Origin of the sequence: Humitalea rosea (assembly GCF_003253705.1) — a bacterium.
Lineage (GTDB): Bacteria > Pseudomonadota > Alphaproteobacteria > Acetobacterales > Acetobacteraceae > Humitalea > Humitalea rosea.
The window spans coordinates 1-97,606 of record NZ_QKYU01000020.1 but is presented as its reverse complement, the minus strand read 5'-3'; the positions used below and the strand labels follow the sequence as shown (position 1 = coordinate 97,606).

Here is a 97,606-nt window from a genome sequence, read left to right as displayed (position 1 = left end):
AAGGAAAACGCCACCATCAGGCCGTCATCGCCCTCGCAAGACGCCGCGTGAACGTGCTCTGGGCCGTCGTGCAAAACCGCACGCCCTTCCAGACCGGATTCAAAATGGCCGCTTGACTGAGCCATTAGGCTGCCTCCCGCATCGCCGCCGCCGCCGCCGCCCGCAGCACGGCGCGCAGGATGCGGTTGTGCGCGCCACAGCGGCAGAGGTTGCGGTCCAGCGCGGCGCGAATGGCGGCCTCATCCGGATCGGGGTTGCTCTCCAGCAAAGCGGCGGCGCTGATGAGGATGCCCGAAAGGCAGTAGCCGCACTGCCCCGCCTGCTCCTGGAGGAAAGCGGTCTGCAGCGGATGCGGTGCCTGGGGTGTGCCGAGGCCCTCCACGCTGCGCAGGCGCCGCCCCGCCACGGCGTCCAGCGCCAGGGTGCAGGAGGTGACGGCGGCGCCGTCCAGCAGCACCATGCAACTGCCGCAGACCTCCGCCCCGCAGCCCCAGCGCGTGCCGAACAGCCCGAGCGTGTCGCGCAGGACGTGAACGAGAGGCGTGTCAGGCGGCAGGTCCACCACGACCGCGGCCCCGTTCAGGGTAAACCCCGTGGTCACGGTTCGAAGCCGTAGAGCGTGGCCGGATTATCCACCAGGATGCGGTGCCGCAGCGCTGCGTCGGGCACCCAGTCGCCAAGCAGGTCGAGCAGATCGCCATCGTTCGGCATCACGCCCTTCAGCATGACATGCGGCCAGTCGCTGCCCCAGACGACGCGGTCGGGCGCGGTCGCGACCACCGCGCGCGCCAGCGGCACCACATCGGCATAGGGCGCGCGATCGGCGGCCGAGATGCGATAGGGCCCGGTCAGTTTCACCCAGCAACGGCCATCTCGCAGCAGTGCGAGGAACTCCCGGTAACCGGCGTTCTCCAGCGCGATACCCGCCTTGGTGTAGCCGAGATGGCCGACGCAGACCGGGATAGGCAGCCGTCGCACGATCTGCCGGAATTCGTCGCTTTCGTGCACATGCACCAGCAACTCGGCGTGCCAGCCGAAGGGCCGGACCCGCTCCGCCACCTCGGACAGTGCGGAGAGCGAACGGAAGGGCATGCCCCCCTTGTCCACGAGATTGACCCGGAAGCCGCGCACGCCACCGGCGTGGAGCCGCTCCAGCTCGGCATCCGTCACATCCTCGCCCACCGAGGCGATGGCGCGGTAGCGCGTGGGATCGGCTGCGACCGCATCCAGGATCGCGCTGTTGTCGGTGCCATGCACGCTGGCCTGCACCAGCACGGCCCGGCCGATGCCGAGGGCGCGGTGCAGCGCCTGCATCTCCGGGACCGGGCTGTCGGGCGGCGTGTAGCCGCGGGTGGCTTGGTAGGGGTAGCGCGGGGCCGGGCCGAAGACATGCAGATGGCTGTCACAGGCCAGTGGCGGCACCGCCAGGGCGGGCGAGCGCGGCGCCCGGTCGGGCGCCGCGCAGAAGGGCGCCTCGCTCATCCGCCACCATCGAGCTTGGCGCCGGAGATCCGCACCAGCTCGCGCCAATGCGGAATCTCCTCGGCCACGAACTGCCGCAATGCCGCCGGTGAGGAGGCGGCGGGCTCGGCGCCGATGGATTTGAGCCGGTCGCGCGTGGCGGGGCTGCCGAGCCCGCGCGCCATCGTCTCGCTCAGTTGATTGAGCGTGGCGGCGGGGGTGGCGGCCGGCGCGACCAGGCCGAAATACTGGGTTGCGACATAGCCGGTCAGACCCGCTTCGGACATGGTCGGCACATCGGGGAGGGCCGCGGCGCGCTGCCCGTCCGCGACGGCAAGGGCCACCAGCGTACCATTGGCGATATACTGCAGCAGGGTCGCCGCCGGCTCGAACATCATGTCGAGGCCCTGGCCGCCGATCAGATTGGTGACGGCCGGCGCGCTGCCGCGGAAGGGCACATGGGTGATCTCGGTGCCGGCCATCTGGTTGAACAGCACGCCGGCGAGGTGCATCGCCGTCGCCGTGCCGGCCGAGCCGAAGTTCAGAGTGCCGGGCCGGCTTTTCGCCAGCGCGATCAATTCCTGCACGCTGTTCACACCAAGTTCGCGCCGTACCGCGAGCACGATGGGCACGGTGGCGACCTTGCCGACGAAGCCGAAGTCGCGCAGCGGATCATAGGTCAGCCGCGGATACAGGCTTGGGTTGATGGCAAGCACGCTGGTATTGGCCATCAGCAGCGTCTGGCCATCGGGCTCCGCCCGCACCAGCCGCTCCGCTGCCTCCAGCCCACTGCCACCGCCACGGTTCTCCACCACGACGGTGCCGCCGAGTTCGCCCCGCATCGCTTCCGCCAGCACACGCCCGACCCCATCCGCCGTGCCTCCTGGCGGTGCGCCGACGATGATGACCAGCGGGCGCCGGCTGCCCTGCGCCCTGGCGCGCGTGGCGAGTACCAGCGGGGCAGCGAGCGAGGCTGCGATGGCGGTACGACGATCCAACATGGTGGGTCTCCTTAGCCGGCAGTGGTGCGCAGGATTTCTGTGATCCAGTCGGCGGCGTGGGAGATGCCGATCTGCCGGTCGTCCACATGTGCGTGCTGGGCACCCCCCTCTTCGGCGGTGAAGATCTTCAGCGTCTTGTTCGGAGTGGCCAGCGCGGAAAACAGCCTGTCGGCATTGGCGACCGGGATGACGCGATCCTCGGCGCCATGCGTCACCAGGAAGGGGCAGGCGACGCGGGCGGCCGCACCCGCGACGTCGAATGTCTCCGCGATCGCGATCGCGGCATCATCATCGGCGGCGCCGACCACCCAGCGGAACTGGAAGTTGGATTGCGCGATGGTCTGGCCCGCGGCCCGCGCCTTGTCCCGCACACCGCGCTGGAAGCCTGCCAGGTCCCAATGCGGCGCCGTCAGCGCGACGCCGGCGGCGAAGCGCGGCTCGTGCGCCGCCACGCGCACCGCGTAGTACCCGCCAAAAGAGTAGCCCATGACGACAATGCGCCCTGCATCGACATCCTTGCGCGTGGTGAGATAGTCGAAGGCCGCGGCGCCGGCGACTTCGTAGTCGTGGCGCGCGCTGATGCCCCGCATGCGCAGGGTCTCGCCCTGCCCGGGGCCGTCGATCGCAAGGGTGTGCATGCCGCGCCGGGCGAATTCCAGCCCGGCGAAGAGCACGCTCATCTCCTTGCAATTGTCCATGCCGTCGAAGACGACGACGACGGGCGCGCTGGCCGGAACGCCGGGCGCCTTCATGAACAAGGCGGGCAAGGTGGTGCCGGCATAAGGCACCTCGACGAACTCGATTTCCTTGTGGCGCGCGCGCAGGCCGGCATGGAGGCTGCGATACGCCGCCTCGCCCATCTGGCGCTTCTCAGCACCCGGCGGCACGAAACGCTCGCCGGTGAAGCGGTACATGCCGGCGCGCAGCAGCAGCAGCCCCGCCGTTTCGGCACTGGCGGCGGCGGCGGCGGCCTCAAGGGAGGTGGCCTCCGCAAACCATTCCTCGGCCCAGGCGGCGGTCTCGCCCTGGCGGGCGGCCAGACGGGCGCCGATGCGGTCGATGTCGCGCAGCGCCACAGCGCCGTAGGGCGCCATGCCCTTGCAGACGAGCATGGCGTTGGACCACAGGAAATTGCCCGGGAAATGGTCCGTCCAGGACGGGATGCCGGTCGATGCCATACCGCGTATCGTTTCCTCGAACGGTGGCTCTGTGGCCGCCTAAAACTGGGTAACCCAGTTCATTGAGATTGGACCACGCCGCCATCTTCGGTCAAGACGGAGTTTGCCCATGATCCACGGACCCCTCGCGCCCGCGCCCGGCCAACGCTTCTCGGAAGAGGTGATCAGCCGCATCGGGCAGCTGGTCGAGGAGGGGGAGATGCGCGTCGACGCCCGCTTCCCCAGCGAACGGGTGCTGGAAGCACGGTGGCGGGTGAGCCGTCTGGTGATCCGCGAGGCCTTCCGCGCGCTGGAGATTCAGGGCGTGGTGGAAAGCCGTCCCGGCGGCGGCCGCTACCTGCGGTCGGACCGGGTGCCGGATCCGGCGCGGCTGCGGCGGCTGCGGCTGGAGGCCGGGCGCGAGCAGTTGTTGCAGCTGTGGGAGACGCGCGAGACGCTGGAATGCAAGACCGCCGAGCTTGCGGCCGAGCGCGCCACGCCGGAGCAGCTGGAGGCGATCGCACATCCGTTGCGGCTGCTCGACGCCCCGCCGAGCGAGGCGCTGCGTCACACCGATCCCAACCGCCTGTTCCATTTGGCGATCGCCGGGGCCTGCGGAAACCCGTTGCTGGAGGATATGGTCGCGGACCTGCTGGCGCGGTCCCAGGCGACCGGCTTCCGGGCGCTGCTGGAGCTGGAGGATCTGGCGGCCCTGCAGCCCGAGCATCATCCGATCTTCGACGCGATCGCGGCGCATGACCCGGCCGCCGCCCGCGCGGCGATGCGCCGGCATTTCGAGGGGCTGCGCGGCTGTCTCCGTGCCCCGGCGCTGCTGGCCGCGGCACGCTGATACCGAGGCGGCGCGGAACGCCTCAACGCAGCGGCTCGCCCTATCAACCGATGGGAGGCCAGCGAGGTGGGCGTTATCCCCCCAGATTCACGCCCAGCCGGCCATAGAGATCCGCGAGTCGCGCCTCATAGGGCTTTGCCCCGAACAGCGCCGCCTGTCGTGGCCCCGCATCCGACAGCGCGCCGCAAAGGGCGGCATCGGTGTCGAGGGCGATGATGCCATTGGCGATGTCCCGCACGTCATAGGGATCGACCGTTAGCGCCGCCTGGCCGACGATCTCGGGCAAAGAGGCGGCGGTGGAGGTCAGCACCGGCGTGCCGAGCTGCATCGCCTCCAACGCCGGCAGGCCGAAGCCCTCGTACAGCGAGGGGAACAACACCGCCCGGGCGCCGCGGATCAGGCTGATCAGCAGGCGGAAGGGCGCGTAATCCATCCGCAGGATGCGGCCCTGCACCTGGTCGGAATAGCCGCTCAACCAATCGCCCTTGGCCTCCGGCAGCAGCCGCGCCGCCCGCCGCCCGTCCGGCGTGCTGCCCCAGCCATCCTTGCCCACGATCACGAGGCGGCGGTTGCTGCCGCTGGCGAGGAAGGCCTCGATGATGCGGTCCACATTCTTCTTGGGCTCGATCGCGCCGAAGAAAAGAAAGTAGCTGTCGGGGTCCAGGCCGAAGGCGGCGCGCAAATCTTGCCGCACCGAGGCCTCGGGGGCGGCGGCGATTTCGGCGGGGACCTCGACGGATTGGTAGGTGTTGGTCACCCGCGCCGGATCGGCGCCGAGCAGGGAGATGATGTCCCGCGCCGAGCATTCGCTGACGGTGACGATGTGGTCCGCCTGCTGCGCGAGCATCCGCGCGACGCGGTAATAGTGCCGCTTGTTGTCGAGCGTCGTGTAGGGCAGGCGCAGCGGCACGAGGTCATGCATCGTGTAGATGTTGAGCGCGCCGGGAACCATGATCGGCAGCGGATAGGTCCAATGGACCAGGGCCGGATCGCCCGGCAGCCGCACCCGCAGGCGGCGGCCGGTCCATTTGAAGTGGTTGATGGCCAGGCGATAGAGGTCCGACAGGTTCCAGATGTGGCGTGCATTGGGCAGGGCATGCGCCATGCTGTCGGTGATGACCTGGCCGGTGACCGGCACCTCTACCGCGCGCACGCCGCCGGTTGCCAGCAACAGCCGCCGCATGTCGCGCAGCGCGCGGGGCAAAGGCTTCGGCAAGGGCCGCTCGGCATCGAAGAAGGTGATCTCGCGCAGCAGCGGGTCGCTGCCCATGCTGCTGCGCTTGCCGTAGAGCACCGCCACATCGGCGCCCAGCGCGCCCAGGCGGAAGGTCAGGTTGCGGGCATAGGTCGCCACCCCCGTGCCCTGTTCCAAGGCCAGATTGTAGCCGTCGACCGTGACCAGTGCGCCCAAGCCGTCCGCTCCCCGCTGCCGCGCAGACTTGCGCGGACCCGGTGTAGCCGTGGCGGCCGTGATTGGCGATAACAGCCGGGCTTGCCGTCAGGAGGAGAGATGAACTTGATCGGGAGGACGCTCAAGGGCCTGGGCCGCCAGCGCGAGGCGCTGACCCCGGCGCGCGCCCTGTTCAACCGCGGCAATGCGCTGCGCGACGCACGGGATTGGAGCGGTGCGGCGGACGCCTATGCGGCCTACCTCGATCTTCATCCCGGCGACCGCGCCATCACCATCCAGCGCGGCCACATGGTCAAGGAGGCGGGCGATCCCGCGACGGCGCTCTCGCTCTACCGCGCGGCCGAGGCGATGCTGCCGGAGGACCCGGATATCCACATCCAGATCGGCCATGCGCTGAAGCTGCTGCGGCGCCTGCCGGAGGCCGCGCGAGCCTATCGCATCGCCGCCGAGTTGGACCCCGCCGCCGTCGATCCCTGGCGCGAGCTGGCGATGCTGCAATCGCTCGGCGTTGCCTCGCCCTGGCGGCCGAAAGGCGCGCCAGATACGCCGCCGGGGGCGCTGCTGGACATCAGCGACCTGCTGTCCTGGATCCATACCCGCCGTGTGCCTTCGGGTATTCAGCGCGTGCAGCTCGCCATCGCCGGTGCGGCGCTGGAAGGCGGGATGGATGCAGCACTGGTGGCGATGCGCGCGGGGGCTGCGGGCTTCGTCGCGGTGCCGGCCCTGTGGTTCTCCCGGCTCCAGGCGGTGATGCGCCGTGGCGCCGACGCCGAGGATGCGGAGTTCCGCCAGATCGTCGAGGTGATGGAGGCGGTCCTCGCCGGCCCGCTCATCGCGTTCACCCCGGGCCAGATCCTGCTGACGCTTGGTACCGCCTGGTGGCTGCCGGGCTATCTCGATGTGATCCGGGCGGCGCGGACCGATGCCGGGCTGCGCCATGTCGCGCTGGTGCATGACGTCGGGCCGATCGTGGCACCGCGGGATGTCTCGCCAGGCGCGGGTGCGCAGTTCGCGCGCTGGTTCGCGGGGCTCGCGCTGCATGCCGATGGGCTGCTGGTCGCGGGGTCGGGCACGGCCGAGGATATCGCCGGCCTCGGCGGTGGCGGGCTGCCGCAGGTGCCGATCGAGGTCGTGCCTTTCGACGCCGCCCCGCACTGGCCCCGCCCGGCCGAAACCCATCCCTTGCTGGAACAGCCGGGGCCCTTCGTCCTCTGGGTCGGCTCGCTGGAAACCCGCAAGGACCATGCCTTCGTCTTCGCCGCCTGGAAGCGGCTGGCCGAGCGTATGGGGCGGGCGACGCCGAGGCTGGTCTGCGTCGGCCGCGCCGCGGAGGGCTCGGCGACCGCCCTCGGGATGCTGGCGGCCGACCCGGCCCTGGCGGCGCGCATCAGCGTGGTGCAGGACGCCGATGATGCCCTGCTGGTGGCTCTGCTGCGGCGGGCGCGCTTCATCCTGTACCACTCCCGCCACGAGGGCTGGGGCCTGCCGGTGACCGAGGCTTTGGCCGCGGGCAAGCCTGTGGTGATCCCCGATCTGCCTGGGCTGCGCGATGCGGCCCGCGGCCTCGCGGAAACCTTCCGGCCGGGCGATGCCGAGGGGCTGGTCGATCTGCTGCATCGCCTGTCGGGCGATGACGCGGCGCTCGCGGCCTCGGCCGCGCGGATCGCCGCGGCGCCGCCGCTGCGCAGTTGGACCGAGGTCGCCGCCGATATCCTTGGCGCGGCCCAGAGGCTGGCCTCGCAGGACGCCTCTGAGGCCAAGGTCGATATCCTGCTGGCGCCCGGCTCCAGACTCACCTTTGGCGAGGACCCGAACGTCATCGACTTCGCCAGCTTGGCCCTCGCCTCACTGGTGCGCGATCGCAAGGGATGGATGGTGGCCGAGGGCTGGGGGGTCTGGGCACGGCTGGGCTATGCCCGGATCACCCTGCCGATCGCGCCGACCCTGACGGCGCCGCAACTCCACCTGGAACTGGAGGCTCCGAGCAAGGATATGGTGCTGACCATTCGCGTCGATCGCGACGGCGCCAGCGGCGCTTGGTGCAGCATCCCCATTACCGAGGCGGGCCCGTGTTTCGCCGCCGTCGCGGCGCCGGTCGGCGACGGGCCTCTGTCAGTGCTGCTGGTGAGCGACCGGCCGGATGCGGATCAGGACGAGCGCGGCATCGGCGTCGTTGCGCTGACGGTCTTCGCCGATGACGCGCCTCTGGCGCGGATCGAGGCAATGGAGCGGCGGGTCTTTCGCTCTGCCGTGCTGAGTTGAGCTGAACCAGGAGGCGGCCGCGGCCGCCTCCTGTCGGTCAGTTGAAGACGCGCACCGCGACGGCCGACTGGAACACGAGGTTCAGTAGGTCGCGGGCGATCTGGAAGTTCTTCGGATCGAGCCGGGGCAGGACGATCAACTCGTCGCCCGGGGAGGGGCCCTCGGCGGGATCCAGCAGGACCTCGCCGCTGGCGCGGCGGATGATCACGCGGCTCTCATCCGCGCGCAGATCGAAGCCTCCGGCCGCGGTGATATAATCGGCGATACGCCGATCCCGGCGCCAAAGGACGGCCTGCGGCGAATTCACCTCGCCGGACACCATCACCGTCTCCACCCGTTCCGGGATGACGATGGTGTCGCCATCCTCCAGGCGGGTTTCGGTGCAGTGGCGGTTCTGGGCCACGACCAGCCGGCCCTCCGGGCGGATGCGGCGGCCACGGGAAATCCAGGTGGAGACGAGCTGCGCCTCCGAGGCCCGGATCTCGGCCACGCCGGTGCTGGCGGACATGGCGGTGAAGAGCTGCCGCTCCAGCCGGTCCAGCGCCTCGTTGATGGAGCGGACCTGCGCCGCCGCCAGACGCGGGCGCAGCAGGAAGACGGCGCCGGTGTCGGCCAGCTGCGGATCAACCGCGACATGGTCCAGCAGTTGGCACAAAGTGATGTCGCGATCGGCGATCAGGACGGAGGGGCCGATGCGGCTGCCCTCGATCGAGACGCGGATGCTCGGGTTGGGGACGTCGGAGATGAAGGTGACCGAATCCTGGTCATGCAACTGCATGCCCGCGAGTTCCCGCACCGTCGCGTAGCGTGACCAGGGCAGGGTGTTGCGGGTGCCGCGGACCACGACATTGGTGGCGGAGGGCAGGGGGGCGGCCAGTTCGATCAACTCCCGTCCGGCCATGCTGCGCCCGGTCATCTCGAACAGATAGTTGTTGCGGATGGCGCCATCGACGCTGACCATCGCGCTCTGGGCGCCGACCAGGATGGTGTCGCCCTCCTGCAGCCGGATCGGCGGCAGCACGCCGCGCGTCAGGAAGGAGTAGAGGTCGATTCGGCTGGTCGCGCCATTGGAGCGCCGCAGCTCGATCTGGCGGAAGGACCCGCGGGAGGGATCGACGCCACCGGCGCGGGTCAGGAAGTCCAGCACCGAATCCGAGGCCTGGCCGACATGCCGGCCGGGCATTTTCACCGCACCGGCCACGAAGACGCCGATCCGGTTCACGTTCAGCAGCACGGCGTAAACCTGCACCGACTGGGTATAGATCCGCTGCACCTGTTGTTCGATCACCCGTTGCAGATCGCCTGCGCGCGTGCCGGCGATCGCGACGGGGCCGATGGTAGGAATGAAGATATTCCCATCAGAATCGACGGCGGAGGTGATTTCCGCCTCGGTCGCGCCCCAGATCCGAATGCTGACGCGGTCGCCGGGGCTCAGCACATAGGAGGGGTTCGGTGCGTCCGAAGACAATGTGACGGGGCGCGTGAACAGGGCAGCGCCGAACACGGCGGTCGGCGGCCCGGGGCGGCGATCCACCTCGCCCAAGGGGGCGGTGACGGTGGGACCGCCCTCGGCCTCGGTGGCCGAACCCTCGCGCACCGTGGTGCGCTCCTGGCCCAGAAGGTTGGGCGTGATCGGTGCCTGGGAGGCGGAGCCGGTGGCACCGAAGCCGAGGGGGGCGCCGAAGCTCTGTGGCGCGGCCGGGGATTGAGCCGCGGATGCCCCGGCGCGGCTGCTCGGCAAAAGCTGGGCCAGCGCGGGACGCGGCAGCGCTGCGCCGATCAGCAAAACTGCCGCTACCCAATTCCGCCACTGCGACATGCGAGTCCCCATTACAGTCTTAAGAAGCATGTTCTCGCATCCCGGCCACAATCAACCAGCCAATCGCATACAGCACCACCAGCACGGCGGCCATGGACGCGAGAATGAAACCGGCACGGGGATACATGGCGTATTCGGCAAGGTTTGGTTCGACGACGCGCGCGAGGAACAGTTGCTGCCGCGAGGCTTCGACCCGCGCCTGTTCCAGCGAGGCGGTCGCCGAGGCAAGCTGACGGTCGGCGAATTCGCGTTCAAGCTGCAAGCGTTCGTAGCCCGCAATCTGCTGCGGCAGCGCCTGTCCGCCGGAGGTCGTGCGGCGGCGCTCCTCGGCAATTCCCGTCTGCAGCGCCGCAATACGGTTGCGCAGGGTCGCGATCAGGGGGTTGTCCCGCCGCATGTATGCGGACTTCTCTTCCAATTCGGCGCGCGTTTGCAGGAGCGTCTGCTCCAGCGTCGCGACCGAGCGCAGGGCGGCCTCGGCCGTCGCCGCGGGGTTCAGGGCGCGTTCGGTTTCGCGGAAAGCCAGAAGGGCCTCGCCGGCGTCCGCGATGCGTTGCTCGGCCACCGCGACTTCACGCCGGGCGACCTGCAACGTGTCGTCGCGGACCCGGGCCGAAAGCCGGTTGATCAGTGATTCGGCCATGCCCAGCAAGGCTTCGTTCAGGGTGCGGGCGTCATCCGGGCGGAAGGCGCGGACCTGGATCGAGGTGATGCCGGTCGTCTGGTCGGCCGTGACGGTGACCATGCTGTTGAAATAGCGCTGTAGCTTTTCGGCGCTCGGTTCCTCCGACCAGAGTCCGGCCACCACATCGGCTTCCGGCCGGCGGTAGATATCAACCAGGCCATGCTCGGCGCGCAGTTTCACCACGGCATCGAGCGAGGTCAGGAAGTCACGGACGGCCAGCCCTTCCTGCGGCATGGTGGAGATGCCGCTGCCACCCATCAGCGAGGCAAGCCCTGCGGCTCCGCCGCTGCCGAACGAGCTGGAACCCGTGCGACCGCGGACCTGGAACTTGCTCTCCGAGGCGTATTGCGGTGCTGCGAAGCCGTAGAAGTAGAGGCTCGCGACGGTCAGCGGCAGGAGCACGCACAGGATCAGACCCTTCCGACGGCGCCAGAAGCGCGCGAGGGCGGGAGGACGGCGTGGCGCCGTGCCATGCGGTTCACCAACGGAGAGGTTGGCGTCAGAGAGCCTGATAGGCGTCGATAGCTTCATCGAGGTCATCGTAAAACCTCAGCCTCCCATCGTGAAGCACAGCCGCCCGCCGGCAGTAGAGCCGGATCAACTGCATGCTGTGCGAGACCAGAACCAGAGCCGACCGGGACCGGCGGTCGTCGAAGGCTTTGGATACCCTTTCGGAGAAGCGGGCATCGCCGGCACCCACTGATTCGTCGACCAGATAGCATTCGAACTCCACGGCGAAGGACAGGCCCAGCATCAGCCGACTCATCATCCCCGACGAATAGGTGCGCGCTGGCTCGTGGAAGTAGGCGCCGAGTTCGGCAAAGGCTTCCACCTTTTCCAGCGTCTCGGCGATATCGAGGTCGTAGATGCGGGCGATGAAGCGGGCATTGTCCGCGCCGGTCATGCTGGCCTGCACGCCAATGCCCGAGCCCATCGGCCAGGACACGGACATCCCCCGCTTGATCCGCCCGCGGCTCGGCGCATCCACCCCGCCCAGGATCCGTAGGAGCGTCGATTTGCCGGCGCCGTTCCGTCCGAGGATGCCCAGCGCGTCGCCGCGCTCGATCTTGCCCGTAATGCCTTTCAGCACATCGCGATGGCCTCCCCGGACCGGATGCGACTTCCAGACGTCGTCGAGGATCAACACCAGATGCCACCCTCAGTACATTTCGAGCCGTGGCCGCGCATAGCGCAGCACGGCGAGGCCGATGAGATTGCTCGCGAGGATCCAGTAAAGCACGTAGGGGATATCATAATAGGCCGTAACCTTGTCACCGAACTGGCCTTCGCGCAGCAACTCGTGGATGCTGACGAAGGGAACCCAAAGCGCGTCTTCGCGCCATTCTGGTGGCAGCCAGGAGACCTGAAAAAAGGCACCGGAAATCGGCATCATCAAATAGGTAATCGGGTGCACGATTCGTTCGGTGAACTCGCTCAGGCCACTAAATCCAGTGACCATCATCGAAAGACCATGGCTCAGCAGCGCCATTAACGCCATCGCGAAGACGATTTTCAGTGGTGACTGTGGGACTTCGCCAACAAGCCAATAAGCGCAGCCGAGAAATATCAGTAAGACGCCGGATACCGAGACGGCCTCGATGATATTACGCGAAATACAAATATCCAAAAGCATTACGTCGCGATGGTAGAGGAGCGATAGATTGGATTGGATTGCGCCGCCTGCCTTATTGACCATGGCGCGAAACATAAAATAGGGCACGTAGCCGACAACAGAAAGCGTAAATACTGGCAGGCTATTGTGCCCGCCGCCCTGCAAGAAGTGCAGTGTAGAGACGATGCCGCCAAGCAACAGGGGCTCGAAGAACATCCAAAGGAAGCCGAGATTGCTGCGACCGAAACGGGTCTGCAATTCGCGCAGGATAAGGGCGCCGATGACCCGTCTGCGAACGGCAATTATTTGTTCGAAGGTACGGCCGCCAACATACGGTCCTTCGGCGGCCCCGCTCATGTGCGCGGGGTCGAACCACCGCTTCGTAGAAGCGGGCGGGCTGCCTCCCAGGACGCGCCGTGTTGGCAGAAGACCTGCCGGGTCGCTTCGCGCGTCCCTCCGATGGCGACCTCGCGGCACTCCCGGCCGCTGCCCGCATTCCACGCCCGGATCAGGCGTACCGGCACGGGCGGGGACCCCGCGGCAGGCTCAACGCGATCTTCCTGCCCCGGCGCGGCACGGCTGGCGAACAGCGCCAGCGGCTCCATCGGGCGCGCAGGGATCGCGGATGTCTCGATCGGCGCGCCGGGTGCGCGCAAAAACGACGGCATGGCACAGCCGGAGGTCATCAGAACGACGGCCAGGGCTGGGGCCAGGGCAACAAAACGGGACAAACGGCACCCTCCGTTGAGCATCGGCATGCGGCGTGATACCGGAATTCCTACCGCAGCGCAAAAACCGATTGATCACGTCCCCGTTCAATGCCGACTTGGCGGGGATGATGGCGGGGGTTACCGCGGCGTGATACGGCGGCGGACATGACGGCATCCGCCCCCGACCCTGGCCGGGATATCTGGCAGGAAAATAACCCTAATACTGATCGGCTTCTTTGGCCCTCACCGCGGTTCGGCCGGGCCGGCGCGGTGATCGCCCGGCTCGATCCGCTGGCTGCGGCCGCGGTCCCTGCCGAGGCCGAGCGCCTGGGCAGGCTGGTCGCTCTCCGGCGGGTCGGCGGGCCGGCCGGATTGCCCGACCCTGGTCCGGTGGGTCTCGGCCTGCCCGCGCGCGGCGCCCTCCTGCTCCTCGATGCGTGCGAAGGCACCCGGAGTCCCTGCTTACGCGAGGCAATCGACCGCCTTCTGGCGCGGGCCGCGGGGCGGCCGGTGGTGGTTCTGCCGCATCCCGGCGCCCGCCGGTCTCGGCCGTTGCGCCAGGCGCCCAAGGGCGTGACGGTGCTGCCCTGGCGCTTTTCCGCCTGGACGCTGCTGGACGCGGCCGCGGAGTTGCATCTGCTGCCCCCGGCGACCCCAGCGGTTGGCCCCGATCCCTTGCTGGTATTGGCCGGTGCGGCCGGCGTGCCGGCCTGGTCGGACGAAGTGCCCGTCGATGTGGCAGCGCTCTGGGCTAGCGTGATCGGGGCAACGCGCTGGCGCTGCCCGTTTCATGGCACGGAGATGTCGGCGGAGGCGGGGATCGGTCTGCTCGCGCTCTGGCGGATCACCGAGGCGCATAACCGCCGCGTTGCCGCCTGCACCGGGATTCCGCCCTGGAAGCGTGCCTCGATGGCCGCCCTCTTTGCCTCAGGGCGTGGCGCACCCGCCTTCCGCGGTGCCGCCGGGGCGGCGCTGAAGCATGCGGAGCGCAAGAAAGGCGCGCTGGCCGCCTGGGCAAGCTCCATGCCGGTGGCCTTGCCGGATGCGGCCTCAGCGGCTGGGGTTGCGCTGCTGCGGATCGAGGATGGGTTCATCCGTGGTGCCGGACTCGGCGCGCGGTTCCTGCCGGGCGCCTCGTGGTGCATCGACGGCCAAGGCGTCCATTACGACCCGGCCAGGCCCTCGGATCTGGAGGCGCTGTTGCAGGAGGGCGGATTCGAGCCCGCGCTGCTGGCCCGCGCCGCCGCCCTGCGCCAGACGATCGTGGCCCGTGGCATCAGCAAGTACAATCTACGCGCGGGCGCGCCGATGCCGGCCTTCCCCGCCGGGCGGCGGATCGTGCTGGTGACCGGGCAGGTGGAGGATGACGCCTCGATGCGGGCGGTGCGCGGGCCGGTGCGGGGCAACCTGGCCTTGCTGCGGGCGGCGCGGGCGGTGGAACCGGAGGCCTTCCTGATCTTCAAGCCCCATCCCGACCTGGTCGCCGGCTTCCGCCGAGGGCGGTTGGCGGCCGAGGAGTTGGATGGCCTGGTCGATGCCGTCGTCACCGACCAGCCGCTGCCGGCGCTGCTGCCGCATGTGCATGCGCTGCACACGATCACGTCGCTGGCGGGGTTCGAGGCGCTGCTGCGCGGCGTGCCGGTCACCACCTGGGGCCAGCCCGCCTATGCCGGATGGGGGCTGACCCTCGACCGCGATCCGGTCGCGCGTCGGACCCGGAAGCTCACCCTGGACGAGTTGGTGGCGGGGATGCTCATCCTCTATCCGCGCTACCTCGATCCGGTCACCCGGCTGCCCTGCACGCCCGAGGTTCTGCTCGAGAGGCTGGACGACCCGGCGCTGTGGCGGGCCTCGCCCTTCACCATTCATCGCGGGGTACAGGGCTTCGTCACACGGCTCTGGGCGCGGTGGCGGGGGTTGTCATGACGCATGTGGTCATCACCGGAGCCTCTCGCGGGCTCGGCGCGGCGCTGGCGCTGCGCTTCGCGGCACCGGGGGTGCGGCTCGGGTTGATCGCGCGCTCGGCCGATGGGCTGGCCGCCACCGCCGAGGCCTGCGGTGCACAAGGCGCCGAGGTCGCGGTCGCGGCGCTGGATGTGCGGGATGCGGTGGCGCTGGCGGCGGTGCTGACGGAATGGGGGCAGGTGCGACCGATCGACGTTGCCATCGCCAACGCCGGCGTTTCCGGCGGCACCAGCCCGGATGGTCGGCCGGAGGGGCTGGAGGCCGCGACCCGCCAGATTGCCGTGAACCTGGTGGGCGCCATGAATCTGGTCGAGCCGCTCTGGCCCGCTATGGTGGCGCGCGGCCAGGGACGCATCGCGCTGGTTGCTTCGCTGGCGGCCTTGCGCGGGCTGCCCGATATCCCCGCCTATGCCGCCAGCAAGGCGGGGTTGCGTGCCTATGGCGAGGCGTTGCGGGCGGGGCTCGGGCCGCGTGGGGTGAAGGTGACGGTGCTCTGCCCGGGCTTCTTCGAGAGCGACATGAGCCGGCGCTTCCGCGGCGGCCAGCCTGGGGCGGTGCCACTGGATCAGGCGGCGGCGCGCTGCCACGCCGCCATCCTGGCCGGCCGGGGGCGGCTGAGCTTTCCCGCGCATCTCGCCTTCGGGATGCGGCTGCTGGACCTGCTGCCGGTGGGGCTGTCGGATCTGGTGGCCCGCCGCATCCGCTGCCGGGTGGTGCCGGACGAGCGCGCCTAGCCCTGGTCGCCCATGGCGCGGCCGGTGCGGTGCCGCCGCAGCAGCGCCCAGCCGATCAGGGCCGCCACCACGAACAACCCCACCGCCAGTACCATCTGCCAGGCGCCATCGACGCGAATGCCCTTGCCCAGAAGCGCGAAGACGACGGTCTGCGGCACGAAGCCAAGTGCCGACCCGGCCAGGAAGGGCAGTGCCGCGATCCCGGCCATCCCGGCCAGGAGGTTCAGTGCGAGGTTGTTGCCGATAGGCAGCAAACGTAACGCCAGCGTGGCGCCAAAGGGGTTTTCCGCCATCGCATCGCGCAAGGGCCGCAGGCGCGGCCCGAACCGGCCCGACAGGCGTCGTTCCGCCCAGTCCCGCGCCACGATCCGCGCCCACCAGAACGCCGCCGCCGCGCCCAGGACCTGGGCCACCAGCGCCAGCGCGCTGCCGAGCGCCGCGCCAAAGGCATAGCCGCCGACGAAGGCCATCGCCTGCCGCGGCACGCCGATCGCCGTGGCGATGCTGCCGGCGGCCAGAAACAGTGCCTCAGCCGCCAGGCCGCCGCCGCTGAGGTAGCGATCAGCGAGTTCGGTACCCGGTGCCACGCCGATCAGCCGCAGCAGCCAGCCTGCCGCCGCCAGACCCACCGCCAGCAGGATCGCGCGCAGCAGCGCCGGATTCATGGCCCCGGATTCATGGCAAGGGCGTCGCGACCGGCCGTTTCCAGCGGCGCTGCAGCCAGATCACCCCGACCAGATCCATGAAGGCGACCAGCAGGCGGTCCAGCGTCCCGTAATTGCTGATCCCGCGCAGGCGGGGGCGATGATTGACCGCCTCGCTGACCACCACCGCGCCGGCGCGCAGCGCCAGCGCCGGCAGGTAGCGGTGCATGTGGTCGAAGGCGGGCAGGTCGAGGAACAACTGCCGGCCGAAGACCTTCAACCCGCAGCCGGTATCCGGGGTCGCATCGCCCAACAGCCGCGCCCGCACCGCATTGGCGACGCGGCTGGTCAGCCGCTTGACCCTGGTGTCGCGTCGATTGACGCGGTGGCCGGCGACCAGCACGCCCGCGGCGCCGCTAAGGCCCTCGGCCTGGGCGCGGGCCAACAGACGGGGAATATCCGCGGGATCGTTCTGGCCATCGCCATCCAGGGTGGCGATCCAGTCGCCCCGCGCCACCCGCACACCCGAGACGATCGCCGCCGATTGGCCGCAGGAGGCGACGTGCCGCAGCCCCCGTATGCGCGGGTCCGCGGCGGCAGCCAGCGCCAGCACGGCATCGGTGCCGTCCGTCCCGCCGTCATCGACGCAGATCACCTCATAGGCGAGGCCGCCCAGGGCGGCGGTGATCTCGGCCAGCAGCGGTCCGGCATTCGTCGCCTCGTTCCGCATGGGAATGACGACCGAGAGCAACAGCGGCGAGGGGGTGAGGCTGGGATTCAAAAGAGCGGCGGCTTTTCTGCTTGGGGGCCGGCGGGCGGTAGCAGGGGGGGGCGGGGTCGGCAAGTTCCGCCAGGCCGGCGATGCCTGTTCTCCGATGGCAAGCCGTGACCGCGCTGCCTGATGCGGGACAGATGATCCTCCAGCAGCGTGTGCAGAAGATGCATCAGATCGTATATAGCTCTTCCATGCCTTTCGATGCCCCTCCGGCCGCTCCCGCCAGACAGCCATCCGACCCGGCGACGCGAAACCGTCGCGCCGTTGTCCTATGGCTGTTGGTGGTCTGCGTCCTCGTCTGGATCATGGTGGCACTTGGCGGGGCCACACGGCTGACCGGCTCGGGCCTGTCGATCATGGAATGGGCGCCGCTGTCAGGCAGCCTGCCGCCGATGTCCGAGGCAGAATGGCAGCGCCTCTACGCGCTCTATCGCGAAATTCCTCAATACGCCCTGGTCAACGCGGGGTTCGGGATCGAAGGTTTCCGGCGGATATTCTGGCTGGAATGGACCCACCGCTTCTGGGGCCGGATGATCGGCCTCGCCTTTTCGGTGCCACTGGTGGTGTTCTGGCTGCGCGGGCGGGTCCCGCCGGGGCTGGGTCCGCGGCTTGTCGTGCTGCTGCTTCTCGGCGGTGCGCAGGGTGGCGTCGGCTGGTTCATGGTCGCCAGCGGCTTCGAGGCCGATCGCACCACGGTCTCGCCCTACCGTCTGGTGCTGCATCTGGCGCTCGCGCTGCTGCTGTTCTCGGTGCTGTTCTGGACGGCGCTGTCGCTGCTGCGGCCGGCGCGGGGCCGGCCGGCCGGTGCTTCGGGTGTCGCGATGCTGGTGCATGCGGCGGCGGGGCTCGTGGTGCTGACCCTGCTGGCGGGCGGCTTCGTCGCCGGGCTGCGGGCCGGGTTCGACTTCAACACCTGGCCGCTCATGGACGGGCAATGGGTGCCGCGCGGCTACCTGGCCGAGGGCTGGCATAGCCTGACCGCGGATATCGCCACGGTGCAGTTCAATCATCGCCTGCTCGCGAGCCTGACGGCGGTGACCGTGCTGACTGCGGTCGGCCTCGGCTGGCTACGTCTGCCGCCGGGATTCGCCCGTTCGGCCCTGCTGGTGCTTGGGGCTGCGGTGCTGGTGCAATACGGGCTTGGCGTCACGACGCTGCTGCATGTGGTGCCGGCTGGACTGGGCACGCTGCACCAGGCCGTCGCGGTCGTGGTCCTGGCAGCCGTGCTGGCCGCGATGCACGGGCTGCGGCGGGGATGACGAAGCGGATCCGTCCGGTGCCGGACGAGTTGCTGGAGGCGCTGGCACATCTGCCGGTCTGCCTCGCGATCTACGATGCCGAGCACCGGCTGATCTTTCTCACCAACCCGCCGGTGCTGCACGCGAAACTCGCGGAGGACAGCCTGCCGATCGGCACGTCGCTGCGCGATATCGTCACGCTCTACGCCTATCACGGCGTTTTCGGCCCGGGCGATCCAGAGGCGCGGGTTGCCACGGTGATGCGGATGGACCGCAGCAAGGCGTCGCGCCGGGTGGTGCGAACCACCCTCGGGCGCGCGTTGGAATTCTGCAACGAGCCGTTGCCCACCGGCGGCTTTACCAGCATCGTCAGCGATGTCACCGCCTTCGTCCGCGCGGAATCGGAAGCGATGGCGATGGCGCGCGCCAGCCAGGGGGTGCTCGACCAGCTGCGAGAGGGTGTCGGCGTTTACGGCCCGGACCGGCGGCTGACCTTGCTCAACCCTGCCTATGCCAACCTGATCGGCGCCCCGCCGGGCGGAATACATGCCGGCATGAGCCTGCCCGAGGTTTTCGCGCTGCTGGCCGCCCGCGGCGAATACGGCAATCTGGACGATCCTGACTTCGTGCTGCGCCGCATCGGCACCGACCGCGGCCTGCCGCAGCAGCAGATGCGGGAGAGGCCGAATGGCGAGGTGATCCGCGTCACCTCCAAGCCAACCAGCGACGGCGGTTTCATCATCGAGGTCGATGATCTGACCGAGTTGAAGCGCGCCGAGGATGACGCACGGCAGCGTGCCACCTTGCTCGATGCGGTGTTGGCGGCGCTTCCGTACGGCGTGGCCGTATATGGCTCCGACCGGCGCGTGACCATGCTGAATGAGGCCTGCAAGCGGCTGCTGGCCGATGCCGGACCGACGCTCGGCGAACATCTTGATACCCTGATCGCCCGCCGCCATGCCGCCGGCGAATACGGCGACATGCCGATCGAGGAGGTTCGTCGGCGCCGCTACGCCTGGATGACGGAGGGGCAGAGCGAGTGGATGCGCACGCGGGCGGATGGCACCACCCTGGTCGGCCGTTTCACCCGCTTGCCTGATGGCGGCCATGTCGCCGTCATCAGCGATATCACCGCCCTGCACGAGGCGCAGCGGCAGGCCCGGGAGCAGGCGCTGCGTCAGCAGGTGATGCTGGAGAACTCGCGCAGCGGCATCTCCCTCTTTGACCGCGAGGGCCGGCTCATTGCCGCCAATGCCCTGGCAAGCCGGCTGACCGGGCTCGATACCGATGAGATGTGGGCGGGGCGTACCATCGAGGATATCCGCCGCGCGCAGGCTGAGCGGGGCGAATTCGGCTCGCCGGAGGCCGCGGCCGCATTCACCGCGACGCGGCCCCACATCTTCGGGCCGGGGCGCTACGTCAGGACCCGGCCGGACGGCTCGGTGGTCGAGATCACGACCGAGCCCACCCCGGATGGCGGCTTCGTCCGCACCCTCACCGATGTCACCGAGGACCGGCGCGTTCGCGCCGAGCTTCAGCGCGCCAAGGATGCGGCGGAGGATGCAAGCCGCGCCAAGTCGCGCTTCCTGACCACCATGACGCATGAGTTGCGGACGCCGCTGAATGCGGTGATCGGCTTTTCGGATGCGCTGCTGGCCCGCAATGCGGGGGGAGGGCCTGCGGTGGGCGCCGCGGAATCCGAGGAATTCATCCGCGCGATCAACGATGCCGGGCGGCATCTGCTGTCACTGATCGATGACATCCTGGATATCGCCCGCGCCGAGGCGGTCGTCCTTTCCGCCGGCGCCGCGCGGCTGGACGTCTATTCGGCACTCCAGGCCGTGGCCCGCGTCGCCCGGAGCCAGGCGGCCGAGGCGGGACTGACCCTGGCGCTCGACCTCCCGCCCGGGCTGCCGCGCATCCTGGCGGATGAGAAGCGGCTGCGGCAGGTGCTGCAAGGCCTGCTGACCAACGCTGTGAAATTCACCGAATCCGGTGGCACCGTCACCCTTGCCGCGGCGATGGCGGGACCCGATCTCGCGATCACCATCAGCGACACCGGGATCGGCATTGCGCCCGAGGATCTTGCCCGCGCCTTCGAGCCCTTCGTGCAACTGGAAACCACTTTGGCCCGCCGCTTCGGTGGCTCCGGTCTCGGGCTGCATCTGGCCCGCACGCTGTCTCGGGCCATGGGCTTCGACCTGCGGCTCCAAAGCCAGCCGGGGCAGGGCACCTTGGCCATTCTTACCATTCCCGCGGCCTCTCTGGCCGCCGAAGAAGACGGAGCATCCCCATGACCGATGCCATCAGCGCCACCGATCGGCTGTTCTTCGCCGATATGGACCCCGATGCCGCCCGCCGCCTGACCCGCCAGGCGCTGGAAGGGCAGGAGGATGGCGAGCTGTTCCTGGAATACCGGCAGAGCGAATCGACCTCGCTGGAAGACGGCCGCATCCGCAGCGCCAGTTTCGACACCAGCCGCGGCTTTGGCCTGCGCGGGGTTTCGGGGGAAACCGCCGCCTATGCCCATGCCGGGGAGATCAGCGAGGCCGCGCTGACCCGCGCCGCCGCCACCGTCCGCGCGGCCCGGCCGGGTGAAGCCGGCAGCGTCGCGGTCGGTCCGCGCGCGACCAATCTGCGCCTGTATGATCCCGCCAATCCGCTGGAGGCGATGGATTTCCCCGCCAAGGCCGCGCTGCTGGCCGAAATGGACGTTTTCGCCCGCGCCAGCGATTCCCGCGTGACCCAGGTGATGGCGAACCTGTCGGGCGAATGGCAGGCCGTGCGCATCATCCGGGCCGATGGTGCGGAGGTCGCCGATCTGCGACCGCTGGTGCGCTTGAATGTCTCGGTGGTGGTCGAGCAGGATGGGAGGCGGGAAACCGGCTCCTATGGCACGGGCGGCCGGTTCACCTATGCCCGCGTGACCACGCCTGAGGTCTGGCGCGCCGCGGTGGCCGAGGCGCTGCGCCAGGCGGTGCTGAATCTCGACGCCGTGCCTGCGCCGGCCGGCGAGATGACGGTCGTGCTGGGCTCGGGCTGGCCCGGCATCCTGCTGCACGAGGCGATCGGCCATGGGCTGGAAGGCGATTTCAACCGAAAGAAGACCTCGGCCTTCGCAGGCTTGCTGGGGCAGCGGATCGCGGCCCCGGGCGTGACGGTGGTCGATGACGGCACCATCCCCGACCGTCGCGGCAGCCTGACCGTCGATGACGAGGGCACACCCTCCGGTCGCACGGTGATGATCGATGACGGCATATTGGTCGGCTTCATCCAGGACCGGCAGAACGCCCGGCTGATGGGCGTCGCCCCCACCGGCAATGGCCGCCGCCAGAGCCATGCCCATATCCCGATGCCGCGCATGACCAATACGGTGATGATGAACGGCGAGCATGATCCGGCGGAGATCATCGCCTCGGTGAAGAACGGGCTCTACGCCGTGAACTTCGGCGGGGGGCAGGTGGACATCACCAGCGGCAAATTCGTGTTCAGCGCCTCGGAAGCCTATCTGATCGAGAACGGCAAGATCGGCGCGCCGGTGAAGGGCGCGACCTTGATCGGCGACGGGCCTTCGGCGCTGACCAAGGTCAGCATGGTCGGGCATGACATGGCGCTGGATGCCGGCGTCGGCACCTGCGGCAAGAATGGCCAGGGCGTGCCGGTCGGCGTCGGGCAGCCGACCATGCGCATGGATGGGCTGACGGTCGGCGGCACCGCTGCTCGTTGATGCGCTGATCGCCACCGTCGCGATGGTGGCGGCGACGGTGGTGCAGTTGGCGGCCGGGCTTGGCCTGTCGATGGTGGCGGTGCCGCCGCTGGTGGCGCTGGACCCGCGCTTCGTGCCCGGGCCTCTGCTGGCCGTCGGCGCCCTTCTGATGTTCGGGCAATGGCGCGCGGATGTGCGCTCGGTGCCCAAGGGTATCCTGGGCTGGTCGGTGGCGGGGCTGGCTCTGGGCACCGCGCTTGGGATGGGCCTGGCTGCCGCCGCCCCCGCCCTTGCGAGCCGGCGTGGCTTCGGCGTCGTGATCCTGGTCGCGGTGATGCTGGCGGTGCTGGTGCCGCGGCTGCGACCCAGCCCGCCGATCCTGTTCGGCGCCGGCTTCATCTCCGGCGCCATGGGCGGGTTTTCCGGGGTGCATGGGCCCCTGATGGCGCTGGCGGTGTCGCACCTGCCGGCAACGGCGGTGCGGGGCGTGCTCGGGCTGTTCTGGCTGATCGCCTATGCGATGATCGTGCCCGTGGCGGCGCTGGCCGGGCGGTTCGGGGTGGCGGAACTCTGGCTGACGCTGACCCTGCTGCCCGGGCTCGCGATAGGGGTGCTGCTGGCGCGGCCGGCGCGGGCCTGGCTGACCGGGCCGCGGCTGCGGCCGGTGATCCTGGTGGTCAGCGGGATCTCGGGGGTGGGGCTGATCGCGTTTGGGTGATGTGGGTCTTTACGTCCTGTCAATGACCGTGCCGCAGACTTCGGCCGTCATCGAAAGGATCGGACATGCGCCGTTGGAGCTGCTTTCTCGCCTTAGCCCTTGCCGTGTCGGCACCCAGCCTCGCCCGGGCTGACATGCCGCCCTCCTGCGCTCCGGTTACCGATGCCGAGGTCGCGGGGTTCTTTGACCTCTGGAATGCGGCGTTGGCGACCGGCGACGCCGATACCGTCGCCGCCCGCTACGCGCCCGATGCCATCCTGCTGGCGGCCACCGCCGACGAACCGCGGGTCGGCATCGAGGCGATCCGCGACTATTTCGAGGAGTTCCTGCGGCGGCAGCCCAGCGGCAGCATCGTCTCCCGCACCATCGTGCAGAGCTGCAACGTCGCTTATGACGTCGGCGTCTATGTCTTCACGCTTCGCGGCAACCGGCCGGGCAGCACCGCCGAGATGCCCGCCCGCTACACCTTTGTCTATGAATTCGAGGATGGGCGCTGGCAGGTCGCGCACCACAATGCCTCGGCCATGCCGACGCCGGTCTGGCGTGTCGCGGCGGGCGGCGGGGTCAGACCGCAGCTTCGGTGAAGATGCGGGAGACGTCGCCGCCCCAGACGGAGTGATACCGTCGCAGCCAGACGTCGGCCTGGGTCTCGCCGCTGGCGATGATCGCGTCCAGCGGCGCCAGCAGCGGGGCCTCGTCGAGGCCCCGCGCCACCAACCCCCCACGGGCGATGGCCAGCACGTCGCGGCCAATGTCGGCCAAGGACCGGCCGTGCATGCTGGCGGTCAGCGCGTCGCGCGGCACGGCGCGGCGCAAGGCCCTGGTCTCCTCCAGGCTCCAGTCGCGGATCAACGCGAAGGCCGCCTTCTGGGCCGCGTCATCATAGAGCAACCCGGTCCAGAGCGCGGATTGTGCCACCATCATCTCGGGGCTGCCGGCATCGGCGCCACGCATCTCCAGGAACCGCTTCAGCCGCACATCGGTGAAGACGGTCGTCACATGGTCGGCCCAATCGCCCATGGTCGCCTCGACACCCGGGTGGCCCGCCAGCCCCTTGGCGATGAACTCGCGGAAGGAGGCGCCGGAGGCGTCGATGAACTTGCCCTCCCGCATCACGAAATACATCGGCACGTCGAGCACGAATTCCGCGAAGCTCTCGAAGCCGAACCCCGGCTCCCACACGCAGGTCGGGATGCCGGTGCGGTCAGGATCGGTCTCGGTCCAGACCCGGCCGCGCAGCGTCCGGAAGCCGGAGGGCTTGCCTTCGATGAAGGGGGAATTCGCGAAGAGCGCCGTCGCCAGCGGCTGCAAGGCCAGGGACAGGCGCAGCTTCTCGGCCATATCGGCCTCGTCGCCGAAATCGAGGTTCACCTGCACCGTGCAGGTGCGCAGCATCATGTCGAGCCCCATGGCGCCCACCCGCGGCATGTAGCCGCGCATGATGGCGTAGCGGGATTTCGGCATCCACGGCACTTCCTCCCGCGTCGCCAGCGGGCGGAAGCCAAGGGGCGCGAAGCCGAGGCCGAGCGGTTCGGCGACCTGGCGCACCTCCGCCAGATGGGCGGCGAGTTCGGATGCGGTGTCGTGCAGGCTGGCCAAAGGCGCGCCCGAGAGCTCGAACTGGCCACCGGGTTCCAGGGAGACCGAGGCCTCCCCCCGCGTCAGTCCGATGACATTGCCATTGTCGAGAATCGGTGCCCAGCCGAGCGCCTGGATGCCCTCCAGCATCGCGCGGATGCCATCCGGCCCGTCATAGGCCGGCGCTGACAGATCGCTGCGGCGAAACCCGAATTTCTCGTGCTCGGTGCCGATTCGCCAATCGGCGCGCGGTTTGGAGCCGGCTGCGAACCAATCTGCCAATTGGCGCGGCGAAGTGATCGGCGTGAGGTCGGCCTCGCCGGGATTGGACATCGGTTGTGTTCCGTCACGCGTTTCAGCGGCCGCCGCGCGTGTCGCCCACCAGGGCCTGCATCACCGCGAGTGCTGCGACCACCGCTGTTTCCGCCCGCAGGATGCGAGGGCCCAGCGTGGCAGGCACAACAAAGGGACGACGCATCAGGTCGTCAAGCTCGGGTCCGGTAAATCCCCCCTCCGGACCCACCAGCACCCCGAGCGGCAGCCCCCGCCCGGCGAGGGCGGTGGCCAGGTCCGGCGCATCCCGGCGCTCGGCGGCGACCAGGATCGGGCTGCCATCCCAGGCATCCAGCACCCGATGCAGGGGGGCGGGGGGGAGGATTTCCGGGATATCGATGCGCTCGGATTGCTCGGCAGCCTCGCGTGCGATGGACCGCAGCCGGTCGAGGTTGAGCGAGGTCACGACGCAGCGCTGGGTGAAGACCGGCTGGAGTCGCGCGATGCCGAGTTCGGTCGCCTTCTCCACCGCCCATTCCATGGCGTCGCGTTTCAGTGCCGCGAGCAGCAGGCGGACATCCCCCGCAGGCGTGGGCGCGCGGGTCTGCGCGCCCACAGCAAAGCGGATATGTTCTTTGCGCAGGGCCGAAATGGTCGCCGCATATTCGCCGTCCCTGGCATTGAACAGCAGCAGCGAATCGCCCAGGGATTTCCGCAGGACGGCGCCGAGGTAACGCGCGGCCGCGGCATCGCCGGCGATGTCGAGCCCCTCGGCCAGGGGCTGGTCGAGGTGGAGGCGTTGGATCGTGCTCATGCTATGGACGGGTGCTGCATCGCGGGCACATTACAGCGAATGATCGCACATACCGATATCCGTGCCGGCGGCTGGGTCGCCGCGCTGCCCGAGGGCTGGCGCCCCTATGCGCTGCTGATGCGCGCCGACCGCCCGATCGGCTCCTGGCTGCTGTTCCTGCCTGCCCCTTGGGCCTTTGCCCTGGCGGCACCGGATGCCGGGACGGGACTCTGGCTGACCCTGCTGTTCGGGGTGGGGTCGGTGGTGATGCGGGGCGCGGGTTGCGTGGTGAACGACCTCTGGGACCGGGATCTGGACCGCCAGGTGGCGCGCACCGCCGGGCGGCCGCTGGCCTCGGGCGCGGTCAGCGTGACCCAGGCGCTGGTCTTCCTGGCGGTGCTGGCGGCGATCGGGCTCGGCATCCTGCTGCTGCTGCCGGTGGCGGCGGTCGTGCTTGGGGCGGTCTCGCTGGTGCCGATCGCGCTCTACCCGCTCGCCAAGCGCTTCACGGACTGGCCGCAGGCGGTGCTGGGGGTGGTGTTCTCCTGGGCGGCGCCGATGGGCTGGATCGCGGCGACCGGGGCGCTGGCCCCGCCGGCGTTGGCGCTGTGGCTGGCGGGGTTCTGCTGGATCCTCGGCTACGACACCATCTACGCGCATCAGGACCGCGAGGATGATGCCAAGGTCGGCGTCCGCTCCTCGGCTTTGGCACTCGGCGAGCGCACGCGGGTCTTCGTTGCCGCCTGCTATGCGGCGATGCTCGGCTGCCTCGGGCTTGCGGGATGGATGGCGGGGGTGGGGCCCTGGTTCTGGCCCGTCCTGCTGTTGCCGGCGGCGCTGCTGGCACGGCAGGTGGTGAAGCTGGATATCGCCGATCCGGCCCTGTGCCTCCGGCTGTTCAAGGCAAATCGGGACGTGGGCATAGCGGTGGCGCTGGCCTGTCTCGCCGGGCGGCTGTGAGCGAGGCCTTCATCCGCGCCCATACCACCATCGCCCGCGCGCCGCTGGTGCCGGAAATCGCCCTGCACCTTGCCACCGAAATCACCCCGATCTGGCAGGCGATCGAATCCTGGCTGGAACGGGAGGGGATCGCCCCGCCCTATTGGGCGTTCGCCTGGCCAGGCAGCCAGGGGCTGGCGCGGATGATCCTCGATGATCCGGCGCTGGTGCGTGGGCGGCGGGTGCTGGATTTCGCCGCTGGTGGCGGGCTGGCGGCCATTGCGGCGATGCTGGCGGGGGCTGCCTCGGCCGATGCGGCGGAGATCGATCCCCTCGCGCTGGCCGCCTGCCGGCTGAACGCGGCGCTCGCCGGGGTCTTGATCGGCACCGACCCCGGCGATGTGCTGGCCGCGTCTGGGGCCTGGGAGGTCATCCTGGCCGGTGACGTTTGCTACGAGGCGCCCATGGCCGCCCGGGTCATGGCCTGGCTGCGGGCCGCCGCCGCGGGGGGCGCGCTGGTGCTGCTGGCCGATCCGGGGCGCGCCTATGCCCCGACAGAAGGGCTGCAAGAACTGGCGCGCTTCACTGTGCCGGTGACGCGGGAACTGGAAGATCGCGACGCGCGGGAGGTGACAATCTGCCGGGTGGCGGCAGGCAAGGGCGGTATTCCGAGCCTCCCCATTCTGCGCGCTTGAGTCGTTGCATATGACGATTTAATCGTGCCGGTCCACGAATGAGGTGTGTGCCATGGCTAGCTTGGAAGCTATCTTGTCCACCCCAGTATCCTGGGCGTCGCATAAGACGGACCCGGATGTGGCCGCCTTTCTGGATGATCTCCAGGCCAATATCCTGAAGGGCCATGGCCGCCACTTCACCGCGAACCTGTTCCTCGGCTTCGATGGCATGGCGCCGGATGCGGTGGCCTCCCTGCTCCGCGCCTTGTCGGGCTACGTGACTTCAGCGCTGCAACAGCTTCTCACGAACCGCTCGAGCGCTGGGCCGAAGATAGACGGCGGCCCGGTGCGCTGCCTGTTTCTCAGCGCTTCGGGGTACCGGGCATTGGGCGGGCTCGCAAAGATGCCGGACGACACGGCTTTGCAGGAAGGCATGCGAAGCCGAGGCGCAAGCCTGGGTGACGCGCCCGAGACGGAATGGGGCGAGGGTCCCTGGCGGCCTGGGGGCCGAGCGCCCGATGCCATGCTGCTTCTCGCCGACAGCAGCTTCGACCGTGTCACTGGTGACCTTGAGGAGATTGAGCGCTGGATCAACGGGACCGGGGCGCGGGTGCTTGGCGTCGATCGGGGGCGCGCCCAGTTCCGCACCTTCGCGCCGGCAAATGGGCCCGAAGGGGTCGAGCACTTCGGCTATGTCGATGGCCGCAGCCAGCCGCTGTTCCTGGTCGAGGACATCAAGAAGGAAAAGCCGGCCGGACCGGAACCCAAGTGGAACTTCGCCTTCAATCCAGCACAGTTCATTGTGCCGGACCCAAATGGCAAAGGGCGGCATTCCGCGGGTAGCTACTTCGTCTATCGCAAGCTCGGGCAGAACGTCCGTGGCTTCAAGGCCAGGGAACGGGAACTGGCCGAGGCACTGAGCCTGACAGGGGATGACGCCGAGCGGGCAGGGGCCATGGCGGTCGGCCGATTTGAGGACGGCACGCCTGTGGCCCTCTCGGCCACGGAAACGGGCGCCAAGCCGGTCAACGACTTCAACTACGCGGTCGATCCCGACGGCCTGCGGTGCCCGTTCCACGCCCACATCCGCAAGACCAATCCGCGTGGTGACATTGTGCGGCAGTTTTCGGCGGCGGACTCCGCGGAACGCAATCCGATCATGGCGCGGCGCGGCATCCCGTTCGGGGACCACGAGCGCCTGTTCGACGAAGCCGAGGGGGCGGAGCCGGAGAGCGACGTCGGCCTGATCTTCATGGCCTACATGGCCAGCATCAGCGACCAGTTCGAGTTCACGCAGAAAAGCTGGGCGAACGAGCCGAAATTCGTGCGGGGCTTCAAACCTGGGGATCAGCCAGCCGGGATTGACCCGGTGATCGGCCAGAACGCCGATCCCGCGACGCACGAACAGACCTGGCTGGATGGCTGGATCGGGGGTGCTGCGCCAAGCAAATTCGCCTTTGCCCATTTTGTGAAGCTGCTGGGCGGCGAGTACTTCTTCGCCCCCTCCCGCTCGTTTCTCCAGAACCTAGGGCGATAGGGCCAGGGGTCAGCGCGTCGCTTCCTGCAAGAACCGCAGCAGCGCCGCCCTGTCCTCGGGATTGTCCACCCGCTGCATCGGCATGGTTGTGCCGGGGGTCACCTCATCGGGGCCCCGTGTGAACAGGTCGGCCACGGTCTCCGGCGTCCAGATGATGTCGCCCTGGGCGAGCCGCGCGGAGTAGCGATACCCCGGCAGACTGCCCATGCGACGGCCGAAGATCCCGTGCAGGCTGGGTCCGGCAAGGTTGCCCGGCCCCGGCTGGAGCGAATGGCAGGCGCTGCAAGCGCGAAAGACCCGGGCGCCCTCGGGGTCCAGGCCCTCCGGCAGCGCCGCGGGCTCCGCCCCGAGGGGCGAGAGATGCCGCCCCGTCGCCACATCCCAGGCGCGGACCCGCCGATCCGCGCCGCCGGTCCAGAGCGTCGCGCCATCGGGCGAGAAGGCGACCGACCATACCGGCAGGCCTGGGCCCTCCAGCACCCGCAACAGCCGCCCGGCGCCGAGGTCGTAGAGCGCCACATCCCCGCCCAGCGACGCCGCCGCCAGCACTCCCTGCGCCACCGCCAGCGAGACCACCGGCCGGCCGGCCCCGGCCAGCATCTGCTCGGCGCCGCCAGGGCCGATGAGTTGCACCGCGCCATCCACCCCGGCGACCGCAAGCCGCGCCCCCGGCACCGCGACCAGCGCCGTGCGCGGCAGTCCCAGCTCCGCAAGGATTTCCCCACCAGGCCAGAGCCGGACCGTCCCGTCGAAGCCCGCCGAGGCCAGCACCCCATCATCGCGGAAGGCGACGGCATTGACCGGGCCCTGATGGGCCGTGAACACGGCATCCGGCCCCCAGATCCGCACCGCACCATCCCAGCCCGCCGAGGCCAGACGCCCGTCAGGCGCGGCGGCCAGGCCGGCGACCGGCGCGGTGTGGCCCCCCAGCACCTGGGCGGGGTCCGGTCCCGGATCCTCGGGGTGCCAGAGCGCGATCCGGCCATCCGCGCCCGCACTCGCCAGCCTGCCGTCAGCCAGCATGGCCAGCGCATTCACCCCACCGGCATGCCAGCGCAGGACCCGCCGCGCAGTGCCGGCGGCGGGGTCCCAGAGGATCACGGCCGAGTCGAACCCCGCGCTGGCCAGCAGGCCCGGCGCCGTTGCCAGCGCCCGCACCGGCCCGCCATGCATGGCCGGGGCCTCCTGCGCCAGCGCCGGGGTGGCGAGCAGCAGCAGCAGCGCGGCCAGGCGGCGCATGTCAGACCAGGGCGTTGTCGCGCGCCACCACGCGGCCGCCGCTGATCACCAGGCGGCGGGAGGGCTGGGCAACGACGGCCTCGGCGACGGATTGCGCATCGACCAGCACGGCCTCGGCCAACATGCCGACGGCCAGACCATGGCCGGAGAAGCCGCAGCCAAGGGCGGCGGCGCCGGTCACGCAGTCCAGCGCCACATCGATCTGGTCGTCGCGCCGGAAGTCGTTCTTGAGGCCGATGAGCATGGCCCGCTGCAACATGTCCGGCGCGCCATAAGGGGTCCAGGTGTCGCGGATGCCGTCATTGCCGCCGAAGATGGTGACGCCGGCGGCGCGGCAGGCGGCAACCGGCGGCACGTTGCGCGAAGGCGGGGCCGTGGTGGCCAGCGCGATCCCCGCCTCCGCCAGCAAGGCCAGCAGCCCGGACTGGCGCGCGGGCGCGACATCGCCGAGGCAGAAGGCGTGGCTGATCACCACGCGCTTCTGCATCCCGAGGGCCAGGGTGCGCTCGACGGTCAATTCCAGGGCGAAGGCGCCAAGCTCGCCGGGCTCATGCAGATGGATGTCGAGCGGCTTGCCGGTCTTCCCCGACAGGGCGAAGACCGCATCCAGATGTCCCTTCGGATCGCGGTCGATCCCGGAGGGATCGAGCCCGCCGACGATATCCGCCCCATCGGCCATGGCCGCGGTCAGCAGTTCGAGCGTGCCCGGCCGCACCAGCAGCCCCGATTGCGGGAAGGCGACGACCTGGATCTCCTGCACCCCGGCCTGGGCCTCGCGCAGTTCGAGCAGCGCATGGACGTGCTTCAGCCCGATCTCGGTATCCACATCGGCGAAGCTGCGGATCCGGGTGGTGCCGAGGGCGAGGAAGCGATCCGCCACGGCGCGCGCCTGCCGCGCCGGATCCAGGCCGAGCAGTCCGCGCTGCCGCCGCTCATTGGCGATGCGGTCGCCGAGGAGGGGGCCGCACTCATTGCGGTACCAGGGCATGTCCCAGAGCGATTTATCGAGATGGGTATGACCTTCGATCAACCCCGGTAGAAGCAGGCCACCGGCCCCATCCTCGTTCGCGGCGCCGGAGGGCGCGGTCAGGTTGCGGCCGAAGGCGGCGAAGCGGCCGTCCTCGACCAGCACGTCGCAGCCGGTGCCGTCGGGCAGGCGGATGTCGCGGAGCAGGAGGGCCTTCATGCGAATACGGATCCCGAGGGTGCGGCGGCAGGTTTGCCCCTCGGCCTCATCTTCGCAAGGCGCACGAAGGGGATGGTCCCTTGCCGGACGGCACCCCTGTGGTCCTGCCGGGGTTGCCCCATAAAAGGTGCATCATCTAGTCTTTCCGCCCGAACGATGTAAGGTCGCCGCCATTCAACGACCTGTCCGCGCAACGAAAGGCAGGCAATTGGGGGAAACAAGATGAATCGCAGGATCTTCGCCAAGCTCGGTCTTGTGGCCCTGAGCCCTCTTGCTGGTGGTCTCTTTCCCGCGTCGGCGCTTGCCCAGGTGGCCGACAGCTTCCCGACCCGCCCCATCCGCCTGGTCATGCCCTATGCCCCCGGCGGGCCTGGCGACATCTTCAGCCGCGCCGTCGGCCGCGGCATCACGCAGCGCCTGGGGCAGCCGGTGGTGGTGGACAGCCGGCCCGGCGCCGGCGGCGTGCTGGGCCTGGAGATCGTCGCGAAATCGGTTCCCGATGGCTATACCATCGGCCTCGGCGGCACCGGTTCGCTGGCCGGGGCGCTGAGCCTGATGCAGCAGACGCCCTATGATCCGCTGAAGGATTTTGCGGCGATTTCCATGATCGCGACGGTGCCGGAGATCCTGGCCGTGCATCCCGGCGTACGGGCCACGACCGTCGCCGAGCTCGTGGCGCTGGCCAAGGAACAGCCGGGCAGCCTGTCCTATGGCTCCGGCGGCATGGGCACCGGGCCGCATTTGGCCGGCGAGCTGCTGCGGCTGCGCACCGGCATCGATATCGTCCATGTGCCGTATCGTGGCGCGGCGCCCGCGACCACCGACCTGGTCTCCGGCCAGATTCAACTCATGATCGGCGAGGGGCCGACGATGATGCCCTTCGTCCAGGCCGGCAATCTGCGCGCCCTGGCGGTGACGACGCGGTCGCGCCTGGCCGCCCTGCCGGATGTGCCAACCCTGACCGAGGCGGGCGTGCCCGATATCGAAATGGAGAACTGGTATTGCCTGCTGGCCCCCGCGGCGACGCCGCCGGCACGGCTGGCCCTCCTGCGCCGCGTCGTGGTCGAGACGCTGAACGACCAGGAAGTCCAGCGCCTTTTCGCCGCCCAGGGCGCCAGCCCCGCCCCGGGCACGCCGGAGGCACTGATGGCCCATATCCAGCGGGAGATCACGCGTTGGGCCGAGGTCTCCGCCGCCGCCGGCAGCAGGACGAACTGACATGGCGGGCCAGACATTCGCCCAGAAGGTCATCGCCCGGACCATCGGACGCGACCAGGTGCAGGTCGGTGACTACGTCACCGTCTCCGCCGACTACACCGTGTGCCAGGAGCTGTTCTGGCCCAGCCACAAGGCCAACCTCGAACGCATCGGCGTCGATCGCATCCCGCGCCCGGACAAGGCGGTGATGGTGATCGACCACTCCACCTCCGCAGCCATGGGCTCGCACCACTGCGAGACGCATCGGACATTGCGCGACTGGTGCGGCGTTCAGGGCATCGAGAATTTCTTCGGCCCCGGCAGCGGGCTGCGGCATTTGGTGATGACGGAGCGCGGCTTCGCCCGGCCCGGCCTGCTGATCTTCTCCGACGAGGGCAATATCGCCAGCATCGGCGCGGTCGGCGCACTGAATATCCCGATATCGACCGAAGTCCTCGTTTCCCTCATCAGCGACGAGAACTGGCTGGCGGTGCCGCCCTCGGCGCGGATCACGCTGGACGGCAGCCTGCCCTTCGGCGTGACCGCGCGCGACCTGATCCAGACCATCATCCGCGACTTCGGCACCACGGACAGGCTGCTGGGCTGCTGTGTGGAATTCGCCGGGCCGGCCATCGCCGGCCTGTCGCTGGACGACCGGCAGACCATCCTCGCCTCGCTGTTCCACAGCGGCGCCTATACCGGCGTGATGCCGGTTGATGCGGTGGCGCGCGCCTATGTCGAGGCCCGCGCCGCCGGCCGGCCGTATCACGTCACCGAGGCCGACCCGGATGCAGCCTATGTGCTGGAGGCGCGCTACGATCTCGGCGCGCTGACGCCCATGGTCACGCGGCCGCCGGACTTGCATGGCGCGGTGGCGGTCGGCGAGGTCGCGGGGCAGCGGATCGACCAGGCCACGATCGGCTCCTGCTCCGGCAACCGCATCGACGACATGCGCGCCACGGCCGAGATCCTGCGCGGCCGCAAGGTCGCGCGGCACGTTACGCTCTACATCACCCCAGGTAGCCGGGAGGTCTATTCCGCCGCGGCGCGCGAAGGGCTGCTGGAGGTGTTTTCCGACGCCGGCGCCACAGTGCTGGCACCGGGCTGTACGACCTGCTGGGGCTACCAGGGGCAGCTCAACGACCACGAGGTGCTGATTTCGACACAGCAGTTCAACTACCAGGGCCGCAATGGCAGCCGGCTGGCGGAGGTCTATCTCGCCGGCCCCTATGCCGTGGCCGCCGCAGCGGTGGCCGGGCAGATCATCGATCCGCGGGAGATGCTGGCGCCATGAGTGACACCAAGCTGCGCGGCAGCATCTGGAAATTCGGCGACAATGTCAGCGGCGATGACGGGATCATCGAATTCAGCATCATCCGCGAGGGCTTCGGCAAGGCCTTCGACGAGGACGCGCTGCGCGCCATGTGCTTCCGCCGCCTGCGCCCTGAATTCCCGGCCGAGGTGCGGCCCGGCGACCTGGTCGTTGGCGGGTCGAACTTCGGGCACCACAACCACGTCGAGGTGAGCGTCGCCATCAAGGCGTCAGGCATCGGCGCGGTGGTCGTCGAATCCTGCGAATCCGGCATCATTCGCCGCGCGTTGAATGTCGGGCTGCCGATCATGATCTGCCCCGGCATCGCCGCCGCGGTGGAGGATGGCGAGATGCTGGAGGCCGATCCCGCAACCGGCCTGGTCACCGCCGCCTCGGGCCGCGTGCTGCACGCGCGCCCCTTCTCGGCCCGCATGGTGCAGGTCTGGCGGGCCGGCGGCGCAATCCCGCTGCTGCAGCAGGAATTCGCGGCACGCCGGGCGGCCGCGCCGGTGGGCTGACCGCGCTCGCGCGCTGCCTGCCGCAAAAAAGAAGGGGCGGCCCGTTGCCGGACCGCCCCCTCGTTCAGACAGTGATTTCCGAAGTTCGGGAAATCAGAAGTCCATGTCACCCATGCCGCCCATGCCGCCCATGCCGCCGCCGCCCATCGGGGCCTTCTTCTCAGGACGCTCGGCAACCATCGCCTCGGTCGTGATCAGAAGGGAGGCGACCGAAGCCGCATCCTGCAGCGCCGTGCGAACGACCTTGGTCGGGTCGATGATGCCGGCCGCGACCAGATCCTTGTACTCGCCGGTCTGGGCGTCGTAGCCGTAGACGTAGGTGCTGTCGCGAAGGACCTCACCGGCGATCACGGCGCCGTCCTGGCCGGCGTTGGCGGCGATCTGCTTCAAGGGCACCTGGATGGCGCGCTTGATGATGTCCACACCGACCTGCTGGTCGTGGTTGGCCACCTTGATCTTCTCCAGGTTCTGCGAGGCGCGGAGCAGGGCGACGCCGCCGCCCGGCACGATGCCTTCCTGAACCGCGGCGCGGGTCGCATGCAGCGCGTCATCGACGCGATCCTTGCGCTCCTTGACTTCCACTTCCGTGGAGCCGCCGACGCGGATGACGGCAACGCCACCGGCCAGCTTGGCCAGACGCTCCTGCAGCTTCTCGCGGTCGTAGTCCGAGGTGGTCTCCTCGATCTGCGCCTTGATCTGCTCGCAACGGCCGGTGATGGCGGACTTCTCGCCAGCGCCGTCGATGATCGTGGTGTTCTCCTTCTCGATCCGCACGGACTTGGCGCGGCCGAGCATGGCGAGGGTCACGTTCTCGAGCTTGATGCCGAGGTCCTCGGAGATCACTTCGCCACCGGTCAGGATCGCGATGTCTTCGAGCATCGCCTTGCGACGATCGCCGAAGCCAGGCGCCTTCACGGCCGCGACCTTCAGGCCGCCGCGCAGCTTGTTCACGACGAGCGTGGCCAGGGCCTCACCCTCAACGTCTTCGGCCACGATCACCAGCGGGCGACCGGACTGAACGATGGCTTCGAGCAGCGGCAGCATCGGCTGCAGCGTCGAGAGCTTCTTCTCGTTGATGAGGATGTACGGGTTTTCCATCTCCGCAATCATCTTCTCCGCATTCGTGATGAAATACGGGGAGACGTAGCCGCGGTCGAACTGCATGCCTTCGACGACATCGAGCTCGGTCTGGATGGACTTGGCTTCCTCGACGGTGATGACACCCTCGTTGCCGACCTTCTCCATCGCCTTGGCGATCATCTCGCCAATTTCGGTCTCGCCATTCGCCGACAGCGTCCCGACCTGCGCCACTTCGGCCGAGGTCGTGATCTTGCGGGTCTTGGCTTCCAGCTCGGCGACAACCGAGGCCACGGCGAGGTCGATGCCGCGCTTCAGGTCCATCGGGTTCATGCCGGCGGCAACGGCCTTGCAGCCCTCGCGGATGATGGCCTGGGCCAGCACGGTCGCCGTCGTGGTGCCGTCGCCGGCGGTGTCGTTGGTCTTCGAGGCCACTTCGCGCACCATCTGGGCGCCCATGTTCTCGAACTTGTCGGCCAGCTCGATTTCCTTGGCGACCGTCACACCGTCCTTGGTGATGCGGGGCGCGCCGAAGGACTTGTCGAGGACCACGTTGCGGCCCTTGGGGCCCAGGGTCACCTTGACCGCATCGGCCAGGATGTCCACGCCGCGCAGCATGCGCTCACGTGCATTCGCGCCGAACTTGACGTCTTTGGCAGCCATGTCGCTGTCTCCTTAAATACTTATGGAGGGGGGGGCGGAAGCGGCGATCAGGCCGCCTTCTTCGCCGCGGTCGAGGTGTCGAGGACGCCCATGATGTCGCTCTCCTTCATGATGAGGAGATCTTCGCCATCGAGCTTCACTTCGGTGCCCGACCACTTGCCGAACAGGACGCGGTCGCCAGCCTTGACGTCGAGCGCGCGCAGCTCGCCCTTGTCATTCAGGGTGCCGGAGCCGACGGAGACGATCTCGCCTTCCTGGGGCTTTTCCTTGGCGGAGTCGGGGATGATGATGCCGCCGCGGGTCTTCTCTTCAGCCTCGACGCGGCGAACGAGAACGCGGTCATGCAGGGGACGGAAGGCCATGGGTGTGTCCTCTCCTCATGCCAGAATTTGGTGTCATGGCAGGTTACGGAACCACCTCGGGGCAGGGCGCGTTAGCACTCACCGTCGAGGAGTGCCAGCGATCTAGGCCCTCTGGCCGTTGCGGTCAAGAGTTTGGCAGCACTCTCGGGGAGAGAGTGCCAATCGATTGTTTCCGCACGATTTTTGTTGATGCCACCCTCACCGAACATGTCACGATGCGTTGGTTGACAGGAGGAATGCCGCCGCGAACGGCGCTCAACAGGACAGGATACCCCTATGGACCTCACCGGTATCGAAAGCTTCATCTCCCCCCGGGTGCTGCCCGACTGGCGTCTGACCACGGCGGAGATCCTCTACAAAATGCCGGACCATCCGGCCGTGCTTCAGACCTTCATCTGGCAGAAGCATGACCTGGCCCCGCGCTTCCCGGAGCTGCACCGCTTCCTGGAGTTCTGGCGGCGGGAAATCGAGGGGCCGTTGCATTCGATCCGGGTCGCCTCGGCCGCGCTGACCCGGCCGGCCGAATTCCGCTACGCCAATGGGGTGTTTCGCCTGCATTGATGCCGATAGGGTCGGTCCATGACCGACCCTTCCGTGCTCCTCTCCCGCAGCGAGGGCGTCCTGACCCTCACCCTGCACAATCCCGGCGCGCGCAATGCGCTGACCGATACGATGGTCGCAGCCGTCATCGCTGCCCTGAAAAACGCCACCACCGATCTCGCCACGCGGGCGGTGGTGCTGGCGGGGACGCCGCCCGGCTTCTGCGCCGGGCAGGACCGTGCGGTGCTGCGTGGCCTGACCGTCGGCAACGTCGGTGCCTGGGTGGAGCGGCTCGGTGGCCTCTACGATGCGTTCCGCGCCTGCCCGCTGCCCGTCGTCGCCGCAATCGGCGGGGCGGCCGCTGGGGCGGGGCTGCAGATGGCGCTGTGCTGCGACCGCCGGATCGCGAGCCCCGCTGCCCGACTGTTGCAGCCTGAGATTCTGGCGGGACTTGCCTCCATCATGGGCCCGACCCTGATCGGGATGCATGTGGGCCTCGGCATCACCCAGCGCCTGGCGCTCGCCTGCGAAACGCTGGATGCCGAAACCGCGCGCGACCTGAGGCTGCTGGACGAACTCGTTCCCGCCGAGGTGCTGTTGCCGCAGGCCGAGGCCGCGGCGCGCAAGATGGCCACCGCGGACCCGACTGCCTTCCACCTCACCAAGGCCTGGCTGCGCGAACAGACGGAACCGGCCTTTCGCGCGGCGATCGCCAGGGGGCTGACGGCGCAGGCCGAGGCGGTCGCCTCAGGGGCGATCAGCCGCGCGCTGGGTTCGGCCTGAGGCCAGCGCTCAAACCTCGGGGGGCTCCAGCCTCTCGGTCCGGTATTCCGGCAGGCCGTCATGCAGGCGCTTGGCCGTATCATAAGCGGCAGCATCCAGCCCCGGCCGGCGGTAGAAGGCGCCGCGCACATGCAAGTAGTGCGCGGCGGCGCGCAGGAAGGCTTCGCGCAAATACGGCTCGGGCGGCTGCGGATTGCACCAGAATTCGGCCAGCGTGCCTGGCGAGACGAGGCCTTCGATCCGATACAGCGCATCCCCGAGCGCATAGGTCGGCAGGCGTTCGACGATGGAGCGCATGCCGACGGTGCTGGTCACCGTCACCACCCCTTGGCAGTGCTCCACGATATCGCCGAGATTTCCGCCGCCCAAATACTCCACCCGTTCGGCAATCCCATGCCGGCCGGCGGCCTGCCGCACCCGGCGGGACCAGTTCTTGGCGAAGGGGTCGAGCGGATGCACCTTCACCAGGAGCCGTGCCGCGGCCGGCGCGTGGCTGGCGAAGGAGGCGAATACCTCCTCGATCACCGCATCGTTGTCGGGGTAGTGCGAATAGGCGCGGATGGCGAAATCCGTCTCCATCTGCATCGCCAGCAGGAACAAGGGGCCACGATCCTGGACCCGCGCCATCACCCGCGCCGCATGCTGGTTGGCGAAGCGCCGCAGCACCAACCGCAGCGCCATGCCCAGATAGATCTGCACCGGGGTGTGCAGCTGGTGCGTGGCATAGCGTCGGAACCGCCAGGACACCGCCGTGTCCAGCGAATAGCGCATGTCCCAGATTGCCTGGTTGAAGAAGGAATCCCAAAACCGCACCACCAGATCCGGCGGGCCAAGAGGCGCCGCCAGCCGCAGGATCGCGTCGCGGTCGCGCGGGAAGCGGCTCGTGCCGTTCATCCCGTCATGCTCCAGGGTGATCCAGTCAGGACGCATGTAACCGAAATCGGTGACGGCGACGTTGATACCCCGCAGCTTTGCGGCGGCGATGGCGCGCAGATGGTACTCGCGCGCCTCCCCCAGCAGCACAATGTCGGTGATCGCGTGCTCATCGAGGAAGGTGTCCAGGAAGGCTGGCCACTCCTCCGGAGCCCCGGTGAAATCCGTCGCGTTCGGTCCGGTCCAGAGCCGCCGGTCTCCTCCCGACAGGTTGATGCGGAAGGTCGCATGGCCCCAACCGCGCAGCTGCGCGCCCACCATGTCGAAGAAGGGGCCGATCGGCCCCTGCAGGAAGAGGAACCGCTTGGCTGCGGAATCTTGCCGGTCTTGCATCGTTTCGTGTGCGTGGTTGATGGCTTCGACGTGCGGTGTCAACTCGGCACCTGCGCCTCGTCAATGCGGCCGCCCCATAGCGCCCAACTGCGATCGACCGGCGCCGGCAGACGGGCCATGGCCTGGCGCATCGCGCGGTTGGTGTCGAGGATCCAGGAGATCTCCACCTCGGCCCAACCGCGCCTCTCGGCATGGTCGATCGCGGCGGAGAGCAGCGCCCCCATTGCATGGGCGGATACCGGGGCGCCGCGCACCGCGGCGACGGTCCCCAGCAAGGGGATGCGCGCGCGCTTCGTGCCCCCGGGCAGCATCGCCCGCGCCATCCGCGCCCAGCCCCAGGGCAGCAGGCGGCCGCCACAGGCTTCGGTGGCCGCGGTGGGATCCGGCAGGATGGCGCAGAGCCCGATCGGGCGGCCACGCCAGATCGCGAAGAAGACCTCGCCGGTCAGCAACGCCGGGCGCATCAGCCTGCCGATGCCGCTGGCCTCGGCCGGGCCGACCGGGGTCGCGCCCCAATTCGCGGCCCAACCGTCGTTGTAGAGCGCCGTGACGAGTGCCGTGTCCTCGGCGAAGCGGCGCCGGTCGAAGCGGCGGATGGTCAGATCGCCCGCGCCCGTCCAACCCGCCAGCAGCCGTGCGGCGCGGGCGCGGTGCTGCTCCGCCGCGACTTGCAGGAGGCACGCATGGACCGTCATCTCCCGCTCCAGCCCCGCCGCATCCAGCATGGCCGGCAGCCAGTCGGGCGTGATCGGCGTGCGCAGGCTGCCAGGGCGGCCGAAGCCGGAGATCAGCGCACCGATGTCGTGGTTGATGGACACCGACATCGGACCGCGCCATCGGCTCACCCCGCGCTGTGCCAGCCAGGATCGTGCGGCTTCGAGCAGCGCCGCCAGGATCGCGGGATCCCTCTCCAGCGCGAGGAAGCCGAAGCTGCCCAATGCCTCGCCGGGCAGGAGGGGGCGGGCGGCGCTGATGCGCCCCACGGCACGCCCATCGCGATATGCCAGGAAGCGGGCGATGTCCCATTCCTGAAGGATGGGGCTGGAGCGGGGATTGAACACCATCCGCGCCTCCGCCAGCAGCGGCACCGACCAGCCGGCCGCCACCCCGCCCAGCCGCGCCGGCAGGCGGAGGAAGATCTCGGCGTCAGCCGCGCCCGTGACCGGGCGGGTCGAAACTCCAGCACCTGGCATAGCTTGAACGATCCGCTGTCATCCGGCTCGGCGTTGCGCGGCATCCGCATGGGCCAGGCAGGCAGCCGCGGTCCGCAGATCCTCGGGGGTATGCGCGGCCGACAGGAAGAAGCGCAGCCGCGCCGATTGTTCCGGAACGGCGGGGAAAATGATGGGCTGCACATTCACCCCGGCCTCGGCCAGGGCGCCCGACAGTCGGACGGCGCCCACCGAGGAATGGGTGATGACCGGTACGATCGCATGGCCGCCGGAACCGCCGGTATCGAACCCCGCCTCCCGCAGCAGTCGCAGGAACAGGGCGCCATTCGCCGCAAGCTTGGCGACGCGCTCGGGCTCGGCCTTGAGGATGGTCAGCGCCTCCAGCGCCGCCGCGGCCAGGGCCGGGGCGATGCCGACGGAATAGACGAAGCCGGGCGCCGTGTGGCGTAGCCAGTCGATGAAGGTCGCGCGGCCGGTGACGTAGCCGCCACAGGCCGCGAGCGTCTTGGACATGGTGCCCATCCAGATATCGACCTCGCGCGGATCGATCCCCTGGGCCTCGGCGATGCCGCGCCCGGTGCTGCCGAGCACGCCGAGCGAATGCGCCTCATCCACCATCAGCCAGGCATCGTGGGCGCGAGCGATGGCGATGAACCGCGCCAGGTCCGGCACGTCCCCATCCATCGAGTAATGCCCCTCGATCAGCAGAAGCACTCGTTCCGCGCCGCGTCGCGTATCGGCGAGCGCCCGTTCGGCGGCCTGCCAGTCATTGTGCGGGAAGGCGATCCGCCGGGCGCCGGACAGCTTGGCGCCCTCGAGGCAGGAGTTATGGATCGAGGCATCGTGCAGGATGACATCGCGCGGGCCCATCAGATGCCCGATCACGGTGACATTGGTCGCATGGCCGGAAACGAAGGCCAGCGCGGCCTCGGCGCCATGGTGCTCGGCCAACGCCGCCTCCAGCGCGCCATGCACCGGCCGCTCGCCCGATACCGTGCGGGAGGCGGAAGCCGAAACACCGTAGCGGTCTATCGCCACATGTGCGGCGGCCGCTACCCGCGGATCGGCGTTGAGCCCCAGATAGTCGTAGGAGGAGAAATTGATGACCTCCCGCCCTGCAATCACGCTATGCGCGCCGGCCCGCGCGTCATGCGGAATGTTGAAGGGGGAGGGGAGGTCCAGGCTGTCCAGGGCCGCCTGGATCAGACCGAAGTCACGCAGGCCCGGCAGGGAAGAGAAATCGCGAGGGTCATCGGGCGCCAGGGCTTCGGCCACCCGCCGCTTCGCCAGACGCTGCACCAGCTGCAGGCGCTGTTTTGCAGAAAGGCCGAAGCCGCCGCCGGTGCCTATGCTCATGCCGGTATCATACCCGTTACTGCCAGTCCGTAGTTATTCTTGGTTACAGGTATACGAGGACCGGCTCCATGACAGGAGATCAATCTCCCGTGTCGGCGGAGCTGGGCTCGAAGCTCGCGACCAGGGCCGACATCGCGGCTTCCGGCGCCGCATTGGTCAGGCCTTCGGCCAGCCGCGCGGCGAGCGAGGCAATGGTCAGATCCTCGGTCACCGCCGCCAGGGGGACCGGCTGGCCCAGCCGCTGTTCCAGGGCGTTGCGCAGTTCCAGCGCACCCAGGCTATCCAGGCCAAGCGAGGCAACCGGCACCTCCGGCGAAACGCTGTCCGGTGGCAGGCGCAGGATGCGGGCGATCTCGGCGCTCGCCAGGATCACCAGCCGATCCCGAGCCGCTTCAGGCGAGAGAGCACGGAGTTCGGCCTGCAAATCCTCGGCCGGCTGCGCCGCGACGGTGCCGCGCAGCGCCTCGAACATCGGCTCTGCCAGGATCGGCAGGATGGCCCCGGCTTGGCCCCACGAGACCTGTGCCAGCGCCACCACGGGCTCGCCCGAGGCCAGCAGAGCCGGCAAGGCATCGAGCGCCGCGGCGGCGGGCATCGGAGTTGCGCCAATCCGCCGCTGCAGGCTGGCCGCGGTCGCCGCATCCGCCGCCAGCACCCCGGCGTCGGCGATCGGGCCCCAGGCCACTGCCAGCGCCGGCTGCCCGGCGGCATGGCGGCGGCGCGCCAGCGCCTCCAGCGCCATATTGGCCGCGACGTAATTCGCCTGGCCCGGATTCCCGAAGAGGGTGGTGGCCGAGGAGAACAGCAGGAACAGGCTCAGCGGATCATTCGCCGTCAGCTGGTCCAAGGCCAGCGCCGCACCAAGCTTGGGCCGCAGCACCGCGGCAAATCGGGCGGTATCGAGCCTGGTCGCCGCGGCATCATCGAAGGCGGCGGCGGCATGGACGACGCCGCCGATCGCCCCGTCGCCTCGAATGGAGGCCAGCACACCGGCGAGCATCGCAATATCCGCGACGTCGCAGGCATGGACCGTGGCATCGGCGCCGAGTGCTGCCAGCGCAGCGATCGCCCGGTCCACCCCAGGCGTTGCCGGCCCGCGGCGGGAGACCAGCGCCAGCCGCTTCACGCCGCGCGCCGCCAGCCATTTCGCCGTTTCCAGACCAAAACCGGCGGTGCCGCCGGTGACCACGACGATGCCTGTGGGCGGCGACCAGGCGGCACGGCTCTCCGGCAGGACCGCCTGATCCGCGCCGGGCGGGCGGATGACGACCTTCCCGATGGTGGCCGAGACCTGAAGCATCCGGAACGCCGCCTCGACCTCGGCCGCCGAGCGCAGCACATGGGGCAGGGGGCGCAACGCACCCTGGGCAAGCAAATAGCCCACCCGCCGGAGCGCCGCCTGGGCAGCGCCAGGGCGGGCCGAGGGAAGCTCATCCACATCCACGGCGAAATAGGTGACATTGCGCCGCATCGGCCGCAGCGCCACGCGACGGTCCTCGAAGAAGTCGCGCTTGCCCAGCTCGATGAAGCGGCCGAAGGGTTTGACCAGCGACAGGCTGCGTTCCATCGCCTCGCCGGCCAGGCTGTTCAGGACGACGTCCACGCCTTCCGGCCATTCGGCGCGCAGCGCGTCGGCGAAGCCCGGATCGCGGCTGTCCAGCACCAGCTCGGCACCGGCCAGCCGCAGAAAGGCGCGCCGCGCCGGGGTGCCGGCCGTGGCCGCGACCCGCGCACCGGCGGCAAGCGCGATCTGCAAGGCCGCGAGGCCAACGCCGCCGGCACCGCCGTGGATCAGCACCGTCTCGCCAGGGGCCAGCCGCGCACAGGCCTCCAGGGCGTGAATCGCGGTCAGAAAGGCGACCGGCAGGGTCGCCGCCTCGGCCGGATCCATGCCTGAGGGAAGCGGCACCAGCGCCGCGTCGCGTGTGACCACGCGATCTGCCAACGCATCGGGGGCGAAGCCGAAGACGTGATCCCCAGGCCGCAGCGTGGCGCCGGGGCCGACCGCCTCGACCACCCCTGCGCATTCCATGCCAAGCCCCGGACCGGCGAAGCCGTCGAGCAGCGCTTCCTCGGGCAACAGCCCCTGGGCCCACATCACGTCGCGGAAATTCAGGCCGGTCGCCAGGACCCGCAAGCTGACCTCACCTGGCCCCGGATCGCGCGGGACATGGGTCTGCCATTGTAGCGTGCCGAGATTGCCGGGCTGCTCGACGACGAGCTTCCGACAGCCCTCCGTCACCGGCGGCGGCATCGGACCCAGACGGGGAGCGAGGCGAGCGGTTGGCGTCAGCCACACCTCCGGCTCATCGCCCGCAAGTGCCTCAAGCAGGCGTGGTGCGGCCTCGGCCGGCTCCAGGGTCGGATCGAGATCGATGCGGCGAGGCTTGAGCTCAGGCATTTCATTGGCGAGCACGCGCAGCATGCCGAGCAGGGCGGCCGCGGCCGGGCTTGCTCCCGCAGCACCCCGAACCGCGACAGCGAAGCCCGCAGCCGTTCCTCGTGCAGCTTCGGCGAGTTGCACGGTGGCATGCAGGGTTCCAGCCAGATCGGAGGTCCCGGGATCGAGCAGCATCAGCACCTGGGCGCCACGCAGTCGGCGCGGCGAGAGATGGGTGGCATCCTCCAAGGCAAGCTGCTCGGCCGGACCGGGCAACAATGCGGCCACGGCGTCGGCGAGCGGCCGCGCGGCCGCATCGGCGACCAGGATCCGGGGCGTGATGTCCATGATCGGGGCGGTGGCGACAGGGGCGCTGCGGTGCGCGGCCAGCAGCAGCGCAGGCCAAGGGGCGGCAATCAGCGGGCGTGCTTCGACGCCCTCAAAGCCAGCTTGCAGCAGGGCGTCGGTCCAGGCCGCCGCCTCCGGCGGGGCGGCGCCATTCCACCAGCCGGGATCCTGGCCGCAGCACAGGTCGAGCAGACGTCCAGGCGCCGGTTCGGCCAATAGCAGCAGGCCGCCATCGGCCAGCACGCCTGCAAGGCCTGGAAGGATTTCGCAGCCCGCGCGATGCAGCGCGGCGGGCGCGACGCCGATAACCAGATCCGCAGGCCCCGGCAGGAGGCCCTGCGGGTCCCAAACGGCCTGAAGTATCTCGACACCCGGGGGCGGCGCCGGGGGGGCCGTGGCCTGGATTGCGGCGAGTGTCAGCACGACGCGTCGGCCCGATCCCGCCAGGGCGACTGCAAGCGGCGCACACAAGCCGCCGGAACCGATCTCCAGAATGCGCAAGGGGCGTGCGGCGGGCCAATCCGCCACCGCGGCGATTGCGGCCGCCGCCAGGACCTCGGCCAAGCGCGCGAAGCCGCCACTGCTGGCCGGCGGTGGCGGGCACGGCTGCGGTGTCCCCGCCAGGGCGGCGGGGAGGGTCTCGAGCCCACGCGCCAGCCAGGCCAGATCGGGTGCAAGGGCGGGCTGCTCAGCCAGCACCTGGCGCCAGATATCCCCGGCCGCCGGCAGGGCCGCGCCTTCGATCGGGATCGTCCCTTGGCCGGAGGGCGCGAATTCGGCGATGCCATCCTCGACCAGGATGCGGTCGGCGGCCTGGCGCAGCGGACCGCGGAACAGGGCCGACTCGCCACCGGCGAGCGCGAGCTGGACGGCGGAGGCGACACAGGCCTCAAGCAGGAGCGTGGTTTCCTGAAGGTCGAGCGCGAGATCCCTCGCCTCGGCGGCCGGCAGCGCGCGGGCAAGGGCCAGTGCCGCATCGGGAGCGGCGGTGGGACCGCCCGGCATCGGCAACAGCCGAGGCAGGAAGGCTTCCGGCCGGCTGCCCTGCGGCAGGCGAACGCGCTGCAGCCAGAGGTCGCGCAGCACCGCGACCGGCCGGCCCGCTGCATCCAGAAGCAGGATATCGGCCGAGGCGGCGCGGCTGCCGCGCCGGGTGACGACCAGCCGGGCCTCGGCCGGCGCGGCCGCGCCACGGCGCAGCACGAGCCGCCCGGCACGCACCGGCAGCGGCACCTCGCCCGGCGACAGGTCGGCGGATACCAGCCCAAGGAGTCCCTGGAAGGCGCCATCAAGGACGGAGGGATGCAGGCCCCAGGCCGAATCGGCCGGTGCTGTCGCGGGCAGAGCCAGGCGCACCCTGCCGTGACCGGCGCCGGCATTCGCCGTCACATCCAGCACCGACGCAAAAGCCGGGCCGTAGCCAAGCCCCATGCGCAGCGCGCGTCCGCGCAGCTTGGCGCCGCCAACATGCCCGGTGCCGGCGGGCGGCAAAGGCCAGTTCTGTGCCAGGCTCGCGCTGGTGGGCAGGGCGGCCTCGGGCGCCACGCCGATTCGGCCGCGCGCATGTAGGCTCCAGCTCTCATCCGCGAGGCGACGGCGGCTTTCCAGCCGCAGCTCGCCCTCGGCCGAAAGGCTTGTGCGGATCTCGCGGGCCCGATCGCGCTCCAGCGCCAACGGCCGCAGGATCTGGAATGCCTCGACCTCCAGCATCGCGGCTTCCGGGAAGCGGGCGGCGCAGGCGGCGAGGGCCATGTCGAGCATGGCGGCGGCCGGCAGCACCGCCTCGCCTGCGAGCGCGTGATCGGCCAGCCAGGGCATGACCATGGTGTCGAGGCTGTTGCGCCAGCGCGCGGGCTCCGCCCCATCGCGGAAGCCGAGCAGTGGGTGTTCCAGCACCGGATCGGTCAGCCGCGTCGCTTCCAGGCTGGACGGCAACCAACTGCGGCTGCGCGCGAACGGCGTGTGCGGCAGGCTGCTGCGCGCGGCGGGGCCCTGGAAGGCAAGGCCGGCCCGCGGGTCGGCGCCGCGGCAATAGGCGCGGTCAGCGATGGCGGGCAGGGGATTCCCCGGCGGGTCGCGGCGCGACAGGGAGGCCAGGATCGCCGCTTCGGCACCCGCTGAACGGCTGGTTTCCCGCAAATAGGATTGCAGCACGGGATGCGCGCCGATCTCCAGGAACACCCGCGCGCCGGAGCCCAGCGCCGCCGTGGTCGCGGCCTGGAACCGTACCGGAGCCCGCAGGTTGCGCCACCAATAGCCGGCATCGGCGGTCGTGCCGTCGAGCAGCGCCCCGGTAACGGTGGAGAAGAACGGAAGCCCGCCCGGCTGCGGCGCCAGATCCGCCAGGACCTTGATCAGATCGGCCCGGACCGGGTCCATCAGCGAGGAATGGAAGGCATAGTCGAGGTCAAGCTCGACGCAGGAAATCCGGGCGACCTTGGCCGCCGCCGCCAGCCGCGCGATGGCCGCGCCGGGCCCGGCGATGGTCAGGGCACCCGGCCCATTCATCGCGGCGATTTCCAGCCCTGGCCCACATTCGGCCAGAAGCGCTGCCGCGGCGGCTTCGGTGGTACCGAGCGCCGCCATGCGCCCAAGGCCCCGGGTCGGCGCCTGCGCGCTGCTGCGGGCGACGATCAGCCGCGCCGCTGTCGGCAGATCCAGGATGCCGGCAGTCAGGGCCGCGGCGACCTCGCCCACGGAATGGCCGAACACGGCCGCGGGATGCAGGCCCTGGGCGGCCAGGGCCGCCACGGTCGCCGCCTGGGTCGCGAAGATCAGGGGTTGCGCGAATTCCGTCGCCTGCACCTGGGCCTCGGTCACCCCGGCCTCGATCATTGCCAGCACGGACCAGCCGAGCAGCGGCGCCAGCACGGAATCCGCGGCCCGCATCCCATCGCGGAAGGCTGGATCGTGGAGCGCGTGTTGCGCCATCCCGGGGTATTGCGCGCCGTTGCCGGAAAAGACGAAAGCAAGCGAACCGGTGCCGGCAACCATGCCCTCGGTCGCAGCCTCCGGCCTTTGGCCCCGGCGCCAGGCAGCGAGTGTCGCAGCCATATCCGGGGCATCCGCGCCGCGAATGGCCAGCCGGTGGGTGGCTTGGTCACGGTGGCGTGCCACGCCACGGGCGAGCGCGCCGGCATCGGCATCCGGGGCCCCAAGCTCCGCCTCCCAGACCGCGGCCAAAGCCGCAAGCTGCGGTGCCGAGCGGGCAGAGAGCAGCAGCGGCGGCGGCGCCGCCGCGCTTAAGGGCGCGAGGGGCCCCGGATTCGCGGCGGGGGCAAAGCCCAGCAGCGCCGTCGCGTTGGTCCCGCCAAAACCGAAGGAGTTGACGCCGACGACCGCATCCTCGCCGCCCGAGAGGGGTTCGGCCACCTGCACGACGCGCAGGTTCAACGTATCGAAGGCGATATTGGGATTGGGCGGGCTGGCATGCAGGCTGGGCGGCACCATCCGGTTTTCGAGCACCAGAATGGCCTTCAACAGCCCAGCGATGCCGCTGGCGGGTTCCAGATGGCCGACGTTGCCCTTCACCGAACCGACCGGCAGCGGCGTCGTGCGCTTGCGCCCGACCGCATGGCCAAGGGCGCCCGCCTCGACCGGATCGCCGACCTGGGTGCCGGTGCCATGCGCCTCGAAATAGGCGATCTGCTCCGGATCAATCCCGGCTTCGGCCATGACCTGGCCCATCAGCCTTGCCTGCGCCCGCTCGTTCGGCAGCGACAGGCCGATGGTGTGTCCAGCGCTGTTGACGCCGGTGGCCAGCAGCAGGGCGCGCACCCGGTCACCATCGGCCAGGGCTTGGTCGAGGGGTTTCAGCAACAGCGCCCCCGCCCCCTCGGCGCGCACATAGCCGTCGGCGCCGGCGCCGAAGGCGTGGCAGCGACCGGTTGGCGACAGCATGGAGGCACGGGAGAACCCGATATAGGCGTAGGGCGAGAGCAGCAGCTGCACCCCGGCAACCAGCGCCGCATCGACACGGCCAAGTCGGATCGCCTGCGCGGCCAGATCCAGCGCGACCAGTGCCGACGAACAGGCGGTATCGACCGTTTGCGCGGGGCCGCGCAGGTCGAACACATTGGTCAGCCGGTTCGCCAGGATGGAAAGTGCATTGCCGGTCATGAAATACCGGTCGGCGCCGGCAGGGTCGCCCAGCCGCAGCTCGGCGTAATCGGTCGTGGAGCCACCGACATAGACGCCGATCGACTGCCCCGACCGTCGCGCCGTCGTCATCCCCGCATCCTCGAAGGCATGCAGTGTGACCTCGAGCAACAGGCGTTGCTGCGGGTCCATCTCGGCGGCCTCGCGGGGGGAGAGGCCAAAGGCTGCGGGGTCGAAGGCCGCGACATCACCAACATGACCGGCCGCGAAGGTATAGGAGCGCCCGGCCTCGCTGGCCCGCGGATGCAGGAAGCGGGTCTGGTTGAAGCGGTCGGCCGGCAGCGTTCCAACGGCGTCGATGCCCTGCCGCAACAGGGTCCAGTAGGCCTCAAGGCCATCCGCGCCCGGCAGACGGCAGGCGGCGCCGACAATGGCGATGGGCGTGACGGGCGGGGTCGTCATGCGCTTGGAGCTTGGGCGCTTGGCCGTGGCGCGACCTTGCCGGGTCACGTCGGCAGCGGTCGTCATGACGTCGGCTCGTCAATGCGGGCGGTGATGCTCGTCCGAGACGCGTGCGCGACCGGGATGCCTCGCACCTCAACCTTCCCCGCAACCAGGACGGTTCGCCGGCTCTGCGGCACGACCCGCGCGAGAAGGGCATCCACCTTGGCGAAATGGTCTGCCCAGCTGGGGACCCGCCAGCTCTGCAGTCGCTCAACCTGTGCGGCGCGCGCGGGGCTGTTGAGCCGCGCATAATCGAGCACGGCCCTGCGCCAGCCGAGCCCGTCCAGCGGATCCAGGTAATCGGGGCTGTTGCCGCCGACCTCCCGCAATGCCGGCAGGTCCGAACAGATCGCCGGAACGCGCAGCGACAGCGCCTCGGCGAGCGGCAAGCCATAACCCTCGGCGAAGGAGGGGAAGAGCAAGGCCCGCGCACCGCGCAGCAGTTCGGCCACAGTGCGATCCGAAACCTGCCCAACCTCCTGCACCAGCCCGCGCAGCCCGGTGCAGCGTTCGAGCATGTCGAGGACATTCTCGTTTTCCCAGCCACGGCGGCCGATCACCAGCAGACGGGGCGCGCGCGGGCCGAGGGTGGCGGCGAATTCGCGCCAAAGGTTGAGCAGCAACAGGTGGTTCTTGCGTGGTTCGATGGTGCCCAGGGTGACGAAATAGGGATCGAGCGAGATGGGTGGCACCGGCACCTCGGGCAATACGATGCCGAGGGGGGCCACCAGCACCGGCGGCGGTGCGCCTCGCAGAGTTAGGTGCGGCACCAGGCACGCCGCGGTCGCTGCTGAATTCACGATCACCGCATCGGCCAGTGCGGCGGTGGTGCCGATTCGTCGCAAATGTCGCGCCGGCTGCTTGGGGCGGGCATATTCTGGATGGGTTGCGGGAATGAGGTCGTGGATCAGCGGCACGAAGGCGCAGCCCGCGTCGCGGAGCACCTCGATCGGCTTGCCATCCTCCAGGGCACGGTGCGAGACGAGCAGAAACGCCTTGCGGCCCGGCCGGGCCAGCATCGTCCGCAGGGCACTCAGGCCAAGGCCAGCCATCGCCCTGGCCCTCAAGGACAACATGAGGCCGCGCACCCGCCGCGTCGCGCTTGCTGTGGGTGTGTTGGTCCAGACGTTTTCCAACGTGGCGACCAGGGCCGCGACCAGCGGACGGGGCAGTATCCCGAACCGCCCAATTAAATCCTGTGCAACGAAGACGGACCGTTCCTGGGTCTCAAGGAAGTGCCGCGCATAGGCCAGTTCGACCCGGTCGATCCCCGACGGCGCCTTACGATCGCCTGAGGACAGTAACCGCGACACGTCGAGAATGACCCGGACAGGTTCGGCGGTATTCCCTATCAGCGCCATGAACCGCTCCTACCGCCAGAATGCCCCACGTCGTCCTAAACCCGATGACGCAGCGCAGCATAATGGCACCGCCATGGTTCATTTGTCATTCACGAACCTGTGGGACTTCATATCATGTGTCAATCCATAAAATGGGACGATGCGCAATAAATTTACTTATACGTAATGACAGGTCACGCGATATGCCGCTCTCAAAGAGCGTTAGTTTACTTAAGCTCAATCGTCGCCCGGGCGAATCACATTTGTGCGCAGTCCGTCGACCAACACCTCGCGCATCGTCTCCGCACTTTTACGGCGAATGTCGGCCCAGGCTTCCGGGGTATGAAATGCACTGTGCGGCGTGATAACCAAACGTCCATCCAGCCAAGCCTCCCGCGCGCGGTAGGCGGCGAGAAGGCGAGGTAGTGGGTCCACCGGCGGCTCGACCGGGATGACGTCCAGCCCTGCCCCGGCCAGGTGCCCGGATTTCAGCGCATCATACAGCGCCTCGATATCCATGACCGGCCCGCGGGAGGTGTTCACGACCACGGCACCGGCGGGCAGCAGGGCGAGTTCGGCCGCGCCGATCATGTCCTTGGTGGTGGAGGTGAGGGGGGTGTGGAGCGAAAGCGTATCCGTCTGGCGCAACAGGTCCTGCAGGCTGCGCGCCCGCTCGATGCCGAGGGCCCGATCCACGCCATTCGGCAGGTAGGGATCGAAGAAGACCACGCGCCAGCCGAAGGCCTTGGCCCGCAGCGCCACGGCCGTGCCCATCCGCCCCAGTCCGACGATCCCGAAGGTGCGGGTCTGTGGCCGTTGAATCAGCGGGCTGTCGAGGTAGCGCCAGGGCGCCGAATTGCGCTGGGCTTCGTGATGCAGGAACAGGCCGCGCCGCAGCGAGAGGGCCAGCGCGATCGAGTGATCGGCCACCTCCATCGTCCCGTAGTCCGGCACGTTGCAGACCGCGACCTGGCGCTCTGCCAGCGTCGCGCGGTCCAGGCGATCATAGCCGACGCCCATGCGGACCACGACCTTCAGCTTCGGGAAACGCGCGATATCGGCCGCCCGCAGCCAGTGGCGGAAGATGAACAGCCCATCGACCTCGGCGCAGACAGCATCCGAGAGAAGCGAAAGGTCGGCGTCGTGCGGCGCGCCGCCATGGATCATGCGGACCGTCGGTCCCAGAATCTCCTGCTCAAGAACCGTGTCGGGATACATGGCTTCAGGTTCGAGAACGGTCAGCATGCCAGGACTTTCCTTCGTTGATTTGAGAACAGTCTCGCCTCAGGGGGCGGTCGCCGCAAGCGGGGGCGCTGCCTACGGCCGCCATGCGCGGTGGTAGGGGTGACCGCTTCGGATGCATTGGGCGCGGAAAAGCTGCTCCGCCAGCATCGCCCGGACCCAGAAGTGCGGCCAGGTGAGAGGGCCGAGCGAGAGCGACTGGTCGGCTCGGGCCAGCACGGCGGGGTCCAGCCCCTCCGCGCCGCCGATCAAAAAGGCGATGCTGCGCCCGCACGCATCCCAGCCCTCGGTCATCGCAGCGAAGCGTGTGCTGTCGGGTGCGCCGCCGCCGAGGTCCAACGCCACGGCCAAGGCGCCCTCGGGCAGGGCTGCAAGCAGGGCGGCCCCTTCGCGGCGACGCACCTCGGCGGCGCTGCCCTTTGCCTCGGGGATTTCCCGCAGGCTCAAGGCAGGGCGCAACCGGCCCGCCATTTCCGCGTAGAGCGCCGCTTCCGGCCCCGAGCGCAGGCGCCCGACCGCGAGCAGAAGCCTAGGCTTCGTCGCCTTGTTCCTCTGAAGCGGCATCCAAATCGACGTCGGCTTCGGCGGGGGGCGGAACATCGCCACCGGCCGGGCTGTCGGGACCCCACATGCGTTCCAGCGCATAGGTGTCCCGTGCTTCCGGCTTGAACAGATGCACGATCAGATCGCCGGCATCGAGGAGGACCCAATCGGGCGATGCCTCGATGCGGATGCGGCGGACGCCCAGGGCTTCCAGCGCTTCCTCGACATGGGTCGCCATCGCCTGGATCTGGCGATCCGCGAGACCCGTCGCGACGATCATGCGGTCGGCGAAGGAGGAACGGGTGGCGATGTCCAGAACCACGACCTTCTCGCCCTTGTCGCTCTCCAGGCTCTCGACCGCGGCCGCGACCAGAAGCTCGAGCAGCGGCGGCGAGGCCTTCTTCCGCGGCGCACGCCTGGCGGGCGTGGTGATGGGGCCGGCGGCGGGATCAGCCGCGGCCTTGGTCCGGCGCACCGGCGTCTTCTTGGCCGGGGCGGCCACGGCCGGCTTGGCGGCGCGCGGTGTTGCAGCCTTGGCGGGTGGGCTGGCCGCGGGCTTGGCGCGGGTACGCACCGGCTTCAGCGCCGGTTCAGCCTTGGCTGCGGCCGCGGGCTTGGCACGGGGCTTGGCGGGCGTCTTGGTCGCGGCAGGCAGCGTCTTGGCCGTCGCCGGGCGCCGCTTGGGCGGCGTCTCCGTGGCGGGCTGGGTGGTGTCCTGCGCTTTGGGCGTGCGGGCTATAGCCGCCTCCTGTCATGGTCCGGCGTCTCAAAGGGACGTCTGCGCCGGTGTCTAGTGCAGAAATCGTCCGGCTGAAATCAAACTCTGGCCGATGGCAGCGCCTAGCACGGGCAGCCTAGCCAAGTTCGAGGCTGGTGATGCCGAAAATACGGTCCATTTGGAGGTCGGGCGCGGCGCCGGTGTACATCCTGGCCGTCTCGAAGACCGGCTTCAGGCCGAGGCTTTCGGCCAGCCCGGCGGCGGCGCGATGGGGCTCGGGCACATCGAGGAAGACCGGCCCGACGGGGACGCCTGCCAGCAGCGCCGCGGCCAGGGCCGTGGCGGAGGCGGCATCCGGCGCGATCAGCGGGCCGATCTTATGCCCCTCCCGGCAAGGGCGGATGACACCGAAGCCTGTCACCTCCCCTTCTCGAAACTGGGCCATCGCGACATGCCCCGGCGCCGTCAGCCAGGCGCGAAGAAAATTATTGCGGGCAGCGGGGAAGGCTGCGCTGTCCAGCGCCGCCAGAGCGGCGAAGTGCATTTGACCTGCCGGCACGATGCCGTCGCCCTTCGTCGGCGGGATGACGGGCAGACCGCCGAAGCGGATGTTGTTCCAGGCATGGAGGAACCCGGACTTGCGGTAGTTCGCCTGCTGCCCGACTACCCCGTCCAGACCGATCAGCCGACCCTCCAGCCGCTTCATCGCGGCCGTCCAGACGGCCATGCCATGGCCACGCCCGCGTGCCTCTGGCCTTGCCAGATAGAACCCGATGAAGCCGAGATTTCCGGCATAGCGGGTCGCCGAGATGGCGGCGACCAGTTCGCCTTCGTCTTCGACACCCAGGAACATGCCCGCATCCTGCGCCAGGAAGCATGCCGCATCGGAGAGTCCCGGATTCCATCCCTCGGCCGCCGCCCAGGTGAAGGCGGTTTCGATCTGGGCCGGGTTGAGGGCAAGGAGGGTCATGGCACTGCCCTGAGGTTCGATGGGGCGAGGGCCGCCCGAATCGCGCTGGCCGAGGCCGGGTGCTCCCGCGCAGGCACCACGCACCAAGGCGCATGACCCGCCCAGGGCCACAACGCGCCCGGCTTGCGACGGTACGATGACAGAACATGCGCCGCGGCGCCATGCAAGGCTGAGCGGGTGAAGCCGGGGCGTGGCAGGACCGCGAGGGGCGTCGTGCGGGTCATGGTCCGCCACCGCCGCCAGCGCGGCAATTGCAGCAGGTTATCGGCACCGATGATGAAGGCGAAGCTGGCATGCGGGAAGCGAAGCGCCAGTTTCTCCATTGTGTCCGCGCTGTAGCGCGTGCCGAGGCTTGCCTCGATCGCCGTGGCGATGACCCGCCGCCCATCGGCAATGCCCTGCGCCGAGGCCAGCCGCTTGGCCAGTGGCGCCATGCCTGCCGCGGGCTTCAGCGGGTTGCCGGGAGAAACCAGCAACCAGACCTCATCCAGCCGCAAGGCGCGCAGGGCGACCTTTGCCACATGCAGATGCCCGGCATGGGCCGGGTTGAACGAACCGCCCAGAAGTCCGATCCGCGCCCGCCGCCCATCGCCGAACCGCCCCGGCGTGCTCACCCCGGATGCATCAGCGGAGCGTGACCGCAACGGTGACGGGGGTCGCGAGCAGCCCGGTGTAGGTCGCGGTATAGCGCTGCCCGGCCTCGGCCCGCACGGCGGGCGAGAAGCCGCCGAGTGAGACGAAATCCCCGGCCCGTAAGGACAGGCCGCGCCTGGCCAAATCCTCGACAAGCCAGGGGATGACATTCAGCGGATGGCCGAGGAGGGCGCTGCCGGGCGCTTCGGCCAGTATTTTGTCGTCGGTCGCGAGGCGCACCCGCATGGTGCCCAGCCGGGCGGCAAAGGACTCGGTGGCTTCCGGGACGATGGCCTCGCCAACGACTCCACGGCGGGCGCCGACGCCGATCGCCAGCAAATTCGCGGCATCCATCGTCTCCCCAGGGGCAAGCACGAGGTCGGGAAGCTCGATGAAGGGAATGACCTGATCCAGATGGGCCAGAATCGCGACCGGATCGCGGCCGGCGGTGGCGATGCCCGCATCACGGATGCGGACCAGCAAATCGCTTTCCACCACGGGTACAGATGCGAAGCGCGCTGGGAGCGTCGCACCAGAGCGGAGATCCAGCGTCGCGGCATAGATCGGCCCGGCCAAGGGATGCGGCACGCCAAACTGCGCCTGGGCGGCGGCATTGGTCAGCCCGACTTTCCAGCCGATGGCGCCCCCCCATTCTCGGCCGAGGATCGTGGCAAGGCGGTCCTGCGCGCATTGCCCATCGGCGAGGCTCATGCCAGGGCCGTAGCTGCGGGCGGGGGTCTGGGACAGCATGGAGCGCGCCAGGGCGTTGACCGCCGCCGGGTCGGGGCAGGCGGCCGCAGCCGCAAACGGCAGCAGCGCGAGGCAGGCGGCAAACAGCGGGCGGCGCATCAGAGTTTCCCCGGCGTGTTTTGCCGGGATTCTAGCCCAGGCTCATGGCAGCGCGAATAGGGAGGAACGGGTTTCGAGGCGTTCGGCAAAGCGCAGGAGGTAGCCGTCGGGATCCTGGACGAGGAATTCGCGCTGGCCGGCTTCGGTGGGGCCGACACGATACCAGGTTTCGGCTGGACCTTCGTAGAGCGGCCATCCCGCCGCAGCGAGGGCGTCCAGGATCGGTGCCAGGGCCTCAACCGTCATTTGCAGGTTGATGCCACGGCCGAAGGGCGCCTGCATGTCGCCGGGCTCCCACCGCCCATTGCGCTCGCAGAGCATCACCTGCAGCCCCTCGCGCGCCAGATAGGCGAAGCGCGCGGCTGGCCGGTCGTAAGCGACGGCGAAGCCGAGCGGGCCGCACCAAAAGGCGAGGCTCGCGTCGAGGTCTGACACGCTGAGTTCGGGAACCAACGCGGCCCAGCCGGTCGTCGGCGCGCTGCCCGTTCCGGCGGCGGCGGCCCGGGCCAGCGGATCGGCGAGAGGGGGCCGCGAGTCGGCCATTGGATCAGCCGCGCACCTGGCCCGTGCCGACCACCTGGTAGCGGAAGGTGCAGAGCTGCTCCAAACCGACCGGGCCGCGCGCATGGAGACGGCCGGTGGCAATGCCGATCTCGGCACCGAAGCCGAATTCGCCGCCGTCGCAAAACTGCGTGCTGGCATTCCACAGGCCCACGGCCGCGTCCAACCCGTCCAGGAAGGCCGTCGCCGCGGCCTCGTCTTCCGTCACGATCGCTTCGGTGTGCTCGCTGCCGAAGCGGCGGATATGCGAGAGCGCCCCGGCAACGCCATCCACCACTGCGATATTGAGGATGGCATCGAGCCATTCCGTGGCGAAGTCATCGTCCGTGGCCGCGGGTAGGGCAGGGATGATCGCCCGCGCCCGCGCATCGGCGCGGAAATCGCAGCCCAACGCCGCCAGATCGCCGACCAGCAACGGCAGCAGGAAGGGAGCGACGCGCGCATCGATCAGCAGCGTCTCGGTTGCACCGCAGACGGTGAGGCGGCGCATCTTGGCGTCCGCCAGGATCTTGCGCGCCATGGCCGGGTCCGCGGCGCCATCGACATAGGTGTGGCAGAGCCCCTCGGCATGGGCGAGGACAGGCACCCGCGCCTCGGCCAGGACCCGGTTCACCAGACTCTTGCCACCACGCGGGATGATCAGGTCGATCAGCCCCGATGCGGCCAGCATTGAGCCTACGAAGGCCCGATCGGTGTCCGGCGCGATCTGGATGCAGGCTTCCGGCAGCCCGGCTTCGGCCAGGCCCTGCAACAGGCAGGTGTGGATGGCGCCGACACTCCGAAAACTCTCGCGGCCGCCACGCAGGATGATGGCGCTGCCGGCCTTGAGGCAAAGGGCGGCAGCGTCGGCCGCGACATTGGGACGGCTCTCGAAGATCATGCCGATGACGCCAAGGGGCTGGGCGATACGGCGTATCACCAGCCCATTCGGCCGGGTCCACTCCGATAGCAGCCGCCCGACGGGGTCGGGCAGGGCGGCAATGTCGTCGAGCCCGGTCGCCATGGCCTCGATGCGGGAGGGTGTCAGGGTCAGGCGGTCGCGGAAGGCGGCCGTGAGATCGGGGGCCGCGGCGAGATCGGCGGCGTTGGCCGCCATCAGCTCAGGCTTGGCCGCACGCAGCGCCGCTGCGGCGGCGGTCAGCGCCGCGTCCTTCGTCACGCGTTCGGCACGGGCCAAAGTGACGGCGGCCGTGCGGGCGGCGGAGGCGGCGGCGGTGATCTGGTCCATGGCTCGCTCCTAAAGTACGACCAGATCGTCGCGATGGATGATCTCATCGCGGCCGCGCCACCCCAGCAGGGTCTCGATCTCGGCGCTCCGATGGCCGGCAATGCGGCCGGCGTCCTCGGCATCATAGGCGGAGAGGCCGCGGGCCAATTCGTGGCCTTCGGGATCGCGGATGCTGACAGGGTCGCCGCGCAGGAAGCGGCCCTCGACAGCTTTCACCCCGGCCGGCAGCAGGCTGCGCCCTGCGGCCAGGGCGCGTACTGCGCCGGCGTCGACGGTGAGAGATCCCAAGGGGGACAGGCTGCCAGCGATCCAGCGTTTGCGGGCAGAGCGGCCTTCGCCCTCCGCGGCAAACCAGGTGCAGCGGGCGCCATCGCGCAGCGCCGCCAGCGGATGGGCGCGATCACCGAGCGCGATGGCCATCGCGCATCCGGCACCGGTTGCGATTCGCGCGGCGATCAGCTTGGTGCGCATGCCGCCCGAGGAATAGCCGGGCGGCGGTTCGCCCCCCATGGCCATGATCTCTTCCGTCACATGCTCCACCAGCGGGAGGTGTTGGGCTGCGGGATCACGGCGCGGGTCGGCGGTGTAGAGCCCGTCGATGTCCGAGAGCAGGACCAGCACATCAGCCTGGATCATCTCGGCCACGCGCGCGGCCAGGCGGTCGTTGTCGCCGAAGCGGATTTCAGCGGTCGCCACCGTGTCATTCTCGTTGATGACCGGGATGCAGCCGAGGTCCAGCAAGGTGCCGAGCGTCGCGCGCGCGTTGAGGTAGCGGCGGCGGTCCTCGGTGTCCTCCAGGGTCAGGAGCAGCTGGGCGGCGTTCAGCCCGTGGCCGGCCAGTGCCATCTGCCAGGCGCCGGCGAGGCGGATCTGGCCCACGGCGGCGGCGGCCTGCTTCTCCTCCAGCCGCAGGGTGCGGCGGGTGAGGCCGAGCGCACGACGGGCCAAGGCGATGGCGCCGGAGGAAACCACGACCACATCGGCGCCCGTTGCCCGCAGCGCGGAGATGTCGGCGGCGATGGTGGTGAGCCAGGCCTCGCGCGGAGTCGCGGTCGCGGAATCGACGATCAGCGCGGAGCCGATCTTGACCACGATGCGGCGAGCGGAGGTGAGGCTGGGTGTCATTTCTGGGCGCGGTCTGCGGCGATTCGATCGGCCAGCGCCCGCAGCACCGCCGGCACGCCATCGCCCGATACGCCTGAAATCAACGCGACCGGACCGCCACAGGCCCGCTCCAACGCTTTTTTGCGCGAGGCCAGCGCCTGGGGCGTCATGGCATCGGTCTTGTTCAGCGCCACGATCTCAGGCTTGTCGGCGAGGCCACCGCCATAGCCTTCCAGCTCGGTCCGGACAGTGAAGTAGGCGCCGGCCGGGTCGGCCTGGGTGCCATCGATCAGATGCAGCAGCACTGCGCAGCGTTCGACATGGCCAAGGAAGCGTGTCCCGAGGCCGACGCCTTCATGCGCGCCTTCGATCAGGCCGGGGATGTCGGCGAGGACGAATTCCTCGGTATCCGAGAGCCGCACGACACCGAGTTGCGGATGCAGGGTGGTGAAGGGATAGTCGGCGATCTTGGGCCGTGCCGCGCTGGTGGCGGCCAGAAAGGTGGATTTTCCGGCGTTCGGCAGCCCGATCAGCCCCGCATCGGCGATCAGTTTCAGCCGCAGCCAGAGCCAGCGTTCCTCGCCCGGGTAGCCCGGATCGGCGCGGCGGGGCGAACGGTTGGTACTGGTCTTGAAATGCGCATTGCCATGGCCGCCGTCGCCGCCGTGGCAGATCACGACCGACTGCCCTGGCTCGGTGAGGTCGGCGAGGATGGTTTCCTTATCCTCGTCCAGCACCACGGTGCCGGCGGGGACCTTCAGGATGACGTCATCGGAGCCAGCACCGGTGCGGTTGTCGCCCGCGCCATTGCCGCCCTTGAGCGATTTGAAATGCTGGGCGTAGCGGTAGTCGATCAGGGTGTTCAGCCCATCGACGGCGGTGATCACGATATCGCCGCCGCGGCCGCCATTGCCGCCGTCGGGCCCGCCGTATTCGATGAATTTTTCCCGGCGGAAGGCAATGACACCATTGCCGCCGTCGCCAGCCTTCACCCAGATCTTGGCTTCGTCGAGGAACTTCATCGGAATGGGGGACCAGATATGAAAACGGGGGCCGCGTGGCCCCCGTTGTCGCTGGAACCGTCGCGCGGAGGCTGATTACTCGGCGGCGACCGGAACCGGGTCGACAGAGATGTGAACGCGGTTGTTTGCCTTGCGCTCGAACACAACGACGCCAGCGGCGACCGCCTGGATCGAGTGGTCGCGGCTGACCAGGACATTGCGGCCCGGCATCATCTTCGTGCCGCGCTGCGTCACGATGATGTTGCCGGCCTTCACGGCCTGACCGCCATAGAGCTTCACGCCGAGGCGCTTGCTCTCCGAATCGCGGCCGTTGCGGGACGAACCGCCGGCTTTCTTGTGTGCCATGAGGGGTGTCCTTCTGCTTAACCGGCGATGGCGGTGATGCGCAGCACGGTGATGTACTGGCGATGGCCATTCTTACGACGGCTGTTCTGGCGGCGGCGCTTCTTGAAGATGATCACCTTCTCGCCGCGCTTCTGCTCGAGCACCGTGGCGGTCACCGAGGCGCCGGCGACGGTGGGGGCGCCAATGGTCAGGCCGGTCTCGCCGGAGACGGCCAGGACGTCCTGAAAGGTGATCGTGGAGCCGGGCTCGCCTTCGAGCTTCTCAACCATCACGACGCCATTCGGCGTCACGCGGTACTGCTTGCCGCCGGTGCGGATCACTGCATAGGTCATGGCGCTGCCCAGGAACTCTCGTGCTTCGGGCCGCGGAACGGCCAAGGGGTAAGGCGGCCGAAGGCGTAAAGCCCATGACCGGAGCGCGCTTCTAGGATCGGGCGGGGACAGAGTCAATCTCGGAGGTCGAGCGTCGCGTAGACAGGGCGTTGCGTCCGCGGCGGCTCGATTCTATAGGGGCCGCCCCGGAGAGGTGCCAGAGTGGCCGATCGGGCCGGTCTCGAAAACCGGAGTAGTGTAACAGCTACCGTGGGTTCGAATCCCACCCTCTCCGCCAGTTCCCATACGAGCCGTGCTCTCCGCCAGACCGAGCGCCGCGCTGAGTGGCAGGTTTCCTGGGGTTATCGGGACAGACCTGTTGACTGGCCAGGCGCGGAGACGGGCGAAAATCGCTCTCCGGCGGCCAATTCTCTCCGGACCTCATGACTTGGGCGTTTCAGTACGGAACCCAAAAACAGAGGTAAAAGGCCGGTTTCCGGGCGGTCGGCACTTGCTCCGGTTCGAACCCCACTTGCCCGAAATCCGTACTTCGAGAGCGAACACTTCGGTACGGGTCGGGCGCTACAGGCATCGGTGGTTTCGACTATTCGCGCCAAGCCGCGCCACGATCGTTGTCAGCTCCCCCACCGCGGATCTGCCAACGCAGCATCCAACTCCCGGCCAGTGAGCCGAGTCTTGACCTGGCTCGGACCGAGGTTCGCTCGAAACTCGCGGAGGTCGGCGATGTGGTGGCCTTCCCAATCCGGGTAGCCTCCAAGCCGCCCAAATACATTCTGGAGCCGATGAGCGGTGGGCGTCTGGTCGGTCGCTAGTCGATGAAATTTCCCATTCAGATCATCGATATCCGGCTCAAAGCAGATCAGGAGCCGGCCGAGCTCGTCGACCAACCGGAGCCGTGCAGCTTCATTTTGGGCTGCGGCTTTCGATGCAGCCGCGGTCGCGGACCGGTTGGCCATATCCGCGACCTTGCTCTGCGCAGCGAGGCGCAGCTCCGCTCGCGCGGCCTGCCAGGCTCCTGTTGGGGCCTCCTTGCCATCCCAGGACGCCACGAAAGCCTTGAGGTCCGCGAACGATCTGACCTTCCGCATTCCTTCGCCACCTAACCACGCGCAGAGCGTGACCCGAAAGGCAGCCGCCTCAGCCGCGACCAGCAGCAGTGGCAGCCGCTCACCCGGCTGCTGTAGCTGCCGGCACAATGCGTGTTGACGCTGATCCAGCCCATCCACGCAGGCGGCCTCCGGGCTGGCGGTGATCGCAGATGGATGGGTTACCAGGCGGAGAGGACCGTCCCCGATCCGATGAAGGGCGTTGCTCTCCGCCGTCACCCGCACACCCGTTCCATGCAAAGCCGCGAGCAATGCTTCAGAATCGCTCGCTGAAACGAGGCCAGTCTCGGCAATCATGGGAACCGGCTCATCCTCGGGAAATGCCTGCATCAGCGTGGGATTAGTCCGGATTTCGTCCGCCGCTTGGGCCAGCGCTTCCTCATCAACCTCGGCACGGCCGATAAGCATCCGCAGCGCCTGTGAGAGCACCGGCTGCATCGGGCCCACGAAGGTCTCGAATAGGCCGCAGCGCGACGCCAGCGCCCGGTACACCCTCTCGTCCACGCTGTGCTTCAGGTAGAGATTAACCACGGGCAGGACTGGAAGCTCCTGTCCGATGCGGTCGATGCGACCGATGCGCTGTTCGACCTTCGACGGGTTCCATGGCAAGTCGAAGTTGACCAAGGCGCCAGCGGCTTGAAGGTTCAGCCCCTCACTGGCCGCGTCCGTGCAGACCAGAACCTTGATCGTGCCGTCCCGGAGCGCCTTGGTGACCACTTCCTTTGAGGCATAAACCCAGCCGTTCCTCGATCTCAGGGCACCACCCTCACCGGAATAGGACGCCACCGACGCGCCAAAGGCACCGACCAGGGCATCGCGGAGATACGCCATGGTGTCAGAGTAGCCAGTGAAGATCAGCACGGCGCGACCGTCGCCGGTGAGCTGCTTGGTTCGGGCCACCAGCCGGTCGCGCTTGGTATCCAGGGCGCCGAGCGCCGCAATCCGTTCCAGCAGATCTTCGACTTCCCCAAGTTCTGCACGCGCTTCCTCGGGCGTCTCAGGCAACGCTGAGGTCAGCTTCACATTCAGCAGGTCCTCGAGCTCTTGGGCGTCTTCCAGGTCGAGAATGCTCGGGTCCGGTGCGTGCTGCGCGATCACCGCCTTCAGACCCGTCGCGCGCCGTTCCAGGCTTTTACGTAGCGCCACGGGAGAGCTGGCAGCACGGCGACGATAGATCGTCATCACGAAGCCCTTGCCAGGCTTCTGATTCTCCAATTCGTCGAAGCGGCGATCGATGTAGCTCGTCACCGCCTCATAGACCTCGCGCTCCTCCGCAGTCTCAAAATCGAACGGATCGTCCGTGACGGCACGGGTCGGCGGCGGCCGGTCCAGCAGGCCCATGTCGAAGTACTTGCGCAGCGTCCGCCGCGTATTGCGATGCATCCGCCTCGCGAGTGGCGAGCAGGTCCGCAGCCAGCGCACAGCGTCCTGGCGGGATACCGGAGGCAGGAACCGCAGCGCCTTCGCGAAGGCGTCGGCATCATCAAGGGGTGGCAATCCGAGGCCGCCCGGCGCCGGCGGACAATGCGGCGTCGCTGCCAGGATGTGAGCCAGCGCGATGCCCTCGCTCCGCGGCAAGGCTCCGCGTTCCAAGCTGGCCAGCGCCTCATAGAACCGCTTCACGACGTGGAAGCCTGAAAGCCACAGCCCACCTTCACCCAGCACCTGGAGCAGGTCCCAAGGCTCCCAGGGATGCGTCTGCATCGGCGTCGCCGACAGGATCATGAAGCTGCGCGCCTGGCCCGTGATCTGCATCTGCCGCAGCAGTCCGAGAAGCAGGGTCGGCGTGTTGAACTCGCCCTCGATCTGGCTGGCGCGTCGGGCGGCGTGGCCTTCGTCCAGCAGCACAAGGTCCCAGGGAGGCGCAGCAAGCAGCGCCGGCAGGTTGCCCTCGGACCGGGCTGTCTCGCGGCTCAGCAGCAGCAGTGGCTGGTCCAGCGCCTCGGCTAGGCCAGAGACCACCTGCTTTGTTCCGTCTGGCCAGACGAGCGTCTTCGGGCCTTCCATCCGCGGCACGCGCAGGCCCCCCTTCTCGCGCAGTTCGCCCTGCCACTGCGGGAGCAGGTTGGCGGGCGGCAGGAGCAGCGCGCGCTTTACGCCGCGGCCCGCGAGCAGCCGGCGCAGCGCAAGGATCGCCTCCACTGTCTTGCCCATGCCGACCTCATCGCAGAGCAGGCGGCCCTCGGGCCACGCGGCGGCCGTCTCTGCCACCACATGTCGCTGGTGCGGCCAGAGTGTGACGGGGGCCATGGCGTCGCTGGTCGCAGCGCCGCCCTCCGGCATGTAGGGTGCTTCGACAGCATAACCCCACAGCATCGCTGCCCGCTGGCGACGCAGATTATCTTCGGGTTCCGCCACGGGCGGTGCTTCCGGCGCCAGCTTGATCAGCGCGTCGCGCACTGCGTCGGGCAGCGACACCGCCACGACGGCCGGATCCTCACCGGACCACAGCAGGTCAAACTCGTCGCGGAAATGCGCGTAACGCTCCGGGTCGTCCCAGCTTCGGCTGATTTCGAGCTTTTCGTAATTGCCCCGGATGCCCTTGGCACTTTCGTTGCCACTGCCCGCGAAAATCACCGCTTCGTCGGCGGCGTCCACGAACAGCCCAAACTTCGCGTGCAAGATGCCGTCGGCATGACGCATCACGCCGACCTTCATCTCCAGCCAGCCATCGCGGGCCAGCCAAGCCAGCATCTCGAGCCGCCCCTTTTGGAGGGCGGTCTCGGGCGTGCCAAGCCGCGCGAGCAGGGCTCCGATCAGCGGTGCGTCGTCACCGGCATCCAACAGCGCTCGCACATCGGGCTCAGCCAGTTCCTCGTTCACCAGCAGGCGCAGTGCGGGCTTCTGAGTAATGACGCCGTCCACAATGCGCTGGATGAAGGCGCCGAATCCGGAAGCCGCGGCCGCCAAGACGGAGGAGGAGAAGTAGGCGCAGCAGCGATCGTAGCGTACCGCTCGGCGCAGGCCAGGCTCGTAAAGCCGGGCAACCAACTGGCCGTCCGGGGCCCGGAGAAAGCGCGGCCACGCAACGTCTCTGAGGGATGGAGGTGTGGTGGAGCTCACGCGTTAGCTCCCGTGCCGAAGAAGGATGCAGGACGCCATCCGGTTACGAAGCTATGTGCAACCACAGGGCATCCCCACGATGATGGCTGATGGAAACCAAGGATGCGGTCCGGGACCAGCGACGCCGGCAAGATGCGGGGCGCGACCGCTTCTCGGGCACGTCGCACAGACCTTGAATGGCCAGCCGAGCGACCTGAACGTCGCGCCAGGTTGATCGCTATCACCGCCCGCTCGCAGCAGGACAACGACGTCTGCCCACTTACGCATGTGGTCGTATGCAGATCGATTCGTCTCGGCGCCGTGATGCGGAGCCGTTGCCACGATCGGCAGTGTCGGGCGCGCTGTGTGCCTCAGGAATGACTGGCCGAACCGGCGGCCGTCGCCGAGTGGCGAATCCCCGCAGAAGAGAACTCCCAGGCGAGACAACTTAGGAGGCGCAAAGAATACGAGACTCTGCCGGTTGATGATCGTCAGCCTCATAAGGAAGCTCAGCGTCAGCGGTTCCGGGGGCTGCTCTCTGGCGTTGATTGGCTCAAGAAAGCCGCGCACACCGCCATTTGGCCGCCTCGTGCTCGCAAACGACTGGTAGTCGAACCACCGGACCCTGAGGCGCCGAGCGATTGCCGCGGCAGCAATGCCCCTTATCGCTTCCACAGTATCGATCATGCCAAGCCAAGCTGACGCAGTGCTCGCAGTGATGCGGCGCTTCTTCTTCCGGTAGCCGATGCGGGCCCTTGCGGATTGGAGTGCCGCGGACGCGACTTTCTCGGTCGCCAACCCCTTGGCGTCCCTCAGTTCAGCAAACCAAGGGAGGTCTTCTGTTGGCTCCGTCGCGTCGAGATTAATCTCGCGGTCATCCCAAACTTCGCCGAACCATCCATCAGCCTCAGCGACTTCGGGTTCATCAGACTCCGGATCCCTCGGCGCATCCTCTTGGCGTTGAGGTATCTCAGGAAAGGCTGACCCCTGAAAATCCCCCGAGCGATCAAGCTGCGACTGGACGATCGGATCGGGCGCGTTGTCGCGGATGATGGTGTCGAGTTGCTGGACTAGGTTGTCCACGAAGCCCTTTGGATCCTTCATGAGCTCCGGCACGACTTCGACCCATCGTCCCGGCAACCACACTTGTCCGATGCGGCCGGGCCACCGCCTCAGCAGTTCGGGTAGGCCACCGGCATGATCGCCGTCGCCATGTGTGCAGACAACAATATCCAGCGTCCTTAGCGCTGGAATATGTGCACCAATGACAGCTGCGACCTTGTCCTTCTTCCAGCCGCCGTCCACGAGCACAGCATGCCCACGCCGACGTAAGAGGAACGCCTCCCCGCTGACCGGGAGCGCGAGCAGCTGATCGAGCACGGAGTGCGGTGGGTTGCTCACTCCTCGTCCTCATCGTCCTCCGCGTCCTCTTCCTCCTCGTCGTCAGTCTCCGCCTCTCCAGCGTCTTCGGCGCTGGGCGTTGCCGTCTTCGCGAGGAGGTCAAGCACAGCCTGGTCGGGCTTCTTTTCCGTCCAATCGGGCGGCGTCAGGCCGAACACTGGCAGGAGCATGGCGTGCCACGCTCGGAACTCGGCGAATTTCTCTGCCACTGCGTTCTTCTCCCGTCGCACAGCGGGCGGGGCGGCGCGCAGAAGCGCCTCGATCAGGCGGACGGTCGGATCGCCGAGCTTGATGCTGTGACGGGTGGCGAAGGAGCGTGCGGCACCGATACCGGCAGCGCCGCCGCCTGCGTCGGCATAGGTCAGGGCGAGAGCCTGAGCCTTGTCCAGATGCGTTCGAAAGACCGTGTCACGGGGATGGATCTTCAGCGCATCCGCTGCCTTCATCTTCTTGCCAACGCCAGGTTCCCAGCCGAACAGAAGCTGCTGGGCCTCGGCCTCGGTCAGTGGTGCCTCGCGCCGGCGGTCGGCGGCGGAGAGGATGTTCACCTTATCCGCCGTCTTGGTGATCAGCCCTGCCTGCTGCAGCGTTGAGACGTCCATGCCGACCGCATGGCCAAGCAGCTTCGCCTCGTTGAACCGGAACTCTGCGGCGCGCAGCGTGGCCCAACACAACAGAGCAAATTGCGCCTCAGGCTCGACCCCTTGGAGCCCTCCCTGCGCCAGCTGTCGGATGCGCCAGCCGGCCACGGCATCAGCGGCGATGTCGATGGCTGCGCCGACACCGACGGGCTCGCCCGTGTCCGTCCGCACCTGGTCGTAGGCGGAAAAGACTTCCATGGCCGGACCGAAGCTGCCGACAAGCTGGTCGACCGGGTTCAAACCTTCGGCGGAGAGGCGTTCCGCCGTAGCCTCAGCCGCTCCACGAATATCCGCCTGCATCTTGGTATCGAAATAGCCCGTGCCTGCGTGGGCAACGCGTGGCCGAGCGACGAGGATGACAGTCGATTGCGCCGCATTCTTCTTTGCCTGGTGCAGACTGTGTTCGCTCTCGGTCTTCACCGGCCACGTGGCTGTCATGGTAAAGCCGGCCTTGATCAACGATGCGAACAGTGCCTCCCACGCCTCTTGCTTCTTGTGCGTGAACATGACCGTGAGCACGCCATCTTGGCGCAGAACGCGATGGGCCTCGATGAAAACCTTCGTCATGAGATCCTGATAGTGAGCCTGAGCAGCAGCGGCAGCATCTTTGGCTTTCTTCGCTCCAGCGCGGAAGCGGGCATCGTTTTTCACGGCCTCATCCGCGTTCTCGCAAAGCAGAGATGAGAACCACTCAGGTCGGCGATGACCCTGGCTGCGCTTCAGCCAAACGTAAAAGAAGTCGGCCAGCTCGCTGTACTGAACATTGTCCGAATACGGTGGGTCGACAACGATCGCATCGAGCGAGTCATCGGCCAGGTGAATCAGCGATGCTGCCGAACCCTGGGAGCACTCAACTGCGGCCTTCGCTGGCGCCGTTGGCAGCTTTGCGACGCCCTCGTAAGCGTCGACAACACTGCCGATGACCCATGCGAGGCCCCCGCTTGCCTGCACGGGCGCCATTTCGGTGAACGTCAGCTTAAACGAGAAATCGTGCCGGTCGAATACACCGCGGATCACCTGGTGGGAGATGTGCCAGGAAGCCATCATGCAGTTGTAGTTGGTGAACTTGTCGATTGCGAATGCGAGCAAGTGCGCAACCGCTTCACCCATTTCCTCTCCTTCTTGAGCAAGGATGGCGGGCCGTAGCGCCTGAAGCTCTTCCATCAACACGCCAAAGCCGAGCAATTGGCGCGGGCTGAACATGTCGGCCCAGCGCGGCATACCATAGGTGCGTGGCCGCGCGTCGGTCGTGATCTGCGGATACTCCTCGGTCGGGATCAGGTTCCGCGCCTCCCAGTCTCCGCGCCATTGCTGCAACTGCGCTTCTGCGGAATCCAGCGCGGTAAGGTCGGCCTGTTGCGGTGGACGAAACTGCAGCCCCTGCGGTGTCTTCAACGCTACCGCGTAAAGCGCACTGCCCATCCGACCTGCCTGGGCTTGCGCTTTGATCCATTCGGCGGGAATCGATTCCTTGGTAAAGAGGCTGATGCCCTTGCCCTTCGCGTAGGTACGTGGCGGCGGAGCACTGATGGCCCCTGGGCCAACGCCTACTGGGCGGACTACGGTCGTCCAGGTACCTGCCGTCTTATTGACCACCGGCTCTGCAACGACGGGGATACCGCCCTTTGGCTTCAATAGATGCCAATCTGGAACAAGCGGCGTCATGTGCCCAGTCGTTGGGCAAGGGACGGTGCGTGCGAAGATATAAGCTTGGACGTTAGCCCCTACTTCTTTGGGGAAGAACCGTCCTAGGCGAGCCGCAACGCGCTTCTCCCATTCGCGGCCCCAATGGCGCGCGCGGACTGCCAAGCTCGATCCGAAGCGGAATGGGTAGTCGAGTGTTGCCTCCAAAACGCTGCACGCGACGGGATTGTACTCGTTCGCTAGCGTCGGAAACCCAAGCCGCGCACTTTCGAGCGGAATGGAGCCGCCGCCAGCCATCGGGTCCATCACCGTCGGCAGGTGTCCCCAGATGCGCGTTGCGGCGACGTGCGCTGCCTCAACATCCTTGGCCCGAATGACGCCCTTGAACGCTCGTGACGCGCCAAAACCTCCCGGCACCTGGACGCCGCTGTTCATCAACTCGCGGATTGCTACGATTTCTTCACCAGAGCGACCAAATCCGAGCAGCCGCTCGAAAGTCTCCCGAGGGAAATCCGCAGGCAGCACGCTGGCCAGCACGGCCGCTCGGCTCGCTGCCAACGGCCGGCGAGCCCACCAAACATGAAAGCGCTTGTCGGGTGGTTGCTGACCGGTGCTGCGCTCGCGGATGCACTCCACGCCGATTGCAGCGGCCGGAAGCCAATCCTCAATCAGCAGCCGAGGTCGCCCCGTCTTCGTGCCATCCGGCATATTCTGCGTCCGCCCTTACTTCACAGCTTCGGTGATAATTCTCAGTGCGCGCACCCAGCGCAGGGCGCGCCCGTCCTGCATGCGGCCGAACCAGGACGCTGCCTCGGTCGCATCGGCCGCCCGAAAATGCTCGGCGGATTTGGACAGCCGCCGGGCCTCCCGCAGGCCCCGCGCCACGATGGCAAAACCAGCAACGCGCGCGCCCCAATCGGCGTCGAGCGGCTGATAAGGGCCTGGCTCCAACTTCGCCTTGCCGCCCGCGGCCTTCAGCGCCGCGCGCAGGAGGCCGGATGCCGCTGTGAGCGCGAGCGGCGAAAGCGCCGCCACACGATCGAAGCGTTCCTCCATCCGGTCATTCACGCGCCGGCGGTAGATGATCGCCGCAAGACCCTGCTGCCGCTGGACCACGCGCAGCGCGAAAGGGGCCGCGCGTGTAGCCTGGACCTGTGCCGATACCACGCCTTCAGGCCGACAGCGGCGCGAAGCGCGCTTCGATGGTGGCGGTATCCGGTAGTTGCATGAACAAGCTCCGCAGTGATGCACCCAAGTCGGCTTTGCCGTCCTTGCCAAAACCCAGCACCACGGTCACGCGGATCGAACTGCCAGGCGCCAAGGCATTGCCCAAGGTCTGCGCCATAGTCAGAGGTTTAATGGCGGCAGCAACCTTCGTCTCCGCCACGCTGAAGGTCAGTTTGCCACCGTCCTTCATGTCGCCGGTCAGCTCGGCCTCGATGGTGATTTCGGCCGCACCGAGCGGGCTGGCAGCACCAAGCGCCTTCTGCGCATCCGCCGCGGTGAGACAGGTGATGCGAAGGCTCAGTAGGGCGCGCTTGTCACCGTAGGTGGATGCTACCTCGGTGTCGGTGGTCGAGGTTGCGCCTGCGTTCTTGGGCGGCGGCGGAGGCAGCGGCAGGCCCCCTGGCTTCGGCATCGCTTCCTGCGCGCCGGAGACCTTCAGCCATTCCTTGCCCGTCGCGCTGCTAGTCTCGGCGACCCTGGTCGCATCATCCATTGGCAGCGTTGTGAGCTTGCGCCCATCATCGCGCCGGCGATGGCCATTGGTCGTGTAGACCGCACCCTTGTCATCGAAGGCGGTGCCATCCTCCTGCCGCACGACCAGCTTGCCATCCGTGACGGCCCGCAGGATGGAGCTGCGGATGACGCTCGCATTCGGAACCAAGCGCAGTCCCTGGGCGGAAAGGAATCGCTTCTGCAGGGCGGATGCTGCGCGCGCGTCAGGTTCATCCGTCAGCGGCACTGCGCCGCTGAACACCAGTTCCACGAAGCGATCAGGGAACAGGCTGTCGGTATCACCGTAGATCAGCTTGCGGTCCTCGACGAAGGCCTTAACGGCATCCTGGCCAGAAGGAAGCTGCATCGGTGGAGTGTCTGGCGGTGCGATGAAGCGCTCGTCGATGGTGAGGCCAGCCCCATCCGCCAGGACCAGGCGGTTGAACGCACGCGCCGCTTCCAGCCGCGTCGCCTTACGCAGTTCGGGGATCTGCTTCTTGAGCTGCTCGCGCGCCAGCTTGCCGCCCTCGCTCGAGGTCTGCTCCGCCTCGATTGCCTCGGCGGCCATCAGGCGCTGGATGCGTTGGATCGCCTTCTCTAGCCCGTTCGCGTCCGGCGCCACGGCAAGGATGGCGTTACGGTAGGTCCGCATGGTCTCGGCGCCCGGCGTGTCGTCAGTGTAGGCGACGACCTGCTTTGCGATGTCCTCGCTCTCGCAGAGCGCAAGCTGCAGTTCGGGGCGCTCCGGCACCGCTTTGGCGTTGGGCGGCCACGCGAGCAGTTTGGCGAAGGCACCCTGGAAGGATTTCTGAACCTCGGTCTTCAGGCGGTCGAGCGCGTCGGGGCGCGGCACTTGCCCCATCCGTTCTTCTATCTGCTTCAGGATGTTGGGCTCGTAGCGGAACTGCCAGGCATTGGCGCTGCCGCTCATCGGGTACAGGTGCCAGCAGGCTCCGGCGAGGCGATCGAGCGCGTGCGATGGCTCGTCGCCGCCATCCTCGGGCCGCAAGACGGCAAGCGTCAGGTCGGCGGGATCGAGGCCGCTATTGGCTTCGAGCGGGAGGCTTTCGAGCAGTAGCGCGGACGCGACGCGCCGGTGGTGTCCCCAGCTGCCACTGTCGAGGTCACCTGCGTGGCCCTCCACATCGGCGGCGACGGCGGCGCGGAATTTCTCGCGACCGAGCCGTTCGAGAAGGTCATCCTGGATAAGCGGGCTGGACCAGTTGATCTCGCCGGCCGTGATGATGTCAGGATCGCACGCGGGATCGTCCCACACGCCGCGGACCATCCTAGCGAAAAGGCGGAGCGTGCCGCGGGAGAGGTTGTAGTCCGGCAGGACGCGGAGCCGCTCTTCGGCCGTCTTGATCAGGCGTGGATGGAGCGGGTAGCAGGCGCGGAGGCGCTCGGCGTATTTTGGCGAGCGAGCTTCCTCCGGCACCAGGGTTGGGTGGTCCTGCGCCACGCGCTGGTAGAGGGCATGGTGGTCGGCAGAGGCCTTTGCAGCGAAGGCAGGGTCCACCGTGTCGAACAGACGCCGAATAATGACCTGGGCCGTCTCATTGCCAATCGGCTCAATCACGGTGGCCTGTCGACCGGTCTGCTGCTCCAGCATGCGCGCGAGGTGCTGCAGGCGCGCTGCGCCCTGGGCGTTGGCAGGCTGATCCTTGGGGTCCGTGATGACCAACACGGTCTGCTTCCGTGTGGCGATAGCCGTCATCAACGTGCGGAGGAAGCCGATCAGGTTGCCGATTTCCTGCTCGGTCAGCTTGTCCATGTGCAGGACGAGCTCGTCGAGAAGGATCAGGGTCGGCTCGTTAGGGAGCCAGGATTCGACTGTCTGCTCGTCTGGCGAGGCAGCGGCGCTGTTGGTGGGGCCGAGGGCGTTGAGGGCGCTCGGGCCGCCCAGCTGGAAGGCGAGCTCGGCAGCGAGGCTCTTTGCCTCCAGGTCGCCATGCCGGGCGAAGACCGGATAGCCTGCGCCTTCGGCATCGATGCCACAGATGCGGACGGAAGGCGGGCGGCCGGCGGGTGGGAGGAGGTCAGTGCCTTTGGTCGGGTCGGCCATTACCTTCGCCAGGTGCCACAGCGTCATGAGTGCGTGGGTTTTGCCGCCGCCAAACCCAGTCGACAGGCGCAGAATTGCCCCGGCCTCGGTGGTCGACGCGAGTCGGCCGAAGACGTCGCGGCAGAGTTTCGACAAGGCAGCGGTGGGGTGAGTATTTTTGAAGAATTGATCGGGATCGCGATAAATCAGTGGGCCATCGTTGCGGATCAGCTTACCGAAGCTGGCCGCGAAGATGGCGTCATCCAACTCGCCCTGCAAAACATCATCGCGTGGCTTGCTGCCCCCCTTAACGCCCATGATCTTCAATTCCCCCGACGCGGTTGTAGTATTAGTTCAACGGGATGCTGCTCTCCCGTTCGGGGCTACATCGCACGCCCTCAATAAGTAACATACCGGAGAGGGGCATGGGTGGTCGAGATTGCGGTTGGCGAAACAAACGCCCGAGTCAGGTCTTCGTGTCCGTTGGCAGGGATCCACGGCACGGGCGCGGCTATCGTTGGGCGCGGAGCATCTCGTTCTGACGGCTCCACTCCACCGGAAACGGCTCCATCAGCCCCGGCAGGGTCATCGCCTCCTGCTGCCGCCCGTCCAGGACTGCCTCGACGATGTCGGGGGCCAGCAGCGTGAGGCGCAGGAGGCGCGAGACATAGGACGAGTTGATCTTCTCGGCCGCCGCCAGCTCATTGATCGTGCCGTAGCGGCCCGCCTCCATCATCCGACGCCACCGGAACGCCCGGGCTAGCGCCTTCACCAACGTGGTGTCCGCAGCCGAGGCGCCGCGCGGCGCCATGCCGCCCGGCATCAGGACCAGCTTCCGCCCGCCCCTCTGCTTCCGGACCGCCAACGGCACCCGCACCGTCAGCATCTGCGCGGCGCCGGTCACGCGGCCGCCCTCGCCGGTTCGGCCGGCGGCGTGGCCAGGTCCCGCGCGAGGCTGGCCAACCCTTCCAGCTTCAGCCGCACGTCCGCCCCGCCCGGCCCGATGTCCACTCGGTCGACCAGGAGGCCGATGATCCGCGCCTGCTCGGCAGGGAACAGCTCCTCCCAAAGAGGGTCGAGCCGCTCCAACGCCAGCCGGGCCTCGTCCTCCGTCATGTCCGGCGCCGAGGCCCGTGCGGCGCGCCAGGCCCCAAGCACCACCTCCGGCTGGCGCAGCAGCCCCCGCACCTGCGCGATGACAACGCACTCGATCTCCGCAGCGGAAATCCTGGCGATGGCCGGCCCGTCCGCAGCGCTGCCCTTCAGCACGGACTGGCTGACATAGTAGCGGTACTGCTGGCCGCGGCGCCCCCGCGCGTGGGTGGGCGACATGGCTCGCCCGTCGCTGCCGAAGATCAACCCGCGCAGCAGCGAAGGCGTCTGGCGGCGCGTGCGATTGGCGCGGGTCCGCGGGCTGATCGTCAGCAGGGCGTGCGCCGCGTCCCACACCGCCCGCGGTACGATGGCGGCATGCTCGCCGGGATGCGACTTCCCCTTGTGCATCGCCTCGCCCAGATAGGTGCGGTTGCTCAGCACCCGATAGACGTCGCTCTTGGTGAAAGCGCGGCCGCGCTTCGTGGTGGCGCCCTCGGCGCGCAAGGCCTGCACGAGCTTCGTGCCGGATTCCGTCTCGATGAACCCCTCGAAGATCCGGCGCACCAGCAAGGCCTCGGCCTCATTCACCAGTAGCTTGCGGTCCCGCGCGTCGTACCCGAGCGGCACGAAGCCACCCATCCAGATCCCGCGCGCCCGCGACGCCGCCACCTTGTCGCGGATGCGCTCGCCGATGACCTCGCGCTCGAACTGCGCGAAGCTAAGCAGGATGTTCAGCGTGAGCCGCCCCATGCTGGTCGTGGTGTTGAAGGACTGGGTCACCGACACAAAGGTCACGCTGTTCGCGTCGAACACCTCGACCAGCTTGGCGAAGTCCATCAACGCGCGCGACAGCCGGTCGATCTTGTAGACCACCACCACATCGATGAGGCCGCGCTCGATGTCCGCGAGCATGCGCCGCAGCGCCGGCCGGTCGAGGGTGCCGCCGGAGATGCCGCCATCATCATAGCGGTCCGGCACCAGCACCCAGCCCTCCGACCGCTGGCTGGTGATGTACGCCTCGCAGGCCTCGCGCTGAGCGTCGAGCGAGTTAAACTCCATGTCGAGCCCTTCCTCGCTCGACTTGCGCGTGTACACGGCGGCGCGGATTTTCCGGACCGTGGCCGGCATCGCGGCGTCGGCGGCTGGCTTGCGCTTCATGCCGCGGCCCTCCGGTTCTTCAGGCCAAAGAACAGCCAGCCATTCCAGCGCGTGCCGGTGATCGCGCGGGCGATGGAGGAGAGCGACTGGTAGGGGCGGCCCTGATACTCGTAGCCGTCGTGCAGCACGGTGACGCTGTGCTCAACGCCGTGGTACTCGCGGATCAGCCGCGTGCCGGCGATTGGCTTGTCGTCGCCGCGGATGCGTCGAAGGACGGGGTTCCCGCCGTCCAGCTGCTCGCCCAGCGCCTCGAGGCGCTGGATCGTCTCGGCTTTCAGGCCGCCAAAGGCCAGTTCCTGGATCCGGTAGGCCAGGCGGCTCTCCAGGAAGCGCCGATTGTAGGGCGGCGGATCGGCGGCAAAGAGCTCCCGCCATTGCTGCTTCAGGTCCAGCGTGGCGGTGGTCTTCAATGCCGCCAGCCGGCCCAGCACGTCGGCCGGTGGAATGGCGGGGATGGTGGGTGCCGGCGGGGTCCCGGCTTTGGATTTGGTGGCGCGTGTCATGCGGGTCTCCGGTTGGTCCGGTTCGCATCCAGGCGCTGGGGTGCCGGGAAGTGTAGGCCGCGCTCTCCCTGGTCAGCAGCCTCGCGCGCAGCTTCCTCGGCAGCGCGGCTGCGCAGCCGCACCAGCCCTGCGGCCAGGATGCTGCACACCTCGCGGAGGTGCGGTGGGAGGTGCTGGTTGATCGGGTTCGGGGGCATGGCTGGGAGGCAAGATCGTGTCGCCCAACCGAGAAGAACAGCGAAAACAATCTCTTAGCGAAGACAAGCGGGAACAAAAGCACCGCAGCGAAGTTCTGTGGTTCGGGGCGGGGTTCGCGACCAGTAGGCGTCATACGCCGACACGGGAACTACGAGCTACGCTGCACTACTTCTGATTGCGTTACCGCAACCCTTTGGCCATGTTTGCTCTGCCGCGCTTGCGGCTCCGATTCGCGGACGTTGGAGGCTGTTGAGGTTGCGGGAGAAGAGGTGGTCCTTCAGTGGGCGCGATGAAGGCGGCAGCGAACGTCCCGCCGCTACCGGCTGACTCATGGGCCACCAGCGCCTCGGGAAACTGCCAGCCTATCGACTGCTGCCCGAGATCATCAGATATCTCCTGGATGGCGGAACGCCGACAGCTGACCTGGTCGACCAGATCACCAAGGTCGGACAGGACGCGCTGAAACTTGCACTGAAGGACCCTGTCTTCATCGAAGCCCTTTGGCTTCTCGTCCGGCTTCCGCAGGCAGCCAGCTCGGGGGCATTCGCCGACGGCATGGCGGCACTCGGACTTCGGGGTCCTGCGCCCAAGTCGCTGCCCGAGCTGCTCGTGGCATACGACGCGGCTCTGGAACAGGTTCAGCGGCGCAGTTTCGCCGGCGCCACTGACCTGGGCGAAATGGCGCGACAGGCTGCGCTGGGAGCTCTTGCCGAAACGGTGCAACAGCGGCTTCCGGTATTGTGGCAGCCCACGGCAGAGGATCTGCGCCACTCTCTGTCCGCCCTGAAAAATGCGGACGCCTTCGCTGATCTGGCGCAGCGCTTCCATTCCAGGTTTGTGGACCGGGTCATCCACTATTATCTCGACCGAAACCTCCATCGGATGATCGCGCCCGACAGGACAACAAAATCAGTGAACGACCTCGAGGCTTTCAACGGCGCGATCCGGCGACACTGCGATGAGGCATCTCTGATCATGCGTGCCTTCGCGCGAGACTGGCTGGGCAAGAATTTTTTCAAGGAGGGCAAGTCGCTGACCCGCGATGATGTGCGGCGCTTCGCAAGCCACTCCGTCGAGAAGATCCGCATCGAGCTTGCCCAAAGGAAGGGTTCGTCGTGAAGCAGTTCGACATCGAGTGCGGCGTGGCAGCGCCGTCCCACGCTGATGCCATCGCCATGAACGTCCACGGGCCGGGCAAGAACGTCAATCTGCGCGTTGACTACATCACGCGAACGATGGTCGGGAATGTGCCCGACCTGCTGATCGATCTTCTGGAGGTGGCAGCCTACGTCTACTGCGCCGATCAGCGCCTGAAGCGGGGTTCTCTGCAGCTGACGAACTTCGGCGAGAGCTGGCGCCGCAGCCTTCGCTTTTCCATTCCAGTGCGGCTTCCCGAGGTGTGGCAGCAGGACCGCATTCAGAGCATGTTGGCGGACACTTTGGGGTTTCTATCCGATGACAGCTACTCGTTTGAATTCCGAAAGGCCACCGACCCATTTCAGCCTCGGGACGTCTACTTCCATGACCTGATCGACGCATCGCAGGACTGCGACGAAGTCTCCATGTTCTCGGGCGGCGTCGACTCATTTGCAGGTGGCCTGCAGGACGTGGTGCTGGATAAGCGGTCGGTTTGCCTCGTGGGCCATTCATCATCCACCAAGGTTCAAAGTATCCAGCAGACCCTGGTCGACGCCCTCAAGGAGCGAGGCCACGAGCGGCGCATTTCGTACATTCCCGTTTGGGTGACCAACGAGAACGTCAATGCCAACGAATACACCCAGCGAACGCGCTCATTCCTGTTCGCATGCCTTGGCCTTGTGATCGCGCGCATGTCCGGCAAAGACCGCTTCACCTTCTACGAAAACGGAGTTGTCAGCATAAATCCGCCGGTCGCTGGCGATGTGGTCGGCGGCAGGGCGACACGCACAACCCACCCCAGGGTCTTTCGTGGATTGGAAGAGCTGTTCTCGACCCTCCTGGATCGCCCGATTTCCATCCGAAATCCGCTACAGTGGCTGACCAAACGGGAGGTCACCCTGAAGATAAAGGAGGCCGGCATGGCGGACCTGCTGGCCCTGACAAACAGTTGCACGCGGCCGCGCAGCTGGACAACGAAACAGAAGCATTGCGGCGCGTGCTCCCAGTGCATCGACCGTCGATTTGGCGTCATGGCGGCTGACATGGCTTCGTTCGAGCCCGCCGAGAACTATAAGATCGATTTGCTGACGGCTGATCGAAGCGCAAAAGACGACCTGCGCATGGCCGTGAGTTACGTGACTTTCTTCAAAAAGGTGGGATCAACGCCGAAAGAACGGTTCCTGGTGGAATTCCCGGAAGTCGTCTCGGCCCTCGACAGCTTCAACGACCTGTCGGCGGCCGAGGCTGGTAACGGCCTCTACGATCTTTTTCAACGACAGGCCGCAGCGGTCGAATCGGTGATTACTGCCGGCTTGCAGGAGCACTCGCGGGCACTTTTCAGAAACGAATTGCCGCCAGCGTCACTGCTGGCCGTCTGCTTCAGCCGCAGCAGCATCGAAGTTGCACCTCCATCGGATTACGACAAGCAGGCAAAGGCCTTCATTGATCGGCTGTCGGTTCCGGTCCTCGAGTTTGCCATTGATAAGGATGGCAAGGTCGTCGTGTTCCGCGACGGCACGACGCTGAGCGGCGCGAACTTTCGACTCGCCGAGGAGCTCTTGGCCAATTTCCGCGACGCCAAAGCAGCAGGACAGGCCGTCCCATTCCTCGCGCCCGCTGACCTGGCCGTCCGGCTTGGCATTTCCGAGCAATCGATGAGGCAACAGCTCACCCGCCTGCGCACCGCCATCGAGCCTCTCTCCGTTTCGCTCGGCGTCGTGCTGGATCAGAACAGCTTCATCGAAAACAAGGAGCGTGCCGGGTATCGGCTGAACCCGAATCTGCGGGAGCTCTCGCTGGCAGACATGAGGGAACCCCCCGCGCCGTAACGCCCCTGAGCGACCCATGTCACAACGCGGCAGGCTCGATGTCACAGGAGCCGCCTTTTGGTCGCGGTTTCCCGCGGGTTGTATCGCCCCGGACGTCACAAGAAACATCAGGGCTGCGAATATCAGTTAGCCCGTAATCGCCTGAAAATCCTCGCATATCGAGACCACCACGGCGTGTCCGTGTCGGTCTCCGCGAAGGACGACGGAGCGAACAATGGGCATCCAGCATTTGACGCAGAAGGAGGTGGCGCGCCGCTGGTGCCTCAGCCCCCGCACGCTGGAGCGGTGGCGCTGGCTGGGCCAGGGCCCCGCCTTCCTGAAGCTGGGCGGCCGCGTCGCCTATCGCCTCGAGGATATTGAGGCCTTCGAGGCGGCGCAGACCCGCGACGCCACCAGCACCCCGCAGCCGTCCCATGCCGGCATGTCGGTCGCGGCGACCGCCTGATGCCCGCGCTGGTCCGCTACGAGCAGGCCCGCACCGCGCTGGCCGAATGCGCCCGCATCGATGAGGCCTCGGAGGTCCGCGACAAGGCTGCGGCGCTCGCCGCCTATGCCCGCCAACGCGACGACCGCGAACTCGAGGTCTGGGTGCGCGAGATCCACCTGCGCGCCTGCGTGCGCATCGGTGAGCTGAGCCGGGAGCTGGAACGCGCAGACCATGGCGGCTCAGGCGGTGGCTCGAAGTTCCCAGCGGTGGGAATTTCGAAGGCCCAGGCCCTGGCCGATGCCGGCATCTCGACCAGCACGGCACATCGCTACGAGGAACTCGCTGGCGGGCGCGGGGAGCAAGCCCAGGCTGCGGGGCGCGCCGCGATGGAGGCCTACTTCGCGCAGTCCCGCGCCGACGGCACGCCGCCGACCACGACCGGGCTGCGCGGCGCGGTGCTCGATGCCGTGCAGGCCACCATCGGGCCGCCGCCGCCCCGCCCCAAGCGTCCGTCCCCGCCGCCCGAGCCGCCGAAGGTCGCGCCCATCGGCGCCGACTGGGTCGATTGGACCGGCGCCGTGCAGGACCTCGCACGGCTCGACTGTGACCTCCCCGAACTCGCCGCCCGTTCCGCCGCCCTGATGCCGACGCTGCTGCGCGAGGCGCTGCAGGCCGCGGAACGGCTGCGCATCTGGATCAACCTCCTGGAGCCGACCAATGACCAAGCCCACTGAGCGCGTTCGCGCCATCATCCGTGACGCCCGCCGTACCATCGGTTCGCCGGACAATGCACCGGCCGTCGCGAACGCCATCCTTTCGCAGATGTGGACCGCGGTCACCACGGACCAGGACGTGCTGCGCCACCTGCTGGCCCGCGGCCTGAATGCGGAGATCAGGGCCTTCCTTTCTCGGCACTACGACGAGAAGGACGGCTCCGACGCCAAGCAGCTCCGTGCCGCGCAGCTGTCCATGTGGCCGGAGGCGGCGCGGACCTATGTCGAACAGGTGGGGCGTGAGCGGGTGTGGGTCCCCTCCCGCGACGAGTTCGTGGAACTGGTGCCCGATGCCCTCCAGCCCGGTGAGCTGCGCGAGGCCGGGGAGCATCTGCTGCAGCACGGCACGGACTGCATCCGCCGCGGACGCCTCCTGCTGCGCCTCGCTGATCTCTCCCAGCCTGAGGCGTGAGGCCGGCCATGGGCAAATCATCCCGCGACAAGGGCCTGCGCCGCGAGCGCGCCATCGTCGACATCCACATGAAGTGCGGCCTGCGCGCCGAGCGCGTGCCGCTCTCCGGTGCCGTCCGGTACCGCGGCAACAGCGCCGACGTCGATCTCTATGTGCGCGGCGCCGAGCCGGTGAAGGCCGAGGTCAAGGCGCGCGGCGAAGGCGATGGCTTCAAGACGCTGGAGCGCTGGCTCGGCGGCAATGACGCGCTGTTCCTCTGGCGTGACCGCGCCACGCCGATGGTGGTGCTGCCGCTGCATGTCTGGATCGAAATCGCGCGCCGCAGCGTGCGCTGTGCCGACGCCGATGGCGATCGTGTGCGTGCCCACCGCGCGCGCCAGGCCGAGGAAGGCCCGCTGCCGTCGCCCGACGCCATCGCCGAGGTGACGCCGTGAGCCCGCGCACCGGCCAGCACCTGCACGCCATCGGCGAAGCGCTCCGAAACCTCGCCGGCGGCGCGCTGCTGGCCGGCGGCTTCATCGCGCTGCTCTGGGCCGTCGAGTTGGCGCTCGTCCCATGAGCACCACCCCCATGCCGATGCCCGCGCCCGCCCGGCCGCCTGCATCGCCCATCCAGCCGGGCACCTTCTCGTTGAATGGGACCACCATGACCAACCGAACCACTCTGGCGCAGCTGCGCGAGATGGACGTCGCGCAGGCCGCACGCCTGCCCGCCGATCATCTGGCGCTGCTGCTGGAAGAGGTCGGGGCGCTGAAGGCCGACGCCAAGCACCTCGCCGACCTACTGCACGATGCGCTGCATGCCCGCTACGGCGCTCCCGCCGCCGCGGCCCGTCGTGCCGAGGGCAAGGACACCGGCCGCGTCCGCATCGCCGATGACGCCTTCGAGGTCGTCGCCGACCTGCCGAAGAAGGCGGCGTGGGACCAGCCGAAGCTGGCCGCGGCGGTGGCCACCATCGCGTCGTGGGGCGAGGACCCCGCAGACTACGTCACCACCGAGATCCGCGTGCCGGAAAGCCGCTTCACGGCGTGGCCGCCGCGCATCCGTGCGGTCTTCGAGCCGGCGCGCACCGTCGCCACCGGCCGCCCCTCCTACACCCTTGAACAAAAGGACGCCGCGTGATGGCGCACGAACTCCGCATCCAGGTCGCCATCCCGCTCGATGGCGACGCCATGGCGCGCGCGAAGGACGTCGCCGCCTTCGAGCCGACGCTCGACGCTTTCGCTGAGGCGGTCGTCCGCGCCGGCGGCGACATCTCTGTCGACGTGGTGAAGGCCAAGCCGCGCGCCGCGAAGCAGGAGGCGCACTGATGGCGATCTCCCTCGCATCCCTGCGCAGCAGCACCAGCCTCTCACCGCCGCGGCTGCTGCTCTACGGCGTGGCCGGTGTCGGTAAGACAGAGTTCGCCGCTGCCTCGCCTCGGCCCGTCATCCTGCAGACCGAGGATGGCCTTGGCCGGATCGAGGCGACGACCTTCGGGCTCCTGCGCAGCTTCGATGAAATCATGGAGGCATTGGGCGCGCTCTACACCGAGCCGCATGAATTCGAGACCCTGGTGGTGGACAGCCTCGATTGGCTGGAACCGCTGGTCTGGCAGCACACGGCGCGCACGCATAACCAGCCGGACATCGAGTCCTTCGGCTACGGCAAGGGCTACCTCGCCGCGCTCGACACCTGGCGCAGCTTCCTCGACGGCGTGAACGCGCTGCGCGACGAGCGCGGCATGGGCGTGATCCTGATCGCCCACGCCGAGATCAAGCGTTTCGACAGCCCCGAGACGGAACCCTACGACCGGTACCAGCCGAAGCTGCATCGCAGCGCATCGGCCTTGGTGCAAGAGCATGTCGATGCCGTGCTCTTCGCGAACTATCGCGTCAGCACACTGAAGTCGGATGTCGGCTTCAACAAGAAGGTGGTCCGCGGCGTGAGCGGCGGTGATCGCCTGCTGCACACCGCCGAGCGCCCGGCCTTCCTGGCCAAGAACCGCTTCGGCTTGGCCGAGACGCTGCCGCTGTCCTGGCCCGAGCTCGCCGCCGGCATCCCCTTCTACGCGACGCCACCCAGCGCCGCGCCCGCCTCCACCACCGAAGCCCGGAGCTGACCAATGGCATCCCTCAATGGAACCTTTGACGCGACCGAGGTCGCCCCCGCCGTCCCGCTCGAGGTGCTGCCGCCCGGCAAATACCTCGCGCATCTGATCGAAAGCGAGATGCTGCCGACGAAGGCCGGCGACGGCCAGCTGCTGAAGCTGGTGTTCGAGGTGCTGGAAGGCCCCTCGGCGCGTCGGAAGATCTTCGATCAGCTGAACCTGGTGAACCGCAACGAGCAGACGGTGGAGATCGCGCAGCGCACGCTGTCGGCCATCTGCCACGCGGTCGGTCAGGTCCATGTCAGCGACAGCGAGCAGCTGCACTTCAAGCCGCTGATCGTGACGCTGAAGGTCGAGCCGGCCGGTCCCGACAAATACGGCGTGCACCGCGAGGCGCGGAACAAGGTGGCCGGCTACTCCGCGGCCAACGCTGGTGCAGCCACTGGCACCGCCCCCCGTCCTGCCAGCCCGGGGCCCCGTCCGACGCCTGCCGCGCCTCCGCCGGCCGCCCGTGCCGGTGCCGCAGCGACCCCGCCCTGGCGCCGCAATGCCTGATCACCAGCCGGCAGGCCGCCCGCCTGCCGGCCTCCCTCCCTCCATCCAGGATCAGGTCATGGCTGCCCTTCCTCCGCCTGCATGTCCTACCGTCACCGCCATCTACGCGTCCTATGAGGCGGCGGCGGATAGCGGCTATCGCGCGCATCTCGGCGCCTCACTGATCGGCACCGAATGCGAGCGCGCCATCTGGTATTCGTTCCGCTGGGCCACGCGCGCCCGGCATGCTGGCCGGCTGCTGCGGCTGTTCGACACTGGCAATCTGGCCGAGGCCCGGTTCGTCGCCGACCTGCGCCGCATCGGCGTCACCGTCCTGGACCTGGATCCCGCGACGGGGCGCCAGTGGAACCTGCGCGATGCCTCCGGCCACTTCGGCGGCAGCATGGACGCGGTGGCGATCGGCCTGCCCGAGGCACCGACCACCTGGCACGTCTGCGAATTCAAGACCCACAGCGCCAAGTCCTTCGCCAAGCTGAAGACCGAGGGTGTGGCGGCGTCCAAGCCGCTGCATTGGGCGCAGATGCAGGCCTACATGGAGCTCGTGGGCCTCGATCGGGCCTTCTACCTGGCAGTCTGCAAGGACACGGACGAGCTTTATCAGGAACGCATCCGGCACGATGCCGAGGCGGGGCTGCGCATCCTGGCCAAGGCGGAGCGGATCATCGGCGCTGCGCGGCCGCCCGCCCGCATCAGCCAGGATTCGGCCTGGTGGCAGTGCCGCTTCTGCGACCACCACGCCGTCTGCCATGCCGGCGCGGCACCGGAGCGGCATTGCCGGTCGTGCCTGCATGCTTCGCCAGCGCAGGGTGGCGACTGGCACTGCGCCCGGCACGCCGCCCCACTGGACCGCCGCGACCAGGAGGCCGGCTGCGCGGCACATCTGTATCTGCCGGACTTCGTGGCGGCTGAGCAGATCGACGCCGGTGAGGATTGGGTCAGCTATCTGCTGCCGGACGGCACCGAATGGCGTGACGGGGTGCCCGCCGCCGCCATGGGAGTGGCGGCATGAGCCCGATGCTCCACGCCATCGAGCGCAAGGCCGCCTGCGGCACCTGCGTCTTCTGGCAGCTCGCCACCAGCCGGTCGGATGATGGCTATCAGGATGAGGGGCTGTGCCGGCGGCGCGCACCCTCGGCCATCCCCTCCACCAGCATCTGCAGTGACGGCCAGGACATGGGCGGCGAGCTGGGCCTGCTCACGGCCTGGCCGCGCACCTTCAGCGAAAGCGACTGGTGCGGCGAATGGAAGGTCCGCGGCGAATACGCGGGCCGGAACCGTCCCGAGGACGAGGTTTCCGCATGACCCTCTCCCTCCGCCCCTATCAGCGTGCCGCCATCGAGGCGCTCTACGACTACTTCTCGGCCAGCAGCGGCAATCCGCTGGTCGTCATGCCGACCGGCACCGGCAAGAGCCTGTGCATCGCCGGCTTCACCCGCGAGGCGATCGCCGCCTATGGCGATACGCGGGTGCTGATCCTCACCCACGTGAAAGAGCTGATCCAGCAGAACTTCATGGCCATGCTGCGCGCCTGGCCGGATGCCCCGGCAGGCATCTACTCGGCCGGGCTGTCCCGCCGCGACATCCATGCGCAGATCCTGTTCGCCGGCATCCAGTCCATCCACCGCCACGCGCGGCAGGTGCAGCGCTGCGACCTCGTGCTGATCGACGAGGCGCACCTGCTTGGGCGTGGCGACAGCGGCATGTACCGCTCCTTCCTGGCGCAGCTGAACGAGATCAACGCCGGGCTGCTGAAGGTGGTCGGCTTCACAGCCACCCCTTATCGACTCGACAGCGGCATGCTGCACGAGGGCAAGGATCGGCTCTTCACGGACATCGCCTTCCAGGTGCCGGTGCTGGAGATGATCCAGCAGGGCTATCTCTGCCCCGTCGTGCCCAAGCAGACCTCGACGCAGCTCGACGTCGGCGGCGTCGGCACCCGCGGCGGGGAGTTCATCGCCAAGGACCTGGAAGCGGCGGTGGACCGCGACGAGGTCACGCGCGCCGCGGTGGCCGAGATCGTGCAGCACGGCGCTGGCCGCGGCTCCTGGCTGGTGTTCTGCTCCGGCGTGGCGCACGCCCGACACGTCCGGGACGCCATCCGCGAGCATGGCATTTCCGCCGAGACGGTGACCGGCGACACGCCGGGCCCGGAGCGGGACGGCATCCTGGCGGCCTTCAAGGCGGGACGGTTGCGCTGCGTCACCAACGCCAATGTGCTCACCACCGGGTTCGACGCACCTGGCACAGATCTCATCGCGCTGCTGCGCCCGACGAAGAGCGTCGGCCTCTATGTCCAGATGGTCGGCCGCGGCACGCGCCTGGCCGAGGGCAAGGATGACTGCCTGGTCTTGGACTTTGCCGGCAACACCGCCCGGCACGGCCCGATCGACACCGTGGATGGTCGTAAGAAGGAACCCGCCGGCGACGGTGAAGCGCCGATCAAGGTCTGCCCCGAATGCCAGACCATCAACCACGCCAGCGCGCGTCACTGCATCGAATGCGACCACGAGTTCCCACCGCCGGTGGTGAAGGTGGCACCGCAGGCGGCGTCGAACGCGCTGCTCTCGACGCAGATCCAGGCGGCTTGGTGTGATGTCACCGGCATCACCTATGCGCGCCACGACAAGCCCGGGAAGCCCGCCTCGCTGCGGGTGACCTACGAATGCGGTCTGGCGCGGCACAGCGAATGGGTCTGCTTCGAGCACACCGGTTTTCCGCGCGACAAGGCGGTGGGCTGGTGGCGGCGGCGTGCCGGCAATCTGCCGCCCCCGGTGACGGTCGACGAGGCGCTGGCACAGCTCGACCAGCTGCGGCGGCCCATCGCGATCCAGGTGCGGCCGGCCGGCCAGTACACCGAGATCGCTGCGGCGAGGTTCGTGTGAGATGCGCAGCATGTCGTCTCCGCACCGCGCGCGGCTTTGGTTGGTTCGATCCGCGCGTGCTGGCCAGCCAGCCGCTGCCTGCCTGTTCCATGCGCTGCATGAGCGCGCTCTGCCGGAGGTGGGGCGTGGTTGATCCCGACGAGCACGAGATTGCCGCGATAGCGGCGGCCAGCCCGATGGCGGGCGAATACCTGGAGAGCATCGGCAAGACCGACCTCGCGGTGCTGACCGAGGCCGAGTGGCTGACGCTGCTGGAGGTGATCATCACCGCCTACCAGGATGAGCTTGCTCGCCTGCTGGATCAGGGGCGGCACCCGGCGCTACCGCTCGCTGCTGGTGGCCGGCCATGAGCGGCGTCACCTCCGCCCGAGAGGTCGCGCGCCGGCTCGGCATCTCGCACACCGCGATGCAGAAGGCTGAACGCGCCGGACGGATCGCGCGTGAGCCGAATGGCGCGTGGGACATCGAAAAGGTCCGGGCCGGCCTCGCGACCAAGGTCACCCCTGCGCCGCGCAAACCGTATGGTCCACGCGCGAAGCAGCCGCCCTGGGCGAGGGCTGCGCACCATGTCGGCGAGCTCGCGTCGGACATTCGTGGTCCGGCACGCGGGATTCACGCCGAGCTGGAGAGGGCGCGCCAGGCCCTCGAACGCGCCGCTCGCCAAATGGCCGCCCTCTATCCCGAAATCCTGCGCCTGGAGCGCGCCTGCGACGCGGCCATTGCCGCACAGGAGCATGGCAGCGAATGACGGATGCTCCCTCCTTCATGGCCGACTACGGCGAGCGCCTGGTCGACAACGGGTACTCGGTCATCCCCATCATGCCGGGCACAAAGGTGCCGGGGCGGTTCACGGGCGGGGAATGGTCGCCCTATCCCGACTGGACCCGGCATTGCGACCGGCCGACGAAGCCCTTCGAGGTGGACATCTGGCGCCGCTGGCCGGGCTGCGGCGTGGGCATCGCCACCGGCGCGGTAGTGGGCATCGACATCGATATCCTGGACGGCGCGCTGGCCATCCAGATCGCCGAGCTCGCCACGTCGATGCTCGGTGACACGCCTTGCCTGCGGATCGGCCGTGCCCCGAAGCGGCTGCTGGTCTATCGCGCCGCCACGCCCTTTGCAGGCCGGAAGCGCCATCCCCTCGAGCTGTTGGCGCGCGGCCAACAGTTCGTCGCCTATGCTGTGCACCCGGACACGGGCCGACCCTATGAGTGGCCGGAGGACAGCCTGGTGGAGACGCCGCTGTCCCGGCTGCCGGTGGTGGACGAGGCCAGCTGCGCGGCCTTCCTGGACGCTGCCTGGCAGCTCGTGCCCGACGAGGTTCGGGTCAACTCGATCCTGGCGGACGCGCCCACCAGCACCTGGCGCGGCCCCAGCGACCCGAAGGGGACGCGGGACGCCATCGCCGCGGCGCTGGCCTGGCTGCCGAACGACGACCTGCCGGGCAACGAGTGGATCACCGTCGGCGCCGCCATCAAGGCAGCGATCGGCGAGGAGGGGCGCGACCTCTGGCTCGACTGGTCTCGGCGGTCCGGGAAGTCGGGCCAGTCCGGTCGATCCGACACCCCCGAGCGCCGCTGGGCCTCGCTGCGGCCGCACAGCGTCGGCGCGGGGAAGATCTACTGGCTGGCCGAGCAGCGCGGCTGGGTGCCGGATCCCGCTCTGACGCTGAACGGCACGGCGGCGGAGCAGGCGACCCAGCCGCATCCCGCGGCCGGCCTGCTGGCGAAGGTCGCGGTCGCGCCGCTGCCCATCGCGCCGCCGCCGAAGCCGTATCGCGTGCCGCCCGAGCTGCTGCAGGTGGATGGCACGCTGAAGCTGTTCCTGGACTACGCCACGAGCAGCGCCGTCAGTCCGCAGCCGTTCCTCTCGCTGGGTGCCGCCATCTGCCTGGTCGGCGCTATCGCCGGGCGCCGCTATCGCACCCCCACCGACCTGCGCAGTAACCTCTACGCCATCGGCATCGCCGACAGCGGCGGCGGCAAGGACCACGCCCGGCGCTGCGCGAAGCGCGCGATCTACGCCGCGGGCCTCGATCGCTACCTCGGTGGCGAGGATCTCGCCTCGTCGGCGGGGCTGCTCACGTCGCTGCAGCGGCATCCCGCCCGCCTGTTCCAGGTCGACGAATTCGGCCAGTTCCTGAAGCTCGTCCTGAATGCCCGCGCCCCGGCCCACAAGGCGGCCATCTGGTCGGAGCTCACCAAGCTCTACACCTCCGCGGCCGAGCCCTACATCGGCGCGGAATATGCCGACCAGAAGGCGCGGCCGCGCGTGACCATCGAGCAGCCCTGCGCCTGCATCTGGGGGGTCACCGTGCCCGGCCCGTTCTGGTCGGCGCTGGAGGGTGGCGCGCTGGCGGACGGCTCCATCGCGCGCTTCCTGGTATTCCTGACCGACGACGACTACCCCGAGCGCAACGAGGCGCCAGCGCACATGGATCCGCCACCAGACCTGGTGGCGGCGCTGCAGGGGATCGCCCGTGGCGTTCCTGGCCACAGCCATGGCGGGAACATTGCCAACGCCATGGAATCCTCGGCGCCCATCCACGCCTACACGGTGCCGATGGCCCGGGACGCTGAGACCGCAATGGCGCGCGTTCGCCGTGAGGCCACCGACTTGTTGCGCTCACACCGCGGCACCCACGCCACCGCCCTGTTCGGGCGATACGCCGAGAACACCGCCAAGCTCGCGATGATCGCCGCGGTCAGTCGTGATCCCGCCCGGCCAATCACCCAGGCGGCGGACATCACCTGGGCATCGGCACTGGTCGAGCACTGTATCGGCACTCTGCTGCGCGAAGCCGAGCGCCTCGTCTCGGACAATGACACCGAGGCGAATCACAAACGCGTCCTGGAGATCATACGCACCGCCGGCGAGATCAGCCGCAACGCCCTGGTCCGCAAGACCCAGTTCCTGTCGAAGCGCGAGCGCGAGGAAATCTTCGACGCACTCGTCGAGGGCGAACTGGTCGCGCGCAGCATGAAGCCGAGCGGTACCAAACCCACGACGATCTTCACTGCGCGCAGCACACCTGAGGCGACTGGCGGCAAGGAGGCTTCGCCTTGACGCATCCGATTCATCACGCGGCGCGGTGGTCCCCAAACCCAGGTTACAGGCCGGTTCCACGCGCATACGTCAAAACGTCAATCCGTCACGCGGGCGCACACAGAGACATGGGGGCCGCGCGCGTTCGGAGAGAGAGACCCATTGATGAATTGATATATTGATGATTCTCCCAATAGACCCCCCTGGGCACCTGCGCGTGCAAGCGGATGGTGACCGCCTTCCCCCGCAGGGATCGCAGCGCATCCCAGATGGCCCTCAGCCCCCGAGGTCCAGCCTCGACCGCGGCACCCGCAGCGCCACGACCACGCCCGAGATGGAGATGCTGCGCCGCCGCGTCTGGCTGCAGCAGGGCGTCGTCTCGCTGCACCTCGAGGACATCACCGATCCCTGGCTGCGCCAGGCAATCCAGAACGAAGCCGTGCGCCGCTGGGGCCCACGGCAGCAGGAGAAGACTCATGGCCGGTAAGCGGAAGGCGAAGTCCACGAAGCAGAAGGAATCGATGGGGCCCTCGAAGTGGCGGCTCCAGCATGGCGGCTTCTCGGACCCGATCCGCGACGCAGATCCCGAGACGGGCAGCCCTGTGCAGCATCGTCGTGCCGTGGACACGCTGGGCATGATGCTGGCGAACGGGACCATTACCCAGCAGATGCACGACGCTGGTGGCTACTTCCGCGCCCTGTTCCGCAGCGCCGCCCTGGATGGCATGTCGAAGTCGGTGCTGGTCCGCCTGCCAGGCCAGACGGCCGATACCCTGTCCGACCACCACATGGATGCACGCCGCAAGATCGGGGCGGCCCTGGATGCCCTCGGCGGTCATGACAGTGCAGCGGGCTCCTGCGCGTGGCACGTCATCGGCTTGGAGATGTCGGTCCGCGAGTGGGCGATGCGCCAGGGATGGGGCGGACGCCCCGTGGCTCCCCCGCAGGCGCAGGGCATGCTGGTGGCGACGCTCAGCGTGCTGGCAGGGCACTTCGGGCTCGTGCCGCGGAAACGGGCGGCGTGACGGCAGGTGCCTTCATCACTGGAGGCATCCTGGCCGCAGGCATGAAAAATCTCGAAACAGGCATCAGTGATCCAACGTGAAGATGCCCGTCTCCATCATGCGAGGACCGTCTGCATTGCGTGATTTGCAAGCGCAATTTCGGTGAGGAAGTCGGCGGACATCCTCGTACCGGTGTAGAGATCAACGAGCGTAGCGACCTTAAGTGGCATGACGACTGCCTTTCCGCTCACTGGGTGCTTGGCCACGATTGGGCAGAAGGCCACGCAAAGAATTTGGCCGACGGCCTTCCGGTCCTTGAACAGCGTGTTGATCGCACGCTGACCGTTGTCTTCCACGACGGCGGCCACGGCCTTTCTCAATTCGCTGGCTATCTGCCAAGCAACCGGCTGCCAGTCCTGGTAATAGCCGCCCATCGGCCAGAAGCCTGCCTTCGCAATGCGGGGAGTCAAGTGTAGCGCGATGATGCCTTCCCGTGCGGGCGAGCGCTCTATTTGATCAATGCCTTTCGAGATATGGTCATAGACATTCTGAGTGTGTGGAGAACGAATTGTCTTGAAGGCATATGCGCGAGCTGCGGCGCCTGCGTTGTCGAGGATGATTACGTCGGGATTGTTGCCAGTTGACTGGACAGGATGATCGAGGTCGACTTTGCGGCCAAGCGATAAGCACAGGCAGGACCAGTACAACTCGATTAACTTATTATAGGTGTCCGCGTTCGCAGGAGGCTCCTCTGTTAAGTGAATGGTGCCAGCATTCAGCATCTTGAGATGCGGAAGCAGGCAGCGAAAGTCAGCATTTCCCGATACCTCAAGTACCTTAGCCGCCAAGTCGTGGGCGGCGACGGCAGCGGTAAACTCTGGTCGGACTTCATCCGCTGTGCCTGAAAAGCCCTGGCCAATCCGCTTGAGTAGGTACCAGAAGGGCAGCATATCCGCGGCCGTCTGCGGGTGCCGCGGGATACTGACGCCATTGCCGGCCATGAAACATTCGAACTTGTCGACAGTGTCGGATGCGTCGGTCAGCTGGACATCCATGTTATACCTTCCGCAGATGGGCAAATGGCCATCGTAGGAGGTTGAGTACACTGAACCCGCAGCGGTCCCAAGGCGCTTCGATCTCAGCGCCTGCGGCGGTTGTGGCCACCTGCTCCGAAGAAAGCCTCAGCACGATCCGTGTCAGCGCAATCATGCGTAGCAGTGCGAAAGAATGTCGCGTTGCGCACCGAAATCCACACGGCCTATCATCTGGACACCTGGAAAGGGTGCGACCGCAGCGCGGCTCAAGAGCCGCAGCGTCGCTCAGACGAGACAGTGGCTCTCGAGCCGCAGGGTCCTTCCTGGCCCCGCTGTATGCGGGGGGCGGAAGCGCGCAAGTTCGCTAGCGCCAGGCCGGAAATATGGGTTGCGGTTTGCAGCCTTTCCCCGCCGCTTCAAATCGTTAGCCGCAAACTCAGGCCGGGCCGCCGCCTGCAAACTCCCCTGCAAACCGGATGGTGTCATGACGCTCCCCTGGATGGCGGCGAAGATCCTGCTGCGTCCGGTGGCGGAGCTGCGCCCGCATGCCGGCAACGCCCGCGTTCACAGCGCCGAGCAGCTGGAACAGATCAAGGCCAGCATGCTGGCCTTCGGGTTCACCAACCCGCTGCTGGTCGATGAGGACGGCGTGCTGATCGCCGGGCACGGACGTCTGGAAGCTGCATCGGCGCTTGGCATGACCAAGGTGCCGGTGATCGTGCTGCGGCATCTGTCCGCAGCGCAGAAAGAGGCACTGCGCCTCGCCGACAACCGCATCGCGGAGAACGCGACCTGGGACCAGGCGCTGCTGCGTGATGCGCTCGCCGCGGTGCAGGCGGTGCCGGACATCGACCTCGCGGCGCTGGGCTTCTCGGCGGATGAGCTGACCGCGATTCTGGCTGCTGCGGACGAGGCCGTCATCGATGGCGACCCGCCCCAGGATGCGGAACAGCCCATCGACACCCAAAGTGGCGCTGCCGAACCCAATGGTGAGGCCGCGCCGGACCCCGCCGATGCGGATCCGGAGCCGCCGCGCCAGACCGTGACCCGCCCTGGCGACCTCTGGCTGCTCGGAGAGCACCGCCTGCTCTGCGGCGACAGCACCGACGCTGCCTCGGTGGCACGCGTAATGGGTCAGGACCGCGCCGCGCTGCTGTTCACGTCCCCGCCCTATGGAAACCAGCGCGACTACACGACGGGCGGCGGCACGGATTGGGACGCCCTGATGCAGGGCGTGTTCCAGCATCTCGACGCGGCCATGCGGTCGGACGGCCAGGTGCTGGTGAACCTCGGGCTGATCCACCGCGACAGCGAATGGATCCCCTACTGGTCCGGCTGGCTCGACTGGTTGCGCGCCCGCAGTTGGCGGCGCTTCGGCCTCTACACCTGGGACCAGGGGCCCGGCCTGCCCGGCGACTGGAATGGCCGGCTCGCACCCGCCTTCGAGTTCGTCTTCCACTTTAATCGCCAGGCCCGGCAGGCCAACAAGATCGTCCCCTGCAAATGGGCCGGCACGCCAAACAAGGGCAGCGGGCTGCGCGCGGCGGATGGGACCATCTCGGAGTACCAGCACGCCGGCCTGCCGGTGCAGGACTTCCGGATCCCGGACAACGTGCTCCGTCTGACCCGCCACAAGGGCCGTGGCATCGAAACGGAACACCCTGCGGTGTTCCCGGTGGTGTTGCCCGAGTTCCTGATGCGGACCTACACGGACGAGGGCGAGGTCGTGTTCGAACCCTTCGGCGGCAGCGGTACCACGATCCTCGCGGGCCATCGCACCGGACGCCGCGTTCGCGCGATTGAGCTGGCGCCGGCCTATGTCGACCTGGCCGTCGCGCGCTGGCGGATGCTGCATCCCGACCTGCCAGTGACGCTGGCGGACGATGGCCGCGACTATGACGCCGTTGCCGCGGCGCGGACGGAGGTCACCGCCGATGCAGCCTGACCTCGTCGTCTCCGCCCTGCCGGTCGCGGCGCTGGTCCCCTACGCCGAGAACGCCCGCACGCACTCGCCGTCCCAAGTCGCGCAGATTGCGGCGTCCATCGCCGAGTTCGGCTTCGTGAATCCGGTGCTAGTCGACGCCGAGGGCGTGCTGATCGCTGGCCACGGCCGCGTCATGGCCGCGAAGCAACTCGGGCTCGCCTCGGTGCCGGTGCTGCGGCTCGGCCATCTATCCCCGGCGCAGGCGCGTGCGCTGCGGCTTGCGGACAACCAGATCGCCCTGAACTCCGGCTGGGACGAGGCGCTGCTGGCCGCCGAGATCGCGCGCATCCGCGACGAGGCGGTGGTCGACCTGGATGTGCTCGGCTTCTCCGGGATGGAGTTGGACCGGCTGCTGGCCGCGGCCAATGCCGGCCTCGGCGATGACGTCGACGAGGCGCCGCCGCCGCCCGTGGTGCCCGTCACCCGCCCCGGCGACCTCTGGCGCTGCGGCGAGCATCGGTTGCTCTGCGGGGACGCGACCAAGATCGAGGATGTTCAGCGGGCCCTCGGCGCCGGCCACCTGGCCGACATGGGCTTCGTCGATCCCCCCTACAATGTGGCCTATGAGGGCGGCACCGCCGCCAAGATGACCATCGCGAACGACGCGCTCGGCGGTGGCTTTCCCGAGTTCCTGCGGCCGGCGCTGGCCAACCTGCTCTCTGTCACCAAGGGCGCCTGCTACGTCTGCATGTCGTCATCCGAATGGCCGACGCTGCATCGGGTCTGGCAGGAGGCGGGCGGGAAATGGTCCAGCACCATCATTTGGGCGAAGAACACCTTCGCGCTCGGCCGCGCCGACTACCACCAGCAGTTCGAGGCCATGCTCTACGGCTGGAAGGCTGGCGCGCAACACTACTGGTGCGGCGCGCGCGATCAGGGAAATGTCTGGCACTTCGACAAGCCGGCGCGCAACGACCTGCACCCCACCATGAAGCCGGTCGGGCTGGTCGAGCGCGCCATCCGCAACAGCAGCAAGCCGCGCGACACGGTGCTGGACTGCTTCGGCGGATCGGGCACCACCATGATCGCGGCGGAGCGCACGGGACGGCGCGCCGTGCTGCTGGAGATCGATCCTGCCTATGCCGACGTCATCGTGCGGCGCTGGCAGGAGACGACCGGCGAAGCCGCCGTGCTGGAAGGCGATGATCGCATCTTTGCCGATGTCGCGGCGGCGCGCGGCATCGTCGATCATGATGTGATCCAGACCGCCGAATCATAGCAATCGCATAACGCTCCATCTTGCTTGGCTTGTGCGCGGCACAGCGCGAATGGTCCGTCACACGCAGGGGATGCCCTGCACCACGACGGAGACAACCATGACCGACCGCACCGCCCGCGCCGCCCGCAACCAGGAGAACAGCCTGGCCGCCTTCCTCGCGAAGAAGGCCGAATTCGACGGCCTCCTCGCGGAACTCACCCAGGCCAGCGCGGACCATTTCGGCGCGGACCCCGAGACGGTGCTCTGGGGCGAAGCGGCCTGGCTTTCGGATGCGACGGCGAAGCTGAAGGACATCGCGGACCAGCATTTCCGCCGCGGCGAATACGCCCTCTGACGCGGGTCACTCTCGCACCGCCCCGACCGGCAGCGCCGGCGGGGCTCCCGGCAGTAGGGGCCGATGACCGGCACCCGGAACCGGAGACCACCACGATGACGAAGCTTTCCGACACCCAGCGCGTGATCCTGAGCGCCGCCGCCCAGCACGAGATGGGCCTCGCCCGCGCGCCGAAGACCCTGCCGGCCGCGGCCCGCAACGCGGTGTTCCGCAGCCTGATCAAGAACAACCTGCTGACCGAGATCAACGCCCCGCGGGACTTCGTCGGGTTGGGCTGGCGGCAGGACGACGACGGCACCTGGATCGTGGCGCGCATCACGGACGAGGGGCTGCGCGCCATCGGCATCGACCCGAACGAGGGCGACGCGGCGACCGGCGAGCCCGACTGCTCGGGCATCGAGGGCAGCGTGCCCGACACGGCGCTCACGGTGGCGCCCGGCATCACGCTGGGGGAAAGCCCCGCGCCCGCCGCGGAGCCCGCCCAGGCCGCGCCCCTGGCGGAGGAAATCGCCCTGCTCGACCAGGCCCTGGCGGCACGCGCCGACACGCCGCGGACCAGCCTGCGCGATGCCGCCGCGGCGGTGCTCGCCGCCTGGGATGACGAGGCCAACCGCGAGGGCGACATGATCGGCGCCCTCGACACTCCGATGGAGGCGCTACGCACCCTGCTCGCCGGCAAGCCTGCCCGCGCGCCGCGGGATCCCGGCGCGCCGCGGAAGCCGCGCGAGGGCACGAAGCAGGAGCAGGTGCTGGCCATGCTGCGCCGGCCCGAGGGCGCCACCGTCGCGCAGATCGCCGAAGCCACTGGCTGGGCTCAGCACACGGTGCGCGGCTTCTTTGCCGGGCTGAAGAAGAAGGGCCACGCGGTCGAGGTGAAGTCGCGCGAGCGGATGGTCGGCCCGAACAAGACGGGGGCGAAGGGCTCCTTCACCATCTACGGCATCGCCGCCTGACCTCGCCGGCGTCAGGATCAGGGCCCGCCGCTCTGCGGCGGGCCTTCGTGCTTGTCCCAGTACCGCGCCGGACGCCTCGGAGGCTTGATCGCACGGACCAGTTCATCGGGCGTCCAGTTCAGGCGCTTCGCCGCCCGGGCGACGTCCAGCAGCACCCTCCGCGCATCATCCATATACAGCTTCACCATGCGCGGCGTGCCGCAGCGGTGCTCAGCGAGCGCCATCGCCTTCGCAGTCGCTTCGACCATCTTCTCGATGTCTTTCGGTGCGCTCGGCTGTGGCATCTCCACCGTCCTCTGCTCGCCGCACAATGATGCACATCGCGCATCGCGACGCCCATCGAAAACCTACAGTCGACATTGATCATTCGACTTGGCTGCGCTCCGACGCAGCGCGAATCGTCCATCACGCGCAGGGCATCACGCTCCGCCGAGACGGAGACGACGATGAGCCGTGAATCGAAAGTCACAGAACGCCGCTGGATCATCCTCGCTCAGGACGGGCGGCATGTGACGATGGGTCGCGCCGCACCGCCCAGCGAGGCAGAAGTCGAGGCCGCCGCTGTGGCGCTCACCGCGCAGGGGCTGGCCGGCTGGCTCGCTACGCTGGATGGGAACTACTGGTCGCGCCGCCGCGTGGCGCTCACGCCGGTGCAGATGCTTGGCGGCGGCGCCACGCTGGATTGGCCTGCCGCCATCACCGCATTCGAAGTCGCCCGCCAGCGCGCCCTTCGTCCCCTCTGACAAGGCCGGCATCGCCATCACGCGCGGCGGGAGGTCGCCGCCATGCCGGAACTCACCGCCTCCACACGCGAGGCCGCCCGGCGCCTCGGCGTCAGCGACACCGCCATCCACAAGGCCGAGCGGGCGGGCCGTATCGCCCGCGAGCCGGACGGCAGTTGGGACATCGACAAGACCCGCCGCCGGCTGGTGGAGACCGCAGACCCGGTGCGGTCACCGCTCGCCAGCGGCGCTGGCGCGGACGGCACGCCCTTCGCCCGGCTCAAGGTCGCGCAGCTCGCACTCAAGGTGGAGGCGCAGCGCCTCTCGCTGGACGAGACCAAGCGCCGCTTGGTCGACGTCAACGAGGCGAACGCCGCGCTCGACGAGATCGGCAGCACGATGCGCGACGCGCTGCTGAACTGGCCCGCCCGCGTCTCCGGCCTGATCGCCGCCGAGATCAGCGTCGACCCGCATCTGCTGCAGACCATCCTGCAGAGCCACATCAACGACCTGCTGACGGAGGCCGCCGATCGCTTCGATCCAGAAGGCCTCGGAGGGGACCGGTCTTCGCAGCCGTGAGCATGTGCGCCGCCGTGTCGGCGCCATGCTGCGCCCGCCGCCGCAGCTCACCGTGTCGGAATGGGCCGAACGGCATCGCATGCTCGGCAGCCGCGCATCGGCGGAACCCGGTCCGTGGCGCACCAGCCGCACGCCATATCTGAAGGATGTGATGGACGCGCTGTCCGCGGTGCATCCCGCCCGGCGCGTCGTGTTCATGAAGGGCGCGCAGGTCGGGGCCACGGAGAGCGGCAACAACTGGCTCGGCTACATCATGCACCATGTGCCGGCGCCAGCACTGGCGGTGCAGCCGACCGTGGAACTGGCCAAGCGCTTCTCGCGCCAGCGCATCGACCCGCTGCTGGAGGAAACGCCCGCCCTGCGGGAGCGCGTCGCGCCGGCCCGGGCGCGCGACAGCGGCAACACCATGCTTTCGAAGGAATTTCCCGGCGGCATCCTGGTGCTGACGGGGGCGAACAGCGCGGTCGGGCTGCGCTCGATGACGGCGCGGTTCCTGTTTTTGGACGAGGTGGATGCCTATCCCGGCGACGTTGCCGGCGAGGGTGATCCCATCGCGCTCGCCGAGGCCCGGGCGCGCACCTTCGGCTGGCGGCGCAAGGCGTTCCTGGTCAGCACGCCGACCATCGCGGGCCGCAGCCGGATCGAGCGCGAGTACTTGGCCAGTGACCAGCGGCGGTTCTTCGTGCCGTGCACGGCGTGTGGCGAGATGCAGTGGCTACGGTTTGAACGGCTGCTCTGGGAGAAGGGTGCGCCGGAGACGGCGCGGTACCACTGCACCGCCTGCGACCATCCGATGCAGGAGCACGACAAGACCGCCATGCTCGGCGCCGGGGAATGGCGCGCGACGGCGGAAGGCCAGGATCCGCACACGATCGGCTTCCACATCTCGGCGCTCTACTCGCCGGTGGGCTGGCTGTCCTGGGAGCAGATCGCCCGCGATTGGGAGGCAGCCCAGGGCAAGCCCGAGGACATCAAGACCTTCAAGAACACGGTCCTCGGTGAGACCTGGCAGGAGCAGGGCGAGGCCCCGGATTGGGAGCGCCTGGTGGAGCGGCGCGAGGATTTCGCCATGGGCGTCGTGCCCACCGGCGCGCTGGTGCTGACGGCCGGCGTGGACGTGCAGGACGATCGCCTCGAATGCGACGTCTGGGGCTGGGCGGAGGGCTTCTCCTCCTGGCTCGTCGATCACGTGGTAATCCAGGGCAGCCCGCGCGACCGGGAACCCTGGGACGAACTGGCCAGGCTCCTGGCGCGTGACTGGCCGCGGCAGGGTGGTGGCGCCATGCGCATCGCCCGTCTCTGCGTGGACACCGGCGGCCGCGACACCGCCGCCGTCTATGGCCACCTGCGCCGCCTGCGGGATCCGCGGATCGCGCCGACCAAGGGCATCGACGGCTGGAATCGGGCGCAGCCGGTGCAGGGCCCCACGCCGGTGGATGCGCTGGTCAACGGTCAGAAGCTGCGTCGCAGCCTGAAGCTGTGGACCGTGGTCCGCTCGGCGCCGGACCGGCTGGGCGACGCCTTCGGCACCAGCGCGATCCAGGCCAGCGATGTCTTGACCGTCGCCATCGCCGTGCTGCCCAGCGTCGAGGCGGACGACACCTTCACCCTGGGCACCGACATCCTGACCGTCCTGCACGCCGAGCGCGACGCGGCAGGCATTGCCTGGCGCGTCTTCTGCCGCCGATAGGAGAACCGCCATGATCGATCCGGAGCGCATCGGCGCGATCATCGGCGAGGCGCTGCTGGCCGGCGCGCTGGGAGCGCTCGGCGCCGTGGCACGGCTGACCTCGACCGGGCGGCCGATGCTGAGCGGCGCCTTCCTGCTGCACACGCTGGCTGGTGGCAGCCTCGGCACCGGCGCCTGGCTGGTGGCGCGGGTGCCGCATGGCCACTGGAAGACCATGACCTTCCTGGCCGCCCTGCGCTCCGATCGCATCGAGGCACCTTGCGTGGTGGACGGACCGATCAACGGCGTGATCTTCGCAGCCTGGGTCCAGCAATTCCTCGTGCCCACCCTCAAGCCGGGCGATGTTGTCGTGCTCGACAACCTCGGCAGCCACAAGGGCGTTGCCGTTCGACGCGCCATCCGGGCCGCCGGCGCCCACCTGCTCTTCCTGCCGCCATACAGCCCCGACCTGAACCCGATCGAGATGATGTTCGCCAAGCTCAAGACCCTGTTGCGGAAGGCCGACGAACGCTCCATCGCCGCGGTCTGGAACCGGATCGGCACCTTGCTCGGCGAGTTCTCACCCGCCGAGTGCGCCAAATATCTCAAACACGCAGGATACGCTTCAATGTAAGAGGATCAGGCTCTAGGTGGTGTGGACACTTATCTCAGCCATAGGATGGTTGCGGCGAGGGTAACGACGCTGAGGTAGTTCCTGGCGGTTTTCTCGTAGCGGGTTGCCACGCGGCGAAACTGTTTGAGCTTGGAGAAGCAGCACTCGATCAGGTGGCGCTGGGCGTAGAGATGTTTGTCGAGCGGATATTTGCGAGCGCGGGACGGGTTGTTGGGAATGACAGCGACAGCGCCCTTTTCGGCGATCGCGTGGCGCAGAGGATCTGCGTCGTAGGCGGTGTCGGCCATGACGACATCGGCGGGCAGGCCTTCGATCAGGGCATAGGCCTGCGGGCAGTCGCCACG

General features: G+C 68.4%; 89 protein-coding genes, 1 tRNA gene and 1 pseudogene. 45 read left to right on the top strand and 46 right to left on the bottom strand.

Annotation, left to right across the window (positions count from 1 at the left end):
* Positions 1 to 124: 124 nt before the first annotated feature.
* Genes C8P66_RS16990 through C8P66_RS16975 form a run of 4 tightly spaced genes read right to left on the bottom strand, consistent with a single transcriptional unit; the run spans position 125 to position 3,640 of the window.
* A complete protein-coding gene (locus tag C8P66_RS16990; protein ID WP_111399472.1) occupies positions 125 to 601 on the bottom strand; it encodes a (2Fe-2S)-binding protein in 477 nt (158 codons plus the stop codon).
* Entirely contained in the window at positions 598 to 1,482 is an 885-nt protein-coding gene (locus C8P66_RS16985; RefSeq protein WP_111399471.1) for an amidohydrolase family protein, read from the bottom strand. Before C8P66_RS16985 ends, C8P66_RS16990 begins: the two co-directional genes overlap by 4 nt.
* Positions 1,479 to 2,462 carry a Bug family tripartite tricarboxylate transporter substrate binding protein gene (locus C8P66_RS16980; protein WP_111399470.1) on the bottom strand — a complete coding sequence of 328 codons (984 nt, stop codon included), beginning with the start codon at positions 2,460 to 2,462 and terminating at the stop codon, positions 1,479 to 1,481. The genes C8P66_RS16985 and C8P66_RS16980 overlap by 4 nt, the downstream gene beginning before the upstream one ends.
* 11 nt (positions 2,463 to 2,473) lie before the next feature.
* Positions 2,474 to 3,640: an alpha/beta hydrolase family protein gene (locus C8P66_RS16975; protein WP_111399469.1), complete on the bottom strand. Its 1,167-nt coding sequence runs from the start codon at positions 3,638 to 3,640 to the stop codon at positions 2,474 to 2,476.
* Positions 3,641 to 3,749: 109 nt separating this feature from the next.
* On the opposite strand from C8P66_RS16975, the gene C8P66_RS16970 reads away from it, so the two are divergent.
* Positions 3,750 to 4,469, top strand: coding sequence for a FadR/GntR family transcriptional regulator (locus C8P66_RS16970; RefSeq protein WP_111399468.1), 720 nt, complete (start codon positions 3,750 to 3,752; stop codon positions 4,467 to 4,469).
* A gap of 73 nt (positions 4,470 to 4,542) precedes the next feature.
* On the opposite strand, the gene C8P66_RS16965 is transcribed toward C8P66_RS16970, so the two are convergent.
* On the bottom strand, positions 4,543 to 5,880 hold the full coding sequence (locus C8P66_RS16965) for a glycosyltransferase family 4 protein (RefSeq protein ID WP_111399467.1): 1,338 nt from the start codon (positions 5,878 to 5,880) through the stop codon (positions 4,543 to 4,545).
* A gap of 99 nt (positions 5,881 to 5,979) precedes the next feature.
* Between C8P66_RS16965 and C8P66_RS16960 the strand changes: the two genes are divergently transcribed.
* Entirely contained in the window at positions 5,980 to 8,142 is a 2,163-nt protein-coding gene (locus C8P66_RS16960) for a glycosyltransferase (RefSeq protein ID WP_111399466.1), read from the top strand.
* 37 nt (positions 8,143 to 8,179) lie between these two features.
* Here the strand turns inward: C8P66_RS16960 and C8P66_RS16955 are convergent, their stop codons facing one another.
* The 5 genes from C8P66_RS16955 to C8P66_RS23915 are packed head-to-tail and all read right to left on the bottom strand — an operon-like array spanning position 8,180 to position 13,016.
* Positions 8,180 to 9,961 carry a polysaccharide biosynthesis/export family protein gene (locus tag C8P66_RS16955; protein ID WP_111399465.1) on the bottom strand — a complete coding sequence of 594 codons (1,782 nt, stop codon included), beginning with the start codon at positions 9,959 to 9,961 and terminating at the stop codon, positions 8,180 to 8,182.
* Between the two features lie 19 nt (positions 9,962 to 9,980).
* On the bottom strand, positions 9,981 to 11,186 hold the full coding sequence (locus tag C8P66_RS16950; protein WP_245903636.1) for a capsule biosynthesis protein: 1,206 nt from the start codon (positions 11,184 to 11,186) through the stop codon (positions 9,981 to 9,983).
* Positions 11,146 to 11,793: an ABC transporter ATP-binding protein gene (locus tag C8P66_RS16945; RefSeq protein ID WP_111399463.1), complete on the bottom strand. Its 648-nt coding sequence runs from the start codon at positions 11,791 to 11,793 to the stop codon at positions 11,146 to 11,148. Before C8P66_RS16945 ends, C8P66_RS16950 begins: the two co-directional genes overlap by 41 nt.
* A gap of 12 nt (positions 11,794 to 11,805) precedes the next feature.
* Complete coding sequence (locus C8P66_RS16940) at positions 11,806 to 12,615, bottom strand: ABC transporter permease (protein ID WP_111399462.1); 810 nt, start codon at positions 12,613 to 12,615, stop codon at positions 11,806 to 11,808.
* Entirely contained in the window at positions 12,612 to 13,016 is a 405-nt protein-coding gene (locus C8P66_RS23915; RefSeq protein WP_158537283.1) for a hypothetical protein, read from the bottom strand. Before C8P66_RS23915 ends, C8P66_RS16940 begins: the two co-directional genes overlap by 4 nt.
* 222 nt (positions 13,017 to 13,238) lie before the next feature.
* Between C8P66_RS23915 and C8P66_RS16935 the strand changes: the two genes are divergently transcribed.
* Both C8P66_RS16935 and C8P66_RS16930 read left to right on the top strand, forming a co-directional pair.
* On the top strand, positions 13,239 to 14,894 hold the full coding sequence (locus tag C8P66_RS16935; protein WP_158537282.1) for a capsular polysaccharide export protein, LipB/KpsS family: 1,656 nt from the start codon (positions 13,239 to 13,241) through the stop codon (positions 14,892 to 14,894).
* Positions 14,891 to 15,667 (top strand): SDR family NAD(P)-dependent oxidoreductase, encoded by a 777-nt coding sequence (locus C8P66_RS16930; protein ID WP_111399460.1) that lies wholly within the window; start codon positions 14,891 to 14,893, stop codon positions 15,665 to 15,667. Before C8P66_RS16935 ends, C8P66_RS16930 begins: the two co-directional genes overlap by 4 nt.
* On the opposite strand, the gene C8P66_RS16925 is transcribed toward C8P66_RS16930, so the two are convergent.
* Positions 15,664 to 16,332, bottom strand: a complete 669-nt coding sequence (locus tag C8P66_RS16925) for a TVP38/TMEM64 family protein (protein WP_111399459.1) — start codon at positions 16,330 to 16,332, stop codon at positions 15,664 to 15,666. The two genes, C8P66_RS16930 and C8P66_RS16925, sit on opposite strands and share 4 nt — an antisense overlap.
* Positions 16,333 to 16,342: 10 nt before the next feature.
* A complete protein-coding gene (locus C8P66_RS16920; protein ID WP_281271357.1) occupies positions 16,343 to 17,092 on the bottom strand; it encodes a glycosyltransferase in 750 nt (249 codons plus the stop codon).
* A 275-nt stretch (positions 17,093 to 17,367) separates the two neighbouring features.
* Between C8P66_RS16920 and C8P66_RS16915 the strand changes: the two genes are divergently transcribed.
* The 5 genes from C8P66_RS16915 to C8P66_RS16895 all read left to right on the top strand — a co-directional run bounded on the left by C8P66_RS16915 (position 17,368) and on the right by C8P66_RS16895 (position 23,332).
* Complete coding sequence (locus C8P66_RS16915; RefSeq protein WP_342768021.1) at positions 17,368 to 18,345, top strand: COX15/CtaA family protein; 978 nt, start codon at positions 17,368 to 17,370, stop codon at positions 18,343 to 18,345.
* Positions 18,342 to 20,621 (top strand): sensor histidine kinase, encoded by a 2,280-nt coding sequence (locus C8P66_RS16910; protein ID WP_111399458.1) that lies wholly within the window; start codon positions 18,342 to 18,344, stop codon positions 20,619 to 20,621. Before C8P66_RS16915 ends, C8P66_RS16910 begins: the two co-directional genes overlap by 4 nt.
* The gene (gene tldD / locus C8P66_RS16905; RefSeq protein WP_111399457.1) at positions 20,618 to 22,051 is read left to right on the top strand and encodes a metalloprotease TldD; all 1,434 of its coding nucleotides are present in this window, start codon (positions 20,618 to 20,620) and stop codon (positions 22,049 to 22,051) included. The genes C8P66_RS16910 and tldD overlap by 4 nt, the downstream gene beginning before the upstream one ends.
* A gap of 22 nt (positions 22,052 to 22,073) precedes the next feature.
* On the top strand, positions 22,074 to 22,748 hold the full coding sequence (locus tag C8P66_RS16900; RefSeq protein WP_111399456.1) for a TSUP family transporter: 675 nt from the start codon (positions 22,074 to 22,076) through the stop codon (positions 22,746 to 22,748).
* Positions 22,749 to 22,882: 134 nt separating this feature from the next.
* Positions 22,883 to 23,332, top strand: coding sequence for an SgcJ/EcaC family oxidoreductase (locus C8P66_RS16895; RefSeq protein WP_211314180.1), 450 nt, complete (start codon positions 22,883 to 22,885; stop codon positions 23,330 to 23,332).
* On the opposite strand, the gene C8P66_RS16890 is transcribed toward C8P66_RS16895, so the two are convergent.
* Positions 23,313 to 24,659 (bottom strand): glutamate--cysteine ligase, encoded by a 1,347-nt coding sequence (locus tag C8P66_RS16890; RefSeq protein ID WP_111399454.1) that lies wholly within the window; start codon positions 24,657 to 24,659, stop codon positions 23,313 to 23,315. The genes C8P66_RS16895 and C8P66_RS16890 overlap by 20 nt on opposite strands.
* A gap of 22 nt (positions 24,660 to 24,681) precedes the next feature.
* Positions 24,682 to 25,413, bottom strand: coding sequence for a 16S rRNA (uracil(1498)-N(3))-methyltransferase (locus C8P66_RS16885; RefSeq protein WP_111399453.1), 732 nt, complete (start codon positions 25,411 to 25,413; stop codon positions 24,682 to 24,684).
* A 39-nt stretch (positions 25,414 to 25,452) separates the two neighbouring features.
* Here C8P66_RS16885 and ubiA point away from each other — a divergent pair, with 39 nt between their 5' ends.
* The 3 genes from ubiA to C8P66_RS16870 all read left to right on the top strand — a co-directional run bounded on the left by ubiA (position 25,453) and on the right by C8P66_RS16870 (position 28,542).
* Positions 25,453 to 26,352: a 4-hydroxybenzoate octaprenyltransferase gene (gene ubiA, locus C8P66_RS16880; RefSeq protein WP_111399452.1), complete on the top strand. Its 900-nt coding sequence runs from the start codon at positions 25,453 to 25,455 to the stop codon at positions 26,350 to 26,352.
* Entirely contained in the window at positions 26,349 to 27,026 is a 678-nt protein-coding gene (locus C8P66_RS16875) for a class I SAM-dependent methyltransferase (RefSeq protein ID WP_245903634.1), read from the top strand. The genes ubiA and C8P66_RS16875 overlap by 4 nt, the downstream gene beginning before the upstream one ends.
* Positions 27,027 to 27,144: 118 nt before the next feature.
* Complete coding sequence (locus tag C8P66_RS16870; RefSeq protein ID WP_211314179.1) at positions 27,145 to 28,542, top strand: Dyp-type peroxidase; 1,398 nt, start codon at positions 27,145 to 27,147, stop codon at positions 28,540 to 28,542.
* Between the two features lie 9 nt (positions 28,543 to 28,551).
* Here C8P66_RS16870 and C8P66_RS16865 read toward each other — a convergent pair whose 3' ends face one another.
* Both C8P66_RS16865 and C8P66_RS16860 read right to left on the bottom strand, forming a co-directional pair.
* Positions 28,552 to 29,781: a c-type cytochrome gene (locus C8P66_RS16865; RefSeq protein ID WP_111399450.1), complete on the bottom strand. Its 1,230-nt coding sequence runs from the start codon at positions 29,779 to 29,781 to the stop codon at positions 28,552 to 28,554.
* Between the two features lies 1 nt (position 29,782).
* Positions 29,783 to 30,967, bottom strand: coding sequence for an amidohydrolase family protein (locus tag C8P66_RS16860; protein WP_111399449.1), 1,185 nt, complete (start codon positions 30,965 to 30,967; stop codon positions 29,783 to 29,785).
* 222 nt (positions 30,968 to 31,189) lie between these two features.
* On the opposite strand from C8P66_RS16860, the gene C8P66_RS16855 reads away from it, so the two are divergent.
* Genes C8P66_RS16855 through C8P66_RS16845 form a run of 3 tightly spaced genes read left to right on the top strand, consistent with a single transcriptional unit; the run spans position 31,190 to position 33,994 of the window.
* Positions 31,190 to 32,185 carry a Bug family tripartite tricarboxylate transporter substrate binding protein gene (locus C8P66_RS16855; RefSeq protein WP_111399448.1) on the top strand — a complete coding sequence of 332 codons (996 nt, stop codon included), beginning with the start codon at positions 31,190 to 31,192 and terminating at the stop codon, positions 32,183 to 32,185.
* 1 nt (position 32,186) lies between these two features.
* Positions 32,187 to 33,458, top strand: a complete 1,272-nt coding sequence (locus C8P66_RS16850) for a 3-isopropylmalate dehydratase large subunit (protein ID WP_111399447.1) — start codon at positions 32,187 to 32,189, stop codon at positions 33,456 to 33,458.
* Positions 33,455 to 33,994 carry a 3-isopropylmalate dehydratase small subunit gene (locus tag C8P66_RS16845; RefSeq protein WP_111399446.1) on the top strand — a complete coding sequence of 180 codons (540 nt, stop codon included), beginning with the start codon at positions 33,455 to 33,457 and terminating at the stop codon, positions 33,992 to 33,994. Before C8P66_RS16850 ends, C8P66_RS16845 begins: the two co-directional genes overlap by 4 nt.
* Positions 33,995 to 34,087: 93 nt before the next feature.
* On the opposite strand, the gene groL is transcribed toward C8P66_RS16845, so the two are convergent.
* Positions 34,088 to 35,734: a chaperonin GroEL gene (groL, locus tag C8P66_RS16840; RefSeq protein ID WP_111399445.1), complete on the bottom strand. Its 1,647-nt coding sequence runs from the start codon at positions 35,732 to 35,734 to the stop codon at positions 34,088 to 34,090.
* Between the two features lie 47 nt (positions 35,735 to 35,781).
* Complete coding sequence (groES, locus tag C8P66_RS16835) at positions 35,782 to 36,096, bottom strand: co-chaperone GroES (RefSeq protein WP_111399444.1); 315 nt, start codon at positions 36,094 to 36,096, stop codon at positions 35,782 to 35,784.
* Positions 36,097 to 36,372: 276 nt separating this feature from the next.
* On the opposite strand from groES, the gene C8P66_RS16830 reads away from it, so the two are divergent.
* Both C8P66_RS16830 and C8P66_RS16825 read left to right on the top strand, forming a co-directional pair.
* Positions 36,373 to 36,657, top strand: a complete 285-nt coding sequence (locus C8P66_RS16830) for an usg protein (protein WP_111399443.1) — start codon at positions 36,373 to 36,375, stop codon at positions 36,655 to 36,657.
* Between the two features lie 18 nt (positions 36,658 to 36,675).
* On the top strand, positions 36,676 to 37,419 hold the full coding sequence (locus tag C8P66_RS16825) for an enoyl-CoA hydratase/isomerase family protein (RefSeq protein ID WP_111399442.1): 744 nt from the start codon (positions 36,676 to 36,678) through the stop codon (positions 37,417 to 37,419).
* Positions 37,420 to 37,428: 9 nt separating this feature from the next.
* Here the strand turns inward: C8P66_RS16825 and C8P66_RS16820 are convergent, their stop codons facing one another.
* From C8P66_RS16820 to rplU, 17 genes are all read right to left on the bottom strand, one after another.
* Positions 37,429 to 38,685, bottom strand: coding sequence for a capsule biosynthesis protein (locus C8P66_RS16820; protein ID WP_111399441.1), 1,257 nt, complete (start codon positions 38,683 to 38,685; stop codon positions 37,429 to 37,431).
* Between the two features lie 38 nt (positions 38,686 to 38,723).
* Complete coding sequence (locus tag C8P66_RS16815) at positions 38,724 to 39,878, bottom strand: hypothetical protein (protein ID WP_111399440.1); 1,155 nt, start codon at positions 39,876 to 39,878, stop codon at positions 38,724 to 38,726.
* 18 nt (positions 39,879 to 39,896) lie between these two features.
* Complete coding sequence (locus C8P66_RS16810) at positions 39,897 to 41,213, bottom strand: aminotransferase class I/II-fold pyridoxal phosphate-dependent enzyme (protein WP_111399439.1); 1,317 nt, start codon at positions 41,211 to 41,213, stop codon at positions 39,897 to 39,899.
* Between the two features lie 79 nt (positions 41,214 to 41,292).
* Positions 41,293 to 48,567: a type I polyketide synthase gene (locus C8P66_RS16805; protein ID WP_111399438.1), complete on the bottom strand. Its 7,275-nt coding sequence runs from the start codon at positions 48,565 to 48,567 to the stop codon at positions 41,293 to 41,295.
* Positions 48,564 to 49,904, bottom strand: a complete 1,341-nt coding sequence (locus tag C8P66_RS16800; RefSeq protein WP_111399437.1) for a glycosyltransferase family 4 protein — start codon at positions 49,902 to 49,904, stop codon at positions 48,564 to 48,566. Before C8P66_RS16800 ends, C8P66_RS16805 begins: the two co-directional genes overlap by 4 nt.
* Positions 49,905 to 50,120: 216 nt before the next feature.
* Positions 50,121 to 51,128 (bottom strand): C-terminal binding protein, encoded by a 1,008-nt coding sequence (locus C8P66_RS16795; RefSeq protein WP_111399436.1) that lies wholly within the window; start codon positions 51,126 to 51,128, stop codon positions 50,121 to 50,123.
* Between the two features lie 72 nt (positions 51,129 to 51,200).
* Complete coding sequence (locus C8P66_RS16790; RefSeq protein ID WP_111399435.1) at positions 51,201 to 51,689, bottom strand: 23S rRNA (pseudouridine(1915)-N(3))-methyltransferase RlmH; 489 nt, start codon at positions 51,687 to 51,689, stop codon at positions 51,201 to 51,203.
* Positions 51,655 to 52,170, bottom strand: coding sequence for a ribosome silencing factor (gene rsfS, locus C8P66_RS16785; protein ID WP_408882164.1), 516 nt, complete (start codon positions 52,168 to 52,170; stop codon positions 51,655 to 51,657). The genes C8P66_RS16790 and rsfS overlap by 35 nt, the downstream gene beginning before the upstream one ends.
* A 352-nt stretch (positions 52,171 to 52,522) precedes the next feature.
* A complete protein-coding gene (locus tag C8P66_RS16775; RefSeq protein WP_111399433.1) occupies positions 52,523 to 53,356 on the bottom strand; it encodes a GNAT family N-acetyltransferase in 834 nt (277 codons plus the stop codon).
* A complete protein-coding gene (locus tag C8P66_RS16770; RefSeq protein WP_245903630.1) occupies positions 53,353 to 53,970 on the bottom strand; it encodes a nicotinate-nucleotide adenylyltransferase in 618 nt (205 codons plus the stop codon). Before C8P66_RS16770 ends, C8P66_RS16775 begins: the two co-directional genes overlap by 4 nt.
* A gap of 10 nt (positions 53,971 to 53,980) precedes the next feature.
* Positions 53,981 to 54,838, bottom strand: a complete 858-nt coding sequence (locus C8P66_RS24440) for a 2-keto-4-pentenoate hydratase (protein WP_245903629.1) — start codon at positions 54,836 to 54,838, stop codon at positions 53,981 to 53,983.
* A gap of 42 nt (positions 54,839 to 54,880) precedes the next feature.
* The gene (locus C8P66_RS16765) at positions 54,881 to 55,381 is read right to left on the bottom strand and encodes a bleomycin resistance protein (protein WP_111399431.1); all 501 of its coding nucleotides are present in this window, start codon (positions 55,379 to 55,381) and stop codon (positions 54,881 to 54,883) included.
* A 4-nt stretch (positions 55,382 to 55,385) separates the two neighbouring features.
* Positions 55,386 to 56,627, bottom strand: coding sequence for a glutamate-5-semialdehyde dehydrogenase (locus tag C8P66_RS16760; protein ID WP_111399430.1), 1,242 nt, complete (start codon positions 56,625 to 56,627; stop codon positions 55,386 to 55,388).
* Positions 56,628 to 56,636: 9 nt separating this feature from the next.
* The gene (proB, locus tag C8P66_RS16755) at positions 56,637 to 57,752 is read right to left on the bottom strand and encodes a glutamate 5-kinase (protein ID WP_111399429.1); all 1,116 of its coding nucleotides are present in this window, start codon (positions 57,750 to 57,752) and stop codon (positions 56,637 to 56,639) included.
* Positions 57,749 to 58,753: a GTPase ObgE gene (gene obgE / locus C8P66_RS16750; RefSeq protein ID WP_111399428.1), complete on the bottom strand. Its 1,005-nt coding sequence runs from the start codon at positions 58,751 to 58,753 to the stop codon at positions 57,749 to 57,751. The genes proB and obgE overlap by 4 nt, the downstream gene beginning before the upstream one ends.
* Positions 58,754 to 58,828: 75 nt before the next feature.
* Positions 58,829 to 59,098, bottom strand: a complete 270-nt coding sequence (rpmA, locus tag C8P66_RS16745) for a 50S ribosomal protein L27 (RefSeq protein ID WP_111399427.1) — start codon at positions 59,096 to 59,098, stop codon at positions 58,829 to 58,831.
* A gap of 17 nt (positions 59,099 to 59,115) precedes the next feature.
* Entirely contained in the window at positions 59,116 to 59,430 is a 315-nt protein-coding gene (gene rplU, locus C8P66_RS16740) for a 50S ribosomal protein L21 (RefSeq protein WP_111399426.1), read from the bottom strand.
* Positions 59,431 to 59,617: 187 nt separating this feature from the next.
* Between rplU and C8P66_RS16735 the strand changes: the two genes are divergently transcribed.
* Positions 59,618 to 59,707: transfer RNA gene (locus C8P66_RS16735), tRNA-Ser, on the top strand.
* A gap of 337 nt (positions 59,708 to 60,044) precedes the next feature.
* On the opposite strand, the gene C8P66_RS16730 is transcribed toward C8P66_RS16735, so the two are convergent.
* The 8 genes from C8P66_RS16730 to C8P66_RS16695 all read right to left on the bottom strand — a co-directional run bounded on the left by C8P66_RS16730 (position 60,045) and on the right by C8P66_RS16695 (position 73,783).
* Positions 60,045 to 63,599 carry a helicase-related protein gene (locus C8P66_RS16730; protein ID WP_111399425.1) on the bottom strand — a complete coding sequence of 1,185 codons (3,555 nt, stop codon included), beginning with the start codon at positions 63,597 to 63,599 and terminating at the stop codon, positions 60,045 to 60,047.
* A gap of 51 nt (positions 63,600 to 63,650) precedes the next feature.
* The gene (locus tag C8P66_RS16725; protein ID WP_158537281.1) at positions 63,651 to 64,958 is read right to left on the bottom strand and encodes an MBL fold metallo-hydrolase; all 1,308 of its coding nucleotides are present in this window, start codon (positions 64,956 to 64,958) and stop codon (positions 63,651 to 63,653) included.
* 17 nt (positions 64,959 to 64,975) lie between these two features.
* A complete protein-coding gene (locus C8P66_RS16720; protein ID WP_111399423.1) occupies positions 64,976 to 67,972 on the bottom strand; it encodes a DUF1156 domain-containing protein in 2,997 nt (998 codons plus the stop codon).
* Positions 67,973 to 67,987: 15 nt separating this feature from the next.
* On the bottom strand, positions 67,988 to 68,380 hold the full coding sequence (locus C8P66_RS16715; protein WP_111399422.1) for a DUF7680 family protein: 393 nt from the start codon (positions 68,378 to 68,380) through the stop codon (positions 67,988 to 67,990).
* Positions 68,381 to 68,435: 55 nt separating this feature from the next.
* Positions 68,436 to 71,345 carry a DUF499 domain-containing protein gene (locus C8P66_RS16710; RefSeq protein WP_146422921.1) on the bottom strand — a complete coding sequence of 970 codons (2,910 nt, stop codon included), beginning with the start codon at positions 71,343 to 71,345 and terminating at the stop codon, positions 68,436 to 68,438.
* A gap of 193 nt (positions 71,346 to 71,538) precedes the next feature.
* Entirely contained in the window at positions 71,539 to 71,931 is a 393-nt protein-coding gene (locus tag C8P66_RS16705) for a hypothetical protein (RefSeq protein ID WP_111399420.1), read from the bottom strand.
* Positions 71,928 to 73,250: a recombinase family protein gene (locus tag C8P66_RS16700; protein ID WP_245903626.1), complete on the bottom strand. Its 1,323-nt coding sequence runs from the start codon at positions 73,248 to 73,250 to the stop codon at positions 71,928 to 71,930. The genes C8P66_RS16705 and C8P66_RS16700 overlap by 4 nt, the downstream gene beginning before the upstream one ends.
* Before the next feature lie 26 nt (positions 73,251 to 73,276).
* On the bottom strand, positions 73,277 to 73,783 hold the full coding sequence (locus C8P66_RS16695) for a DUF2924 domain-containing protein (RefSeq protein WP_111399418.1): 507 nt from the start codon (positions 73,781 to 73,783) through the stop codon (positions 73,277 to 73,279).
* Positions 73,784 to 74,311: 528 nt separating this feature from the next.
* Here C8P66_RS16695 and C8P66_RS16690 point away from each other — a divergent pair.
* The 19 genes from C8P66_RS16690 (at position 74,312) to C8P66_RS16610 (ending at position 88,155) form a co-directional block, all read left to right on the top strand.
* On the top strand, positions 74,312 to 75,100 hold the full coding sequence (locus C8P66_RS16690; protein ID WP_111399417.1) for a hypothetical protein: 789 nt from the start codon (positions 74,312 to 74,314) through the stop codon (positions 75,098 to 75,100).
* Positions 75,097 to 76,947, top strand: coding sequence for a 7-cyano-7-deazaguanine synthase (locus tag C8P66_RS16685; protein WP_111399416.1), 1,851 nt, complete (start codon positions 75,097 to 75,099; stop codon positions 76,945 to 76,947). Before C8P66_RS16690 ends, C8P66_RS16685 begins: the two co-directional genes overlap by 4 nt.
* A gap of 214 nt (positions 76,948 to 77,161) precedes the next feature.
* A complete protein-coding gene (locus C8P66_RS16680) occupies positions 77,162 to 77,392 on the top strand; it encodes a helix-turn-helix transcriptional regulator (RefSeq protein WP_111399415.1) in 231 nt (76 codons plus the stop codon).
* Positions 77,392 to 78,108 carry a hypothetical protein gene (locus tag C8P66_RS16675; RefSeq protein ID WP_111399414.1) on the top strand — a complete coding sequence of 239 codons (717 nt, stop codon included), beginning with the start codon at positions 77,392 to 77,394 and terminating at the stop codon, positions 78,106 to 78,108. The genes C8P66_RS16680 and C8P66_RS16675 overlap by 1 nt, the downstream gene beginning before the upstream one ends.
* Positions 78,092 to 78,559 carry a hypothetical protein gene (locus tag C8P66_RS16670; protein WP_111399413.1) on the top strand — a complete coding sequence of 156 codons (468 nt, stop codon included), beginning with the start codon at positions 78,092 to 78,094 and terminating at the stop codon, positions 78,557 to 78,559. Before C8P66_RS16675 ends, C8P66_RS16670 begins: the two co-directional genes overlap by 17 nt.
* Positions 78,556 to 78,993: a hypothetical protein gene (locus C8P66_RS16665; protein ID WP_211314178.1), complete on the top strand. Its 438-nt coding sequence runs from the start codon at positions 78,556 to 78,558 to the stop codon at positions 78,991 to 78,993. Before C8P66_RS16670 ends, C8P66_RS16665 begins: the two co-directional genes overlap by 4 nt.
* On the top strand, positions 78,990 to 79,118 hold the full coding sequence (locus C8P66_RS24745; RefSeq protein WP_281271356.1) for a hypothetical protein: 129 nt from the start codon (positions 78,990 to 78,992) through the stop codon (positions 79,116 to 79,118). The genes C8P66_RS16665 and C8P66_RS24745 overlap by 4 nt, the downstream gene beginning before the upstream one ends.
* On the top strand, positions 79,115 to 79,681 hold the full coding sequence (locus C8P66_RS16660; RefSeq protein ID WP_245903625.1) for a hypothetical protein: 567 nt from the start codon (positions 79,115 to 79,117) through the stop codon (positions 79,679 to 79,681). Before C8P66_RS24745 ends, C8P66_RS16660 begins: the two co-directional genes overlap by 4 nt.
* Positions 79,681 to 79,869, top strand: coding sequence for a hypothetical protein (locus tag C8P66_RS16655; RefSeq protein WP_111399412.1), 189 nt, complete (start codon positions 79,681 to 79,683; stop codon positions 79,867 to 79,869). The genes C8P66_RS16660 and C8P66_RS16655 overlap by 1 nt, the downstream gene beginning before the upstream one ends.
* Complete coding sequence (locus C8P66_RS16650; protein ID WP_111399411.1) at positions 79,869 to 80,660, top strand: ATP-binding protein; 792 nt, start codon at positions 79,869 to 79,871, stop codon at positions 80,658 to 80,660. The genes C8P66_RS16655 and C8P66_RS16650 overlap by 1 nt, the downstream gene beginning before the upstream one ends.
* 3 nt (positions 80,661 to 80,663) lie before the next feature.
* Positions 80,664 to 81,203, top strand: a complete 540-nt coding sequence (locus C8P66_RS16645; protein ID WP_111399410.1) for a DUF669 domain-containing protein — start codon at positions 80,664 to 80,666, stop codon at positions 81,201 to 81,203.
* A 58-nt stretch (positions 81,204 to 81,261) separates the two neighbouring features.
* Positions 81,262 to 82,212 carry a PD-(D/E)XK nuclease family protein gene (locus C8P66_RS16640; RefSeq protein WP_111399409.1) on the top strand — a complete coding sequence of 317 codons (951 nt, stop codon included), beginning with the start codon at positions 81,262 to 81,264 and terminating at the stop codon, positions 82,210 to 82,212.
* Complete coding sequence (locus tag C8P66_RS16635) at positions 82,209 to 82,505, top strand: hypothetical protein (RefSeq protein WP_146422920.1); 297 nt, start codon at positions 82,209 to 82,211, stop codon at positions 82,503 to 82,505. The genes C8P66_RS16640 and C8P66_RS16635 overlap by 4 nt, the downstream gene beginning before the upstream one ends.
* A complete protein-coding gene (locus C8P66_RS16630) occupies positions 82,502 to 84,085 on the top strand; it encodes a DEAD/DEAH box helicase (RefSeq protein WP_111399407.1) in 1,584 nt (527 codons plus the stop codon). Before C8P66_RS16635 ends, C8P66_RS16630 begins: the two co-directional genes overlap by 4 nt.
* A gap of 125 nt (positions 84,086 to 84,210) precedes the next feature.
* Positions 84,211 to 84,435 carry a DUF6511 domain-containing protein gene (locus C8P66_RS23605; RefSeq protein WP_146422918.1) on the top strand — a complete coding sequence of 75 codons (225 nt, stop codon included), beginning with the start codon at positions 84,211 to 84,213 and terminating at the stop codon, positions 84,433 to 84,435.
* Positions 84,432 to 84,833, top strand: a complete 402-nt coding sequence (locus C8P66_RS16625; RefSeq protein WP_111399406.1) for a hypothetical protein — start codon at positions 84,432 to 84,434, stop codon at positions 84,831 to 84,833. Before C8P66_RS23605 ends, C8P66_RS16625 begins: the two co-directional genes overlap by 4 nt.
* A gap of 17 nt (positions 84,834 to 84,850) precedes the next feature.
* Positions 84,851 to 87,151 (top strand): bifunctional DNA primase/polymerase, encoded by a 2,301-nt coding sequence (locus C8P66_RS16620; RefSeq protein WP_158537280.1) that lies wholly within the window; start codon positions 84,851 to 84,853, stop codon positions 87,149 to 87,151.
* Between the two features lie 313 nt (positions 87,152 to 87,464).
* A complete protein-coding gene (locus C8P66_RS16615) occupies positions 87,465 to 87,617 on the top strand; it encodes a hypothetical protein (RefSeq protein WP_245903623.1) in 153 nt (50 codons plus the stop codon).
* Complete coding sequence (locus C8P66_RS16610) at positions 87,607 to 88,155, top strand: hypothetical protein (RefSeq protein WP_111399404.1); 549 nt, start codon at positions 87,607 to 87,609, stop codon at positions 88,153 to 88,155. Before C8P66_RS16615 ends, C8P66_RS16610 begins: the two co-directional genes overlap by 11 nt.
* Before the next feature lie 95 nt (positions 88,156 to 88,250).
* Here C8P66_RS16610 and C8P66_RS23600 read toward each other — a convergent pair whose 3' ends face one another.
* The gene (locus C8P66_RS23600; protein WP_146422916.1) at positions 88,251 to 89,189 is read right to left on the bottom strand and encodes a hypothetical protein; all 939 of its coding nucleotides are present in this window, start codon (positions 89,187 to 89,189) and stop codon (positions 88,251 to 88,253) included.
* Between the two features lie 478 nt (positions 89,190 to 89,667).
* Between C8P66_RS23600 and C8P66_RS16600 the strand changes: the two genes are divergently transcribed.
* From C8P66_RS16600 to C8P66_RS24435, 4 genes are all read left to right on the top strand, one after another.
* Complete coding sequence (locus C8P66_RS16600; RefSeq protein WP_245903622.1) at positions 89,668 to 91,113, top strand: site-specific DNA-methyltransferase; 1,446 nt, start codon at positions 89,668 to 89,670, stop codon at positions 91,111 to 91,113.
* A complete protein-coding gene (locus C8P66_RS16595) occupies positions 91,103 to 92,371 on the top strand; it encodes a site-specific DNA-methyltransferase (RefSeq protein ID WP_111399401.1) in 1,269 nt (422 codons plus the stop codon). Before C8P66_RS16600 ends, C8P66_RS16595 begins: the two co-directional genes overlap by 11 nt.
* Before the next feature lie 97 nt (positions 92,372 to 92,468).
* Positions 92,469 to 92,705, top strand: a complete 237-nt coding sequence (locus C8P66_RS16590; RefSeq protein ID WP_111399400.1) for a hypothetical protein — start codon at positions 92,469 to 92,471, stop codon at positions 92,703 to 92,705.
* A gap of 95 nt (positions 92,706 to 92,800) precedes the next feature.
* Positions 92,801 to 93,658 carry a DUF3489 domain-containing protein gene (locus C8P66_RS24435; RefSeq protein ID WP_245903620.1) on the top strand — a complete coding sequence of 286 codons (858 nt, stop codon included), beginning with the start codon at positions 92,801 to 92,803 and terminating at the stop codon, positions 93,656 to 93,658.
* Positions 93,659 to 93,675: 17 nt separating this feature from the next.
* Here C8P66_RS24435 and C8P66_RS16580 read toward each other — a convergent pair whose 3' ends face one another.
* Positions 93,676 to 93,942, bottom strand: coding sequence for a hypothetical protein (locus C8P66_RS16580; protein WP_111399399.1), 267 nt, complete (start codon positions 93,940 to 93,942; stop codon positions 93,676 to 93,678).
* 162 nt (positions 93,943 to 94,104) lie between these two features.
* Between C8P66_RS16580 and C8P66_RS16575 the strand changes: the two genes are divergently transcribed.
* The 4 genes and pseudogenes from C8P66_RS16575 to C8P66_RS16560 form a co-directional block, all read left to right on the top strand.
* Positions 94,105 to 94,401 carry a hypothetical protein gene (locus C8P66_RS16575; RefSeq protein ID WP_111399398.1) on the top strand — a complete coding sequence of 99 codons (297 nt, stop codon included), beginning with the start codon at positions 94,105 to 94,107 and terminating at the stop codon, positions 94,399 to 94,401.
* 42 nt (positions 94,402 to 94,443) lie between these two features.
* On the top strand, positions 94,444 to 94,959 hold the full coding sequence (locus C8P66_RS16570) for a MerR family transcriptional regulator (protein WP_111399397.1): 516 nt from the start codon (positions 94,444 to 94,446) through the stop codon (positions 94,957 to 94,959).
* A gap of 4 nt (positions 94,960 to 94,963) precedes the next feature.
* On the top strand, positions 94,964 to 96,649 hold the full coding sequence (locus tag C8P66_RS16565; protein ID WP_342768020.1) for a head-tail joining protein: 1,686 nt from the start codon (positions 94,964 to 94,966) through the stop codon (positions 96,647 to 96,649).
* A gap of 169 nt (positions 96,650 to 96,818) precedes the next feature.
* A pseudogene (locus C8P66_RS16560) lies at positions 96,819 to 97,262 on the top strand (IS630 family transposase); the annotation flags it as partial.
* A gap of 29 nt (positions 97,263 to 97,291) precedes the next feature.
* Here the strand turns inward: C8P66_RS16560 and C8P66_RS16555 are convergent.
* The coding region (locus tag C8P66_RS16555) for a transposase (RefSeq protein ID WP_146422914.1) at positions 97,292 to 97,606 on the bottom strand (315 nt) is incomplete at its 5' end.

What these genes read in the sequence shown, in the direction of transcription:
- C8P66_RS16830 (WP_111399443.1), top strand. Translation starts at nt 36,373, where the DNA reads ATGGACCTCACCGGTATCGAAAGCTTCATCTCCCCCCGGGTGCTGCCC.
- C8P66_RS16950 (WP_245903636.1), bottom strand. Translation starts at nt 11,186, where the DNA reads ATGACCTCGATGAAGCTATCGACGCCTATCAGGCTCTCTGACGCCAAC.
- C8P66_RS16895 (WP_211314180.1), top strand. Translation starts at nt 22,883, where the DNA reads ATGCCGCCCTCCTGCGCTCCGGTTACCGATGCCGAGGTCGCGGGGTTC.
- C8P66_RS16695 (WP_111399418.1), bottom strand. Translation starts at nt 73,783, where the DNA reads ATGACACGCGCCACCAAATCCAAAGCCGGGACCCCGCCGGCACCCACC.
- C8P66_RS16795 (WP_111399436.1), bottom strand. Translation starts at nt 51,128, where the DNA reads ATGCTGACCGTTCTCGAACCTGAAGCCATGTATCCCGACACGGTTCTT.
- C8P66_RS16910 (WP_111399458.1), top strand. Translation starts at nt 18,342, where the DNA reads ATGACGAAGCGGATCCGTCCGGTGCCGGACGAGTTGCTGGAGGCGCTG.
- C8P66_RS16890 (WP_111399454.1), bottom strand. Translation starts at nt 24,659, where the DNA reads ATGTCCAATCCCGGCGAGGCCGACCTCACGCCGATCACTTCGCCGCGC.
- C8P66_RS16985 (WP_111399471.1), bottom strand. Translation starts at nt 1,482, where the DNA reads ATGAGCGAGGCGCCCTTCTGCGCGGCGCCCGACCGGGCGCCGCGCTCG.
- C8P66_RS23600 (WP_146422916.1), bottom strand. Translation starts at nt 89,189, where the DNA reads ATGGATGTCCAGCTGACCGACGCATCCGACACTGTCGACAAGTTCGAA.
- C8P66_RS16625 (WP_111399406.1), top strand. Translation starts at nt 84,432, where the DNA reads ATGAGCGGCGTCACCTCCGCCCGAGAGGTCGCGCGCCGGCTCGGCATC.
- groL (WP_111399445.1), bottom strand. Translation starts at nt 35,734, where the DNA reads ATGGCTGCCAAAGACGTCAAGTTCGGCGCGAATGCACGTGAGCGCATG.
- C8P66_RS16815 (WP_111399440.1), bottom strand. Translation starts at nt 39,878, where the DNA reads ATGCCAGGTGCTGGAGTTTCGACCCGCCCGGTCACGGGCGCGGCTGAC.
- proB (WP_111399429.1), bottom strand. Translation starts at nt 57,752, where the DNA reads ATGACACCCAGCCTCACCTCCGCTCGCCGCATCGTGGTCAAGATCGGC.
- C8P66_RS16805 (WP_111399438.1), bottom strand. Translation starts at nt 48,567, where the DNA reads ATGACGACCGCTGCCGACGTGACCCGGCAAGGTCGCGCCACGGCCAAG.
- C8P66_RS16885 (WP_111399453.1), bottom strand. Translation starts at nt 25,413, where the DNA reads ATGAGCACGATCCAACGCCTCCACCTCGACCAGCCCCTGGCCGAGGGG.
- C8P66_RS16710 (WP_146422921.1), bottom strand. Translation starts at nt 71,345, where the DNA reads ATGGGCGTTAAGGGGGGCAGCAAGCCACGCGATGATGTTTTGCAGGGC.
- C8P66_RS16670 (WP_111399413.1), top strand. Translation starts at nt 78,092, where the DNA reads ATGACCAAGCCCACTGAGCGCGTTCGCGCCATCATCCGTGACGCCCGC.
- C8P66_RS16590 (WP_111399400.1), top strand. Translation starts at nt 92,469, where the DNA reads ATGACCGACCGCACCGCCCGCGCCGCCCGCAACCAGGAGAACAGCCTG.
- C8P66_RS16615 (WP_245903623.1), top strand. Translation starts at nt 87,465, where the DNA reads ATGGAGATGCTGCGCCGCCGCGTCTGGCTGCAGCAGGGCGTCGTCTCG.
- C8P66_RS16620 (WP_158537280.1), top strand. Translation starts at nt 84,851, where the DNA reads ATGGCCGACTACGGCGAGCGCCTGGTCGACAACGGGTACTCGGTCATC.
- C8P66_RS24440 (WP_245903629.1), bottom strand. Translation starts at nt 54,838, where the DNA reads ATGCGCCGCCCGCTGTTTGCCGCCTGCCTCGCGCTGCTGCCGTTTGCG.
- C8P66_RS16900 (WP_111399456.1), top strand. Translation starts at nt 22,074, where the DNA reads ATGGTGGCGGCGACGGTGGTGCAGTTGGCGGCCGGGCTTGGCCTGTCG.
- ubiA (WP_111399452.1), top strand. Translation starts at nt 25,453, where the DNA reads ATGATCGCACATACCGATATCCGTGCCGGCGGCTGGGTCGCCGCGCTG.
- tldD (WP_111399457.1), top strand. Translation starts at nt 20,618, where the DNA reads ATGACCGATGCCATCAGCGCCACCGATCGGCTGTTCTTCGCCGATATG.
- C8P66_RS16575 (WP_111399398.1), top strand. Translation starts at nt 94,105, where the DNA reads ATGAGCCGTGAATCGAAAGTCACAGAACGCCGCTGGATCATCCTCGCT.
- C8P66_RS16845 (WP_111399446.1), top strand. Translation starts at nt 33,455, where the DNA reads ATGAGTGACACCAAGCTGCGCGGCAGCATCTGGAAATTCGGCGACAAT.
- C8P66_RS16655 (WP_111399412.1), top strand. Translation starts at nt 79,681, where the DNA reads ATGGCGCACGAACTCCGCATCCAGGTCGCCATCCCGCTCGATGGCGAC.
- C8P66_RS16980 (WP_111399470.1), bottom strand. Translation starts at nt 2,462, where the DNA reads ATGTTGGATCGTCGTACCGCCATCGCAGCCTCGCTCGCTGCCCCGCTG.
- C8P66_RS16955 (WP_111399465.1), bottom strand. Translation starts at nt 9,961, where the DNA reads ATGTCGCAGTGGCGGAATTGGGTAGCGGCAGTTTTGCTGATCGGCGCA.
- C8P66_RS16700 (WP_245903626.1), bottom strand. Translation starts at nt 73,250, where the DNA reads ATGCCGGCCACGGTCCGGAAAATCCGCGCCGCCGTGTACACGCGCAAG.
- C8P66_RS16825 (WP_111399442.1), top strand. Translation starts at nt 36,676, where the DNA reads ATGACCGACCCTTCCGTGCTCCTCTCCCGCAGCGAGGGCGTCCTGACC.
- C8P66_RS24435 (WP_245903620.1), top strand. Translation starts at nt 92,801, where the DNA reads ATGACGAAGCTTTCCGACACCCAGCGCGTGATCCTGAGCGCCGCCGCC.
- C8P66_RS16790 (WP_111399435.1), bottom strand. Translation starts at nt 51,689, where the DNA reads ATGCCGCTTCAGAGGAACAAGGCGACGAAGCCTAGGCTTCTGCTCGCG.
- rpmA (WP_111399427.1), bottom strand. Translation starts at nt 59,098, where the DNA reads ATGGCACACAAGAAAGCCGGCGGTTCGTCCCGCAACGGCCGCGATTCG.
- C8P66_RS16820 (WP_111399441.1), bottom strand. Translation starts at nt 38,685, where the DNA reads ATGCAAGACCGGCAAGATTCCGCAGCCAAGCGGTTCCTCTTCCTGCAG.
- rplU (WP_111399426.1), bottom strand. Translation starts at nt 59,430, where the DNA reads ATGACCTATGCAGTGATCCGCACCGGCGGCAAGCAGTACCGCGTGACG.
- obgE (WP_111399428.1), bottom strand. Translation starts at nt 58,753, where the DNA reads ATGAAGTTCCTCGACGAAGCCAAGATCTGGGTGAAGGCTGGCGACGGC.
- C8P66_RS16855 (WP_111399448.1), top strand. Translation starts at nt 31,190, where the DNA reads ATGAATCGCAGGATCTTCGCCAAGCTCGGTCTTGTGGCCCTGAGCCCT.
- C8P66_RS16765 (WP_111399431.1), bottom strand. Translation starts at nt 55,381, where the DNA reads ATGGCCGACTCGCGGCCCCCTCTCGCCGATCCGCTGGCCCGGGCCGCC.
- C8P66_RS16860 (WP_111399449.1), bottom strand. Translation starts at nt 30,967, where the DNA reads ATGAAGGCCCTCCTGCTCCGCGACATCCGCCTGCCCGACGGCACCGGC.
- C8P66_RS16570 (WP_111399397.1), top strand. Translation starts at nt 94,444, where the DNA reads ATGCCGGAACTCACCGCCTCCACACGCGAGGCCGCCCGGCGCCTCGGC.
- groES (WP_111399444.1), bottom strand. Translation starts at nt 36,096, where the DNA reads ATGGCCTTCCGTCCCCTGCATGACCGCGTTCTCGTTCGCCGCGTCGAG.
- C8P66_RS16610 (WP_111399404.1), top strand. Translation starts at nt 87,607, where the DNA reads ATGGCCGGTAAGCGGAAGGCGAAGTCCACGAAGCAGAAGGAATCGATG.
- C8P66_RS16940 (WP_111399462.1), bottom strand. Translation starts at nt 12,615, where the DNA reads ATGAGCGGGGCCGCCGAAGGACCGTATGTTGGCGGCCGTACCTTCGAA.
- C8P66_RS16650 (WP_111399411.1), top strand. Translation starts at nt 79,869, where the DNA reads ATGGCGATCTCCCTCGCATCCCTGCGCAGCAGCACCAGCCTCTCACCG.
- C8P66_RS16960 (WP_111399466.1), top strand. Translation starts at nt 5,980, where the DNA reads ATGAACTTGATCGGGAGGACGCTCAAGGGCCTGGGCCGCCAGCGCGAG.
- C8P66_RS16925 (WP_111399459.1), bottom strand. Translation starts at nt 16,332, where the DNA reads ATGAATCCGGCGCTGCTGCGCGCGATCCTGCTGGCGGTGGGTCTGGCG.
- C8P66_RS16865 (WP_111399450.1), bottom strand. Translation starts at nt 29,781, where the DNA reads ATGCGCCGCCTGGCCGCGCTGCTGCTGCTGCTCGCCACCCCGGCGCTG.
- C8P66_RS16930 (WP_111399460.1), top strand. Translation starts at nt 14,891, where the DNA reads ATGACGCATGTGGTCATCACCGGAGCCTCTCGCGGGCTCGGCGCGGCG.
- C8P66_RS16580 (WP_111399399.1), bottom strand. Translation starts at nt 93,942, where the DNA reads ATGCCACAGCCGAGCGCACCGAAAGACATCGAGAAGATGGTCGAAGCG.
- C8P66_RS16720 (WP_111399423.1), bottom strand. Translation starts at nt 67,972, where the DNA reads ATGCCGGATGGCACGAAGACGGGGCGACCTCGGCTGCTGATTGAGGAT.
- C8P66_RS16850 (WP_111399447.1), top strand. Translation starts at nt 32,187, where the DNA reads ATGGCGGGCCAGACATTCGCCCAGAAGGTCATCGCCCGGACCATCGGA.
- C8P66_RS16635 (WP_146422920.1), top strand. Translation starts at nt 82,209, where the DNA reads ATGAGCCCGATGCTCCACGCCATCGAGCGCAAGGCCGCCTGCGGCACC.
- C8P66_RS16970 (WP_111399468.1), top strand. Translation starts at nt 3,750, where the DNA reads ATGATCCACGGACCCCTCGCGCCCGCGCCCGGCCAACGCTTCTCGGAA.
- C8P66_RS16600 (WP_245903622.1), top strand. Translation starts at nt 89,668, where the DNA reads ATGGCGGCGAAGATCCTGCTGCGTCCGGTGGCGGAGCTGCGCCCGCAT.
- C8P66_RS16810 (WP_111399439.1), bottom strand. Translation starts at nt 41,213, where the DNA reads ATGAGCATAGGCACCGGCGGCGGCTTCGGCCTTTCTGCAAAACAGCGC.
- C8P66_RS23915 (WP_158537283.1), bottom strand. Translation starts at nt 13,016, where the DNA reads ATGCCGATGCTCAACGGAGGGTGCCGTTTGTCCCGTTTTGTTGCCCTG.
- C8P66_RS16630 (WP_111399407.1), top strand. Translation starts at nt 82,502, where the DNA reads ATGACCCTCTCCCTCCGCCCCTATCAGCGTGCCGCCATCGAGGCGCTC.
- C8P66_RS16800 (WP_111399437.1), bottom strand. Translation starts at nt 49,904, where the DNA reads ATGGCGCTGATAGGGAATACCGCCGAACCTGTCCGGGTCATTCTCGAC.
- C8P66_RS16690 (WP_111399417.1), top strand. Translation starts at nt 74,312, where the DNA reads ATGGGCCACCAGCGCCTCGGGAAACTGCCAGCCTATCGACTGCTGCCC.
- C8P66_RS16975 (WP_111399469.1), bottom strand. Translation starts at nt 3,640, where the DNA reads ATGGCATCGACCGGCATCCCGTCCTGGACGGACCATTTCCCGGGCAAT.
- C8P66_RS16640 (WP_111399409.1), top strand. Translation starts at nt 81,262, where the DNA reads ATGGCTGCCCTTCCTCCGCCTGCATGTCCTACCGTCACCGCCATCTAC.
- C8P66_RS16680 (WP_111399415.1), top strand. Translation starts at nt 77,162, where the DNA reads ATGGGCATCCAGCATTTGACGCAGAAGGAGGTGGCGCGCCGCTGGTGC.
- C8P66_RS16595 (WP_111399401.1), top strand. Translation starts at nt 91,103, where the DNA reads ATGCAGCCTGACCTCGTCGTCTCCGCCCTGCCGGTCGCGGCGCTGGTC.
- C8P66_RS16645 (WP_111399410.1), top strand. Translation starts at nt 80,664, where the DNA reads ATGGCATCCCTCAATGGAACCTTTGACGCGACCGAGGTCGCCCCCGCC.
- C8P66_RS16775 (WP_111399433.1), bottom strand. Translation starts at nt 53,356, where the DNA reads ATGACCCTCCTTGCCCTCAACCCGGCCCAGATCGAAACCGCCTTCACC.
- C8P66_RS16760 (WP_111399430.1), bottom strand. Translation starts at nt 56,627, where the DNA reads ATGGACCAGATCACCGCCGCCGCCTCCGCCGCCCGCACGGCCGCCGTC.
- C8P66_RS16660 (WP_245903625.1), top strand. Translation starts at nt 79,115, where the DNA reads ATGAGCACCACCCCCATGCCGATGCCCGCGCCCGCCCGGCCGCCTGCA.
- C8P66_RS16675 (WP_111399414.1), top strand. Translation starts at nt 77,392, where the DNA reads ATGCCCGCGCTGGTCCGCTACGAGCAGGCCCGCACCGCGCTGGCCGAA.